This window comes from Actinomadura sp. B10D3 (assembly GCF_039871695.1).
GTDB lineage: Bacteria > Actinomycetota > Actinomycetes > Streptosporangiales > Streptosporangiaceae > Spirillospora > Spirillospora madurae.
In genome coordinates this window covers 401,984-517,326 of the sequence record NZ_JBDPLY010000001.1, presented here as the reverse complement: position 1 = coordinate 517,326, position 115,343 = coordinate 401,984, and the positions used below count along the sequence as shown (strand labels likewise).

Sequence of the window (115,343 nt, the reverse complement as noted above, 5' to 3'; positions counted from 1 at the left end):
TTGGGGACGACCATCCGCCACGCCTCGATGACCAGCTCCCGCATTTCGGGTTCGTCGAGCTGGGCCGTCCAGGCGTGCACCCAGTTGAAGCGCATGTCGGATTCCCTCGGCAGGTGGAATTTCGCCGGTTCCGATTCGACGAGCGCGGCCCGCTCCTCCTTGGGGAAGGCGAAGCCCATCACGGTCTCGTCCTGGGAGAAGGCGACGTAGACGATCGAGCCGACGCGGAACTTCACCTGGTCCCTGATCAGGTGCTCGGACGTGCGCGGCAGCGTCCTGGTGAGCGCCCGTACCTGGTCGACCGTGATCATGGTGTCCTCCCTTGGCCGTGGTCCTCTCAGCAAACCACCCCGAAGGCATGACCTTGTTAAATTGGCCGGGTGAACGAACTGGTGCGGTGGCAGACCGAGAACGGCACGATCGTCGTGGAAAGCGACGCGCGAGAGCCGGGGTTCCAGTCGGTGTCCCGCGCCGGGGAGCTGGTCCATGACGCGGCCGCCAAGTTCGAGGACGCGTTCCAGAACGTCCGGGACGCGGCGGAGGCGGCGCTCGCCTCGCTGCGCGGCGGGGATCTGGATCCGGACGCGGTCGAGCTGGAGTTCGGGGTGAAGCTGAACGCGGCGGCCGGGGCCGTCATCGCGAAGACGTCCGTCGAGGGGCACCTCAAGGTGAAGCTGACCTGGGGGCGGCCGATGGGCGGCGCGGAAGGGGCGTAGCCGCATCGTGGACGACTGGCAGTGGCGCGCCTGGGTCGGCCCCGCGTCCGGCGGCAAGCTCGGCGCGGCGTTCCTGGTCACCAGTAGGAGGCTGCTGACCTGCGCGCACACCGTCCAGGGGATGGACGAGGCGCGGGTGGGGTTCCCCGGGCTCCGCGAGGACCTTCCCGTCACGGTGGTCCGGTGCGGCGACTGGAGCCGGGAGGGGGACCCGGGCGATGTCGCCGTCCTCGAACTGCGCGAGCCCGTCCCGTACACGCCCGCGCGGCTGGCGGCGCCCGACGGGCTGCGCGAGCGCACGTCCGGCGGCCGGACGTTCGGCGCCTGCGGGTTCCCGTGGCGGCCCGACCAGAACGAGCGGCACGCGTCCGTCACCGCGCACCCGCACCGCGGGATGCGGCGCGAGTGGTGGGAGCTGAAGACCGGGCCGGGCGACTGGCTGGAGGAGGGCTACAGCGGGTCGGCCGTGTACGACCCCGCGACGGGCGAGGTCATCGGCATGGTCACGAACGCCGAGCTGCGGCACGGCGACCGGGCCGACCTCGGCTGGATGCTCCCCATCACCCACATCCGGACGTACTGGGAAGAGCTGGACGATCTGCTGCCGCTGCGGTGGCTCACCGCGGGCGCGCGGCGCGAGCTGCGGGAGCTCCTCGACGGCCTGCGCTTCACCGACCCGCTGGCCGCCGACCTCGAACGCGTCACCGGCCGCCCGCCGCTCGGCGGGTTCCGGTCGGCGTGGGGGTCGGTGCGGTACGTCGCCGAAGGCTGGGAGGAGGAGCGGCTCGTCCGGTACGTCGCCGCGCTCGGGCGGCATCTGCCCGAGGCCGGACGGCGGCGGCTCACCGCGTGGTCCGTCCGGTACCTGCCCGGCGCGGCGCCGGCGGCCCCGAGGTCCGGGCCCGCGTCGGTGATCGTCCGGCTGGAGCGGGTCACGTTCGACAACGCCTTCGACGTGACCGTGCACACCTGGATCGACGGGGCGGAAGGCCCGCGGCGCCCGACCGAGCGGGTGCCCGAGCGGCGGGTGCGGCCGGTGGTCGAGGCGGGCGTCGCGGCGCTGGCGCCCGCGCTGTTCGGACGCGCCTGGATGATCGAGTTCGCGGTGCCGGAGAGCTGGCTCGGCAAGCCGTTCGAGCAGTGGTACGTCGACCCGCGCAACAGGATCTCGATGCGCAAGTACCCGGTGGTGGTGCGGGACGTGGAACGGCTGCGGCCCGACTCGATCCGCCGCGACCAGGCCCACCACCGCTGGCGGCTCCTGAACGAGCGGGGACGCAGCGAGCCGCGTCCGATCGCGTGCGACGCACCGCGCAAGGGCAGCGAGTTCCAGGACTGGCTTGAGGCGAACATCGACTTCTGCGTGCTCGTCTACGGGTCGCGGCCGGTGAGGAGCTGGCTGACGGCCGCGCTCAACAACGGCATCCCCGTCATGCTCTGGACGCGCACGCCGTGCGACGCGCCGTCCCATGAGGACTGCCGGGGGCACCACGTCCTCGACACGCTGACCGACGCGGTCTGCGACAAGCATCCGGGCGACCTGCCGCAGGTGGCGCTCGCCCTGCGCAAGGCCGCCCTCCTCGCTCCCAAGGACGCGCCGCATCCCGGCCGCGACCTGACGCTGCTGTGGGACGACCCGTCCCGGCTGCCCGACCCCCCGCTCGCCATGGAGGTATAGGTGCCCGACTGGCTGCTCTACACCGGGAGCCGTATCAGGCATGACGGCATCGACCGGCTGCCTCCCCCGCCGCCATGGCGCGCGTTCGACGGTGAGCCCGTCCTGGAGATCCCTGACCGCCCTTCGGGGAACGAACATCAGGCGACGACCTACCGTCCCTCGGACGACGCCGTGCAGCAGGTCAACGCCGCGCTGTACCTGCGCCGTCCGCTGCTCGTGACCGGGCCGCCCGGTACCGGGAAGTCGACGCTGGCCTACGCGGTGGCACACGAACTCGGTCTCGGACCCGTCCTGCACTGGCCCGTCACCAGCCGGACCACCCTGCGGGACGGCCTCTACCAGTACGACCCGCTGACCCGCCTCTACGCGGCCGGACGGGACGACGCCCCCCGCGACGAGGACATCGGCCGCTACATCCGCCTCGGGCCGCTCGGCACGGCGCTGCTCCCCTACGCACGGCCGCGCGTCCTGCTGGTGGACGAGATCGACAAGAGCGACATCGACCTGCCCAACGACCTGCTCACCATCTTCGAGAAGGGCGAGTACGAGCTGCCGGAGCTGACCCGCCGCGCCGACCCGTCCGCCGAGGTCATGACCGCCGACGGTCCCGGCGACCGCGTCACCGTCACCGCCGGGACCGTGCGGTGCCGCGCGTTCCCGCTGGTCGTGATGACCAGCAACGGGGAACGCGAGTTCCCGCCCGCCTTCCTGCGGCGCTGCGTGACGGTCGAGCTGCGGCAGCCGTCCGGGGAGGCCGAGCTGTCGGCGATCGTCCGGGAGCACCTCGGCGACCTCGCCGACGAGAGCGACGACCTCGTCCGCCGCTTCTTCGAGCGCTCCACGGCCGGGACGCTCGCCACCGACCAGCTCCTCAACGCCGTCTACCTGTGCCGCCACGCCGACGCCGAGGACCGCCGCGCCCTGGCCGACCGCATCATGCCCTACCTGACCGGGCCCGTCGATGACGATTGACCGCCTCCGGGACGCCCTGTCGGCGATCGGGCCGCCGCCGGACGCCCGCGAGCTGAGCGAGATGCTGTGGCTCGCCTGCCACATCTCCCCTCCCGGCGAGGCGGCTCCCCCTGGGCCGCCGGTGCTGCCGCCCGTCCCAGAAGAGCGCGCGGACGAACCCGGGCTCGCGACGCCCTCGGCCCCGCCCGCACCGCCTCCGCCCGCCGAGCCGCCGACCGGGCTCCACCCCCGTCCCACCGCCGGGGCGGAACCGGCCGGCGAGGCGTCGGAGGTACTCGTCCCGACCGCGCCGATGCTCACCGACCCGCTCGGCGTGCAGCGGGCGCTGCGCCCGCTGAAGCGCCGGGTCCCGTCCAGGCACCGGCGCGAGCTGGACGAGGACGCGACGGCCGCGCGCATCGCCGACACCGGCCTGTGGACGCCCGTCCTCGTCCCGTCGCCCGAGCGCTGGCTCGGCCTCAGCCTGGTCGTGGACGCGGGCCCGACGATGCGGCTGTGGCGTCCCCTCGCCCGCGAGCTGGCCGAGACGCTCGTCCGGCAGGGCGCGTTCCAGGACGTCCACGTCGGCTACCTCGACGCGACCGGCCGCATCACCTCCTCGCCCGAGGCCCCGCCCCGGGACCCGCGCACGCTGCTGGACGCCTCCGGCCGCCAGGCCGTGCTCGTCCTCAGCGACTGCTCCGGCCCGCACTGGTGGGACGGGCGCGCCGTCCGGGCCGTCCGGCACTGGGCCCAGGCGGGGCCGACCGCCATCGTCCAGCCCCTCGCCGAGCGGCTCTGGCGGCGCACCGCCGCCCCCGCCGCGCCGGGCCTCGCCCACCTCCCGCGTCCCGGCGCGCCGAACACCGACCTGCGCTTCACCCCGTACGACGGCGCCGCCGGGGACGGGGTGCCGGTGCCCGTCCTGGAGATCGCGCCCCGCTGGTTCGGGACGTGGGCCCGGCTGGTCGCGGGCTCGGAACCGCAGCCGGCCGCCGTCGCCGCGCTGCCTGCCCGCCCGTCCAGGACGGCCGCTCCGGTGCGCCGCGAACGGGAGCTGCCGGTCGCCGAACGCGTCCGCCGCTTCCTGGCCACCGCGTCCCCGGACGCCGCCGAACTCGCCGCGCACGTCGCCGTCTCCGTCCCGTCCCTTCCGGTGATGCGGCTCATCCAGCACCGCATCCTCGGCGGCTCGGGACCGGGACAGCTCGCCGAGGTCCTGCTCAGCGGCCTGCTCCGCCCGGCGGGCGGCGTCCACTACGAATTCGTCCCCGGCGCCCGCGAGGCCCTGCTCGACACGCTCCCGCGCCCCGAGGCGCTGCACACCCGGCACGTCCTGGAGGCCGTCTCCGCCGAGATCGAACGCCGCGCCGGCACGGCCGCCGAGACGTTCCGCGCCCTGATCCCCGCCGACGGCGGCCCGGTCACCCTCGCAGCCGAAACCGACCACTTCGCCGTCCTCACCTCGGAGGCCCGCGGCCACCTCGTCCCTGGCCCGCCTGCGGCTCCCGACCTGCTGGAACTTTTCGGCAGGCCGGTCGACGAACTCCTCGGTGACGACTGGGACCGCCCCTCGCACCCCACGCCGATCGGAGTGGACAGTCTCGGCCCGGTCTCGGTGGACGTCCTCCGCAGCCATCCGGAACTACCGCACGGGCAGATCACCGGCCCACGCCCCGAACGCGACGACCTGATGCGGACGCTCGTCATGAGCCTCGCGCTGAGCCGTTCACCGAACGTCGTCAACTTCAACTTCTACAACTTCAGCGGGCCCATGCCGTTCGCCGGCCTCGGAAGCATTCCGCACACGACTCATGCCATGCAAGCCATGGAGGTGAGTCATACGGCGGTGACCGAGATGACCCAGGATCTGGAGGCCGAGCGACAGCGCCGGAAGGCCGTCCTCCGGACCGCCGGAGTCCGCACATGGGACAGATACCAGATCGCTGTCGCCAACGGACGCCCGCTGGATCCGCTGCCCGCCCTCATCGTGTTCATCTTCGGCGTCGAGGCATTGCTGGAGGCCGATCGCGATCTGGGCTTCCCGCTCAGGGATCTGTGCGAGAAAGCCCGGGCCCAGGGCATCATCTTCGTGTTCTGCGAACCGTCGGATTCGCCCCTGAATCTGTTCGTTGACACGATCGGCTGGATTCTCGGAACGCACGACGACGACGCGGCCTTCCTGCACGTCCTCGGCGAGCAGGCCCGCCCCGGGTTCCGCCCCGCCCGCATTTCCGTGGACGAGGTCTTCCCTCTCGGGGAACAGATGCGGAGGCACTTCTCCGAAAGGCACGAGACCACCCCGCCCAGCACCGTGCCCGAGCCTGACGTCACACCAACGGTCGTCCCGCGGCTCGACGTGCTCCGGCTGAACGGCGGCGGCTCCAGCGGGGTGTTCCGCGAGGCGTGGGCGCAGCCCGCCTCCACTCCGCGCAACCCGGCGATCGGCTTCGACCCCACGGGAAACGTCGTCAGCCTCTACCCGCTGGACGCCTCCGCCGGGCTCCCGCACGGCCTGATCGTCGGTAGTCCCGAAGCCAGGCAGCGCATCGTCCGCGCCATCACCCTCACCCTCGCCGCCGGGTACTCCCCCGAGAACCTGCACATCGCCTTCGCCGGCCTAGGCCGGCATCCTCTCGGCGACCCCCGCGACCTCCCGCACGTCCGCTACACGCAGGACGAGTTGCTCGGGCACCCTGGTGAGCTCCAGCGCTTCCTCGATTACCTGACGCACCAGCTCAACATCCGGTCCGCCAGGCCACCGCGGAATGTCCCTGGAGCCTCCGAACCCACCACCACAGCGTTTTTCGAAGAGCAGCCGCGCTTGCTGGTGGTGGCCGACATATCACTCACGTTCCCGCAGAGCAGGCGCGAGGTGGGCGAGACGCTCCTCGCAGTGGCCCAGCGAGGCAGAGCCCTTGGCGTGCAACTGCTGCTCACCTCGTCCACCGTCGAGAACACCATGATCTGGGACCGTTTCCTGCCTCTCCTTGGGTGGCGGATCGTGGCGAGCCCGTTGCCTCCGGCCGAACTCGGACGCGTCCTCGGGCGATCGAACCTCCCCTTCTCCGAAGACAGGTCCGCATACCTCCTCGCAGGCGGCGGTACCCCGCAGCCGTTCACCGTGGCGGAGGAGCCTCCCGCTCCCGTGGTCGACGGTTTCATCGCCCGCGTCTGGGATCACTGGCGCTCGATCTCCACGGAAGTCACCTCCCCCGAGGATCTGGTCTCCGTCCCCGGTGTGCGCCGGTGGCCGGAGGCCGTGGACCCGGCCGTGCTCGACCACCTGATCGCCGACCTGGACGAGATGATCGAAGACGAGTCGCAGACGCGCGAGGGCGACCCGGTCGACGGCGCACAGGTGCGGACCGCGCTGCGGCAGATCCTGCGCGCGGAAGCCGACGACCTGCGCCTCGGCGTCCCCGGCGGGCCGCACCACCTGCTCTTTCCCGCACCTCACACTCCCGAGATGAACGCGACGGCCCGGCAGTACGGGAACATACTCGCGGACCTCGGTGCGCTCCCCAGAAACAACATGGTCACGTTCGAGACCGGCGACGAACCAGGTTCCGAAAGCGATCCCGCCGACGCGGTGACAGGATTCTTCCTCGTCCGGGACCGGCCGGCCCAGGGTCCGGAGATGACCTACCTCGGGGCCGAGACCATCGAGCCCCTGATCTCATCGTGGGACGAGAACCCCGACGGCCCGCTGATGATCCTCTGTGGCGACCCGGACCGGTTGCGCGAACTGCTCCGGACGGTCCCCGGCTTCGCCGACCGATTCCGATGGGTCTCCGCCTTCGAAGCTCCCCCCGCACGCCCCCAAGCGCGAGCGTCCCTCCAGGTGAGGCTCGGCAGCGACCCTGAGACCGGCGAGCCGGTGCTCCAGGACTTCGGCATCGATCGGCATCTGCTGATCAGCGGCCCGTACGGTCCTGGAAGGACCATGGCGCACCGGATCGTGGACCAGCTGGTGGCGACCGGCGACGCACGCGACCAAGCCGTCTACGTCCTGGACGAGGGTGATGCCCGGACGGCGCCCAGAAGCAGCTGGGCGCAGGCCGGTGTGCGGTACACGACGTCGGCCGTCCAGTTCGCCCCGCTGCTGGACGAGGCCATCTGGCGAGCGAGGGCGCAGCTAATGGGTGGCACCGGTCCCTCGGTCTACGTCGTCGTGGCAGGCCGCCAGCGCCTGCTCCTGGACGACCCGCTCTCCGAGCTCCTCCCCCAGCTGAGAAGTAGCCGCGATCACGGTCTCCACCTCGTCCTCGTGCGACATCAAATGACACTCGGCGAACCGACCGATCCCGTTGTCATGGCCATGCGGGAGCTGGGCGCACCCGTGCTGCTGACCAGTTATGTCGGCGGGCACGAGGCGAAGCTATGGTGGGTGCCCCCCGAGCTGCACCGCCACTTGACTCATGGCCTGGCCCTCCTCGCTCACCCGGACCGGCGACGATTCGTCTCGTTGGACGAGCTCACCTGAGCGTATTGGATCGAGCTGTCCATAACGTGTTACGGTGCGGGTATGGCACGGCCCAGGAAGTTCGACGAGGGGCGGGCCGTCGAGGCGGCCATGCGGGCGTTCTGGACGGCCGGCTATGAGGCGACGTCCACGCAGGAGCTGTGCGCGGCCACCGGGCTCGGGCGCAGCAGCATCTACAACACGTTCGCCAGCAAGCACGAGCTGTTCGTCAAGGCGCTGTCGCACTACATGGACCAGCACACCACCCGGCTCGTCGACGTGCTGGAGGACGACACGAAACCGATCCGGGAACGGCTTCGCACGGTCCTGGAGTGGGCGGTCGCGCCGGACGAGGACGACCCGTCCGGATGCCTCGTGGTGAACGCGACCGTCGAGCTCGGCCCGCACGACCCCGACATCGCCGAGCGGCTCGAACATGACCGGCGCCGGAGGTTCGCCGCTCTCAAGGCCGCGATCGAGGGCGCCGTCCGGGCCGGCGAGATCGATCCCGCCAAGGACGCGGACGCGCTGGCGCACTTCATGATCTCGACCGTCAGCGGCATCCAGGTCGCCGCCCGAGGCGGCGCGGACCGGCACATCCTCACGGCGATCGCCGACACCGCCATGCACTCGGTCTAGACCCCGGCGACCCTCACGCCGCCGACTCTTTCCGCGCACATTTTGTACTGACCTATCCAATACTGAAGGGGACACCGATGCCACTGGCCGTCTACGTGCTGGGGCTGGCGATCTTCGCGCAGGGCACGTCGGAGCTGATGCTGGCCGGCCTGCTGCCCGGCATGGCGCACGACCTCGGGGTCTCCGTGCCCGCCGCCGGGCTGCTGATCTCGGCCTTCGCGATCGGCATGCTCGTCGGCGCGCCCATCCTCGCCGTGCTGACCCTGCGGTGGCCGCACCGGCGGGCGCTCCTGGCATTCCTCGCGGTGTTCGCACTGACGCACGTGGTCAGCGCGCTGACGCCCGGCTACTGGACGCTGTTCGCGATGCGGGTCGTGGGGGCATTCGTCTACGCCGGGTTCTGGGCGGTCGCGGCGGCCACGGCCGTCGACCTCGTCCCGGCGAGGGCGCGCGGCAGGGCGATGGGCGTCGTCGCCGGCGGGCTCACCGTCGCGGCGATCGTGGGGCTCCCGGCCGGGACGGTGGTCGGGCAGCATCTCGGGTGGCGGGCGGCGTTCTGGGCGGTGGCCGCGATGTCCGCGGCCGCGATGGCGGGGGTCGCCGCGACGATCACGGCGGGGCGCTCCGGGGGCGAACCGCCCCGGGTGCGGGACGAGGTGCGGGGCCTCGCCGTCCCCCGGCTGTGGCTCCTGTACGGGACGACCGCGGTGGCCACGAGCGGGCTCCTCGTCACCTTCGGCTACCTGGGGGCGCTGCTGACCGAGACGACCGGCATCGCGGAGCGGTGGGTCCCCGGAGTGCTCGCGCTCTACGGCGTCGGCGCCCTCATCGGGATCACGGCCGGCGGGCGGACGGCCGACGCGTGGGGCGTCCCGACCCTGTACACCGGGTTCGGGGGCCTCACGGTCGTGTCGGTGCTGCTCGCGCTGACGGCCGGGTCCCCCCTCCCGGTGGTGGTGCTCGTCTTCCTGCTCGGCCTCGCCGGGTTCGGGACGAACCCGACGCTCAACTCGCGGGCGTTCGGGATGGTGGACGGCGCGCCGACGCTGGTCGCGGCCGGGAACGTCGTCGCGTTCAACGTCGGTATCACCGCCGGGCCCTGGCTCGGCGGGCTCGCCATCGACGCCGGGGCGGGCTACAGGTCGACCGCCTGGATCGGTGCCGCGCTGGGCGCCGCGGCGGTCGGGGCGGTCTGGGTCCTCAACCGCACGGGCTCGCGTGGAAGCTCCACAGGGCCCGCCGGTTCGGACGCTCCGCGATCGTCCAGATCCGGTGCCGGCCACGGAAGCAGGACAGATCCTCCGGGCCATGGGAAATCGTCCGATACTTCACCCGGCCCCATCCGCTCCGGCCCGGCCGGGTCATGAGGAGCCGGCCGCGCGCGGTGCCCCGGCCCTGGGTGAACCACCAGTGGCCGCGCGTCCGGACCCCGCCCTGGATCCGGTCGCCCGGCAGGGGCGCCCCCCAGGTGGCGCGGGCGGTCCCGCTCCCCGCCAGCGCCGCCAGCGGCCAGGTCACGACGCGTCCCCGCGCCTGGCCCGGGCGGCAGTACTCGCCCGCGATGAGGACGTGCGGCGACCGGGTCCGGTCGACGCCCACCCACGACATGCGCAGCGGCCCCGAGCCCTTGCACGCGCGGGCGCGCCCCCGCACGAACCTCCGGTCGCCCGTCTGCGGCATCACGAAGCGGTATCCGTGGGCGTAGTACTTGCCGCGGTGGAGCCCGACCCGGCCCGCATGACCGGTGGAGCCCGCCTTGCTCCTGCCCAGGTCGTAGATCTGCCGCATGTCGAACTCGCGCAGCCCGCGCCAGGTGTCGGCCACGTAGAGCCTGTCGCCGTACCAGGCGATGCCGCCCGCGTGGACCCGGATGTCGCGGTAGGTGGCGTGCCGGCCCTTCATGACCGGCTCGACCAGCAGGACGTGCCGGTAGCGGCGCCGGGCCGGGTCGACGAACGTGATCCTGACCTTGCCGTTCTCGTGCCAGGACACGACGAGCGGCCGGTCACCGCCCGCCCACCGCTCGCCCGCGACGGCGTCCGACACGCTCGTCACGCCCTGCGGGACCCACGCGCGGGTGGCGGTGTCCGCGCGGTCGAAGCAGTACACCTGCGCACCGGACGGCACCGCGGCGGCCTTGCCGCAGCCCCGGCCCAGCCTGCTCGCCCCGGACGCGCCGAGAAGCGCGCCGACGCCGGTCCTGCGCAGCCGCCCGGCGAGCGCCCGCAGCGGCGTGCTCCGGTCGGCGCCGCGGCGCAGGTCGAAGTCGCGGGGCTTCAGCGGGGCCGCCCACACCGTCCCCTTCGCGACCACCGTCCTCTTCGCGGGCGCCGCGTGGGCGGCGGCGCCCGGGGCAGCGGCCACCAGCGCGGCGAGCGGGACCCCGGCCGCGAGAGCCGCCGCCCCCGGCCACCGAACAATGGTCACCATATGCTGCAAGATCATCACAGTCCGCACCTACCCAGGCCGGACGGTACGGACGACCGCGGCACGATCTCGGGTAAGGCAAACTTCCGTCATCTCCCGGACATGCAGGACGGGACGGCCCCGTGCGGTGGGGGCCGTCCCGTCCACGCGAGCAGGTCAGGTCAGCCCGCGTCAGTCAGGTCAGCCAAGGCGGCACGTCCCGGTGTCGGACTTCGACGGGTCGCTCTCCGAGGTGCCCGTCAGCCGGAGCGTCGCGCGACGGCCGGCGCCCGGCTTCGCCTTCGCCCACACCTCGACGCGCGTGCGGCCCTTGGCCTTGGCGGTGGCCAGCTCGTTCGGCAGCCACGTCGTCCAGCCCTCGCCGGACACGGCGGCCTTCAGCCGGAACACGTCGGAGCCGTGGTGGCCGCCGCCGCCGCGGCCCGTGTTGCTGAGCGTCACCGTGCACCTGGCCCAGCCGCCGCCGGTCGGCCGGGCGCGGCCCGAGCCGACCCGCACGCCGCGCCGCTGCGGCCCGGCGCCGTCCAGCGAGCGGACCGCGACCGTGTAGGACAGGACGCCCTTCCGGTCCCGCTCGAGGTCGAGGACGTAGAAGTGCAGCCGGTTCGCCTCGTCGACGTACTCGTACTCGCTGCCGGAGTTCGTCCCGGCGTGGTACAGCGCGTCCGACAGCTGCCGGTAGTCGCCGATCGTCATCTTGCGCGGCGTGCCGTCCGGCATGACGAAGTCGACCTTGTCGATGTCCTGCGGGTTGGCGTCCGCGACCCAGATGAACGGGGAGCGGTCCTGGTCCTTCGTCTTCGCCAGCAGGACGCCGGAGTCCGGGGTGAAGGAGTCGGTGCCCATCCGGTCGACGACCTCGAGGGTGTAGTTGTCGTAGCCGCCGCCGTCGCACAGCGGGTCCTCGCCGGTGTCGCACGCCGGACTCTTGTCGCCGCCCGCGCCGAGCTTCAGGTTGATGCCGGCGAGGCCGCCCTTGCCCGGCTCGGCGGCCCGCGCCGTCACCCGCGCCACGACCATGCCGGACGCGGCGAGCCCGTCCCGGTCGAGCTGGAGCACCTTCGCCGGGTCGACCATGCCCAGCTTCAGCTTGTTGCGGAGCATGTGCTGCGCGCCCATGGAGCCGCCGCCCGTCGCCGGGATCGTCCACCGGCTGTGCGGGCCGCCGGGACCGTTGAACGTGCCGCGGCTGAGCATGTCCCACGGGCCGCTGAAGGCGCGGCGCGGCGGCACCCCGTACGGGTTGTTGTAGTTGTCGCTGATGCCCAGGATGTGGCTGAACTCGTGGGCGTACACCGACATGCCGGAGCTCTCCGCCTGGGTGGACGAGACGCCGGGGATGGCGTTCGGCCAGATCGTCGAGCCCGCCTGCCAGGACGTCCAGGGGATGTAGCGGGTCTTCACCCAGTTCGGCAGGGCCGGGTCGCCCGGCCCCCACTCGGCCGGCACGTTCTCCGGCGTGCCGAACTTCATCTCGCCGAACTCCTGCCAGGTGGACGACTCGTCCTGCCCGGCGCTGAGGAAGAACACGAAGTCGAACCTGCCCGCCGCCTCCTCGCCGATGTCGGCGATCCACGCGTCCCGCGCGTCCTTGCGCAGGTCACGGTTGCACGTGTCGCCGGCCGGGCAGCCCGTCCCGCCCTGCATGCCGTCGACGCCGTACTCGTGGTCCTTCGCGGGCATCCGGTACGCGCCGAAACCGGTGAGGTTCACCCCGTACCGGCCGCCGGAGTCCTCCATCCAGTACTCGTGGAGCGTGTGGCCGCGGTTCAGTTCCTGCGGCTTGTTGAGGAAGTCCTCGTAGAACTCGGCGACCTCCTCGCGAGGGACGTCCCCCACGACCGTCGGGTTGCCGAAGATGGAGGAGTTCTTCGGCTGCGTCACCTCGAACGGCTGGTTCGGGTAGTCGGCCAGCACGACCGCGACGTTGAAGTTCCTCACCGACCCCTTGCGGGACGGGTCCGCCCACGACGTCCCCGGGACGGAGCGGTAGTCGTCCCAGGTCATCGTGTCGGGAAGCTCGTACTTCTGCGGGTCGATGGGACGCGGCGTGCCCGCCGCGAACGTGCGGGCGGCCGGCTCGTCCCGCTGCCACGGCTGCGTCTGCGGCCAGTGCCGCATCTGCCACGGGTTGGCGGTCGGCTCCGGGATCGGGGGTCTCGGCTGCGCGGCCGCCGGGACGGCCGCGGCTCCCACGACCAGCCCGACCGCCGCCGCAGGCACCAGCAGCATCTTCTTGGCGCGCATGTCTCCCCTGCCTCAGATGGGTTGCTGAGCGAAGGTAAGACGGTGCGCCGCGGCCGGCTACGGCCGACTTAGCCGATCTTGCGCGGAACGCCCTGGCAGTTCGCGCGATGCCCGCAGGTCACAGGGGCAGCTCGCGTCCGGCGACGACGATGCCGTCGGCGTCGCTGTAGAGCCAGTCGCCGGGCCGGAACTCCACGCCGCCGAACGCCACCGGGACGTCGACCTCGCCCGCGCCGTCCTTGGCGCTCTTGCGCGGGTTGGAGCCGAGCGCCTTGGCGCCGAGGTCCAGCCGGGCGAGCGCCGCCACGTCCCGCACCGCGCCGTTGATCACGACCCCGGCCCATCCGTTCGCCACCGCCGCCGCGGCGATCATGTCGCCCATCAGCGCGGACGCCAGCGACCCGGCGCCGTCCACGACCAGCACGCGGCCCTCGCCGGGCGCGTTGAGCAGCTTCTTCACCAGCCCGTTGTCGCGGTGGCACCGCACGGTCGAGACGGGTCCGGCGAACACCGTCCGCGCCCCGTACTGCCGGAACTGCGTCTCGCAGCTGCGCAGCTCGTCCCCGAAGTCGTCGATCAGGTCGGCGGTCGCGAAGTCCATGGCGGAAGCCTACGCAGCGGTAACCGGCCCGCGGCCGGCGGGTCCGTGCGACCGAGGGGTCAATGGGACCGAGAAGTCAATGGGACGGGGCGTCGGTGGGGCGCCCGATCAGCCGGGACAGGACGATCGCCGTCTTCGTCGCGGTGATGTTGTCCTCCCGGCGCAGCCGTTCGAGGGCCTGCTCCAGGTGCTGGATGTCGCGGGCCCGGACGTGCACGAGGGCGCTCGCGTCACCGCTGATCGTGTACGCCGCGACGACCTCCGGGTGGCCGCGGACGCTGGAGTAGATCTCCTCCGGGGACGTCGCGCCCGTGCAGAAGATCTCGATGAACGCCTCGGTCGTCCAGCCGAGCGCGGCCGGGTCGACGACGGCCGCGAAACCGTTGATCACCCCGTCCGCGCGGAGCCGGTCGACGCGCCGTTTCACCGCCGGGGCCGACAGCCCGACCCGGTCGCCGATCTGCGCGTAGGAGGCGCGTCCGTCCTCCAGGAGCTGCGCAACGATTCGACGGTCGAGCTCGTCAAGACGCAACAAACAACACCCCCGAAGTCGGTTTTCGTCATTGGTCGGCGGTCAACTCCGAACATACGCTGGGAAGCGGACCGGCGGCCACCCAGCCCCGTCCGGTCCTCCGCCCTCGGCACCGGACCGCCGTCCGGTGTCCCAGCCATGTCCCGGCCCGACCGGCCGGGCCGAGCCGCGAAGGAGCGTCGTGACGGCCACCGACCAGCTGCGAGCGATGTCCGAGGACCACAGCGCGCACAACTACCACCCCCTCCCGATCGTGGTCTCCGAGGCGGACGGCGTCTGGCTGACCGACGTCGAGGGCCACTGCTACCTCGACATGCTGGCCGCGTACTCGGCGGTCAACTTCGGGCACCGCAACCCGCGGCTGACCGAGGCCGCGCGGCGCCAGCTCGACCGCGTCACGCTGGTGAGCCGGGCGTTCGACCACGACCAGTTCGGCCCGTTCGTGTCCGAGCTGGCCGAGCTGTGCGGCAAGGACATGGTGCTGCCGATGAACAGCGGCGCCGAGGCGGTCGAGACCGCGCTGAAGACGGCCCGCAAGTGGGGCTACGAGGTCAAGGGCGTCCCGGCGGACCAGGCGAACATCATCACCTTCGAAGGCAACTTCCACGGCCGCACCACCACGATCATCAGCTTCTCCACCGACCCCGACGCCCGCGACTCCTACGGCCCCTACACGCCGGGCTTCCGGACCGTCCCGTACGGCGACGTGGACGCGCTGAAGGCCGCGATGGACGAGGCCACGGTCGGCGTGCTGATCGAGCCGATCCAGGGCGAGGCCGGCGTGAACGTCCCGCCGAGCGGGTTCCTGCGGGCGGTGCGTGAGCTGTGCACGGCCAACGGGACGCTGATGATCGCGGACGAGATCCAGTCGGGTCTCGGCCGCACCGGCACCACCTTCGCGGTCGAGCACGAGGGCGTCGTCCCGGACGTCTACATCCTCGGCAAGGCGCTCGGCGGCGGCATCATGCCGGTCTCCGCGGTGGTCGCCGACCGCGACGTCCTCGGCGTCTTCCAGCCGGGCCAGCACGGCTCGACGTTCGGCGGCAACCCGCTCGCCTGCGCGATCGGCCGCGAGGTCATCGCGATCCTGAAGACCGGCGAGTACCAGGAGCGGTCCCGGACGCTCGGCGCGCACCTGCACGAGCGGCTCGGCCGGCTGCCCGGCGACCTCGTCCGCGAGGTCCGCGGCCGCGGGCTGTGGGCGGGCGTCGAGCTGCACGGCAGGGCCCGCCCGGTCAGCGAGCGGCTCATGGACCTCGGCGTCCTCGCCAAGGAGACGCACGAGACCACGCTCCGCCTCGCCCCGCCGCTCGTCATCGAGCGCGCCGACCTCGACTGGGCCCTCGACCAGCTGGAGATCGCGCTCTGTGATCTTGGCAGTGCCCTCCTCCTTCGGGCCTAGCGGCCCTGCCGTGTTCATGGCAGTGCCCTCCTCCTTCGGGCCTGGCGGCCCTCCATCGTCGGGCACCGCGGGCGATCGCTGGCATCGCTCCGACTCGCCTTGCGGCTCGCTGCGCGATCAGGTTCTCGCAAGCTCGAACCTGCCTTCGGACGCGATCGCGGCGGCCCCGGTTGTCGCGTGGCCGGGGTGATGGTCGCGGCTGTCCTCCCGATCCGGAACGCCGCCGGTCAACGGCGCCCGGCGGCGTTCCCTCGTTCATCGCAAACCCGTATCTCGTCAAAGGGTTGACCGCCGCCCGCCCCGGCGCGCCGGCCCGGCCCGCGCCCAGGGGCAGGGTGGGCGGCATGCTGCGGAACTGGGGCGGGCGCCGGGTGGCCTTCGGATGCGGAGGGCTGCTGGTGGGCCTCCTGCTGGTGATGGGCGGCGGGCTCTACCTGCTGCAACGCGCCTACGACGGGGAGGTCGACCGGGTCTCCGGCGCGCTGCCCACCGGGGCGGGGCGCCCGTCCTCCACCGGGCGGGGCGAGAACTGGCTGCTGATCGGGTCCGACCGGCGCGCCGACATCCCCTCGATGGGCGCCCGCGCCGACACGATCATGCTGGTGCACCTGTCCGGGCGCGGCGACCGGGTGTCGGTCGTCGCGATCCCGCGGGACGGCTGGGTGCCCGTTCCCGGGCACGGCCGGACGAAGATCAACGCGGCGTTCGCCTACGGCGGCCCCGCGCTGCTGGTCCGGTCGGTCGAGCAGCTCACCCGCGTCCGCGTCGACCACTTCGCCGCGCTCGACTTCGGCGGGTTCGTCACGATGACCGACGCGCTCGGCGGCGTGGACGTCACCATCACCAAGAAGACCTTCGACCCGATGCACGACCGGACGTGGGAGGCCGGGCGCCAGCATCTGAACGGCGTCGAGGCGCTGGACTTCGTCCGGCAGCGGTGGAACCTGCCGGGCGGCGACCTGGACCGGATCAAGCGGCAGCAGGCGTTCCTGCACGCGCTCGCGGCCAAGGCGCTGGACACCCGCAACCCGATCAAGATCGACCGGTTCATCCGGGCGGTGACCCGCTCGGTGACCGTGGACGACTCGGTGTCGGCCGGCACGCTGCGCGGGCTCGCCCAGCGGCTGCTCAGGACGTCGCTGATGGAGTACGTGACCGCCCCCGTCGCCGGGACGGCCGAGCGGGACGGCCAGAGTGTCGTACTCCTGGACGAGGATCGTTCCCGCGAGCTGTTCACCGCCGTCCGGGAGGACCGGGTCGGCGACTACGTGGCCCGCAACGGGGCGGCCAACTCGGTGGACGCCGTGCGCTGACCCACCTACAACCTGCGGAAATATCGGAAATAACGGGCCATTTGGCGATGGCAGTCCGGATGGATTAGTCTGAGTGGACTAATATCTTTCCGACCATGAGGCCGGCGCCATGTCCCGACCCCTCACACCGCTCGCGCTGACGGTGCTGCGCATGCTGTGCGACAGCCCGATGCACCCGTACGAGATGCAGCAGCGCATCCGCGACCACGCCTACGACCAGGCCGTCAAGATCACGCACGGCTCGCTCTACCACTCGGTGGAGCGGCTCGCCGCGGCCGGCCTCATCGAGCCGCTGGAGACCAGCCGCGAAGGGCGCCGCCCCGAGCGCACCGTCTACGCGGTGACCACCGCCGGCCGCGACGCCGCCCAGTTCCGCCTCGCCGAACTGCTCTCCCGCCCGAGCGAGGAGTTCCCGCTGTTCGGCACCGGGCTGGCATTCATCAACCTGCTGCCGGAGGGGGAGGTCGCGCGCCTGCTGCGCTCCCGGACCGTCTCCCTCGAAGCGGCGCTGGCCGGGCACCAGGCCGCCCACGACTCGCTCCGCACGCAGGGCATCGAGCGCTACAAGCTGATCGACCAGGAATGGCTGATCGCGCGCCTGCGCAGCGAGCTCGACTACGTGCGCGGGCTCGTCGGCGACCTGGAGGCGGGCCGGCTCACCTGGAAGGACAGCGAGACGCGGGCGGTCTGCCACCCGCGGCCTCGGCCACGACCGCACCACACCGACGGCAAGGGGGCCTCATGAGCAAATGGCGCGGCGATCCCTGGGCGATCCTGCTGACGCTCTCCCTCGGATTCTTCATGACGCTGCTCGACCTCACGATCGTGAACATCGCGATCCCGAGCATGATCGACAAGCTGGACGCCTCGCTCGACCAGGTCCTGTGGGTCGTCAACGCCTACATCCTGGTGCTCGCCGTCCTGCTCATCACCGCCGGCCGCCTCGGCGACCTGTGGGGCAAGAAGAACCTGTTCATCGCCGGCGTCGCCCTGTTCACGCTGTCCAGCCTGGCGTGCGGCATCGCGCAGAGCCCGGCGCAGCTGATCGGGGCCCGCGCCGTGCAGGGCCTCGGCGCGGCGCTCCTGATGCCGCAGACCATGTCGATCATCATCAGCGTGTTCCCGCCGCAGCGGCGCGGCGCCGCCCTCGGCGTCTGGGGCGCGGTCGCCGGGGTCTCCACCATCGCCGGCCCCACCGTCGGCGGCCTGCTCGTCACCACCCTCGACTGGCGGTGGATCTTCTTCGTGAACCTGCCGATCGGCATCCTGGTGCTGGCCATGGCGGTGCCGATCCTGCCGGGCCACACCCGCACCGTCCGGCACCGGTTCGACCTCTCCGGCGTCCTGCTGGCGTCCGCGGCGCTGTTCTGCCTCACCTTCGCGCTCACCGAGGGCCAGAAGTACGAGTGGAACGAGGGCATCTGGGGGCTCGTCGCCGCCGGGCTCGCCCTCTTCGTGATCTTCGTCGTGCAGCAGCGGGGACGCCAGGACGGCGAGCCGCTCGTCCCGTTCTCGCTGTTCCGGGACCGCAACTTCACCGTCCTGAACCTCGTCGGCGCCGCCGTCTCGGTCGGCATGATCGGGATGTTCCTGCCCATGACCATCTACCTGCAGTCCGTGCTCGGCTTCAGCGCGCTGGAGGCGGGCCTGGTGATGGCGCCGTCCTCGGTCGTGTCGATGTTCCTCGCGCCGATCGCCGGACGGATGTCGGACCGCATCGGCGGCAAGTTCATCCTGATGACCGGCCTCACCCTCTACGCCCTCGGCATGGTGTGGGTCGTCCTCGTCGCCGAGGTCGGGACGCACTGGACGGCCTTCATCGCCCCGCTCGTCGTGGCCGGTCTCGGCATCGGCGGCGTGTTCGCGCCGATGGCCACCGAGGCGACCCGGAACGTCCCGCCCCGGCTCGCGGGCGCCGCGTCCGGCGTCAACAACACGATCCGGCAGGTCGGGTCCGTGCTCGGCAGCGCGGCGGTCGGCGCCGTGATGCAGAACCGGCTGGCGTCCGCGCTCCAGGACGAGGCGACCGCCCGCTCCGCGGCGCTCCCCGCCGACCTCCGCGGCGGCTTCGTGCGGGGGTTCGCGGACGCCGCCAAGGGCGGCCTGGAGGTCGGCGCCGGGCAGAGCGGCGCCCGGCAGCAGCTCCCGCCCGGTGTCCCGCCCGGCGTGGCGCACCGCGTCCACGAACTGGCCGGGCAGGTGTTCTCGCACGGCTTCGTGCACGCGATGAAGCCGACGATGTGGCTGCCGATCGGCGTGATCCTGCTGGGCGCCGCGGCCTGCCTGACGCTCAAGGGCCACCGGGCCGGGACGCCGGCCGCGAAGGACCCCGAACCGGCTCCGCTCGCGTCCTGACGCCACTAGCCGCGCGTGCGGCCCGCCTTGCCGAGCAGCCAGTCGCCCGGCGGGCGGGCCGGCGGCGTCAGCATGACCCCGAGGACGGCGGCGACCATGCCGCCGATGATGAACACGTAGCCGGCCAGGGTCGCGGGGACGACGAGGTCGCCCTCGGGCCGGCGCATCGACAGGACGAACACCACGATGCCCCACACGACCGCGGGGACCGTCCCGCCGAGCCGCCCGCCCATCCCCCGGCCGGACAGCCACGCCATCGCGAACACCAGTCCCACAAGGACGATCGCCGCGAGCGGGACGCGCCCGACCGTCCAGTCCTGGGCGAAGGAGCCGACCACGCCGAAGACGCCGCCGAGGATGCCGAGGGCCGCGTAGGCGGCACCGGACAGGAACGCGTCGCCGGGGCGCTCTTCGCCCGCCCGTTGCAGGCCGGGCCCGCCGGCGTCCGCCGGAGCCGGATCGCCGTGCTTGGCGAGGCTCACGTGCGCGTCGTCGTCCTTGTCCACGGACGCCAGGGTACCGGCCCGGCCTCCCCGGCGATGCCGGGAAACCGGACGGTCAGTCCCGGAGACCGGCGAACAGGTCCGTCTCCCGGCGGCCGGGGCCGAGCGGGCCGAGCTCGCCGGCCTGCAGGACGAAGTACTCGGTGCCGAACGCCTGCTGCCCCAGGTTGTTCGAGAGCGCGAAGAACGGCCCGACCCGCTCGGGCGCGACGACGATCTGGGTGCGGTGGGCGCGCAGCGCCGCGAGCTTGGCGGGCAGGTGCGCGCGGGCGTCCACCACCGTGGTGACCTGGCCGTCCGGGACGCCGGAGCCCAGCTCGTCCAGCCCGGCGACGCGGGCGAACGGCAGCTTGGCCTCGCGCATCACCGCGATCGCGCGGGCGAGGACGGTCCGCGGGGTGGCGTAGGCGTAGAACTTGGCGGCCCGCCACGGCTCGGCGCCGTCCTCGTGGGCCGGGTCGGCGGCCAGCTCGAACGCCCGCCACGCCACCCGGTGCGCCTGGATGTGGTCGGGGTGCCCGTAGTTGCCGCGCTCGTCATAGGTGACGATGGCCTGCGGGCGCAGCTCCCGGATCACCGGAACGAGGCCGAGCGCGGCCGTCGTGACGTCGGCCTGCCAGAAGCAGCGCGGGTCGTCGTTGGTCGGCGCGCCCATCATGCCGGAGTCGCGCCAGCGGCCCGCCCCGCCGAGGAAGCGGTGGTCGCGGACGCCGAGCGCCTCGCACGCCGCCGCCAGCTCGCCGATGCGGTACTCGCCCAGGCTGTCCTCCTTGTCGGAGGCCAGATGGCGCAACTCCTCGGGGATGACCTCGCCCTCCTCGCCCAGCGTGCAGGTGACGAGGCAGACATGGGCGCCCTCGGCGGCGTATTTGGCCATGGTCGCCCCGGTCCCGATGGACTCGTCGTCCGGATGGGCGTGGACGAACAGGATCCGCGGCTCCTTCATAGTCAACGAGCCTACTCAGGGCACGGCATCGCGGCGATGACCGCCCTCCCCCGCGTATCGCGGACGCGTCACCGGCCCGGCTCAGTCGCCTCCACCGGGGCCGCCGCCACCGCCGCCACCGCCGGTGCCGCCGCCGTCGCCGTCGCCCCCGCCGCCGTTGCCACCGCCGCCACCGCCGGTCGGCGGCGTCGTGGTCGGCTCCTCCGTGGTCGGGGGCGTGGTCGGCGGCTCCTCCGTGGTCGGCGGCTCCTGCGTGGGGGCCGAGGTCTGCGGGGGCGGCGTGTTCCGCCGGGTCCGGGTCCTGGTCGGCGTGGGCTCCTCGGGCTCCTCCTCCGTCGGCGGCTCCGAGACCGTCGGGGAGTCGCTCACCGTCGGCGTGGCGGGCGTTTTGGAGTCGTCGCCGCCGCGGGTCGCCGCGAACACGCCGACGACGAGCGCCAGCACGGCGATCGCGGCCACCGCCGCGACGATCGGCCACCGCGACTTGCGCTCGGGCTCCCAGTCGTCGTACCGGCGGTGCGTTCCGCGGCCCGGCGGGACCGGGGGCCGCGCGGGCGGCAGGTTCCCGGTGTACTCGGCGGGCGACACCCGGCGCGTCCCGCCGCCCGGGTGCGTGGCGGCGCCCGCGAGACCGGCGCCCGCGAGGCCGCCCGCTGCGAGCGTCGAGCCCTCCGCGAGCATCGTGGTGGCCTGCGCCGGGTCGTCCATCCGGGTCTGCCCGCCGCCGCCCGGCCCGCTGCCGATCAGCGCCATCATGATCTGCTGCGCGGTGGGCCGCCGCTCGGGCTCCTTGACCAGGCACGCCGCGATCAGCCGGTGCAGGTCCGCGGGGACGCCCTCCAGGGACGGCGGCTCGTGCATCACCCGGTTGATGACCGCGACGACGGTGTCGTCGCCGAACGGGGGGTGCCCGGTCGCCGCGAACACCATCGTGGTGGCCCACGCCCACACGTCCACGGCCTCGGTGAGCGTCGCGCCCGCCACCTGCTCGGGCGCCATGTAGGACGGCGTCCCGATCGCCTTCGTCGCGTTCGTCTGCCCGGTGTCCAGGGCGCGGGCGATGCCGAAGTCGATGACCCGCGGGCCGTCCGGCGCCATGATCACGTTGTGCGGCTTGAAGTCGCGGTGCACGATGCCGGCCTGGTGGATCGCGACCAGCGCGGTCGCGGTGCCGATCGCGAGCCGGTCCAGCGGCGCGCCGCTGATCGGACCGGTCTCGGTGACCTGCTTGTACAGCGACGGGCCCGGCACGTACTCGCTGGCGATGTAGGGCTGGTCGCCGGCGACGTCGGCCTCCAGCACCTGCGCGGTGCAGAACCGCGCGACCTGCTTGGCCGCCTGCGCCTCGCGGACGAACCGGTTGCGCGCCATCGTGTCCCCGGCCAGGTCGGCGCGCAGGAGCTTGATCGCGGCGCGGTTCCCGGAGGCGTCCACGCCGGCGTAGACCACGCCCTGGCCGCCCTCGCCGAGACGGTCGACGATCTCGTACGAGCCAAGCCGCCGGGGATCTCCCGGCTGCAGCTCCGGCATTGACCACTCCTCAGCCGCGACGACAAAAGTGTTTGGGGAAGCTTTGAGCTTACGCGAGCGCGGACCCGGGCACGGGTCGTTCCCCCGTCCACCACGCGACGACCCGTGATCATAGGGGCAGGAGACCGCCGTGCGCCGTACTTCCGCACCGTCCTGGCAGACTCGGATGCCATGAGCATCAGCTATCCGCGGCAGAGCGCCCGCACGCGCAGGTTCAGCCTCGGCGTCCCGCGCGCCTTCCAGATCGCGCCGGACGAGTCGCGCGTCGCGTTCCTGCGCACCAGGGCGGGCGACGACCCGGTCACCTGCCTGTGGACGCTGGACACCGCGACCGGCGAGGAGCGGTGCGTCGCCGACCCGGCCGCGCTGGACGTCCCCGGCGAGGAGAACCTGCCCGCCGAGGAGCGGGCCCGGCGGGAGCGCGCCCGCGAGCAGGCGGGCGGGATCGTCGGGTACGCCACCGACCAGGCCATGCGGCAGGCCGTCTTCACGCTGGGCGGGCGGCTGTACGTCGCCGACATGGACACCGGCCTCGTCCGGGAGCTGCCGGCCCGGCCGCCGGTGTTCGACCCGCGCCCCGACCCGGCGGGCCGGCGCGTGGCGTACGTGTCGGGCCGGACGCTCCGGCTCATCGAGATGGACGGCACCGGCGACCGGGCGCTCGTCCAGCCCGAGTCCGACCAGGTCTCCTACGGCCTCGCCGAGTTCGTCGCGGCCGAGGAGATGGACCGGATGCGGGGCCACTGGTGGTCGCCCGACGGCGGGACGCTGCTGGTCGCGCGGGTCGACGAGACGCCGGTGCAGCGGTGGCACATCGCCGACCCCGCGAACCCCGACCGGCCGCCGTCCGAGATCGCCTACCCGGCGGCGGGCACGCCGAACGCGCTGGTGTCGCTGGTGCTGCTCAAGGTCGACGGGGGGCGCGTCGCCGTCGCGTGGGACCGCGGCGAGTTCCCCTACGTCGTCACCGCGTCCTGGGACCGGCACGGCCTGCTGATCGTCGTCCAGCCGCGCGACCAGCGCTCCCAGCGGGTGCTGAAGGTCGACCCGTCCAACGGCGCGACCGTCCTCCTGCACAACGAGCACGACCCGGTGTGGACCGACATCGTCCCCGGCCTGCCCGCCCGGACGCAGTCCGGCGACCTCGTCTGGGTCACCGAGGACCCCGAGACGGACACGCGGCGGATCACCGTCGCCGGGCACCCGGTCACGCCCGGCGGCCTCCAGGTCCGCGCCGTGCTGGGGGTGGAGGGCGAGTCGATCCTGTTCACCGCCTCGGAGGAGTCCACCGAGATCCACCTCTACTCCCTCGACTACCACTTCGACGCGCCCCACGTGACCCGGCTCACCGAGGGGCGGGGCGTGTTCGGGGGCACCCGCTCCGGCGGCGTCACGGTGGTGTCGGGCGCGCGGCTGGACCGGCCCGGCTCGGAGGTCGAGGTGCGCACGCCGTCCGGCACGCACCCCGTCGCCTCGCTCGCCGAGACCCCCGTGATCACCCCGCGGGTGGAGCTGCTGCGCTCCGGCGACCGCGAGATCCGCACCGCGGTGCTGCTGCCGTCCGGGTGGGAGCCGGGCCGGGGCCGCCTGCCCGTCCTCGTGGACCCCTACGGCGGGCCGCACGCGCAGCGCGTCCTCGCCGTCCAGCGCATGTACTGCGAGGCGCAGTGGCTCGCCGACCAGGGCTTCGCCGTCGTGATCGCCGACGGCCGCGGCACGCCGGGCCGCGGCCCCGCCTGGGACCGCGCCGTCCGCGGCGACTTCGTCGGGCCGGTCATCGAGGACCAGATCACCGCGCTGATCGAGGCGGCGCGCACGCACCCCGCCGCGTTCGACCTCGACCGCGTCGCGATCCGGGGCTGGTCGTTCGGCGGCTGGCTCGCGGGCCTGGCCGTCCTGCACCGCCCGGACGTCTTCCACGCGGGCATCGCGGGCGCCCCGGTCACCGACTGGCGGCTGTACGACACCCACTACACCGAGCGGTACCTGGGCCACCCCGACGAGGAGCCGGACAACTACACCGCCAACTCCCTCATCGAGCGGGCCGCCGACCTCAAGCGTCCGCTGATGCTGATCCACGGTCTCGCCGACGACAACGTCGTGGCGGCGCACACGCTGCGCCTGTCCTCGGCCCTCCTCGCGGCGGGACGCCCGCACACCGTCCTGCCGCTGTCGGGCGTCACCCACATGACCCCGCAGGAGGTCGTCGCCGAGAACCTCCTGTACGCACAGGTCCAGTTCCTCGAATCGAATCTCACTTAGTGCAACTGAGTGATGACGATTAGTACCTGCTCTCCGCCCTGGCGGAGATGGTCCGTCGACCTGGAGTCGCAGCGGGTTGTCTGCGACGTGCTCCCCGCGCATGCGGGGTTGCCGGATCAGTGGCCGGCGGGTTCCCGGGTCTCGCCGCCGTGCCAGGAGCTCCATAGGGCGGCGTAGGAGCCCTCGGCGGCGATGAGTTCGGCGTGGGTGCCGAGCTCGGTGATGCGCCCGTCCTCCACCACCGCCACGCGGTCGGCGTCGTGCGCGGTGTGGAGGCGGTGCGCGATCGCCACGACGGTGCGGCCGTCCAGGACGGCGGCGAGCGAGCGCTCCAGCCGGCGCGCGGCGCGCGGGTCGAGGAGCGACGTCGCCTCGTCCAGGACCAGCGTGTGCGGGTCGGCGAGGACCAGCCGGGCCAGCGCGAGCTGCTGCGCCTGCGCGGGCGTCAGCGTCTCGCCGCCCGAGCCGACCACGGTGTCGAGGCCGGGGCCGTCCCAGTCGACCGCCCGCAGGACCCGGCCGATCTCCTCGTCGGACGCGCCCTCGCGGGCCATCACGAGGTTCTCGCGCAGCGTGCCGCGGAACACGTGGTGCTCCTGGGTGACGAGGGCGACGTGGCCGCGCAGGTCGGTCAGCGGCAGCTCCACCAGCGGGACGCCGCCGCTCCCCGCACCGGCGTCGCCGTCGAGGGTGATCGCCCCCGAGCGCGGGGCGTCCACCCCGGCGAGCAGGCGGCCGAGCGTCGACTTGCCCGCGCCGCTCGGTCCGACCATCGCGAGCCGCTCCCCGGGCCGCAGGGCGAGGTCCACGCCGTGCAGGACGTCCTGCCCCGGCCGGTAGGCGTAGCGGACGTCCCGCGCCGTGAGCCGTTCCCCGTCCGGGACGCGGCCACCGGGCACGCGGTCCGGCGGGACGTTCTCGACGCCCAGCAGGCGCGCGAGGGACGCACCGCCGAGCTGCAGCTCGTCCAGCCACGACAGCACCGTGTCGACCGGCTGGATCAGCTGCTGCGCGTACAGGGTCGCGGCGGTCACCTGCGCCAGCGTCGCCATGTCGTGGATGTAGAGGAAGCCGCCGACCAGCAGCGTCGACACGACGGGCAGCACGAAGCCCATCTCGGCCGCGGGGAACAGCACCATGCGCAACCGCAGGGTGTAGCGCTCGGCCCGGTAGGACCGCGCGATGTCGGCGTCGCCCCGCTCGTGCCTGCGGGCGGCGAGGCCGAGCGCCGCGACCGTCCGGGCGCCCTGCACGGTCTCGGTCAGCCCGTCCGCGATCTCCGACCAGGCCGCGTTCTCCCGCAGGTAGCCCCCGTGGGCGCGCGGCAGGTACCAGCGCATGACCGCCCACAGCATCGGGGTGGCGACCAGCGCGGGCAGCGCGACGAGCGGCCCGTTCAGCAGCAGCGCCCCGACCGTGAACGCGCCGACGACGATGCCCACGAGGACCTCCGGCATCGCGTACCGGGCGGACGTGCTCAGCGTGTCCACGTCGCGGGACGCGCGGGTGACGAGGTCGCCGGTGCCCGCGCGCTCCACGGTGGACAGCGGCAGCGCGAGGACGCGGTCGACGAACTCCTCCCGCAGCTCGGCCAGCACGCGCTCGCCCAGCGTCGCGGACGCGAGGTAGGCGTACCGGACCAGCACGCCCTGCACGACCACGAACGCGGCGATGGCGAGGCCGGTCGCGGTGATGTCGGCCCGGCCGTCCCTGACGTCCTCGACGAGCGCGCCGAGCAGCCGGGGGGTGACCAGCCCGGTCACGGCGGCGAGCGCGTGCAGGACGAGCACCCCGGCCAGGGCGCGGGGATGGCGCAGCACGAGCCGCCGCGCGTACGCCCGCACCTGCGCGGTCGTCGCGACCGGCAGCGTCTCGGCACTCACGTTCCCGCCCTTTCCGCGGTCTCTTCTCTGGGAGTCGCCTCTCCCCTGGTGACGGTCGCCTCGTAACGCGGTTCGCTCTGGAGGAGGTCGCGGTGGGTTCCCTCCGCGACGACCAGGCCGTCCTGGACGAAGGCGACGTGGTCGGCGCGGTCCAGCATCAGCGGGCTGGTCGTGCAGACCACCGTGGTACGACCCGCGCGCGCTTGGCCGAGCCTGTCGGCGATGCGCGCTTCGGTGTGCGCGTCCACCGCGCTGGTGGGCTCCACAAGGACGAGGACGTCGGGGTCGGCGGCGAGCGCCCGCGCGAGGCGAAGGCGCTGCTGCTGGCCACCCGAGAACTCGCGCCCGGCCTCGACGACATGGGCGTCCAGGCCGACCGCGTCGACGATGTCCTCGGCGCAGGCGTCCCGGACCGCCGCCCGCAGCGCCGCCTCGTCGCCGCCGGGCGCCAGCGTCTCGGCGAGGGGCCCGGAGAACAGGCGGTCCTCGTTGACCGCGACCAGGATCCGCGTCCGGACGTCCGCGACGTCGTGCAGCGAGACGCCGCCGAAGTCGACGTCGCCGTCCCGGTACCGGCCCAGCCGGTCGGCGATCGCCTGCGCGTCGCGCGGGTCGGCCGCCGCGACCGCGGTGACCCGGCCCGGCCGCACGACCAGCCCGGACGCGATGTCGACCAGCTCGGCGTCCGCCGCCGGGCGGGCCGTCCCGGTGTCGGGCAGCTCGGGGTCGAGCCGCAGCAGCGCGGTCACCCGGCCCGCCGCGACCAGCCCCTTGGTGATCTTTCCGGCCGCCTCGCCGAGGGTCTTCAGCGGCACGATCAGGAACACCGCGTAGCCGTAGAACGCGACCAGCTCGCCCACGCCGATCGTCCCGCGCACGGCGAACCGGGCGCCGGCCCAGGTCACCAGCGCGATCAGCAGGCCGGGCAGCAGCACCTCGGCGCCGTTCATCCGGGTCTCGGCACGCGCGACCGCCACCCCGGCGGCGCGCACCCGCTGCGACTCCGCGCGGTACCGGCCGGAGAACAGCGCCTCGCCGCCGATGCCGCGCAGCACCCGCAGGCCCGCGACGAGGTCGGTGGCGTGCGTGCTCAGCTCGCCGACCAGCTCCCGGTGCGCCAGCTCCCGCTCGCGGTAGGGGCGCAGCAGCGGCGCCGCGACCGCCAGGATCAGCGGGACGCCGACCAGCACGATCAGCCCGAGCGGCGGCGACGTCGTCAGCAGGATGCCGGTCACGGCGGCGATCGCGACCACGGCCCCCGACCCGCGGGCGATGATGTCCAGGGCCTCACCGATGTGCGCCACGTCCGACAGGCCGATGCTGACCACCTCGCCCGCGCTCAGCCGCCTCGGCAGCGTCCCGCCGAGGCGGGTGGACTGCCGGGTGACGAGCTGGACCGTCCGGTAGGCGGCGGCGAGCCAGTTGTACACGGCGAACCGGTGGCGGGCGGCGCCCGTCACCGCCTGCACCACGCCGAGCCCGGCGAGGACGGCGCCCCACGTCACCAGGGCGCGCTCGTCCCGCGCCGCGACGCCGTCGCCGATGGCGCGGCCGACGGCGGCGGGTATCAGGGCCTGGCTGAGCATCCACACCACGCCGAGGGCCGCGCCGGCGGTGACGCTGCGCCACTGGGCGCGCAGCAGCCACAGCAGGTAGCGGGCCGGGGTGCTGTGGTCGGGGCTGCCAGGATCTTTCTCCGGCAACGGCTTCACGCGTCGAAGGTTATGCAGCGGATCGCCGGAATCTCGACTGGTTTTTCAGCAGGGCAGATCCCATTACGGTCAGCCCGAAATCTCGCCCACGGACGCGCTCAGGGGGTGCGGCACGCCGCGCGGACACGCTAGGGTCAACTCCGTAACGGAGCGAGCCCCACTCCGCTCCATGAGCCGGGACCCTGGCGGCTAGGCCGATGCCGCTGCCCCGGCGCGGCCGGTACCGCCTCCCTGCCGCCGCAGGAATAAAGCGGTTCGCCACGGCCGTTGCCAGTGCCGTCGCCAGCCCGACTCTTCGGAAGCCCTGTGAGCACCATCAGCCATCGGACCCACCCCTTCACGCCGGGGGCCGAGGACAGGCTCGACCTGCTCCTCATCGACGACGACCCCTCCGACGTCCTCATGGTCGAGAAGATGCTCGCCGAGAGCGGCATGGACGCGGGCATCACCGTCGCGCAGGACCTCGCCACCGCCGCGCGGGCGCTGACCCGCCGCACGCAGTGCATCATCGTCGACCTGTCCACTCCCGGCATCGACCGGCTGGAGGCGCTCCGGCAGGTGCTCGACCTCTCCGGGACGGCCGCCGTCGTCGTCCTGACCGGCCTGAACGACGCCCACCTCGGCGTGCAGGCGGTCGCCGCGGGCGCCGAGGACTACCTGGTCAAGCAGGAGGTGGACGCGCCGCTGCTGGCCCGCGCCATCCGCTACGCCATAGAGCGCAAGCGCTCGGAGGAGACCGAGCGGCGCCTCGTCGAGGCCCGCATCCTCGGCCGGGAGAACGCGCGGCTGGAGCGCGGGCTGCTGCCCGTCCCCCTCATCGACGACCCGTCGCTGCGGCACCACACCCGCTACCGGCCAGGCCGGCGGCGCGCGCTGCTCGGCGGCGACTTCTACGACACCGTGCAGACCGACGGCGGCGCGGTCCACCTGATGATCGGCGACGTCGCCGGGCACGGCCCCGACGAGGCGGCCCTCGGCGTCCAGTTGCGGATGGCCTGGCGGACGCTCGTCCTCGCCGGCCACACCGGCGAGCAGCTCCTCGGCACCCTCGACACCGTCCTCGGCCACGAGCGGCGCAGCGAGGAGATCTTCACCACCCTCTGCATGATCACGATCGCGCCGTCCCGGCGGACCGCGCGGATGCACCTGGCCGGCCACCCCGCCCCGCTGCTGTTCCGCGGGGCGCCCGGCGCCGGCGGCGAGGTCACCGCGCTGCCCGACTACGCGCACGGCCCGGCGCTCGGCCTCGTGCCCGGCGCCGAATGGCCGACCACCGAGATCGATCTCGGCGAGTCCTGGGCCCTGATGCTCTACACCGACGGCCTGATCGAGGGCCGGGTCGGCTCCGGCTCCGAGCGGCTCGGCACCGAGGGCCTGACCGAGCTCGCCCGGGCGGCGCGCGGCAAGGGCGCCACGGGACGCCGCCTCATCGACGAGCTGGTGGGCGAGGTGGAGCGGCTCAACGGCGACGCCCTGACCGACGACCTCGCCGTCCTGCTGCTGGCGCGGCGCGCGGAGGGCGCGGAGGCCGGGGAGCTCTGACCCGGCGGCCCGGCTCCGGTGGCCCCGGCACGGCCCGCCGATCACACTCCTCCGACCTCCGTCAATGTCTTCTGGATCACCGTCCGGGAGGGTTCCCGCACCCCCTGTGAAGTCCCTCACCTGGGCAGACGTCACGGAACGGCCACAAGTCCCGGCCTGCGTGTGTGCATAGCCTGCGGCTATCGCAACGAGTGCCTGACCGACTTGGCAAGAATCGCCGAACCGGACATAGCGTGCAGGCCGTGGCTATAGCGATACCTGCGATCTACCGATCGACCGTCGGCAAGAAGGCCGTCATGGCGGTGACCGGCGGCGTGCTCGTGCTGTACCTGGTCCTGCACATGATCGGGAACCTGAAGATCTTCCTCGGGGCGGAGGACTTCAACCACTACGCGCACTGGCTCCGCACGATGGGCGAGCCCGCGGTGCCGCACCGGACGGTGCTGACACTCATCGAGGTGGCGCTCGGGGTGTCGGTCGTCCTGCACATGTGGTCGGCGGTGTCGCTCGCGCGCCGCGCCTCCGCGGCCCGTCCCGTGAAGTACCAGTCGCGGAAGAAGTCGCACGCGCAGGGCTACGCCACCCGGACGATGCGGTACGGCGGCGTCATCATCGCCGTGTACGTCGTCTGGCACCTCCTGGACCTCACCTTCTTCGTCGTGAACCCCGCGGGCAGGAGCGCCACCCCGTACGAGCGGATGGTCGCCGACTTCGACCCGTCCCGCTGGTACATCACCGTCTGGTACGTCGTCGCCGTCCTGCTCGTCGGACTGCACCTCCACCACGGCGTCTGGAGCGCGTTCCAGACGCTCGGGCTGCGGACCCCGCGCAGCGAGCGCGCCCTGCGGAGCCTCGCCGCGACGGTCGCGGCCCTGGTGACGCTCGGCTTCGTCTCGGTCCCCCTTTCCATCACCTTCGGATGGGTGAGCTGAACATGAGTGACGGCTTCTACACGACCGGCGAGCCGATCGCCGACACCAAGGCCCCGGCGGGCGCCATCGAGGACCGCTGGACGACCCGCAAGTTCGAGGCCAAGCAGGTCAACCCGGCCAACAAGCGCAAGAAGAAGATCATCATCATCGGCACGGGCCTGGCGGGCGGCTCGGCCGGCGCCACCCTCGGCGAGGCCGGCTACCACGTCCAGCAGTTCTGCTTCCAGGACTCCCCGCGCCGCGCCCACTCGATCGCCGCGCAGGGCGGCATCAACGCCGCCAAGAACTACCGCAACGACGGCGACAGCGTGTACCGGCTGTTCTACGAGACGGTCAAGGGCGGCGACTTCCGCTCGCGCGAGTCCAACGTCTACCGGCTCGCCGACATCTCCCGGAACATCATCGACCAGTGCGTCGCGCAGGGCGTCCCGTTCGCCCGCGAGTACGGCGGCCTGCTCGACAACCGGTCCTTCGGCGGGACGCAGGTCTCCCGCACCTTCTACGCCCGCGGGCAGACGGGCCAGCAGCTGCTCCTCGGCGCCTACCAGGCGCTGATGCGCCAGGTCGACGCCGGCAACGTCGAGCTGTACCCGCGGCACGAGATGCTCGACCTGATCATGGAGAACGGGCGGGCGCGCGGCGTCGTCGTCCGGAACCTGATCAACGGAGAGATCAAGCACTACACCGCCGACGCGGTCGTGCTGGCGTCCGGCGGCTACGGCAACGTGTACTTCCTGTCCACCAACGCGATGGGCTCGAACGTCACCGCGTCCTGGCGCGCCCACCGGCACGGCGCCCTGTTCGCCAACCCCTGCTACACGCAGATCCACCCGACGTGCATCCCGGTCAGCGGCGACCACCAGTCGAAGCTCACGCTGATGTCGGAGTCGCTGCGCAACGACGGCCGGGTCTGGGTGCCGAAGGAGGCCGGGGACTCCCGCCGTCCCGGCGACATCCCCGAGGACGAGCGCGACTACTACCTGGAGCGCATCTACCCCTCCTTCGGGAACCTGGTGCCGCGCGACATCGCGTCCCGCGCGGCGAAGAACGTCTGCGACGAGGGACGCGGCGTCGGCCCGGGCGGGCTCGGCGTCTACCTCGACTTCGCCGACGCGATCGAGCGGCTCGGCCGCGACAAGGTCGAGGCCAAGTACGGCAACCTCTTCGAGATGTACGAGCGCATCACCGGCGAGAACCCGTACGACACGCCGATGCGGATCTACCCCGCCGTCCACTACACGATGGGCGGCCTGTGGGTGGACTACGACCTGGAGTCCACCATCCCGGGGCTGTTCGTCATCGGCGAGGCCAACTTCTCCGACCACGGCGCGAACCGGCTCGGCGCGTCCGCGCTGATGCAGGGACTGGCGGACGGCTACTTCGTCCTGCCGAACACGATCGGCGACTACATCGCCCGCAATCCGTTCGACCCGGTCTCGGAGTCGGCGATCGGCGAGGCCGAGGAGCGGGTGCGGTCCCGGATCGAGCGGCTGCTGTCGGTCGACGGGGACCGTTCCGTCGACTCCTTCCACCGCGAGCTCGGCCACATCATGTGGGAGTACTGCGGCATGGAGCGCACCGAGGAGGGGCTGCGCAAGGCGCTCACCCTCATCCCCGCGTTGCGCGACGAGTTCTGGACGCGCGTCAAGGTCACCGGCAAGGGCGAGGAGCTGAACCAGCAGCTGGAGAAGGCCGGCCGCGTCGCCGACTTCTTCGAGCTGGCCGAGCTGATGGTCATCGACGCGTTGCACCGCACCGAGTCCTGCGGCGGCCACTTCCGGGCCGAGAGCCAGGACGAGGACGGCGAGGCCAAGCGCGACGACGACAACTTCGGCTACGCCGCCGCCTGGGAATGGGCCGGGGAGGGCGCGCAGCCCGTCCTCCACAAGGAGGCCCTCACCTTCGAGTACGTCAAGCCCACGCAGCGCTCGTACAAGTAACAGAGGTCGTACAGGTAATCATGAAGCTCACACTGCGCGTCTGGCGCCAGAGCGGCCCCCAGGACAAGGGGCGGATGGTCGAGTACAAGCTCGACGACGTCTCCCCCGACGCCTCGTTCCTGGAGATGCTGGACGTCCTCAACGAGAAGCTCATCGCGTCCGGGGAGGAGCCGGTCGCGTTCGACCACGACTGCCGCGAGGGCATCTGCGGCATGTGCTCGCTGGTCATCAACGGCACCCCGCACGGCCCGGAGCGGGCCACCACCACGTGCCAGCTCCACATGCGCAAGTTCAGGGACGGCGAGGTCATCGACGTCGAGCCGTGGCGGGCGAAGGCGTTCCCCGTGGTCAAGGACCTGGTGGTCGACCGGTCGGCGTTCGACCGGATGATCCAGGCGGGCGGCTACATCACCGCCCCGACCGGCACCGCGCCCGAGGCGCACTCGACGCCCGTGCCGAAGCCGGACGCCGACCGCGCGTTCGAGGCCGCCGAGTGCATCGGCTGCGGCGCGTGCGTCGCGGCCTGCCCGAACGGCTCCGCCGCGCTGTTCCTCGGTGCGAAGGTCACCCACCTCGGGCTGATGCCGCAGGGCCAGCCGGAGCGCTGGGACCGGGTCGTGTCCATGCTGGAGACCCACGACGAGGAGGGCTTCGGGGGCTGCACCAACACCGGCGAGTGCACCGCCGCCTGCCCGAAGGGCATCCCGCTGGACGTCATCGGCCGCCTGAACCACGACTACCTGAAGGCGACCGCGGGCGGCAAGAAGCGCTGACCCCCTGTTCCAGGCCCCGCTCGGAATACCGGGCGGGGCCTTCTACTGTTGGCGGCATGACCATCACTTTGGTGCCGTACCACCAGGACGAACGACTCCCCGACTCCTCCTTCCCGGTGCCCGGCCCGGACGTCATCCCGGTCACGCGGGAACTGCCGGAGGGCGACGTGTGGCAGCGGGTCGGCGCGCTGTTCGAGCTGGTCAGGGCCGAGGTCGCCGACCAGGTCGGCGGGGGCTCGCGGCCGCTCGTGGTGTCGGGCGACTGCCTCACCGCCGAGGCCGTCCTCGCGGGCGTGCAGAAGGCGGGGGTGGACGCCTCCATCGTCTGGTTCGACGCGCACGGTGACGTCCACACGGTGCGGAGCTCGACGTCCGGTTACATCGGCGGGATGCCGCTGCGGCAGATCCTCGGGGCCGATTCCGGCCTCCTGGCCGACCGGCTGGGGCTGCGCCCGCTGCCGGAGGAGCGCGCCGTCCTGGTGGACGCCCGCGACCTCGACCCGGCGGAGGCGGACTTCCTGGCGTCGTCGAAGGTGCGGCGCTGCGGTGTGGAGGACGTCGTCCTGCCGGAGGGGCCCATCGTCCTGCACGTCGACGTGGACGTGATCGACGCCGGTGACCTGCCCGGACTCAAGTTCCCGGTCGGCGGCGGGCCCTCCCGCGACACGGTCGTCGAGTCCGTCCGCCGGATCATGGCCACCGGCCGCGTCGCCGCGCTGAGCGTCGCCTGCCCGTGGCACCTCCCGGAAGGCGAGGACGCCGAAGTCCGGGCACGTCTCCTGCGGGATCTGCTGGCCGCCTGATCGGCTTCTCGCACCTGCGCACAACGCCTTCGGCGAGGTGCGATCTTGCACTAGCATCCCGCCATGCACGTGCATAAGGGAGTGCATCTGCATCAGCAGATGCAAGGGCGGCCGTTGTCGTCGCAGGCGGTCCACCGGTCGATCCTCTGCGTCGACATCGAGGCCTTCGGCGGCCGGACGAACTGGGACCAGCTCGTCGCCCGCGACGGGCTCTACCAGGCCTTACGGGAGGCCCTGGTCGAGTCCGGCATCCCGTCGGAGTCCTGCTACTGCGAGGACCGCGGCGACGGCGCCATGATCCTCGTCGGGCCCGACGTGCCGAAGGAGCGACTGGCCGGCGCGTTCCCAATGGCGCTCGCGGGCGTGCTCGGCCGGCACAACGGCGGCGCGCCCCCGGGCGCCCGGATCAGGGTCCGCGCCGCCGTCCACGCCGGGGAGGTCGTCTACGACGGGCACGGCGTCACCGGGAAGTCGATCACCACGACGTTCCGGCTGCTGGATGCCGCCCCGCTCAAGGAGGCGCTGCGCGACTGCCCCGGCGTTCTCGCGCTGATCGCCTCCGACTGGTTCTACCAGGAGGTCGTCCGGCAGAGCCCGGCGTGCGCCGCAGCCTCCTTCCGCGAGGTGGACGTCTCGGTCAAGGAGACCCGGACGCGCGGCTGGATCCGGCTGCCGGGCACGCGCGCCGACGCCGGCCGCGTCCCGCGGCTCCTCGCCCTCCACCCGGGCGGCGAGATCTCCGTCCCGGCCGCGGCCGCCCTGCTCGCCGTCTCCGACGAGGAGGCCGCCGCGGTGCTCGGCGGGCTCGGCCTGGAGGAGTGCGCCGAAGGCCGCTACCGCGTCGGGCCCCTCGGCGGCGGGCCGGACGGCGAGGAGCGCACCGCCGCCCTGCGCCGCGTCCTCGCCTGGTACCTCGGCACCGCCGACAACGCGCGCCGCCTGCTCTGCCCGGAGCGCATCACCCCGGCGCTGACGCTGCCGGACGAGCCGTGCCGCCCGCTCTCCTTCGGCACCGCCGGGGAGGCCCGCAGCTGGTGCGAGACCGAGCGGCTCAACCTGATCGCCGCCGCCCGGGTCGCCGCGGACGAGGGCCACCACGACATCGCCTGGCGGCTCCCGCTCGCCCTCTGGACGTTCTTCTTCTTCCGCAGCCCGTGGACGGACTGGATCAAGGCGCTGCGCACCGGCCTCACCTCCGCCCGCGTCCTCGGCGACGACCGCGGCATCGGCTACGCGCTCGCCGGCCTCGGCTACGCCAGCCAGAGCCAGTGGCGGTTCGAGGAGTCCGCCCGCTTCTTCACCGCCGCGTGCGAGGTGTTCGCGCGGCTCGGCGACCCCCGGGGCGAGGCGTGGGCCCTGCACGGCCTCGGCCACACCTGCCGCCGCCTCCAGCGGCACCACGAGGCGGTCGTCCACCTCCGCCGGTCGCTGCGGCTCGCCTCGGCGGCCGGCGACCGGCGCAACGCCGGCCTCGCCCTCATCGCCCTCGGCTACGCGCACGCCGGGCTCAGCGACTTCGACGCCGCCCTCATCTGCTTCCAGGAGGCCCACCCCATCGCCGTGAAGACCGACCGCCGCTCCGAAGGCTGGTCGCTGCACGGCCTCGGCTACGCCCACCACGGCCTGCGCGACTTCGACCAGGCGGTGACCTACTACCGGGATGCGCTGGAGGTGTTCCGCGAGATCGGCGACCGCCCCGGCGAAGGGGAGGCTCTCTACAACCTCGGCCAGGCCGACCTGCACCTGGGCCGCGAGGACGCCGCCCGCGACTGCTGGATGCGCGCCCTCGCCATCTTCGAGGACCTCCAGACCCCGCAGACCTCCGGCGTCCTCGCCCGCCTCCGCTCCCTGGATCCGCGATCATAGGCCCATGCCCCTCCAGGACCACATGCGCCGGGCCGCCGAGCAGGCGGTGGACGACTACGTGGCCTTCCAGGAGAGCTGAGGGGAGGAGCCCGCGGGCTCAGCCGACCAGGGTCTCGACGCCCGCGGGGAGGCTGCCGGCCAGACCGGCCTCCACCAGGAACGTCTCCAGGGTGCCTTGGAACGCGCGGGCGGCGTGGGTGAGCTCCACGTCCTTGCGGTGGGCCAGGGCGATGGTGCGGATCAGGCCGGGGGCGTGGCGGCCGCGGCGGGCCTCCTCGTCGGCCAGGACGAGCGGTGTGCCGCGCAGGCCGGGACGTCCGGCGAGGACCATGCTCGGCACGACCGCGATACCGAGGCCGACCTCGACGAAGCGCAGGACGGCGTCCATCTCGCCCCCCTCCACGGCGAACCTGGGCTCGAACCCGGCCGCCCTGCACGCGCTGATGGTCGCCTCGCGCAGGTCGTAGCCGGGACGGAACATCACCAGGGGGCGGTTCTGCAGGTCCTCGATGCGCAGGTAGGAACGGCGCGGCAGCGGCGCCGCCTTGAGGGAGCGCTCCGGCGCCCTCTGGTCGGGCCCGGCCGGAGAGGCCACCACCAGGTTCTCGCGCAGTATCGGGGTGGTGTCCAGCGGCGGGTCACCGTGCAGGGGGAGGATGACCAGCGCCATGTCGAGGGAGCCGCGCGTCAGCTCCCGGACCAGGTCGCGGGACCCTCCTTCCTCGACGATGAGCTGGATCCCCGGGTACGCGTCATGGAAGCGGCGCAGGACGTCCGCCAGCAGGCCCGCACACAGGGACGGTGTGGCACCGAGCCGTACACGGCCGCGCTTCAGACCGGCCAGCTCTTGCACTTCCAAGCGCGCGGTGTCGACATCGGCCAGGATGCGCTTCGCCAGTGGCAGCAAGGCCTCCCCGGCGGGGGTCAGCGTGATGTTTCCCCGCGCGCGGCTGAACAGCGACACGTTCAGCTCGTTCTCCAGCGCGCGGATCTGCTTGGAGAGGGAAGGCTGCGCAACCCGCAGGAGCTCGGCCGCCTGCGTGAAGTGGCGTACCTCCGCGACCGCGACGAAGTAGGCGAGCTGCTGCAACTGCATCCTGCACAGAGTACGGGTCGCCGCCGCGCGCGCCCCGCACCGGGTCAGCGCGCGTGCCGGCGCAGCGCCTGGAGGTCGTGGACGATGAGGCGCCGCCGCCCCGTCTCGATCCAGCCATGCCGGCGCAGCGTGCGCAGCGCCTTGCTGACCGCCTCGCGGGACGCGCCGACCCAGCCCGCCAGCTCCTCCTGCGACAGGTTGAGCGTGATCCGGACGCTCTCCCCCCCGGCGTTCGCGCCCGTCCGGCGCTCGTAGGGGACGCCGAACCGCTCGGCCAGCTCGACGAGGCGCTGCGCCACGCGCCCGGTCGCGTCGAACATGCCGAACTCGACGCGCTTGCGGTCCGCGTCGCGCCAGCGCTGGCAGAGCATCCGCATGATGATGATGGAGACGCGGCCGTGGGCCTGCAGGAACGCCATGAACTCGTCCGCCGTGACGGCGATCGCCCGCACCGGTTCGAGCGCGGTGACCGTCGCCGACCGGGGCATCCCGTCGATCGCGGCGACCTCGCCCAGCAGCGCGCCCGCGCCGCGCACCGCCAGCAGCGCCTCGCCGCCCTGCTCGCGGTAGGAGAACGCCTTGACCCGCCCCCTCAGCAGGACGGCCACCCAGCCGGGCTCCTCCCCCTCGGCGAAGAGCACGTCCCCCCGGTCGAAGTCGCGGACGCGGCCACGTGACTCCAGATCCGCCCGTTCCGCCGGGGTGAGATCGGCAAGGAACGAACCCGGTTCGAGGGGGCTCATGCCCCCACGTTAAAGGGAACCGTCCGCTCCCGCTCCCCGGGAATCAATCACGGTTGTGTGTACTAATCCCTACTCCATCGGGCGCGCGTGGGCGAGTCTGGGACACGGCGTGTGCGACCGGGGGTCGTCCAGGCGCCTCGGCGTTCACGGGGAACGGCGGAACGGCGGGCGGCGGTCCGGGGGCGCGCCGCCCGCCGTGCCTCGGGTGCGTCGCTCGCCAGCGCGCCGCCCCGCGGCGGCCAGCGGCGGAGAAACGCGAACGCCCCCCGTCGCGCGGGGCGGCGGGGGACGTTCGCGAAGAACTCGGGCGGACTCAGGCGGACGGGGTGTCCTGCCCCTTCTTGACGATGCCGAGCTTGCTGCCGAGCCACACCACCGGGTCGTACTTGCGGCCCACGACCCGCTCCTTCATCGGGATCAGGGCGTTGTCGGTGATCTTGATGTGCTCGGGGCACACCTCGGTGCAGCACTTGGTGATGTTGCAGAAGCCGAGCCCGTGGTCGTCCTGCGCGATGTTGCGCCGGTCGGCCTCGTCGGCCGGGTGCATCTCCAGCTCGCCGATCCGCATCAGGAAGCGCGGGCCCGCGAAGTTCTCCTTGTTCTCCTCATGGTCGCGGATGACGTGGCAGACGTTCTGGCACAGGAAGCACTCGATGCACTTGCGGAACTCCTGCGACCGCTCCACGTCCACCTGCTGCATGCGCAGCTCGCCGGGCTTGGCGTCGCCCGGGTCGAACGAGGGGATCTCCCGCGCCTTCTGGTAGTTGAACGACACGTCCGTGACCAGGTCGCGGATGACCGGGAACGTCCGGATCGGCGTGACGGTGACCGTCTCGTCCGGGTCGAAGGTCGACATCCGGGTCATGCACAGCAGCCGCGGCATGCCGTTGATCTCCGCGGAGCACGAGCCGCACTTGCCCGCCTTGCAGTTCCACCGGACGGCGAGGTCGGGCGCCTGCGTGGCCTGCAGCCGGTGGATGATGTCGAGGACGACCTCGCCCTCGTTCACCTCCACCGTGTAGTCGGTGAGCTCGCCGTCGCCGTCGTCGCCGCGCCAGACCCTGAACTTGGCCTCGTAGCTCATCGGTCCTCCTCCGTCTCGACCTCGTCGGCCAGTCCGGCCGGAAGCTCCTCGGCGGTCAGGTACTTCTTCAGCTCGTCGTTGTCGAACAGCCGGAGCAGGTCGTCCCGCATCGGCGTGAGCGGCTGGCGCTTCAGCTCGATGTGCGGGGACGACGGGTCGCCGGCCAGCGAGCAGACCAGGTTGGTCTTCCGCCACTCCGCCGACATCTGCGGGTAGTCGTCGCGGGTGTGGCCGCCGCGGCTTTCCTGCCGCTCCAGCGCCGCCTTCGCGACCGCCTCCGACACGAGCAGCATGTTGCGCAGGTCCAGGGCGAGGTGCCAGCCCGGGTGGTAGCCGCGCCCGTCGTTCACGGCGACCGGGGAGACGCTCACGTTCGCGACCCGCTCGCGGAGCTTGCCGAGCGCCTCCAGCGCCTGCTTCAGCTCCTCTTCCTTGCGGATGATGCCGACCAGCTCGTTCATCGTCTGCTGCAGCTCGGCGTGCACGGCGTAGGGGTTCTCGCCGCCCTCCCGCTCGAACGGCGCGAGCGCCTCGGCCGTCGCCGCCTCGACCTCGGGGTCGGGGACGGCGGGGCGCGCCGCCAGCCCGTCCACGTACTCCGACGCGCCGAGCCCGGCCCGCCGGCCGAACACCAGCAGGTCCGACAGCGAGTTGCCGCCGAGCCGGTTCGAGCCGTGCATGCCGCCGGAGACCTCGCCCGCCGCGAACAGGCCGGGGACCAGCGCGGCACCGGTGTCGGGGTCGACCTCCACGCCGCCCATCACGTAGTGGCAGGTCGGGCCGACCTCCATCGCCTCCTTGGTGATGTCGACGTCCGCCAGCTCCTTGAACTGGTGGTACATCGACGGCAGCCGCTTGACGATCTCGGCGGCGCCGCCGGGCATCCGGTCGACGACGGTGAGGAACACACCGCCGTGGGGCGATCCCCGTCCCGCCTTGACCTCGGCGTTGATCGCCCGCGCCACCTCGTCACGCGGCAGCAGCTCGGGCGGGCGCTTGTTGTTCTCCGGGTCGTCGTACCAGCGGTCGCCCTCCTCCTCGGTGGTCGCGTACTGCTCCTTGAACACCTCGGGGATGTAGTCGAACATGAACCGCTTGCCCTCGGAGTTCCGCAGGACGCCGCGGTCGCCGCGCACCGACTCGGTGACGAGGATGCCCTTGACGGACGGCGGCCAGACCATGCCCGTCGGGTGGAACTGGACGAACTCCATGTTCAGCAGCGTCCCGCCGGCGAGCAGCGCCAGCGCGTGGCCGTCCCCGGTGTACTCCCAGGAGTTGGACGTGACCTTGAACGCCTTGCCGATGCCGCCGGTCGCCAGCACCACCGCGGGCGCCTCGAACACGACGAACTTCCCGGTCTCGCGGACGTAGCCGAACGCGCCGCAGATCTTGCCGTCGGCGTCCTTCAGCAGCCGGGTCACCGTCGTCTCGGCCCACACCTTGAGGTTGGCCTCGTAGTCGCCGTGCTCGGCGTGGTCCTCCTGCTGGAGGGCGACGATCTTCTGCTGGGCGGTGCGGATCAGCTCCAGGCCCGTCCGGTCGCCGACGTGCGCCAGCCGCGGGTACTCGTGCCCGCCGAAGTTGCGCTGGCTGATCTTGCCGTCCTTGGTGCGGTCGAACAGCGCGCCCCACAGCTCCAGCTCCCAGATGCGGTCCGGGGCCTCCTTGGCGTGCAGCTCCGCCATCCGCCAGCTGTTCATGAACTTGCCGCCGCGCATGGTGTCGCGGAAGTGGACCATCCAGTCGTCGTTGGCGTTGACGTTGCCCATCGCGGCGGCGGCGCCGCCCTCGGCCATCACCGTGTGGGCCTTGCCGAACAGCGACTTGGAGATGATCGCGGTCTTCTTGCCCTGGAGGCGCGCCTCGATCGCCGCGCGCAGCCCGGCGCCGCCCGCGCCGATCACCACGACGTCGTACGAGTGCCTCTCGATCTCAGTCATGATTCCTTGGCCTCAGTTGAAGATGCGCAGGTCGGAGATGGTCTCGCTGGCGACCAGCGCGACGTACAGGTCGGCCACCACCAGCGAGCCCAGGGTGATCAGGGCGTACATGCCGTGGCGCTCGTTGATCTTCGACACCCAGCCCCACATCCGGTACCGGAACGGGTGCTTGGAGAAGTTCTTCAGGCGCCCGCCGACGATGTGCCTGCACGAGTGGCACGACAGGGTGTACAGCCAGAGCAGGACCACGTTCGCGACCAGGATCAGCGTGCCGAGCCCGATGCCGAAACCGCCGTCCTTGCCGTGGAAGGCGAGGATCGCGTCATAGGTGTTGATGAGCGAGATGGCGACGGCGGCCAGCCAGAAGTAGCGGTGCAGGTTCTGCCCGATCAGGGGGAAGCGCCGCTCGCCGGTGTACTTGGCGTGCGGCTCGCGGACGGCGCACGCGGACGGCGACGCCCAGAACGACCGGTAGTAGGCCTTGCGGTAGTAGTAGCAGGTCAAGCGGAACAGCAGCAGGAACGGGAGCGAGACCGCCGCGAAGGGGATCCAGCCGCGGGTGCCCGCCGGCAGGAACGTCCCGAACTCCGCCGCGTCGCCCGTATGGCCGTTCACCGTCACGCCGTTGCAGATCTCGTTCAGGCACGGCGAGTAGAACGGCGTCAGGTAGTGGAACTCGGGCACGTAGAAGGCCGAGCCCCAGAAGGCCCGGACGGTCGCGTACACCACCCATGCCGTGAAGATCACGAAGGTCGTGACCGGATACAGGCGCCAGTTGTCCTTGCGGAGCGTGCGTTCCTTGATCTGGGCGCGCGTTTTGGCCGGCGCCTCCACAGTGCTCATCGATCGCTCTCCTGAGCTCGGGTCGTCGTGTCCCCGTACCACGGTCTGCGCGCACCCATGCGGCCGTCCGCGCCCCGGGCCGTTGGTCGTGCGCCCCGGCCGGGGCCTCCTCACGCGGGCGGCCTGCGGGCCGCGCCGCATGCGGGCGGTGACGCCACGTATGCGCTTCCAGCGAAGCGACCCTACGCCACCCGCCGGGAGCTGTGACATACATAACAGGCAGACCTGCATGTGAGTCTGACCACAGACTTTAGCCGTCCCGGAGCCCTCCGGCACCGCCTGCCATTCATAACCAGTTGTTATGGTCCAGAAGAATCGAGACGAGTGCGCTACGGCATGACCGTCTGGTCGTGCGGGGCCTCCTTGAGGACCGTCCGGGCGAAGTGCGCCTCGGCCTCACCGGTCCGTCCGTTGCCGTACACGCGCAGCACCTCCGCGAGGTCGGGGAAGCGGTCGGCGATCAGTGCGGCGGCGGCCTCGATCTCGGCGGCGGACGCCACCTCGCGCAGCAGCGCCTGGACGAGCCGGGCCGATTCGGCCGCGCGGCGTCCACCCGGCCGGTGACCGTCCCGCCCGGAGGTCTCGTCGGACGGCGCGGCGCCCGATGAGGGACGGCCGGACGGCACGCGTTCGGGCGTGGTCATGCGCATCCCCGACGTGGTGGCCGCCGACTCCGCCTTGATCTCCTCCAGGCGCGCCTTGACCTCGACGGGCGCCAGCGTGTCGAACGCGGGATCGGCGACGAGCTCCTCGGCCGCCATCAGCCGGTGCAGGACGGCCGGGTTGCTGATCTTGGCGCGCTGCCCGGACATGAGCTGGGAGAGCATCGGCGCGGACAGCCCCAGCACGCCGGCCAGCCCCGACTGGGACATGCCGAGACGGGCGAGAAGCGGCCGGACGCGGTCGCCGAGCGGTTCGCCGTACCACTCGGTCTGGAGCGCGCGGTTCCGGGCGACGGCGTCCTCGGTGATGCTCACCTCATCGACTCCCTTGACGATTCGCACATGCAAACGCTACATTCACACACGCACATGCTACCGGGCTCTTCCGGTCATGGTGTCACGACAACACACATTTGCATATGCGACAGACCCGAAAGGACCCGACCATGCCCCTCTCCCATCGCCTGGCCGCCCTCACCGCCGCGGGGGTGCTGGCGGCAGCCGGACTGACCGGCTGCTCCGCGACCGGTGAGGCGTCCGGATCCGGAACGCCCTCCCGCGCGGGCGCCGAGGGCGCGGTCGGGAAGGCCGCCTTCGACAACGCCGACAAGCCGGTGGTGAAAGGCACCTTCGACAGCCCCGCGGCACAGGGGGCCAAGGTCGACATCGCCATCATGGGTCTCCGGGTCAAGGGGAAGCTCGCCACGCTCAACGTCCAGTTCACCCCGCACGTGCCGGGCGCCGAGCCGGGCCGCACCAACGCCTACGGGCTCAACGGCGACCACGGCCTCGGCACCTCGCTGATCGACCCGGTGAACCTCAAGCGCTACGTCGTGGTGAAGGACTCGTCCGGCAAGGAGCTGGAGACCGACGACATCTTCACCCACATGACGAACGACCAGGCCACCCCCTTCTACTTCACCTTCGCGGCACCGCCGGAGAACGTGAAGACCCTCGACGTGCAGATCGGATCGTGGCCCACCTTCCGCGACATCCCGGTCCAGCGGTGAGCCGGATGCGCCGTCCGATCGTCATCGCGGGCGTCCTGGCGCTCGTCCTGGCCGTCCCCGCCGTGGCGGGCGCCGACCCGAGCGTGCCCGACGCGAACCTGTCCGAGAGCGTCCGTTCCATCGGCGCCGACGGCGCGGTGTACGGCATCGACCTGTCGGAGGCGGTCCTCCCGCTGGAGGAAGAGGAGGCCGACGGCAGGCAGGTCACCGTGCGAATCTCCGCGGACGTCCTCTTCGACTTCAACAAGGCGACCCTCACCGAGGCCGCCCGGCGCCGCATCGCCTCCCTGGCCCCCCGGCTGCGCGCCGCCACGGGCACCGTCCGGGTGTCCGGGCATTCCGACTCCATCGGCGACCCCGGCTACAACCTCCGCCTCTCCGAGCAGCGCGCCGAGGCGGTCAAGGCCGAGTTGCAGAAGGCCTTGGCGGGGGCCGACCTCCAGATCGAGGCCACGGGCCACGGCGAGACCAAGCCCGTCACCCCCAACGAGAAGGGCGGCAAGGACGACCCCGCGGGACGCGCCAAGAACCGGCGCGTCGAAATCACCTACGAGAAAGGCTGACCATGCAGCGAGCATCACGAGTACTCGCCGTCTTCCTGGCGGCCGGGCTGTCCCTGGCCGCGTGCGGCGGCGACGAGCGGCCGAGGAAGACCGCGGGCGGCCAGGGCAGGACGAGCGGGGGCCCCGCCCCGCCAACCGCGCCCCCCACCCCCACCGGGCCGGAGCCGACGAGCTGCCCGGACGGCGGGCAGCTGATCAAGGCGGTCGAGATCCCGGCCGTGCACAGCGACCCGGTGCGCATCCCGGAGGCGACGATCAGCGGCCAGAAGATCCCGGCCGCGACGATCCCGGGCGTGGACATCCCCGCCCAGCACATCCCGGCGCAGTGCGTCGAGCACAAGCCCGCCCCGGGCGGCTGCCTCGGCGCGATCACCATCCCGGGCGTCACGATCCCGCCCGTCACCCTTCCCGGCGTGACGATCCCCGGCGTCAAGGCCCCGGGCATCGACGTCTCGCCGGTGACGCGCTCGGAGGTCTCGCGCCTGGCCGTGACGCGCCTGTCCGTCACCCGCCTGGAGGTGTGCCAGAGCAAGCCGTCCGAGGAAGGGCAGTACGTCAGCTCCGTGTACCGGGCCGCGCTCTACCGCAGCGCCCTCTACCGCAGCGCCCTCTACCGCACCGCGGTCTACCGGCCGCGCGCCTGCAACGACGCGGGCGAATGCATCCCCTCGGTCAGCGTGCCCGGCGTGTCGGTGCCCGGCGTGAGCGTCCCCGGGGTCAGCGTCCCCGGCGCGACCCTCAAGGCGTACACGGCCGGCCCGGGGCAGGTCATCAAGGGCGAGGACAGCATCGCCTACGACATCAAGGCCGACGTCCTCTTCGACTTCGGCAAGGCCGACATCAAGCCCGCCGCGGCGGCCGAGCTGACCAAGATCGCCGAGTCGATCGGCAAGGAGGTCCCCGGCGACGCCCCCATCCAGGTGGACGGCCACACCGACGCCAAGGGCGACACGGCGTCCAACCAGACCTTGTCCGAACGTCGCGCGCAGGCCATCGTCGACTGGCTGGCCACCAAGGGCGGCATCGACCGGTCCCGCCTGAAGGCCACCGGCTACGGCGAGAGCAAGCCGGCCCACCCCAACACCAAGCCGGGCGGCTCCGACGATCCCGCCGGACGCGCCAAGAACCGCCGCGTGGTCATCTCCGCCACCCGCTGACCCTCCGCACCCCGCCGAAGCACCCAGACCGACTTCGAAAGGTGCCCGATGCGTACAGGAAGGATCGCCGGCGTCTTACTCCTGCTCCCGCCGCTCCTGGCGGGATGCTCCGGCGACACCGAGGAGAACCGGGCGGGACGAGGTACGGCTTCGGGCAAGCCGAAGCCGTACACCGGCCCCATGGTCAAGGACGCGTGGTCGTCGCTGAACGGCGGCCACTCGCGGATCGAGATGAAGCAGGTCGAACGCCGCGGTGACCGGTCCGTGCTGCGCTTCTACCTGACCAACCCGGACAAGAAGCCACAGCACTACTCGTTCGGAACCACGATCGCCGGCTCGGCGTTCGGCAACCTGCATTTCAAGCTGGTCGACCCAGTCGGCCACAAGGCGTACACGCCCCTGTACGACGACGCCGACAAGACCGTCGGCAGCAACCTGTTCATCACCTCCGCCCACCCGGGCGCGCATTACGAGACCATCCTGGAGTTCCCGGCCCTGCCCCGGTCGCTGGACCGCATCACGGTCGTCACGCCGACCACGGCGGGCGAGTTCACCGGCGTGCCCGTCGTCGACGGCCGGGGCCCGATCAAGCCGACCGCGCCGACGCCGGACCTCACCGACAAGCCGGCGCCGGGCAGCCGGGTGGCCTGGCCGGTGCGCGGCCTCGACGCCCCCGCGAAAGGCGGCACCTTCGACCTCTACGGCCTCACCGAGGGCGACGTGAAGTCGACCTCCAGCAGCGGCTCGGAGGAGAAGGTCGGCCTGCGCACGGACGTGCTGTTCGAGTTCGACAAGGCCACGCTCACCGGCCGGGCGAAGAGCGTCCTCGACCAGGTCGCCGCCGAGACGAGGGCGAAGGCCGACCCGGCCAGGCCCCCGATCCTGATCACCGGGCACACCGACGGCAAGGGCGCCCACGACTACAACATGTCGCTCTCCCAGAGGCGCGCCGACACCGTGCTCAGGGAGCTCCAGGCCAGGCTGGGCACCGCCTACCGGTACCGGGCCGAGGGGAAGGGCGAGACCGAGCCCGTCGCCAAGGAGAACGGCCCCGACGACGAGCAGGCCCGGCAGCGGAACCGCCGCGTCGAGATCTCGTACCAGATCAAGCAGCAGACGACCGAGACGAGCACCACCACCTCCCGCGCGGAGCAGGAACGGCGCGGCGGCACCGCCGGCCCGCCGGCCTCCTTCCGCCCCGACGGCCGCACGGTGGCCGCCCGCTCCGCGACCTTCGGCTCGGGCAAGGGAGACAGGCGCCGCATCGACGTGAAGCCGTTCTACCGCGACGGCGCCTACCTCGTCGTCGTGTTCGACATCGTGAACCTCGGCCCCGAGCGCGGCCCCGCCCCCACCGAGAACTACTCGGCATCGGGCGGCGGCACCTTCGGCGACTTCACCGTCACGGACCCCGCCACCCGGACCGTCTACCGCGGCGTCCGCATGGGCGGCGAGGGCGGCGCCTTCGTCGATCCCGGCTGGTCGGCCTTCAGGACCGAGCCCGGCACCGGCAACCGCGGCTTCTTCTACGTCCCGGCTCCCCCGCCCACCGTGAAGAGCGTCACCTTCAACGCGGGGCCGTTCGGCCAGATCCCCAACGTCCCCATCCAATGATCGGGACACCGGGCGCCGGGGGTCAGACCGGTGGCGGGCCCAGGTGGTCGAAGATCTGCAGGGGTTCCCCGTCCAAGGTCCGGACGGGGAACCGCAGGTCGAGACGGCACTCGGCGAGGGCGCGGCGGGCCTCGTCCGCACTGGCCGGGCGCTGCGCCGGGTCGGCTGCGCACAGGCGCATCACCACCGTCCACAGCACGGGCGGCACGCCGGGAGGCGGCGGTCCGACCCGCTGCCGCGGCTCGGGGTCACCGGCGCCGGTCAGCATGCGCCAGGCGACCATGCCCGCGGCGTACAGGTCCTGGCGCGGGCCCGGCCGGTTCCAGTCGAGCACCTCGGGGGCCAGGTAGCCGGGCGTCCCCACGGTGAACCCGGTCGTGGTGAAGCGCAGCCCGTCCTCGCCGAGCGCGATGCCGAAATCGGCCAGGCGCACGTGCGGCGCCCCGACGGGACTCGGCTCCAGCAGGAGGTTGGCGGGCTTCACGTCCCGATGGATCACCCCGGCCCCGTGGATGTGGCTCAACGCGGCCAGCAACTGGTCCAGAACCTCGGCCGCATACGCGGGCGGCAGCCTGCCGTAATCGCCGAGGAGCGTCTCCAGCGACCCGCCGCGCACGAGGTCCATGGCGAGAAGGACGTCCTCGTAGGCCATGCAGGACGCGTACGGGGTCAGCACATGCGGATGGGCCAGCCGGAGCGCCCGTTCCCGGACGACCCGCAGCATCGACGTCGGCCCCGGCTGCCGCACCAGCTTGGCCGCGCAGTACCGCCGCTCCATACGGTCGAAGGCCCGCCACACACGACTCGTGCCCCCCGAACCGATCCGGTCGAGCATGGTGAACCGATCGCCGATCACCCACCCCGCGTTCACGGCATCGATCGTACGGAAAACCATCCCGCGGAGAGACCGCCATTTGCGCCATCGTGTCAACAGAACAGGCGGCTTAGGCATCCAACAAGAGGAGGCGTTCCTTCCTTCGTGATCGGCGCCCTCCACCACCACGCAGACCACGCGCCCTCGACAGGGCCCGCCCGAGACGGGACCGATGAGCGACAACGCCCCTCGCCGCGACGACCTCGCGGGGGAGAACGCCGCCCACTCCACCCCCGCACCGCAGGACGGCGGCACCACAGACACGTCCGAAGAGGGCACGAGGCCCGAGGAGACCGGCGGCGCCCCCGCGCACCAGGCCGAACCGTCCGGACCCACCGCCGAGAGCGAGGACGGGCAGGAAGACCCGGACGGGCACGCGGTCGAGGACGACGGCGAGGCCGCCGACGGTGTAGCCGGGCAGGAAGGCCGGGCCTCCGAGGGGCTCACCGAAGACGGCGACGGCGCGGAGGCCGGCGGTGGCGGTCGGAAGCGGCGGCGCGTGTGGCGGTGGGTGGCCGCCGGTGCGGCCGCTGTGCTGCTGGTCGGGGGCGGCGGGGCGGCCTGGCTCTACCACGACCTGGTCGGCGGCATCGACAAGGAGAGCGTCGATGACAGGCTCGGCGCGAACCGTCCGGCGAAGCTGAACAAGTCGCTCAACATCCTGCTGATCGGGTCCGACACGCGGGAGGGCGAGAACTCCGAGTACGCGGTGCCCGGGATGGCCGGGGCGCGGTCGGACACCACGATCCTGCTGCACCTGTCGCCGAACCGGGACCAGGCGGTCGGGATCAGCTTCCCGCGCGACTCGATGGTGAAGATCCCGTCCTGCAGGAAGGAGAAGGGCGGCACCGTCCCCGCGCAGTTCGGGATGCTCAACTCGGCGTTCGCGTTCGCGGGACCGACCTGCACCTGGAAGATGCTGGAATCGCTCACCGGCATCCACATCGACCATTTCGTGCAGGTGGACTTCGCGGGCTTCAAGCGGATGGTGGACGCCCTGGGAGGTGTCGAGATCTGCGTCGACAAGCCCGTCAACGACCCGCGGGCCGAGCTCCATCTGCCGGCGGGCAAGCAGACCGTGAAGGGTGACGAGGCGCTCGGCTACGTCCGGGCCCGCTACTCGCTCGGCGACGGCTCGGACCTGGAGCGGATCGAGCGGCAGCAGAAGTTCATGGCGGCGGTCGTCGACAAGGCCACCAGCGGTTCCGTCCTCACCGACCCGGCGAAGACGTACAAGTTCCTCAAGGCCGCGACGAAGTCGATGACGACCGACGACGACCTGGACCTCGCGGCGATGCGCAAGCTGGCGGACGGGCTCAAGGGGATGAGCGCCGGGCAGGTGCGCTTCGTGACCGTCCCGGTGGAGGGGTACGCCCCCGACCCCAACCGCGTCCAGTGGAACGAGGCACTCGCGAAACCGCTGTTCGAGGCGATCCGGCACGACGACGAACTGCCCGCCGCGCCGGCGAAGCCCGGCCCGGCGAAGCCGGCGCCGCCCGCGCCCGGCAAGGTGAACGTCACCGTCGTCGACGCGGGCGCACGGGACGAACGGGTCGAGCGCGTCGCGAAGCAGCTCCGGCAGCGCGGCTACAAGGTGGCGAAGAAGGTGGAGAAGGCCGCCGACGCGCCGGCGAGCCGCCTCGTCTACGCGCCGTCCGCCGAGGCGCAGGCGTCGGCGCTCGCGCGGGACGTCCCGAACGCGATGCTCAGCGCCGACCCCGCCGGTCCGCGGGACGGTGTCCGGCTCGTCATCGGCAAGAACGGCGTCCGGCTCGCCCCGCCCGCCATCAACAGGATCGGCGGAGGCGTCAAGGCCGGCCGCAAGCTCTGCGGCTGAGACGCTCGGCCCACGGCTTGACCCTCACGCCGCGTGAGGCTCGAAGGTGGGTGCATGAGCGACCACTACAGCGCGTTCGAGATCAGCCCCGTGCCTGCTCCCGGCCCGGACGCGGTTCCGCCGGAGCCGTTCCGCGGCATCTATGGAATGCCCGCGTTCGTGACGGTTCCCACGAGCGATCTGGCGGCCTCGGCGGACTTCTGGATCCGCGGGCTCGGGTTCTTCGACCTGTTCAGCATCCCCGGCAGGCTCGTGCACCTGCGCCGGTGGGCGTTCCAGGACGTGCTCCTCGTCACGGCGGAGAGCGTTCCGGAGCGACCGCCGGCGATGAGCGTCGGCTTCGCGTGCGTGCTCGGCCAGATCGATGACCTTGCCGAGGCGTGCCGCGCGATGCGCCCGGACTCGGTCGATGGTCCGCGGGACACGCCCTGGAACACCCGGGACCTGGAGGTGATCACCCCGGAGAACGCGCGGGTCGTCCTCACCGCGGCCAAGCCCTTCGATCCGGACAGCCAGGAGGCGCGGGACCTTGCAGCGATCGGGATCACCCCACCGGGCGCGGGCGACGACAATGAGGAGCATGCCTGATGCCACTGACCCCGACGGCCTGACCGTAGGTCAGGTCTCGACGCGTCTGGGCGTGACGGTCCGCGCACTGCATCACTGGGACGAGATCGGCCTGGCGTGCCCGTCGCTGCGCACGGCCGCCGGCTACCGGCTCTACACCGCCGGTGATCTGGAACGCCTCCACCGCATCGTCGTCTACAAGGAGCTCGGTCTCGGCCTGGGCAGGATCCGGGACCTCCTGGACGGCTCTACCGCGGACGTGCCCGGCGCGTTGCGGGCGCAGCGCGCCCAGGTCGCCGAGCGGATCGACCGTCTCCGGCGGCTCGGCGCCGGGCTGGACCGGATGATCGACGCCCACGAGCGCGGCCTGCTGCTGACCGCCGGGCAGCAGGCCGCGATCTTCGGCCCCCGGTGGAACCCGGACTGGCCCGCCGAGGCCCGCCGGCGCTACGGGCACACGCCGCAATGGCTCCAGTACGCCGAACGTTCGGCGTCCCGCGGTCCGGCGGAATGGCAGGCCGTCGCCGACGCCGTCGCCGACCTCGAACGCGCCCTCGCGGACGCGATGGACGCCGGCGTCACACCCGGCAGCCCAGAAGCGGACCGACTCGTCGAGCGGCACCGCGAGGTCTTCGCCTCGTATTTTCCGCTCACCAGGCAGATGCAGGTCTGCCTGGGCCGCAGGTTCGAGGCCGATCCGGAGTTCGCGGCCCACTACGACGGCATCCGCGCCGGCCTGGCCACGTGGTTCCGTCAGATCATCGACGCCGGCGCACGCGCCCACGGCATCGACCCCGACACGGCGACCTGGCAGTAGAACTCCGGCACGACCGCCGTGGGTCAGGTCACGGCCATGAACATCACGACGAGCGCGACCCCGGTCAGAAGGCAGCCGAGGGCGGCCAGGGTGACCGAGCCCGCCTGGCCGCGTCCGGAGGAGGTGTCCATCCGCGCCGACCGCGGGTCCCGCGGGTCGTAGAGCACGTCCACCTGGTGGCCCTTGAGTCTGAGGAGCTCGTAGGATCCGGCGTTCGTCTGCCCGACGGTCTCGATGTCCGCACCGTCCAAGGTGCGGAAACGCAGAATGGGGAAGTACTCGTAGGAATCGGTGCGCGACACCCGGTGTGTCCCTACGACGACGCCCGGAACCCGCTGTGCCGCGGCCAGGAATGAGCGGCCGGCGCGGTAGCGGTGAACGCCTCCGATGCCGAAACCCGCGCCGAAGACCAGCAGGAGGAGTCCGAAAGCGAAGTTCGACATCACCAGCACCCACTCAGCGGCACCGCCACACTCTAGGGCACCTGGGCGTCGTGAACGACCGCTCAGGCGTAGAGCACGATTCCGGCGAGGGCTCCGGCGAGCATGAACGGGCCGAACGGGATCGTCGACTTGAACCGCGCCCGGCGCGCGACCAGCAGACCGGCGGAGTACAGGCCGCCGAACAGGAACATCGCGAGCACGCCCAGCAGCCAGGCGTCCGCCCCGAGCCAGCCGAGGTAGAGGCCGAGCACGCCGGAGAGCTTGACGTCGCCGAGCCCCATCGCCGACGGGACGATGAACCACTGCACCAGGAACAGGGCCCACAGGACCGCGAGGCCGATGAGCGCCGACGTGAACCGGTGGCCGCCGTCGTCGGTGAACGGTGCCGCCGCCCCCAGGAGGGCGATGCCGAGCGGATAGGACGTGAGCGTCAGCGGGTCGGGCAGCCGGCGCAGATGGACGTCCACGACGGCGAGGGCGACGCCCACGACCATCAGGTAGGCGAACGCGGGGAGGTCGGGGCGCGGGCCGGTCAGCCAGGCGAGCAGCGCCACTCCGAGTGCCGCGCCCACCGCCGCCGGGACCGCGTGGCGCCGGATCGGGACGGTCCAGTCGGCGCGCCAGGACCATGCCGAGGGGGACGGCTCCTCGACCGCGGACCCGGTCACGCGGGGCCGCCCGCCGGCTCGTCCCGCCTCACCATCCTGGCCTCGCATCACAGGTCGGGGATATCCGGGGATGTTACCGAGCGGCCCGCCGCCGCGCCAAGGCGCCGGACGGGGCGAGGAGCGGGCTCCCCGGGGAGCGGTCATCCGAGGACGGTGAAGCTCGACACCACCTGCGGCAGCCCGGCCGCGTCGAACTTCGCCTGCGCGCCCCGCACCGTCAGGTCGAGCATCGTCCGGTTCCGGGTGAGCGCGTAGACGTCGACGCTGCGGATCTTGACGGTGAGCCCGCCCTGGAAGCGGGCGTCGTACTCGGTCTCGATCCGGCGCGCCTCCCGGGCGCCCGCCACCTTCGCCGCGGTCTCGCTGACCACGCGCCGCCCGTTCACCTGGTTGACGGCGCGGGCCTGCACCATCATGTCCCGCATCGAGCCGTCGTAGCCGTCGACGCGGGAGACGATGACCTGGCCGCCGCTGCCGTCGTTCGCCGCGTTCGGCGGATGCCCTTCGACGAGCGGCCAGTTGTTGTCGTCGGTGGAGGTGCGGAAGACCCAGCCGGACGGGTGCGCGAACGCGTACACGTCGCCCTTGTAGAGGGTGTACCCCTCGGGCGGTTTCGGCGGGGCCGCGGGACCGCCGCCCCCGCCCGCGTCTCCGCCGCCCCCGTCTCCACCGCTTCCGCCTCCGCCGCCTCCGCCGCTTCCGCCGCCGGAGCAGCCCGCGGCGAGCGACAACGCGCACAGCAGGACGGCGAGACGGGACATCAGGCTCCTCATGCTCATGCCTGCCACATCATCAGCGCGAAGAAGCCGAGGCCCGCCCCGATCGCCAGCATGACCAGGGTCATCACGACCACGTAGGTCATGCCGAACTTCAGGTGGGCGCGCTTGGGCTCGGCCGGATCGTAGAGGACCTCGACGGTCTCGCCGACCTTCCGGTCATGCTCCGACTTCTGTTCGAGGGTGTACTCCCGCCCGTCCGCGGCCCGGTAGCGGACCTGGAGCCGGGCGGTGGACACGCCGTCCCCGGAATGCTCCACGTTCCGGCCCGCGACCTGGCCGTAGGCGAGCTCGGCCCGGCCCAGGAACCCGAGCCTGCGGACCAGGAAGGCGGGCGCGGAGACCAGGAGCGCCGCGGCCGCCAGGGTGGTGAGGCTCGCGATGACGACCTGCATCGCGCTCACCGCCCCCGCGCGGCGCCGAGCCGCGGAGAGATCAGGACGCCGGCGACGCCCCCGCAGAGGGTCGCGCCCAGGTAAAGCGACCCGGCGGCGCGTTCACCGCCCGCCCAGGTGGGGACGGCGAGCAGCGCGACCACGCCCACCGGTCCGGCGAGGGCCAGCGCCGAGCGGACCCAGGCCGCGCCGCTCAGCCGGCGGACGGCCAGTCCCCCGGCGACCGCCGCGCCGAGCAGCAGGACGACGCCGCCGACCACGGTAGCCGTCCAGAAGAAGCCCGAGCCGAGGACGGCGTCCGCGGGCAGCACGCCGACCACCACGACGCCCAGCATGAGCAGGACGAGCGTGCCGGCCATCACCAGCGCGCCCTCGCCGACCGCGCGCAGCTCCGGTCTCACCCCGGCCCCCGGCTCAACGATGGCATTCGGTCCATGGCACCCATCCTTGTCCATCTCGCCAGATCTTCGCGCCGGTCAGCACGGAGTGGCCGTTCTCGCCTTCGAGACGCACCGCTCCCTCGCCCCTGCGCTTGCCGAGCCCTTCGATGCCGCCGCTGAGACCTCCGGCGGACTCGTCGTAGGTCAACTCTGTCACCGTGCCGCGCTGCCTGAAGAGCTCGTCGAGTCTTCGTCCCTGCGGTGTCAGCTGGTTGACGGCCGACCCCAGCCCGGTCTTCCAGGTGAGGGCGCCCTGCGCCATCAGGCGCGTCGCCTCGGCCCGGTTCAGCGGATCTCGTAGGTCGAGCGCGTAGTTCGTGGTCGTGCGCCCCCCGCTGAAGGCCGGCAGCGGCACCTGGCCCGTGATCGGGACGTTCTTGACGGGCGAGACGTTGCCCCGCAGCCGCGCCGTCCAGGAGAACGTCGCGGAGCGGGTGAACTCCACCGGGTTCCCGTGCTTGTCGAGCGTGTACTGCAGATCGTTCTGGCCGATGAACTCGACGGTCATCCCCGCCTTGAGCCCTCTCTTCACGGCGGTGGAGACGTAGGTACGCAGCTTGGGCGGCACCTTGAACTCCGGCCCGAACTTCTTCTGCCCCTGCTTCTCCAGATAGGTGACCACAGCGTTCGCGCCCCGCTGCGTGACCTGCTTGGGGAGCTTGCTGAGGTCCACCAGGACCGTCGGGTCGGTGAGCGCCTTGTCGCGGAGGTTGAGGATCCAGTTGCCGTCCTTGTCGCGGGCGACTCCCCCCATCGACCAGAACCGGGTCGGCGCGTTCGCGTCGACGACCTCGCCCGGGAGCGGGATGCTCGGCGTCGCCCCGCCGGCGGGCCCGACCTCCACCGACGTCTTGTCCGGCGTCTTCAGGGAGGTGTCGCCGAGCCATTCCCGCAGTTTGTCGCCGACGAACGGCACTTTGAGCAGCGGGGCGATGGCCGGGTTGTACTCCACCGACTTCTTGGCGAGCGCGGTGGCGTACTTGCGCGGAAAGTCCTTGGCCTCTTTCTCGTTGTCGAACGAGAAGGTCTGCGTCCCGGTGCCGTTGCCGCCGAGCCACGCGCCTTTCAGGAACGGCAGGTTGGGGGCGGCGGCGCCGAGTTCCCCGAAGCCGCCGACATCGACGACCCAGCGGGCCTTGCCGTCGTTTCCGATGACCTTGGTGATCGTGTAGAAGACCCGGACGCTGCCGCGGACGTTGACGTACCGGACGGGCACGATCACCGTCAGGTCGCGGTACCCGATGTCGCGGTCCCCGGAGCAGATCGGCTCGGGTTTCGTGACCGGCCGGACGGGCTGCGTCGGCGACGGCGAGGGGGTCGGGCTCCCGGACGGCGACGGGCTCCCGGACGGCGACGGGCTCCCGGACGGCGACGGCGAGGGCCCGGTCGGCGTACCCGTGGGGCTGTCGGTCGGTTCACCCGTCGGCTCGTCGGTCGGTTCACCCGTCGGGCCGCCCGAAGGATCACCGGTCGGGCCGTCCGAGGGATCACCCGTCGGGGCGTCCGAAGGATCACCGGTCGGGCCGTCCGAGGGGGCGCCCGTGGGATCTCCGGTCGGCCCGCCCGTGTACGTGGGGCCCGGGCTGTCGGCCACCGGCGGGGGCTCCTCGTCCCCGCAGCCGAGCCCGCCCACCCGCAGCACCTTGCAGATGGCGTCCTCGGTGCCGGTCGTGACCGCGGCGGCGACCCCGGAAACGGCGATGACGGCGAGAATGGCGCCGATGAGCAGAATCGCGGCGAGATAGCTGACCGGCCCCTCTCCGCGATCACGAAAAGTCCCGGTGCCGTTCATCTTCCCGCCACCCGTCGGCACGCAAGCGAAGGTACGGGAGGCGTTCACGGGGCGAACGGGCCCACGGGCCCATCATGGGCCCAATATCAGACAGGTGCCATTGAAACCGGCTACAGAACCGAGATATGGACGTGGTCGAAATGGTTCTGCGTGATGCTGCCGCGGTCCTCCATCGGCCGCCAGCCCTCCGCATGCCGCTGCGGGTTGTAGATGTGCTGGCGGTAGATGACGTAGTAAATGCCGAGTTCTCGGGCATTGGCGTAGGCCCAGTTGGCGATGGCGAAACCGAGCTCCGCCTCCGACTGGGACGGGCCGTTCGGGCCGCTGATCATGAAGTCGCAGGCGCGGCCGAGGGGGTGCTCCCCGCCGCCCGTGATGCCGCCGTTGGCGCGGTAGCACCCGATGCCCTTGGGCACCGTGAACTTCTGCTTGATCAGGTCGCGGACGCAGCGCATCCGGGGGGTGATGTTCTCGGGGCCCATCGGGCCGCCCTCGGGGCACGTGCTCGCGTCGGGGAGCATCGCGCTGAAGCCCTCGCCGCCCGGGATGACGGGACGGCCCTTGTACTCCTCGTCCTCCTTGGCGACCAGCCGGATCTTGAACAGCCGCAGGAGGACCCGGCGGGGCGCGCGGTAACCGCCGGACGTCCAGATCTTGATGTCGTCGCAGTACAGCTCGTGGAACAGGATCATGCCGTCCCCGTCGCCGTCGTCACCGGGCGTCGGGAAGGTGACGCCCCGGCAGGGCGGCAGTTGCAACTGGGCGATCGCGGAGGCCGTGCCGTAGCTCTTGGCGATGCCTTCCTTGCCCTCGGAGTCGGTGCACAGGTTCCGGCGCTCGGCGAGGTCCTTGCGGTCCTTGGCGGTGAGCTCGTCCTCGTCCTTGAGCCGGCAGTCGGCGCTGCGCACCGACACCTTCATCGTGTAGCCCCTGGCACCGGACGGCCTGACCTTCTCCGTCACGACGGTGTCGTTGCGGCGCGCGTAGTCCTCCGCCGACCGGTGGTACGGGAGCTTGTCCTGGTCGACCTTGATGTTGGGCGCGATCGCCCAGAGGCCGACGTCGTTCGGCAGCATGCCGAGCATGGCGACCCGGATGACCTCGTCCCGCAGCGGCTTGACGGCGCCGATGGCCGCCGCGTCGGCACCGCTCTGCGCCCGGGTCCGCATGTCGTTGGCGTGCGCCAGCGGGACGAGCATGACGGTGAGCGCGACCGTGCACACGCAGGCCATCAGCATGACGATCTGCGTGGATCCTTCGTCGCCGCGGCCCCGCCGCCAGCGCGCGAGCTTCACCAGGTCACCACCGGATGCGCGGGAGCTTGCATGATCGCTCCAACACTAGGAGAGGGGGCCGCGGGGTCACAGGGTCCCAGGGCCCAATCCTGGGCGAAGCGGCCGCGGGTCAGCGGTCGCCGAACCAGCCGTCCTTCTCCTCGACGGCGAACGAGCCGAGGATCGTGGCGAGCCGCTCCTTGCCGGCGGTGCCCTCGGGCGACCGGGCGATGACGTCCAGCAGCCGCCGCTTCTCCGTCAGGACGAACGTCTCGGTGAGCCGCATCCGCACCTTCGCGCCCGTCACCGTCTTGATCTCGGTCGAGTAGTGGAAGCGGTGCGCGGCCTCGGCCCCGGACACCATGACCGGCTCCTCTTTCTCGATCTCGTAGCCGGAGCGCGGTGCGGCCCCGCGGAACTGGACGAGCTTGTCCAGCAGGGAGTTGCGCCAGTCGCCCCAGTCGATGACCTGCACCTCGGCGGAGCGGGTGCCGTCGTCGCGGGACGGGCCGTTGAACTGGACGGACGGGCGGCTGCCGGCCTTGCCCTCCCGCACGCCCCAGTCCGACGGGTAGTCGAGCTGGAAGCGGTCGCCGTGGTAGCGGCTCAGCCCGGCGGGGGGCTTGTCCCCCGTCACCGCGCCGCAGGCGGCGAGAGCGGCGAGCAGGGGCGCGATGAGCAGGTGACGCTTGAGCACGAGAGCAATGTAGGCGCCGCTTCCGGTCGCCGTTGTGAGCCCGGGGACCCATTCTGGGCCCAATTGGCCCGATCCGGTCACCGATGCGGTAAACCTTTGCGGGCTGTCAGGCGTCCATGTCAGCCGTCCGCGTCACCCGGCATGGGGCGGACGGCGCCGGACGCCCGTATCCGTCCCGGCGCGAGCCGGCGGGCGAGGGGCAGGCTCAGGGCGATCAGTCCGCCGAGCGCGCAGCCCGCCGCGATCCACCCGAGCCGCACCGGCGCCGGGTGCGCGTCGCCGGCGACCCGCGTCCCGACCGCGACCACGACCGCGGCCACCGCCACGGGCGCGCCGGCCGCCAGCGCCACGGGAAGCGGTCCCGCGCGTCCCGCCGTCCGGGTTCCGAGGAGCACGGCCAGGAAGACGACCGGAAGCACGAGCCACACCGCCCGCGGAGCGGTGAGGGACACCGCCTGCTCCCCCACCGCGGTGAGCAGGACCGTCAGCCCGGCCGCGAGAAAGTCCCGGCCGAAGGCGGGAAGGACGCCGGCCGCGCTGCCGATGACGACCGCCGCCATCGCGCCCCCGTACATGGCGGGCTCGGTCTCGGCGAGGATGAACGGCATCGCCTTTACCGAGAACAGCGCGACCAGCACGGCGGTCACCGGCACGGCGACGAGCGTGCGCGAGGACGGCCTGCCGATCCGCCGGTCGGTCCTGTCGATGGCGATCCAGGAGGACAGGACGGCGGACGCCGCGCACGCCCGGACCACCGCCACCGCGGCCGACGACACGTCCAGGCCGGACACCCGGATCACGGAGAACTGGAGCAGCAGAGTGGCAGTGCCGACGATGATGCCGATCAGTCCCGCCATCGCGCTCACCCCGCGTGCGCAGCCGCCCAACTGGTTCCGTAGCGGGACGATACCGGCCGAAGATCGGGCAGGGATGGGCCTGGAAGCCCATCCCTGCCCGCTCGCGGGACCCAAGTTGACTGGGCCCGGACAACCGCGTCCGGCCGCGCCGTCAGGCCCCTCCGGCCGCCGACCGGACGCACTCAGGACGCCGCCATCCGCAGGACTCCCCAGAGGGAGGAATAGGTGTCCGTCCACACGGGGCCGGTGGGGGCGACGTCGTGCCAGCGGCCGGGGCGTGCGCGGAGCGGGTGCAGATCGGCGGCGCCGCGCGCGACGACCACCCACTGCGATTTCAGGCCGGCGTCCGTTCCGTCCCCGCCGATCCGCGAGATCGCGGTGAGCCCTTCGGCCCCGGCGGTCGCGCCGAGCATCGGCGCGAGGTCGAGGTGGCGGTTGCTCACATGGAACGCGAGGACGCCGCCGGGCCGGAGCTTGCGGAGGTAGAGGCGGAGGGCCTCGCGGGTGAGCAGGTGGGCGGGCACCGCGTCGGAGCTGAAGGCGTCCAGCACGATCAGGTCGTAGGAGCCGTCCGGGGACGCGGCCAGCCGCAACCGCCCGTCGCCGGCGAACGTCCGGACGTCGCACGGGCAGTCCCGCAGGTACGTGAAGCGTTCCCGGGCGACGCGGATCACAGCGGGGTCGATCTCGTAGAAGTCGAACCGCTGGCCCGCCCGGCCGTACGCCGCGACGGTCCCGGCGCCGAGGCCGACGGCGGCCACCCGGCCGATGCCGCCGTACGCGGCGAAGACGTCGCCGAGGGGGCCGCTGCGCGCGTAGTACGCCGTCGGGGTCCGGTGCTCGGCCGGGTCGCGGAGCTGCGTGCCGTGCACCGTGGTGCCGTGCACGAAGTCGCGGCGCGCCTCCCTGTCGATGATCTTGTAGGCGCCGAAGAAGGTGCGCTCCCGGTGCGGCGAGTCGCGGTACTGGACGCCGATGAGCAGCAGGACCGCCGCCGCCACGAGGAGCGCGAACGGGCCGCGCGTCCGGGTCAGCAGCACGCACGACGCCACGGCGAGGAGCGCGCCGAGCAGGATGCCCCACACACTGCCTGCCAGCGTCCACAGCAGGAGCGTGAGCGTGGGGCCGGTGAGGAGCGCGGCCTTGCCCGTGCGTCCGAGCTTCGGGGACGTGCGCGGCCCCACCCACAGCAGCAGCCCGAGGGACGCCACCACCAGCGGGAGCTCGGCGACCCAGTCGAACAGCACCGGCGCGAGGAGGCCGTTGAACAGCCCGCCCAGCGTCCCGCCGAGCGAGACCAGCAGGAAGAACTCGGTCAGCCGCGCGGGGCCCGGGCGGTCCCGGGCCAGCAGGCCGTGGCAGGCGAGGCCGCCCGCGCCGAGGACGAACAGGTCCAGGACCAGCCCGTAGGCGGGCAGGGCGTCGCTGAACTGGACGAACAGCACCGGCAGGATCGCGGCGCACGCCGCCGCCGCCGTCACCGCCGGGGGCAGCCACCGCCGGGTCGGGACGGCGAAGGCGACGATGAACGTGAGCAGGTACAGCGCGAGCGGCACCACCCACATCAGCGGCACCGGGGCGATGTCGGTCGACATGTGCGTGGTGACGCCGAGCATCAGCGACGAGGGCAGGAACGCCAGCCCCAGCCAGACGCCGCGGCGCCGCCAGGTGATGGTCTCGCCCGGTTCCGCCGCCTCGCGGGTCTCCTCCGCGGGACGCCGGACGCGCACCACGACCGCGCACGCCGCCATCAGCACGGCGAACAGCACGTACCCGGCCGACCACCAGCGGGTCTGCGCCGCGAGGCCGGCCGCGGGCTCGATCACGAACGGGTAGGCCAGCAGCGCGGCGAGGCTCCCGGCGTTGCCCGCCGCGTAGAGGAAGTACGGATCGTCCGAGCGCGGCAGCCGCGACCACGAGTACCAGCGCTGGACGAGCGGGCCGGTCGTCGCGAGCACGGCGAACGGCGCCCCCACGAGCACGGCCAGGACCAGCAGGAGCCACAGCGCGGCCGGCGCCCCCTCCGGCGCGACGGTCCACTCCGGCAGCGCGAGGGGCAGCACGGCGAGCGGCAGCGCCACCAGCCCCAGGTGGACGAGCGGCTGGCGCCGGCGCCCGAGCCGCCGCTGGGACCAGTGCGCGTACGCGTACCCGGCGAGCAGCGCGCCCTGGAAGAACAGGACCGCGGTGTTCCACACCATCGGCGAGCCGCCGTAGGCGGGCAGGAGCAGCTTGGCGACCATCGGCTCCACGGAGAACAGCAGCCCGGACGCGACCAGGGACGTCGCCGTGTACAGCACGACGGCCGGCACCGCCCCCGCCGGGGCCGCGCCGGCGCCCGCCTCGCCCCCGGCGGCGACGGCGGTGTCCGCGTCCGCGTCCAGGGACATCGCGTCAGACCGTGTAGGGCACGGGCAGGTCCTTGACGAGCGTCACGACCTTCTCCCGGGTCTTCCCGTCCCTGGCGACGGTGAGCTCGCGGCGCTCCAGCGCCCGGTCCCGGACGACGTACGCGGTGACCGCGAACCCCTTCCCCCTGGCGACCGCCGCCGGCGCCGCGATGTCGGGGCGGTACCGGGCGATGACGCGGTCGCGGCGCCGCGCGGCCTCCCCGGTGATGTTCGGGCGGAACCTGATCTCGTCGACCGAGCCGACGATGTAGGTGAGCTTGCCGGGCGGGCGGGTGGTCTCCAGGTAGAGGCGGGCGAGCGCCGTCGCGGCGGCCGGGTCCGCGACGGCGGTGCCGTCCGCCTCCGTCATCGCGGTGAACGCCTTCGGGTCGCCGGTCAGCAGCAGCGCCCGCGCGCCGCCGCTCGCGACGTGCAGCCGCACCGGGTGCGCGCCCTGCCGGTAGTCGACCTGGTACACCCGCCAGCTCCGCAGGAACGGCGCGGGCAGCGGGGTCAGCCGGGAGCCGCCGCGGGTGACGATCGACGCCTCCTCCTTGCGGCCCTGCTGGGCGAGCGCGGCGGCGATCGCCCGGCGGACCTGCTCGTCCGGCCGCCGGTTCGGCGCGGACGACGAACCGCCGGAGGCGTCGCCCGCGCACCCGGCCGCGCCGAGCAGGGCCACGACGACCACCCACGCGATCACCGCTCGCCGCGTCCAGCGGTCAGCAGAAGACCCAGAGGAAGCAGCTCTTGTTCGCGTCATCCCACGCGTCTCCGTAGTTCTCGGGGTAGGTGTTCCCGTCCACTGAGGAGACCACCTCACCATTCTCGAAGGCTTCCTTCACGCGCCGCCGGCCCGCGTCCTCGCCGACCTGGCGCTCCCCTTCGGGGGTCAGCGGCGGCCTCTGCGCCTGGGCCCGCGCCCTGTTCTCCGCGGCGATGGCGTCCCGGTAGGCCGCCTCGTACTCGGCCTGCAGCAGCGTATCCGGCGGGGCGTTGTTCTTCCCCCGCACCCGCTGCAGCTCCTGGTTGTTCTTGATCTCGTCGAGGACGCCCTGGGTCTCCTCGTCGATGGCCCGGTCGACGTACTCCTCCCGGCCCATCTTCTTGGGGTCGGGCACGTTGCGGTTCTTGGCGTGGTTGACCTCGTGGATGAAGGTGTTCGCGCGCTCTTCGGGCGTCTGCGAGGTGTCGATGTAGAACACCTTGTCATCGTCGCTCCAGTAGGAGCCGCCGCCCTTGCGGTAGACGACGCGGACCCCGTTGTCCTTCACCCACCGGAGCGCGTCACGGCCCATCTGGGTCTCGTTGAGGACCGCCTCGGTCTCGGTCTGCGCCCTCGGCTTCGGCGGTGGCGGCGGCTGCTCGACCGACGGTCCCGGGCTGGGGCTCGGTTCCCGGGGCGGCCCCTGCGTCTCGGTGCCGCCGGTGGGCGGCGCGGACGTCAGGCCCGGCCCCGACGGCCCGGCCTCGGTGCGGGGCTGCTCGGCGCAGCCGGCGTCCCCGGACACCTCGCAGACCGCCGACTCCAGGCCGCCCGCGACCTTCCCGCCGAGGGGCGAGGTGGCCACCACCGCGACGACGGCGGCGAGGACGAGGATCACCGCGATATGGCTGACGGCCCCCTCACCGCGATCTCGACCTGGACGCACGATGCCTCTCCTAGGGCCGGTACAGCGGGGATGCCGGTAAAAGCGGGGATGAAGGCATCGAACCCCGCCCGGACCGCCCGGCGCATGGGCCCCGAGGCCCCATCCGGACCCCAACGCCCGACCCTTCCGGCGGGTGCGGCGCGCTGGGCCCCCGGCCCCAAATCCGGACCCAAAGTGCAGGTGGCGGTGCTTCATCCCATTCAGCCCAGGGCCCGGCGAGCCTAGAGTGAGCCGGTGACCGAGCCTCTCGCTCCGCCCGAACCGCCTGCTCCGGCCGTCCCCGCCGAGCCGCGGGCCCGGCGGTCGTGGCTCTGGCTGCTGCCCGCCGGGTGGCTGGCCCAGGTCGTCGTCCGGCTGATGCTGACGCGGGGCCTCGACGCCCCGCCCGTGTATCCGGACGAGACCGGCTACCTCGTCGCGGCGCGCTGGTTCACCGGCGGCCCCGGCACCGACCTCTCCGGCGCCACCTTCTACCAGGGCGGCTACGCCCTGCTCCTGACGCCCGCGTACCTGGTCGGCGACGACCCGGCCGTGGTGTACAGGATCGCCCTCGCCATCAACGCGCTGATCGGCGCCACCGCCTTCCCGCTCGGCTTCGCGGCGCTGCGGCGGCTCGGGCTGACCCGCCGGAGCGCCCTTCCCCTCGCCTGGACGGCCGCGTTCCTCCCGGCCACCACGTTCTGGTCCGGCGTGGCGATGTCGGACGCGCTCCTGCCCGTCCTCGTCCTGGCCTGGCTGCTCTGCCTGGACCGGTTCGTGCGGTCGCGCGGGGCGGGCGCGGCGGTCGGGGCGAGCCTGCTCGCCTGCTACGCGCTCTCCGTCCACAGCCGGGGCATGGTCGTCATGGCCGTGCACGCTCTCGTGCTGGTGGGGTGCCTCGTGCGCGGCGGGAACCGGCGCCCCGCGCTCATCGGCACGGCCGTCGCTGTGCTGGGCGGCGTAGCCGTCACGCTCTTCAACTCCGTCGTGCGCGACCGGCTCTACCCGGACGGCACGTTCGAGGGCTCGGACCTGCTGTGGACGCGGCTGACCACGCTCGACGGGCAGGGCTGGGCGCTCGCGGGCGCCGTCGGGCAGCTGTGGGCGATGCTCGCGGCGACCTGGATGCTCGGCGGCGTCGCGCTCGTCCTCATGGTGCACGCGGTGGGACGGCGCACCGCCCCGCCCGCCGACCGCGTCATGGCGGGGGCCGTCCTCGCCACCACCGCCGGGATCGCCTACGCGACCGCCGCCGGCCTGCCCGACGAGGTGCGGTACGGGAACCACGCCTACGGCCGCTACCTGTCGTGCCTCGCGTTCGTCTACGTGCTGGTCGGCCTGGCTGCGCTCGTCCGCATGACGCGGGTGGCGAAACCCGTCGTGCTCGGCGCACTCGTGTTCGCGGGCTGCGGCGCGGTGGTCGCGCTGCGCATCTCCGGCATGAAGCCGTCCACCCACATCTACCTGCAGTTCGACTTCCCGGAGGTCGGCCTGCTCGGCGGATTCTGGACGGGGCTGAAACCGCTCTGGACGACGCTCACCGCCTGCGGCCTGCTCCTGCTGTTCTGGGGAGTCCGGCGCTTCGGGCCCGTCGCCCTCGTGGCGGTCATGATCGCCGTCAACCTCAGCGCGGCGCTGCTGATGCCCGCCGTGCTCCTCCAGCCGCGCGCCGAGCCCGTTCCCCCGGTCGGTGAGGCGCAGCGGGGCGGAGTCGCCGTCGCGGCGTCCCTGAACGAGCAGCACATCCGCTCGCTGCTCATCTACTCACGGCTGGCGTTCCGGGTCTCCTGGACGGAACTGGAGAAGTTCGATCCGGCCGGCGGCCCGCCCGAGGGCGCCTGCACCGTCGTCGTCGGGCAGCCCGAGGGAACCGCCGCCGTGGCCACCTGGCCCGCTCACCCGCCGGGCTGGCGCGCCCGGGAGGCCGAGCGCCGCGGGCTGAGGTGGGTCGTCTGGTCCGCGCCGTCCTGCCGCTGACGGAACCTCGCGATCACCTTCGGCAGGACGAGGTAGGCGGCCACCGCGTAGGCGATGCCGAGCAGGACGTCCAGGACGTAGTGCTCGCCGAAGTACACCACGCCGATCCAGATCGACACCGGGTACGCGACCAGCGGCCAGACCCAGCGCCAGCCGAACGCCTTCGCCGCGAACAGCACGAACAGCAGTGGGTACGCCGAATGCAGGGACGGCACCGCGGCCACCGCGTTCGGCGACAGCTGCCGGTAGAACGTGTCGTAGGAGCCGCCGCCCATCGCGCTCCACACGCTGCCCGTCACCCGCTGGATGGGTTCGATGTGGCCCTCCTGCGCCGCCATCCACGGCGGAGCGGCGGGATAGGCCAGGTAGGTGACGAACGCCGCCAGCGACAGGCCGACGAGGCAGAGCACGAACGTCCAGTACATCGACGGCCGCTTCTTCCACAGCACCGTGGCCAGCACCAGCGGTGCCACGAAATGGAAGGTGTAGAGCACGTAGAAGTAGAAGTCGTACCACTGGTCGCCGCCGCGCCAGAGCCGCTCCTGCAGCCACTCGGTCGGCAGCCCGCCCCCGGCGAGCCACCGGTCGAACTCGATCATCGCCGTGTAGTGGACGTGATCGTTCAGGTCGTCGGCGATGCCCGCGAAGGCCTGGTACAGCATCAGCAGGGCCAGAAAGGGCCCGAGGCGCTTCAGGAACACCCGGGACTGCCCGAAGATGGCGAACAGCGCCAGCAGGATCAGGAAGACCGCGTCGGGCGTCCAGAAGACGACCTTCCGCGTGATGACGTACAGGAGGAGCAGCACACCGGACACCCGCGCCGCGAGAATCCAGAAATCCCTGCGGCCGAACTGTCCGAGTACTCCCCGGGTACGGCCTTCGTTGTCCGGGATTTGCTCCAGGCGCCGCGGTGCGTCCTCTACCAGTTCAACCCCAGGGCCCCCGCCGGCCGAATCGACGCTCATTCTCGGACGCTATCCCGCGGTCCATCCGCTTCCCAGGGCCCCCGGACCCAATCGGGCCCGGGGGCTCAGATCGGCGAACCGCTCAGCTGACCGTCAGATTCTGCACCGGCTGGAATCCCGGAATCTGCACGTTCGCGGTCTTGACCTCCGGGGGAAGCTTGAACATCGCCCACAGGGTGTATTCCTCACCCTTCTCGACCGTGTAGTCGTCCGAGGGCGTGACGTTGAGGTTGGGGCCCAGCGTCTCCCTGTTGACGGAGTCCCGGACGGGACGGTAGCGAAGCGAGCCGGAAACGATGGCGGCCAGGCTGGTGCTGGCTTCCGCGTAGATGCCGCTGTAATCGTGGGAGGAGCTCCAGGCGTCGAGCGGCTTGTCGTCATCGTTGCGGAGCGTCCAGACCAGGGACACGAAGCCGTTGCGGTCGCGCCTGAGCTCGTTGATCCGCACCTCGGCCTTCGCGGGCCATTTGCCCTCGACCACCTTCGGGGGGCTGCCGCTGGGCGCGGTCCCGAGAACGGGCAGCTTCCCGTCCGCGGACGGGGTGGGCGGCGCCGCCGGCGCCGCGGGCGGCGGGGACGGGGGCTTCGGCTTGGGGAACAGGACGGTCACGCGCCGGTTGACCCTGCGCCCCTCCTCGTTCTCGTTCGAGGCGATCGGATCCTTCGATCCGTGCCCGCGCACCTGGTAGTTGATCCCCTGCCGGGTGACGAGCCGCTCCAGAGCGGCCTTCACCGTCTGCGCGCGGCGCTCCGAGAGCGGGTCGTTGATGGCGTCGTTGCCGCTGTTGTCGGTGTGGCCGTCGATCTTCACCGTGGTGCCCGCGGACTGGTCGATCTTGGCCGCGACGTCCTTGAGCGCGGCCTGCGCCTTGGGAGTGAGGTCGGCCTTGTTGAGGGCGAAGAGCACGTCCGTCGAGAGGCGGACCCGCAGGTCGTTCCCGTCGTCGTCCTGGGACTTGGTCTCGTCGTCGACCTGGACCGTGAGCGGGAAGACCTGGGGCTCGCCGCCCTTCACCGTGTTCGGGTCGGCCTTCGCCCCGCCATCGTCCACCACGACCTGCTCGGCCGGGCGGCTGCCCAGCTGGACGTCGAGGAACGGCGGAGCGGACGGGAACATCACGTCCATGTGCGTCACGTCGCCGGGCGGGGCAGGGAAGACCGCCACCAGGTCCGTGCTGCCCTTGGGCGGCACGGACGGCCACCCGCGGGTGCAGAGGCACGCACCGTTGAGATAGCCCATGGGGAAGTGGCGCTTGGAGTTCTTTCCGTCCAGCAGGGAGACGCCGGCGATCGAGTTCGTATTGAGCTTCGGCGTGTTCCAGGGGACCTTCAAGGCACCCCCGAAGGAGTACTTCTGATCCCTGTCGTTCCGGACCCGCCACCGCGCGACGACCGCTTTCGGCGAGACCCGGTCGAGGGCCATCAGGTCCACCTTGATATCCGACCCCACGGCGAGGGGACGGGTCTGGATGGGAGCGTTCGGCGACCCCCGACCGGCCGCGGGAGGCTTTGTCCTCTTGGGTTCATCCTCCTTGTCTCCACCACCACAGGATGCCAAGAGGAGCGTGATGAGCGCGGTCACCGACCCCGCCTTCACCAAGGCACGCATACCGAAACCCTTCCCGCGTCGCAAACGTGCGAACACGCCAATGTGGAGAACCGGGAATCCCGGTCCTCCACATTGGCGAAGACTCGTTTGACCACTTTTTCCGTTGCGGCCCCGAAAGGTGCGATCAGCTGGCGCTCGCGCCCGAGCCCGGCTCGGTCTCCGAGACCTTGTCGATCGCGCCCTCGATACCGTTCTGGATCTTCTCGCCGATGCCGGAGACGGCGATCGCCGCCAGGATGCCGGCGATGAGAATGATGACCGCGATGTAGGAAACCGCGCCCTCTCCCCGGTCCGACTTCGCCAGTGCCGCACGCGTCCGCATTCCAATGAACATCTCGGCTCGCTCCCCTTTTTCGCTTCGCCTTGTGACATTCAAGGTACGGATCGGGGAATGCGGAACACAGGGTCCGAAGGCCCAAGCTGGACCCATTCGTGGGGCCCATCAGCGGTCCCCCACCGCGGTGCCCAGCCAGCGGGCGATGGCGGCGGCGCGGTTCTCCACCGCGAGCTTGGCGAAGATGCGGTTGACGTGGTTCTTCACGGTCTTCTCCGTGAGGAACAGCTCGCTCGCGATCTCCCGGTTGGCGCGGCCCTGCGCGATCAGGTCCATGACCTCGGCCTCCCGCGCCGACAGCCCGTACCGGGCGCGGTCGGCGTTGCGCGGGCGGTCCTGGGCCGGCTCCTTGACCGCGTTCATCAGCGCCGTGATCGCCACCGGGGACAGCGGGTTGCCGGTGCCCGAGGCGGCCTGCCGGACGGCCGCCGCCAGGTCGTCGACGTCGAACGTGCCGTGCACCAGGTACCCGCTCGCGCCGCCGCGGACGGCGGCGCGGATGACGTCGGGTTCATCGGTGTAGGTCAGCATCAGCACGCGCGTGATGCCGCTCAGCGTCTGGAGGGCCGACACGCCGTCCAGGAGGGGCATCCGGACGTCCAGCAGCACGAGGTCCGGGCGATGCCGCTCGGCGAGCTCGATGGCGCGGCGGCCGTCGCCCGCCTCGGCGACGACCGTGGCGACGCCCGTCGCCTCCAGCAGGGACACGAGGCCGGACCGGACGACGGGATTGTCGTCGGCGACCACCACTCTGATCTCGCTCATGCCATCTCCAGATAGGGGGCGGGCGCCGCGGCGCCATCGGGGAACGGCACGGTGACGGTGACGGTGGTGCCCGCGCCCGGCTCCGAGGTCACCGCAAGCTCGGCTCCGGCGTGCACGGCGCGCTCCTGCATGCCGACCACGCCGTAGTGGCCGGCACGGGCCAGCTCGTCGACGTCCGCGGGCATCGCGAACCCCTTGCCGTGGTCGGCGATCGTGAGGACGACCCGGTCACCGCAGCCGCGGAGCCGCACCTCGATCGAGGGTGCGTCCGCGTGCCGTTTCACGTTCTCCAAGGCCTCGCGGAGGATCGCCGCGACCTCGTGCCGGGTGCGGATCGGCAGCTCGACGCCGGAGTCGGCGGACACCTCGGCCTTGACCCCGGTCGCCTCCGCCCACGCGTCGACGATGTCCTCGACGACCTCGCCGAGCGCCCGCTGCGCGGTGTCGGTGCGCAGCTCGGCGATCAGCTCCCTGGCCTCGCGGGAGGCGATCTCGGCCGCCGCGACGATGCGCTGGGCCTCCTCGCGGGCGCGGTCCGGGGAGCGACTCACCCAGGCGGGCAGCACCGCCGCCGCCATGGAGATGCCGCGCAGCGTCTTGACGAGCGAGTCGTGCATCTCGCGCGCCAGGCGGTTGCGCTCCTCCGCGGCCGCCGCCGCCACCTCGGCGCGGTGCCGGGCCTCGTCGGACCGCGCGAACTCGTCGAACAGCCGGCGTATCGCCGTACCGACGAAGCCCCCGATGAAGTAGCACAGCGGCATGCCGAGCACGGTCTGGAAGCTCACCACCCACGCCGAGTCCGCCGCCGCCGCGTAGTAGAGCAGCACCTGCAGGGGGCAGATGAGCAGCGTCCCGGACCACTGGAAGAGCAGGCCGGCCAGCGTCGAGGTGATGGCGGTGACCAGGAAGAACGGGCCGAGCACCCCGCCCACTTCCAGCGCCGCGTACGCGACGAGCGCGTCGAGGGCGAGCAGCACGGGGTACGCGATGAGCCGCGGGACGATCTCCTGCCAGCCGAACAGGGCGAGCGCGGACAGCGCCCCCACGCACGACAGCACGAAGATGGTCTCTAAGGTGGCCCGGTCGCCGGGGACCAGCAGCAGCGCCAGGCCGGACGCGAGCACCCGCACCTGCATGAGCAGGCGGAAGGTCGCGCCGATCCGGGCGAGCGGCGGGTCACTGGCCAAGGAGACCGCCACCCCCCGAGTTCAGGCCGAAGTACAGCGCGCCCATGATCAGCACGAGCATGCCCGGGACCATCATGAACGTGGTCACCATGGTGATCTTCGGTTCGGCGCGCTGCGCCCTGCGGCGGGCGAGCTGCGACGCCTCGCGCCGCATGTCCACGCTGATGTCGGCGAGCGCGCCCGCCAGCGGGGCGCCGAGCTCCTCGGCCTGCAGGATCGCGGTGACGAAGCTGGAGAGCTGCTCGCTGTTGTTGCGGCTGCGCAGGTCCTCGAACGCCTGCCGGAACGGCGTCCCGACCTCCATCTGGCGGAGCGTCGTCAGCATCTCGTCCGACAGGGCGCCCGGCATGCTCTCGGCGACCCGGCTGACGGCCTGCCGGAAGCTGAGGCCGGCGGTGACCGTGACCGCCAGGACGTCCAGGAAGTCGGGCAGGCCCTTCTGCAGCTCCTGCTGGCGCTCTTGGGACAGGTTCCACAGGACGACGTCCGTCTGGAACCAGCCGAACAGCAGCAGCGCCCCGCCGATGAACAGGTGGTCGGACAGCAGCATGATGACGCCGATCGAGCCCAGCACGAGGAGGGTGCCGGCCTTGTTCTTGGCGTACTGCTCCACGGTGAGCCCGTAAGGGCGGCCGGCGCGCTCGATCCGGCGGTTCAGCCGGCCGCGCGCCGCGGGGCTCATCGACCGCAGCAGCAGCGGCGCGAACAGGCCGCCGAACGGCTCGGTGATGCTGCCGAGCGGGCCGAACCCCTTCTTCTTGGGCTTCTTGACGACCGCGGCGAGCTCCTCGTTCACCTGCTGGCCGGAGACCCGGAGGTACAGGCCCCACACGAACAGGGCCACGCAGAGCGCGGCGCCGGCGGAGAGCGCGAGCGGCATCATCAGACGTCGATCCTCGTCATGCGGCGGATGATGTACAGGGCCCCGGTGAACAGGGACATCGCGATCAGCAGGATCATCTGGCCCAGCAGCGAGCCGGTCATCTTGTCGACCACATCGGGGGCGAGGAACGCGATGCCGAACAGCGTCGCCATGCCCATGCCGAAGATCGCCCACCCGGCGGCCACGGACTCCCCGACGATCGTCTTGACCTCGCGCCGGGTCTCCTTGCGCTGCTCCAGGGTGCTGGAGATGTTGCGCAGCGACGTGATGAGCGAGCCGCCCGAGCGGGACGCCACGACCAGCGTGCTCACCAGCACCGCCAGCTCGCGGGACTGCAAACGGTCGCGCAGCTCGTTCATCGCCGCGTCGAACGACTGGCCGAGGCGCAGCGCCTCGGCGGTGCGGGACAGCTCCGTGCGGGCCGGGTCGTCGAGCTCCTCGGCGGCCATCTCGATGGCCGTCCTGATGGACAGGCCCGCCGCGGCCGCGTTGGACAGCACACGGGCGAGCTCGGGGAGCTGGCCGATGAACTCCTCCACCCGGCGCGTCTCCTGCTGGCGCAGGAAGCCGAAGAACGCCAGGCCGACGCCGAGCGCGGTGACGATGCCGAGGAACAGCGACAGCACCTGGCCGAGCAGGACGACGATGAGCAGGCCGGCGCCCGTCGCCCCCATGACGAAGACCGACAGCCGGATCCGCAGGCCCGAGGCGGCCAGCCTGCGGTAGACCTGCCGGCCGAGCGCGGTCCGGCGCAGCCGGGCGTCCCAGCGGTCGAGCCGGGTCGCCATCGACCGCTCGGTGAAGCCGCGGGCGCCGCGGGCGACCAGCTCGCGCTGCTGGTCGAGGCCGCTGCCGAACTGCCAGACGCCGAGCACCCCGATGACGAGGACGACGGTCATCGACAGCAGGATCAGCTCATAGCTCATGGGGTCTCCCCGGGGGTGTGGCCGGGTCCCCGCCCGTTGCCGGGCGGGTTCTGCGGGGTCGGCCACGGAGGCATGGCCGTCGCGGGGCCCTGGTTCGCCGGACCTTGGTTCGCCGGGCCCTGCGGCGCCGGGCCCCGGTTCGCCGGGCCCTGGCCGGCGGGGCGCCGGTCCGCCGCGGCGTGGCCGCCGCCGAAGGCCGCCGGGATCGCCTCCCCGGCGAACACCAGCTTGGTGACGAGCTCCTGCGGGAGCGCCCGGTGGACGTAGCGCCCGCGGACGACCCGGTCGAGGCCCACCGGCTCCATCTCGAACTTCACGATCGGGGTGAGCTCGATGTCCTCGCGCCGCCCCGACGACACGACCGCGACCTCGCCGATCCGCCGCGAGCCGTCCACCGCCCGGTCCAGGAAGATCACCGCGTCGACCGCGTTGTTGATCTGGTCGCGGATGGCGTTGTAGGGGATCTTGACCTCGCTCATCGAGGCGAGCGTCTCGATGCGGTAGATGCTGTCCTCGGCCGAGTTGGCGTGCACTGTCACCATGGACCCGTCGTGGCCGGTGTTCATCGCCTGCAGCATGTCGAGCGTCTCGGCGCCGCGGACCTCACCGACGATCACCCGGTCGGGACGCATCCGCAGCGCGTTGCGGACCAGGTCCCGGATGGTGATGGCGCCCTCGCCCTCGATGTTGGCCGGGCGCGACTCCAGCCGGATGACGTGGTCCTGCTGGAGCTGGAGCTCGGCGGAGTCCTCGATCGTCACGATGCGCTCGCTGGACGGCACGAACCCCGACAGCGCGTTCAGGAACGTCGTCTTGCCGGTGCCCGTCCCGCCCGCGATCACGATGTTGAGCCGGGCCCGGACGAACGCGCCGAGCAGCACCGCGGTGTGCTCGTCGAGCGCGCCCATGCTCACCAGCTCGTCCATCCGGAACGCGCGCGGGAAGCGGCGGATCGTCAGCACCGGACCGACCAGCGACAGCGGCGGGACGATCACGTTCACGCGCTCGCCGGACGGGAGCCGGGCGTCCACCATCGGGCTCGACTCGTCCACGCGCCGGTTCACCTGGGCGACGATGCGGTCGATGGTCTGGTACAGCTGGGCGTCGCTGGCGAACCCCACGTCGATGCGGGTCAGCTTGCCGAGCCGCTCGATGTAGACGCTGTCCGGGCCGTTGACCATGATCTCGGTGACGGACGGGTCGGCGAGCAGCGGCTCCAGCACCCCGAGGCCGAGCGCCTCGTCCACGATCCGGCGGACCAGCTGCGCCCGCTCCCGGGTCGACAGGACCGGCCCCTCGCGGGTCAGGATGTGCCCGACGACCTTCTCCAGGCGGGCGCGGCGCTGCGCCATGTCCAGGGTGGCGAGGTCGTCGAGGTTGACCTCCTCCAGCAGCCGCTGGCGCCAGTGACCGACGTCCGGTCCCGTCGCCTGCTGCTCAGGACCGGCGTCCCTGCGGTTCTTCAGACCCATGTCTCACCCCACAGGCATTTCGACGCGCCGCCGGACCGTGATGTTCAGATGAAGTCCGTTCGCGATCAGGGGCACCTTGGCGCGCACCGTGCAGCGGACCGTGTCGCCCGACAGCGCCTCGACCGTGATCTCCTTGTCGGTGATCACCTTGGGCAGGGCGGCGTTGGCGGCGCGGGTCCCCGGGCCGTTCTTCGTCGCCGGCTCGTTCAGCGCGACACCCTGCATCGACGCGACCCGCGCGCCCGTCCGGGTGGCGTTCTCGACCTGCTCGACCGTCGCGAACGCGGTGTAGGCCTCGTACGCGCAGAAGAGGGCGGCCAGGACGAACCCGATCCAGGCCATGAACTCGACCGCCGCCGACCCGTCGTCGTCCAGCCGGGCCACCCTCGGCTCGCGCATCCGGGTCACCCCTTCCCCTCGTAGACGATCTTGGACCGGTGGCTGACGGTCATCGGGAGGGTGAAGCCCTTGAGCACCAGCGGCGGCTTGATCGACACCCGGACGTAGCCGCAGTCGGGGTCGCGCGGGCCGGCGCCGTCGCACTGCGCGCCCGTCGGGTACTTCACCTGGAAGCTGTCGTCGTCGGCGAACCGCCCGGACACCCGCTTCAGCGCCGCCGCCTCGACCTCCTTCTGGCCGCCGCCGACCGCCGCGACCCGCGCGCCCTCGTTCGCCGAGTGGGTCGTGTACGTCATCGACCAGCCGATCAGGAACGCCTCCCAGACCGCGACGAGGACCAGCAGGATGAGCGGCAGCATGCCGGTGAACTCGACGACCTGGCCGCGATCCCGCTCGGCGTCCGGGACCGCGGGACGCAGCCGGAGTCTTCGGATCGCGGGCCGGTTCATGGCGTCCCCGTCATGGTGCGCGCGCCGCCGCCCCCGTCGGCCGGCTCCAGCCCGAGGACGCCGAGCTCGCCGGCGAGCTGGAGCACCGCGCGGCGGAAGCCGTCGTCCTCGACCCGGCCCAGCGACCCGTTGTTGATGGCCTTCTCCAGCGCCCGGAACGCCGGCGGGATGGTGGTCTTGGCCAGGGCCAGCCCGAGGATGCGGGCGGCGAAGTCGGGCTGGATCTCGTTCTTGCGGCTCTGCCGGGTCAGCACCGCGATGATGTCCTCGCTCTTGCGCGCGTCCAGCCGCGTCCACAGCCCGACCATGCGCTTGGCGGCGCGCAGGCACGGCAGGTCGGGCATCACGGTGAGCGCGACCCGGTCGGCCAGCTCGACCGCGGTGACGGACGCCTCCGTCATGAACGTCCCGCAGTCGACGATGACGATGTCGTAGCGGGAGCGGAGCGCCGCGAGGATCTGCCGGGTGGCGAGCGCGGTCACGTCCTCTCCGCGCTCGGCCTCGTGCGGCGCGAGGAGGACGTGGGGGCCCTCGCCGTGCGCGAACAGGGCGTCCGCGAGCATCGGGCCGGTGATCTCGCCGGCCACCTCGATCAGGTCGGCGATGCTGCGCCGGTGCACCATGTCGAGATAGCTCGGGATGTCGCCCGCCTGCAGGTCGAGGTCGACCAGGCAGACCGAGCGGTCCGGCCGCTGCGACGACGCGGCCAGGGCGAGCTGGACGGCCAGCGTGGTCACGCCGGTGCCGCCCTTGGCCCCGGCGAGCGCGATGATGCGGCCGCGCCGCCCGCCGACGGCCTCCACGTGCCCGCCGCCGATCCACCGGCTCATGCCCCGCGACCACTCGGCGGCGGTGGACAGCCTCGACTGGAGTTCCTCAAGGCTCGGCTGCCGGGACAGCACTCCCCGCGCGCCCGCCTCCAGCGCCCGGGTCAGCGCGCTCTCGTCGACGGTGGTGCACAGCAGCACCGCCGCGCAGTTCGGGCGGCGCATCGCGATCTCGCGGACGAGGTCGTGCGCGGGCACCGGCCCGATGTTCTCGTCGATGAGGACGACGTCGACGTCCTGGTCGGTGGCGACCATCCCGAGGACCTCGTTGGACGTCCGGCCGAACGAGACCAGCTCGAACCCGGTCAGCTCGACCATGACGGCGCGGAACGTCGCCACGAGTTCCTGGTCGTCCCCGCCGAGGAGGATCCTGATGTCGTTCATCGGCCGGCCGCGGGGGTGTTGCAGAGCCGGTTCGCGGGCGGCTTGACGTCCTCGGGACCGCCGACGAGCGCCAGCCGGAGCTTGCGGGAGAACGACTCGGCGTACGTCAGCCGGAGGGTCTCCTCCGCGCTCAGCGCGAACGTGACCGGGAGGGCTCCGCTGGTGACGCCACCGCCGCCGGCCTGCGACTGGTTGCCGCGGGTGTCGGTCACCTGGCGCTCCGGCCCGACGTTGATGACCTGGACGCGGTCGAGGATGCGGACGGCGCAGGGGCCCTGCCGGGAGCCGCTGATGGACTCGAAGGTGCTGTAGACGTCGACGATGGAGCCGTTGACGACCTTCCCGGCGACGCCGGTCTCCGAGTCGATCATGACGGCGATCTCGCGCTGCCCCGGGCGCAGCGCCGGACGGTCCTGCAGCATGCCCTGCTGGAGGTAGGCGCCGCGCGGGATACGGCCCGCCGCCACCTTGTTCTGCAGGTCGGCGAGCTGGGTGATGAAGGCGCCGGACGCCCACTTCTTCGGGATCTTCGCCTCGCGCACCGAGGCGGCGGGGATCGGCTGGAACGCCTCCACGTCCGACTGGACCTGCAGGACCGTGGTCATCTCGCCGACCGCCGCGTCGGCGTCGGCCTGAACGCTCTGGACGTAGCCGATGACCATGATGAACACGAACACGGCCCCGATGGCCGCCGTGATCATCAACAGGACACCGCGTCGCTGCCGGGGGTTCATCTCGCTCCTTCTACATGGTCATCCGGTCACGGGTGCCGGGCCGGACGGAACTCGACCGTCCGGGGCCAGCGCTCCTCCTCTTCGGGCTCACCGGAGACCAGGGGGGCTGGGCTGGCGGGTTCGGGGTCGGCGGGGAGAGGCTTGCGCAGATCGGGCTGGGTGTTACGCGGCCCGGGGGCGTCCGCCTCTCCGAACGCCTGGGGTGCCGTGCCCGGCGGGGACGGCGGGTGGGGGTCCGCCGGCCGCGGCACCGCCGGCTGGGCGGGGTGCACGGGCCGGACGGAGGGCGCGGGGGACGCGGGGGGTGCTGCGGGGGACGCTGCGGGGGGTGAGTTCGGCGCGGGAGACGCGGGCTGTGCGGGCGCGGGCTGTGCGGGCGCGGGCGGGGCGCCCGGCGGCGCCTGCGGTCCGGGCCGTGCTTCCGGTCGGGGCTGTGGTCCGGGCTGCGCTCCAGGCTGGTGCGGCGCGTCCGCGCGGGGCTGCGTCTCGCCGCAGAAGGGGCATGCGGGCAGGGCAGTCGGCTCGCCGCACCAGGGGCAGCGCACGCAGCGGACCGCCTGCAGCACCTGGTGCAGGTCGTGCGGGTGCCCGCTGAACGCGACGAACTCCGTGTACTTCCTGCTGCCCCAGAACTCGGCGCTGAGCGGGGGCGCGGCGACGTTCGTCACGCGCACCGCCTGCAGCGCGGGACGCAGGCGCTGCTCCAGCCAGTCGAGGTCGCCCTGCTCGTTCGCGGCGAGCATGAGCACGGGGTCGAGCGGCCTGCGGGTGATGTCCTGGACGGGCTTGGCCCCGGTGATGCGGTGCACCGTGGTCTCGGCGGACGACGTCACCATGAAGCCGCTGCCCGGCAGGTAGGAGAGCATGTGCTGGCCCAGCTTGGCCTGCCCGCGTTCGAGCTTGGCGACGCTGGCGAGCCACGCTCCGGCGACGAGCCGGTCGGCCAGGTGCGGCGCGATGCTCGCCAGCACCCCGGCCGGGACGTGCGGCGCCGTGTAGGCGAGCTGGTCGGCCACGAGGGACAGCGCGAGCGGCGGGAGGTCGAGCGGCATGCGGGCGATCCGGTCGGTGGCGAGCAGCATCCGCGCCTGCCTGACCAGCTTGACGGCCGCCTCCGACCGCCACGCGGGGTGGACGACGAGCACGGCTCCGGCCCGCGCGAGGGCGTGGCTCGTCCCGTCGAGGAAGGTGAGAAGGGCAGCCGGATCCGCCGCGTCCGGTACCCGCTGCGCCACGGAACCGGGCGTGATGCCTGTGCTGGGAACGTCTCCGACCACCACAACGACGGTCATGCGCGCCCCCGGGCCGTCCATGGCCTCACGTACGTTCCCTTCCCCGTTCGCTCCAGTCCCCCGACGAAGCGCCCGAAAAGCTACAAAGGCCCCTTCAGACTTGAAAGACGATAACCGGCGCCCAGACCCGAGATCAAGATCTTTATTTGCACCACAATCCCGGGTTTCGGACCTGCCCAAATGGCGGGGGGCGGCGTCGGCGTAGCCAGGGAAGGTGGCCCATCTAAGTGATCAACGGGCGAGCCAGCAGTCATCGACGATTCCGTGGAAAGAATACCGTACACACGTGATTTCCGACACGCGGTGGCGTTCCGTGCTAACGGCTCTTCCCGACGAGGATCGTCCAGGTGGATGGTGTTTACCTGATCTTTGCCTGCTGTTGTGTTCGGAAGTCCGGGCCTCCTCCCCCGTGTAAGCCCGTGGTGTTCGAGCCGGCCTCGGCCCGGGCCGGGACCGCTGCCGTGTGCGGCCGATCCAAACACAGCGCCCGGCCGGGCGGCATGAAGCCAGGGACCTAAAGCTGGGCCCAAAGAGGAGTGGGCCGGACGCCTCTCGCGCCGCCGGACCGGTCCGGTCCGGCGTCACGCCTCGCCGGCGGGGGCGTCCCCGTCCGCCGGCAGCAGGAACTCCAGCCGGTGGACGAAGAACGGCTCGTACTCGAAGATCCGGGCCGTTTCGTGCAGCTCATCGAAGAACGCCCGGTCGATCGGCATGAAGTGGTGGATCGCGCAGATCAGGAAGAAGCGGAACGCGAGCTCCGGCAGCCCGTACTCGACGAGGTCCAGCATCGCCCGCCGCAGGTACTCCTCGTCGTGCGGGTCCAGATGGAAGTTCTTGGTGATCGAGAACCGCCGCACCGCACGGGTGACGCGCTCGGCGACGTCCGCCCGCCGGTCGATCTCCCCCTTCGGCAGCACGTCCAGCCCCGCGGCCTCGACCGGCGGCCGCATGATGCCGGCGACCGCGCGCATCCAGCCCCGCCCGTCGAGGCCGTCGACCCTCGGGTGGTGCCAGCCGTCGCAGGAAGACCGCCACAGCGCGCCGAGCTGCTCGGCAGTCAGGGGGGACGCGTCGAGCAGCTCGGCGTCGAAGAGGTACTCCTGGCTCGCTCCGGCGTTCTGCTCCCGCGCGAGCTCCCGGACTATGTCCAGCCCGGTCTCGTAGTGGCTGAACCAGGAGGAGATGAAGTGGGCACTCGCCAGCTCGGTGATCCCGAAGTTGTCACACCTGTAGCCGTACATCGCACCCCCTCTCCGTCTCGCCGGCCCAGCGTATCGGCGTGTCAGGGCAGCGGGTAGGCGGTGTAGACGTAGTAGCCCGGCTTGTGCTTCGGCGACTGCGCCCGCTTGAGGACAATGGTGAACCGGTTGCTGGCATCGTCCAGGTTCTGCTGCCCCTTCTTCGCGACCTTGCCCAGCGGCCCGTTCCCGTACGTGAAGGGCCCGAGTTCCAGCGTGTCCTTCGCACCCGGCTTCTGCTTGCCGAGGTCCTGGAACCATTTCTGGATCCGCTGCTGGGTCGGGGCGTCGAGGTTGGCGAGGGCGTCGTCGACCGCCCGCTGCGCGGTCGCCTTGTCCGTCCAGCGTCCCGCCACGCCCTTGGTGTTTCTCGGATCGGCGGCCCTCGCCCGCAGCTGGTCGTCGGTGAGGTCGACGTGATCCTTAATCGTGTGGCCGAGCTGGTGGGGGCCACGCGGCGTACCAGGCGGAGGCTCCTCGTGCTTGTCGAGGTCTCCGCAGTTGTGGACGAGGAGTTCCTGCGAGCCCGCGTTGACGTAGTAGGTGTGCAGGTCGTCGACCGTCAGGTTGTAGACGGTCTCGGTGCGCTTGTAGCGGCGCCCGTCCACCACCATGGCGTGCCCGCCCGCGGACGTGGTGAGGGTGTCGCCGAACACCAGCTCGCCGGCGTGGATCCAGTCGTCGACGCCGTCGACCCAGAACGGGTGCCCGACGGTGGCGGTGATGGTGGTGGTGGGTCCGCCGAGGGTGGCGTCGGGGTCGATGGTGAGGTCGACCAGGTGTTTGGTGCCGGTGCCGGTGATGCGTGCGGTGACGGTGCGGGGCCCCGAGCGCGCGGTGGCGGGGTCGGTGGCCCAGACGGTGTCACCGACCCGGACCTGCTCGATCGGTTTTCGGGTGCCGTCGGCCATCAGGACCGGGGTTCCGGCGGTGAAGCTGTTGGGGTCCTTCTTCTTCTTGCACGCCTCGACGGCCTTGTCCAGGCGGTCCTTGGCGTCCTTGCGGGCCTTGCGGAACTTGTCCAGCCGGCGTTTGAGGTCCAGGAACCGGTCGATCAGCTTGGCGATCTTGGGGATGGACTTGATGACCTTGCCGATCTTGCCCCAGGGGACCAGCCCCACGATCGCCCACAGGCAGTCCAGGAAGTTGGGGTTCTTGACGCAGTTGATGATGTCGCCGGCGATGAAGTCCAGCCCGAGCTTGGCGATCTCCTTGAGCAGATCGAAGTTGTTCCACTCGTCCTCCACGCCCTTGGCGTCGGAGTTGGCCTTGTTCAGCGCGGCCAGCGCCTCCCGGTACTCGCGCTCCTCGGGAGTCTCCGACCCGGCCGGGACCGCGCCCGGGCTGGTCGCCCCCGGCGACGGCGAGGAGGACCCGCCGGCCTGGGGGTCACCGCCGGGCTTGCCGCAGTCCTTGTCCTGGCTGACCCGGCACACCCCCGACCGGATCCCCGCGGCGACCTTGTCGCCCACCGTGACCACCGACACCACCGCGGTGACCGAGGCGACCAGCAGGATCACCGTCAGATACGACAGCGACCCCTCGCCCCGGTCCCCCAACCGCCGCAGCATCCGCTCCCCCTGGCACGCCGACACACACTGACAGCGAGCTAACCAACCCGTCAGCACACGCACACAGGCCCACGGACCCAACAAAGGACCCAAAAACGCGCCGGAGGGGGGACCCGGGGACGAGCGCCGCATAGAGTCCCCGGCATGAGGCTTCTCGCGGTGACCGTAGGCGCGGTCCTCGTCGTCGGCGGGCTCGCCGGCTGCTCGGGCGGCTCGGACAAGGGAGAACGTCCCAAGGGCGGGCCCGCCGCCGAGCGGCAGGCCCCGCCGACCCCCGCGGCCTCGCTGGCCGCGGTGACGCTCCCGGGGCAGCCGGGGCCGCTGGTCGACCTGGTCGCCCGGCAGTCCCGGTCGGCGGGCACCGTGCACGCCGAGATCTACACCACCGGCGGCGAGGGCGCCCAGAAGGTGGACGAGAAGACGACCGCGCAGATGCGCACGGGGGTCCGCTCGCCGTCCGCCCAGCTGACGATCGTGGACGCGAACCCGTCCGAGCCCAGCACCACGGAGGCGATCGTCACGGGCGGGACGGTCTACACGCGCGTCGACGGGCAGGAGCAGGCGCCCGGCAAGCCGTGGGTCCGCCTGTCCCGCCAGGACGCGTCCAACCCGGAGCTCAAGCCGTTCGCCAAGCTGCTCACCGGCATGCTGGACTCCGTCGACCAGGCGCTGGCGCAGTTGTCGACCGACACCGGGCTGGCCCTGGTGCGGAACGGCTCGTTCAAGGGGGAGGCCCGCACCGAGAAACTGGACGGGGTTCCGGTCCACTTCTACTCGGGCACCACGCCGGCGTCCTCGATGAAGAAGACCGATCCCGCCTTCGCCGCTCTGAGCCAGATCGGCGTAGGGGACATCCCTTGGAGGCTGTGGGTCGACGACAAGGGCCTGCCCCGCAAGTTCCAGGTCGACGTCGCCACGCAGGGGACGAAGACCGTGCACGCCGTCACGTACAAGCAGTGGGGCGAGCCTCTCACCATCGAGGCGCCGCCCGCCGCCAAGGTGCACATCCTCGGCGGCTAGTGCCGGCCGCCCCCCGCGCGGAGCGTCGCTCCTCGTCAGAGCGGCCCCTGTTCAGGCCAATGTGAACGAGGCCGCGAGCTTCTCCGCCTGGGGCGGCATCGTGCCCTTCTTCGCCTCGATGTCGACGAAGCAGAAGCGATCGGTGGAGACGGGCACCCGGACGGTGATCCCCTCCACCTCGACGTCGCGCTTCTGGGAGCTGTAGGTCGCCTTGAAACCCGGCTTTCCGCCGACCTTGACATCGGTGAGCTTGGAGTTCGGCTCCAACGCCACCTGCTTGCGCTTCAGCTGCGCGAGCGAGGCCCCCGTGAGGCCGCCTCGGTCGCATCCGGCCTGCGCGTGCGGCGCGTAGCCGGACTTCACCGACCCGTCGATCGCGAAGACCACGCCCTGCTTCTTCTGCTCGCCGAGCAGCTTCTCGATGAGCGGCCCCATCTCCCCGGTCAGGCTGAACGACGTCCGCACGACCTCGGAGCCGTCGGTGAGCGGGTCCACCTGTTTCCACCCCGAGGGCAGTGTCACGTTCACCTCCTTGCCGGCAAGCTTCTCCCCGCCGCCCGCGAACTCACCGGTCGCGGGGCTCGCGGCGCTCGTCCGGGGGGCGGGGGACGACGTGCCGGCCTGCTTCTTCTCGCCGCCCGAGTCCCCGCAACCGGCCGCGACCAGCGCGAGTCCGCCGGCCAGAGCACAGAACCCGAAAGTCCGGAAGTTCATGTCAATCCCCCATCGGTCATGCGTCCGGCCGAATCGAGCACGCACGCTAGCAAAGCGAAAGCCCCGCTCCGCCGGAAACACATCACCACCTGCCGTTACAGAACGCTTTTGGGTCCTTTGTTGGGTCCGTGGGCCTGTGCGCGTGTGCTGACGGGTTGGTTAGCTCGCTGTCAGTGTGTGTCGGCGTGCCAGGGGGAGCGGATGCTGCGGCGGTTGGGGGACCGGGGCGAGGGGTCGCTGTCGTATCTGACGGTGATCCTGCTGGTCGCCTCGGTCACCGCGGTGGTGTCGGTGGTCACGGTGGGCGACAAGGTCGCCGCGGGGCTCCGGTCGGGGGTGTGCCGGGTCAGCCAGGGCGAGGACTGCGGCGGGCCCGGGGACGACCCGCAGGCCAGTGGTTCTTCGTCGCCGTCGCCGGGGGCTTCGGGCTCGACGACGGCCCCCGCCGGGGGCGAGACGCCCGAGGAGCGCGAATACCGCGAGGCGCTGGCCGAACTGAACGAGGCGAACTCCGACGCCCAGAGCGTCGAGGACGAGTGGAACAACTTCGATCTGCTCGAGGAGATCGCCGAGCTCGGACTGGACTTCATCGCCGGCGACATCATCGACTGCATCGAGGACCCCAGCCTCATGGACTGCCTGTGGGCGATCGTGTCGGTGGTGCCCTGGACCAAGATCACCAAGGTACTGAGGTCCATTCCCAAGATCGCCAGGCTGATCGACCGGTACCTGGACCTCAAACGCCGCCTGGAGAGGGCCCGCCAGGCCCGCAGGGACGCCCGGGACCGGTTGGACGACGCCCTGGAAGCCTGCAACAGGAAGAAGAACTCCAACAGCTTCACCGCCGGCACCCCGGTGCTGATGGCCGACGGCACCCGAAAACCGATCGAGCAGGTCCGGGTCGGTGACACCGTCTGGGCCACCGACCCCGCCACCGCGCGCTCGGGGCCCCGCACCGTCACCGCACGCATCACCGGCACCGGCACCAAACACCTGGTCGACCTCACCATCGACCCCGACGCCACCCTCGGCGGACCCACCGCCACCATCACCGCCACCGTGAACCACCCCTTCTGGGTGCCGGGCACGGGTGACTGGATCGACGGGGGCGAGCTGTTCTTCGGCGATGAACTGGCGACCGTCGGCGGGCGGGACGCCATGGTGGTGGACCGGCACCGCTACAAGCGCACCGAAACCGTCTACAACCTGACCGTCGAGGGTCTGCACACCTATTACGTGGGTTCTGGCGGGACCGGCATTCTCGTCCACAACGACCCGACGCCGGATCCCGATGCGTGCGACCTCACGCCGCCCAAGCCGGACTACGAGACGCCCGCCAACGGCACGCCGGAGTACGAGCGGCGCGTCAACGAACTGGCGCAGGACCCCTCGCATCAAGGCACGGTCGGCGCCAAGGCGATCCGTGAGGCCGAGGTCGGGCTGGAACTGGAGCGCCGGGGCGTGCTGCCGGGGCCGATCCAGCGGGCCCCGAAGATCAACGGGAAGGACACCGGCGAGTTCGTGGACGCGAACGGCCAGCACTGGGACGTCAAGGCGTGGGCCGACACCTTCCCGGCCGGTCCCAACAAGGGGCAGCCGATGCCGCCCGGAACGAGGGGACGCTACGACCGGGCCACGGTCGAGAACCAGATCAGGCACGAACTGTCCCAGTCACCGTCCGAGAACGTGATCGTGGACCCGCAGAACATGTCGCCAGAGGCGCTGGCCGACGTGAGGCAACTGGTCGCCTCCCATCCGGAGTGGAACGGCAAGGTAGTGTTCCTTTGATGGCCGAGCACGTGAGGACGCGCGCCGGAGTCCGGGCCTGGCCGGCCGCGCCGGAGGCCCGCGCGGCACTGGCGGAATACCTGGACGCGCTGGGGCCCGACCCGCTTCGGGTGCCGACCGCGCTCGCCGGGGATTTCCTCGACTTCACCGGAGCGGACCTGTCCGGCCTCGAACTGAACTCCGCGGGCCTCTTCGGCGCGATTCTCGAAGGCGTGCGCCTCGCGGGCGCGAACCTGAACCGCGCGACGCTCAACGGCGCGCGGCTGGACGGGGCCGATCTCACCTCGGCGGTCCTCTTCCGCGCGGCCGCCCCCGAGTGCGAGGCCAGGGGCGCCGTGTTCCGGCGGGCCGATCTCGTGCACGCCGATCTCGGCCGCGCCGACCTGCGCGAGGCCGACCTGCGCGAGGCCGACCTGACCGCCGCCTACCTCGCCGGCGCCGACCTGCGGGGCGCCGACCTGCGCGGCTGCTCCTTCGGTCCGGTGGAGCGGCCCACCGCGCTGCGGCACTCGCGGCTCGCCGGCTGCCGGATGGCCGGCGCGTCCGGTCACCTGGCGGGTCCGGTCGACGTGGGGGCCGACGAGCCGCACGTCCTGGACGGCCCCGACCTGCTGGACTGGTTCCGGTCTCTGGACGCGCCGGACGTCCGCGTGGCGTCCGCCGGGTGACAACCGCCTGTCCCGGCCGTCCGTGACGCCGAGCGCGCGGCGTCCGTTCCGGCGTGGGAACGGGGCCAGGCTCTAGAGTCTTCCTGTAGGCGCCCCTAACTGGAGACGACGGCGATGACGCACCCTTCAGATCCCGGTCACCCCTCGCGCCCGCCGGCGCCCGGAGGGCCGGGCGGCCCCTACGGCCCCCCGCCCGGAGCGCAGCCGCCCGGCCCCGGTCCCGGCCCCGGCCCCGGTCCCGGTCCCGGCCCGGGTCCCGGTCCCGGTCCCGGTCCGGGGCAAGGCACCGGCCCCATCCCGCGGCCGGCCGGCCCGGCGGATCCCGGAGGGCCCGCGGCAGGGCCCCAGTACCAGCAGCAGGGGTGGGCCCCTCCTCCAGGCGCTCCGGAGCGCAAAGGCGTGATGGGAGCGCTCTTCGACCTGAGCTTCGACCACATGGTCACCGTCAGGGTGGTCAAGATCATCTACCTGCTCTCGCTGGTCCCGTACACCATGCTGGCGCTGCTGCTGGCCGGGTACGGGCTGGACTGGCTGCACCGGGGCTCGACGTGGGGTTACCTGCTGATCCTCACGGCCCCGTTCCTGTGGTTCCTCCTGCTGCTGGTGACCCGCATCGTCCTGGAGTTCGTCATCAACCAGTTCAAGATCAGCGAGTACCTGCGCGCCATCAAGGACAAGCGCTAGACGGGACGGCCAGTGGACCAGTACGGACCAGGCTCCGGCGGCACCCCGCCGCGGGACACGCGCCGCGACGCCGGGACCACGCGGCGGGACGCGGCGGTCCCCGGCCCGCGGGGGCCGGCGGAGACGCGGCGCGAGGGGGCGGCGGCCGGCGACCCGCTGATGCGGCTCCCGGCCGTGCTCGGCGAGCGGTACGCGGTGGTCGCGGAGCTGCCGGTGCAGGGCGCCGAGTCGGACCTGCTGCTGGTGCGGGACGCGGAGGGCGCCGACTTCGTCGCGAAGATCTTCCGCCGCGGGTACCGGGCCGACCGGGAGGTGTGGGCGAAGCTGCCCGCGCTGGACTCGCCGCACGTGCTCCGCATCCTGGAGACGGGCCACGCGGACGGGCGCGACTACGAGGTCGCCGCCTACGCGCCCGACGGCAACCTGCGGACGCTCATGCAGGAGGGCCCTCTTCCCGAGGGCACGGCCGGCGAGATCGCGGCGCAGCTCGCGGCCGGGCTGACGGCGCTGCACCGGGCGGGCATCGTCCACCGGGACCTCAAGCCCGAGAACGTGCTCGTCCTGTCGGCCGATCCGGTGCGGCTGGCGATCGCCGACTTCGGGCTGAGCAAGGTCCTCGACCAGAGCGTGGTGTTCGCGTCGTCGTCGCGGACGCTGGCCTACGCGGCCCCGGAGTCGCTGTCGGGCCAGGTGTCCCCGGCCCGCGACTGGTGGTCGCTCGGGATGATCGTCCGGGAGCTGGCGACCGGCCGGGCGCCGTTCCAGGGGTTGAGCGAGACCGTCGTGGTCGATCACCTGGCGACGCGTCCCGTCAGCGCGGACGATGTCGCCGACCCGAGGCTGCGGCTGCTGTGCCAGGGGCTCCTGACCCGTGACCCGCGCAGGCGGTGGACGGGCCGGGAGGTCCAGGAGTGGCTGGACGGCGGGTCGCCCCAGGTCGCCGAGGAGAGCGTCCAGGCCGACACCGGCAGCGGCCTGCCGTTCAGAGGACGGCGCTACTCCGACCGGGGCGAGCTGGCCCGCGCGCTGATCGACGACTGGGACCACGCCGCGCAGTACTTCTTCGGGCGCGGCGAGTCGGGCGAGGCGTGGCGGAGCCTGCGGGAGTGGCTCGCCGAGGTGCCGGACGACAGCCGCATCGGGCTCGTCGACGGCTACCTCATGACGACGCTGCCGCCCGACGTGAAGCTCCTGCACCTGGTGCGGTGGCTCGACCCCGCGCTGCCCCCGCACTTCCTCGGGCGGCGGATCACCGCCGCCGACCTGCCCGGCCTCGCGGCCCTCGCCGCGGACCCGCGCCATTCCGACCACCGCACCGCCTGCCTCATCGGGCGGGCGCTGTGGGAGCACCATCTGCTGCAGGTGCTGGCCGGATGCGCGGGCGGCGAGGACCTGCCCCGCGCCGACGACCAGTGGCGCGCCCACGTGCCGGCGTGGAACGACCTGGCCCGCTGGCTGCGCGAGCAGGAGGCGACACCGCCGGGCCTCGCGCGGCGGCTGCCGGACGCCGAGGCGGAGGAGCCGCCGGTCGTCCTGCTCACTCTGCTCGCCCTGGCGGCGCGCCCGGCGGAGGCCCACCGGCTGATCGCCGAGGGCGCGGAGCGGGCGCGGGCGTCGGTCTCCGGGCACGTCCCGTGGTTCGCCTGGATGGCGGACGGGGCCGGCGACGACCCGCTGCGGCTGCTCGCGGTGACGCGCGCCGCGCCCGAGGCCGTCATGGAGAGCGAGTCCCAGGCCCGGGAACGGCTCGCCGCCGAGCAGCGGGAGGAGGCGCTGCGCGGCCAGTGGGCCGAGCGGGAACGGCGGCGGCTCGCCGGGCGCAACGCGGCCATGGCCAAGGCCGTCCTGCTGACCCTGCCGTTCCTGCTGCTCTGGCTCGTGGGGAGCTGGGTCGTCGGCTCCCTGTTCGGTGGTGGAGGCGACGACGGGACGGCCTCGGTCGGCCTCCACACCTCGTCCTCCGGCCTCTCCTTCGGCGCCCTCGCCGTCCTCTCCGTGCTCGCCTGGGGCGTGCAGTGCGGCAGCGAGGTACTGGTCGCGCGCACGCAGGGCGCGGACTACCTTCCCGACGGGCCGTGGGCGATGCTCTCCGGCGTCCTCGGCGCGGGCGGGCGCGGGCTGTCCAAGGCGTCCCAGACGATGTCGGGCGCGGCGCAGCGCACCGGGCGGCGCGGCTGCGGATTCCTGCTCATCGCCGGGGTCCTTCCGCTGCTGCTCCTCCTTCTCCTCATCGCGGCGGTGACGTCCATCGCGAGCCCGCTGTGGGTGCTCGCCCTCGTCATCGCCTCCGCCGCACACGCCGTCGCGGCGGGAGTGCGGCTCCACCAGTGGCGGCGGGCACGGACGATCGGAGGCGCCCCTTGAGCAGCGGGATCGACGCGGACATCGCCCTGGACGCGGCGGTCGTGCTCAGCCTCGGCATGAACCGCGTCCTCGGGGGCGGCGCCGGGCTGGCCGGGCGCGGCGCGGAGGCGCTGGCCGCGCTCGCCGCCGGGCGGGCCGAGGCGCGCGCGGCCGCCCTCGCCGAGGTGGAGACGCACGAGCGGGCGCTGCGGGAGGCCGTGGAGCGCAACGCGCGCATCGCCGCGCTGGCCGAGACCCGCGCGAAGATCGGCGCGGACGCCGCGGTGCCGGAGCCGCTCGACCTGGCCGGCCGGTCCCCCGAGGAGCTGACGGCCTGGTGCGCCGCCACCGACCCCGTCCTGGACGAGGTCGAGCGAAGCCTGTCCGAGCATCTCGCCGCGCAGGTCAGCACGCAGATCTTCGAGGTCCCCGCGGAGGGGCTCCAGTCCGGTGCCGGACGGGACGCGCCGCCGCCGCCGCGGGAGGACGTCCAGGAGCACCTCGAACGGATCATGGCGCGGCTGCTGCCCGACGCCGGGGAGGCCGAACGGCGGGCCGTGGCCGAGGCGGCGCGGCTGCTGGCCGGGATCGGGACGCCGGAGGAGGCGGAGGGCGTCCTGCAGGAGGTGCGGCTGCGGATCCAGGCCGCGAACGACCGGGTCCGGGAGCGGCGGGAGGAGGAACGGCGCCGGGCGGCCGAGCGGGACGCCGCGGAGCAGGCCGAGGCCGAGCGCCGGTACGTGCTCGGATCGATCACCGCCGCGTTCGAGGACCTGGGGTACGAGGTCCAGGCCGGGTTCGAGACGCTGACGGCCGAGGACGGCACCGTGACGCTGACGAAGGGCGCCTGGCCGGACCACAGCGTGCGGATGCGCGTCGACGACGCGCACGTCCGGGCGTCGATGGTGCGCGAGCGCCCCGCCGAGAGCGAGGACGACCGGCGGCTGGACGTCGAGCGGGAGCGGGAGTGGTGCGAGGCGTTCGAGGCCGCGCGGGCGCGCCTGGCGGACGCGGGGATCCGCTCCGACGTCGGCTGGCGGCTGGAGCCGGGCGTCCGTGAGCTGCCGGTTTCGGAGGGGGCGCGGCAGACTAGGGGCCGTACCGGCCAACGCGAACGCTCCCGCGAGCGTCACAAGTGAATTGCAGGGGCGCCGGCAGGTGGGAGTTGGAGCGGGCATGAGCATTGATTCGCCGACCCTCGGGGGGCGGTTGCAGGGTTGGCCGCCGTTCATCCGTGAGCTGGACGCGACCCTGTCGGTGCACTCGCAGTACGTCCTGTCCGGGAACCTGTACGACAGCTTCCTGGCCCCGCCGACGGAGGGCGGCGGCCCGGCACGGCTGCTGCCGCTGCGTGGGCTGCTGTGGGAGACGCTGCGGTCCAGCGGCGCGTCCTGCATGGTCGTGTACGACCCGGTCGACGGCGTGCAGGTCTACCCCGAGGGGTCGGACGAGGCGGCGCAGGCGGCCGAGACGCTGCTCGGCAAGATCAAGCCCGACGAGAAGCCGTCGCTGGAAGGGCTGACCCGGCACCTGGCCGCGGTCGCCCGGCCGAAGGAGAACGTGCGCGCCGCGTTCGTCATCGACTCGGCGTCCCGGATCGCCCGCACCCCGACCGACCTGGAGCCGGCCGAGCGCGACTTCTTCCGGTTCGCCGCGAAGCTGTCGCGCACCGCCCGTCCCGTCCGGGTCCCGGGGGCCCGGCCGAAGCCGCTCTACAACCCGATCATCTGGCTGGTGGAGCGGCCGGGCGACCTGCCGCCGTGGCTGACCGCCGACAACGACACGATCCGCGAGATCACGATCCCGCGGCCGCACCTCGGCGACCGGCAGGAGACGGCGCGGCTGCTGGCCCGCGCGTTCGGGATCAGCGACGTCGGGTCCGACGAGGTCGCGGCGGCGGCGTGCGACGCGTTCGCCGAGCAGGCCGACGGGCTCACCCTGCAGTCGATGATCGAGGTGACCCGGCTGGCGAAGGAGCGCAACGTCGACCTCGCCGACCTGCCCGACGCGGTCCGCACCTACAAGCTCGGGGTCCTCGACAACCCGTGGAGCCGCGGCCATCTGCGGCGCCGGGTGCTGGAGGGGGAGAAGCGCGTCCCCGAGCGGGTGATCGGGCAGCCGCAGGCGGTCACCAAGACCCTCGACATCCTCAAGCGGGCGGTGCTCGGGCTGTCGGGGGCGCAGGCGACCCGGTCCGGCAGCCGCCCGCGCGGCGTGCTGTTCTTCGCCGGCCCGACCGGGACCGGCAAGACGGAGCTGGCCAAGGCGATCACCGAGTTGGTGTTCGGCGACGAGTCGGCCTACCTGCGCTTCGACATGAGCGAGTTCTCCGGCGAGGGCTCCGGCGACCGGCTGATCGGGGCGCCGCCCGGCTACGTGGGCCACGAGGCGGGCGGCGAGCTGACCAACGCCGTCCGCGAGGACCCGTTCCGGGTGATCCTCTTCGACGAGATCGAGAAGGCGCACCCGCGGATCCTGGACAAGTTCCTGCAGATCCTGGAGGACGGCCGGCTCACCGACGGGCGCGGCAACACCGTGCACTTCTCCGAGTCGATCCTGATCTTCACCTCGAACCTCGGGATGTTCGTGCCGGGCCGGGACATCACCACCCGCGACGGAGCCGGGTACGCCCCGCCGGACCGTGTGCAGAACATCACACCCGGGATGGCCTACGACGAGGTCGAGCAGCGGATCAAGGGCGCCGTCGCCGACCACTTCACCGAGGTGCTGAACCGGCCGGAGCTGCTCAACCGGTTCGGCGACAACATCGTGGTGTTCGACTTCATCTCCGGCGAGGCCGCGCACAAGATCTTCGACCTCCAGTTCGCGAACATCTGCCGGAGGGTCACCGAGGAGCACCGGCTCCTCCTCACGGTGAAGGGGGACGCCCTGCAGACGCTCCGCGCGTGGTGCACCGAGGAACTGGACAAGGGCGGGCGCGGGATCGGCATGGCGCTGGAATCGCACTTCGTCAACCCGCTGGCGCGCGCGCTGTTCGACCGGGAGCTCGTCCCGGACGACAAGGTCACGGTGACCGGGATCCGGCGCGAGGGCAGCATCGTCCATCTGGACCTCCAGTGAGCCCGGAGCACGCGGGAGAAGCGGGCGGCGCGGCAGGCGCGGAGGCCGGGGCGGGCGCCGGCGAGACGCTGCTGCTCGCCAAGGCGCACTATCCCGTGACCACACTCGGCCCCGGCACCCGGGCGGGCATCTGGACGCAGGGCTGCACGCTGCACTGCCACGGGTGTCTGTCGCGGGACACCTGGGAGTCCGACCCGGGCAAGGCGGTCCCGGTCGCGGCGGTCCTAGGATGGCTCGCGTCCCTTCCGGAACCGGTCGACGGGGTGACCGTCTCGGGCGGTGAGCCGTTCCAGCAGCCGGCCGCGCTGGCCTCCCTGCTGCGCGGCATCCGCGCGTGGCGGGACGCCCGGGGCCGTGAGACGATTGCGTTGGACATATTGGTCTACAGCGGATATGTCTACTCTCGGCTCTCGCGCACCACCGAGATGCGCGAGATCCTGGACCTGTGCGACGCCGTGATCACCGGGCCGTACGTCGACCGGCTCAACCCGGGGGGGCGACACTCCGAGGACGGCTCTCTACTCTGGAGAGGGTCGGCCAACCAGCGCGTCGTGCCGCTGTCCCCGCTGGGACGCGAACGGTACGAAGCGGTGGCCGGCGTCGGGAACACTAGAGAAGGAAGAGGGCCCCGAGTACAGGTGTCCGTGGACGAAGGGCCGGAGGGAAGGCGGGTGTACTACATCGGGATCCCGCGAAGAGGTGACATGGAGCACCTCACGTCGAGGCTCGACCGCGCCGGGGTGCGCTCGGGGGATGTGTCATGGCGACCTTGAACTGTCCCGTCTGTGACGAACCGTTCCAGCCGGGCGATCTGCTCTGCATGAGCTGCGGGGCGAACCTCGCGCGCGCCGGTGGCGGCGCGCCCCAGCCGGGTCCGGGCGGGTACGACCAGCAACGGGTCCCCCCGCCGCCGGGTCCGCAGCAGGGTCAGCCCTACGGCGCCCCTCAGCACGGGCAGCCGCAGCACGGCCAGCCCCAGTACGGGCAGCCGCAGCAGCCCGACCCGTACCAGCAGCAGCCTCAGCAGCCCGGGCCGTCCGCGCAGCAGCCGGACCCGTGGGGCCCGCCGCAGCAACAGCAGCAGCAGCCGGACGCATGGGGGCCGCCCGTGCCCCAGCAGCAGCCTCCTGCCGACCAGCAGGGGCAGGGCCAGTACGGGCAACCCCAGTACGGCGGGCAGCCCCAGTACGGCGGCCAGCCGGAGCAGGGGCAGTACGGACAGGGCCAGCCCGGTCCGGGCCAGCACGGAGGGCCGCCGCAGCCGCAGCAGCCGCAGGACCCGTGGGGCATGCCGCAGCAGCAACAGCAGCAGCCGGCCCAGGATCAGTGGGGCGCTCCGCAGCAGCAGCCTCCGGCGCCCGACCCCTACCAGCAGCAGCCGCAACAGGACCAGTTCGGCCAGCCGCCCCAGCAAGATCAGTTCGGGCAGCCGCCGCAGCAGGACCAGTACGGCCAGCCGCAGCAGGACCAGTTCGGGCAGCCGCCCCAGCCGCAGTACGGTCAGCCTCAGGAGCAGTACGGCGTCCCGCAGCCCAACCCGAACGACCAGTTCGGTGCTCCGCAACAGCAGCAGCCGCAGTACGGCCAGCCGCCCCAGCCGCAGATGGGGGGCCAGCCGCCGCTTCCGCCGCACGGCCGCGAGGCGACGCTGCTGCCGCACGAGCAGAACCAGCAGCGCCCGCCCGCGCCCGACAGCACGGCGTTCATGTGCCCGTACTGCGAGGCGGTGCTGAGCAACCCCGGCGCCGCGCAGTGCGACTCGTGCCTTCGCCCGCTGCCGCAGAAGGGCACGCCGGTCCTGCGCGTCCAGTTCCCCACGGGCGAGCTCAAGGTCTCCGTCGGCCAGCACCTGGTGCTCGGCCGGGACGCGGGCCAGTCGCCGGTGGCGGCCACGTTCACGCAGTACGACAACGTGTCGCGGCGCCACTCGACGGTGTGGCTCGACCCGTCCGGGACGGCCTGGGTCCGGGACGAGGGCTCCACCAACGGGACGTTCGTCAACGGCGAGCGCCTCCCCCGCGGCGTGGAGGCCCCGCTCCGCGACGGCGACCAGCTCCGCCTGGCCGCCGACGTCACCGGGACCGTCCAGCTCAACTGACGGGCCACGAACGGCGGCGGCCCCGGGGATGATCCGATCCCCGGGGCCGCCGCCGTTCCGCGCTCCCTGGGAACGCGAACGGGGGCCGTCCGGTACCAGACGGCCCCCGCCCCTTCGGCGTTCGGTCGGCCGGAAAGCTCGGTCCGCCGCGGTCAGCCGGAACGTCGGTCCGCCGTAACGCCTGGTCTCTCTCTGCGGGTCAGCCGGCCCGCTTGGTGCGGGCGCGGGTGCGCTCGCGCTCCTTGGCGTCCAGCACGACCTTGCGCAGCCGGACCGCCGACGGAGTGACCTCCACGCACTCGTCCTCGCGGCAGAACTCCAGCGCCTCCTCCAGCGACAGGTTCCGCGGCGGGGTCAGGCGCTCCAGCTCGTCACCGGTGGACGACCGCATGTTCGTGAGCTTCTTCTCCTTGGTGATGTTGACGTCCATGTCGTCGGAGCGGGAATTCTCCCCGACGATCATGCCCTCGTACACCTCGGTGGTCGGCCCCACGAAGAACGCGCCGCGCTCCTGGAGGTTCGTGATCGCGTACGCGGTCGCGGCTCCGGCCCGGTCGGCGACCAGCGACCCGGACGGGCGGGTGCGCAGCTCGCCGAACCACGGCTCGTAGTCCTCGAACACGTGGTGCGCCATGCCGGTGCCGCGCGTCTCGGTCATGAACTCGGTGCGGAACCCGATCAGGCCGCGGGCCGGGACGAGGAACTCCATCCGGACCCAGCCGGTGCCGTGGTTCGTCATGTGCTCCATGCGGCCCTTGCGGACCGCCATCAGCTGCGTGACGGCGCCGAGGTGCTCCTCGGGGATGTCGATGGTGAGCCGCTCGACCGGCTCGTGCTTCTTCCCGTCGATGGTCTTCGCCACGACCTGCGGCTTGCCGACGGTCAGCTCGTAGCCCTCGCGGCGCATGTTCTCGACGAGGATCGCGAGGGCGAGCTCCCCGCGGCCCTGCACCTCCCACGCGTCCGGACGCTCGGTCGGCAGCACCCGGATCGACACGTTGCCGACGAGCTCGCGGTCCAGCCGGTCCTTGACCATCCGGGCGGTGACCTTGGTGCCCTTCTCGCGCCCGGCCATCGGCCCGGTGTTGGTGCCGATCGTCATGGAGATCGCCGGCTCGTCCACCGTGATCAGCGGCAGCGGGCGCGGGTCGTCCGGGTCGGCGATGGTGTCACCGATCATGATCTCCGGGATGCCGGCGATCGCGATGATGTCGCCCGGACCGGCCGCCTCGGCCGGCTTGCGGGCGAGCGCGTCGGTCATCAGCAGCTCGGTGATCTTCACCCGCTCGATGCTGCCGTCGTGCCGGCACCACGCGACCTGCTGGCCCTTCTTGATCGTGCCGGCGTGCACCCGGCACAGCGCGATCCGGCCGAGGTAGCTGGAGGCGTCCAGGTTGGTCACGTGCGCCTGCAGCGGCGCGTCCGGGTCGTAGGCCGGCGCCGGGATCGTCTCGGTGATGACCTTGAACAGCGGCTCCAGGTCGGCCGAGTCGGGCATGGCGCCGTCGGCGGGCTGCTCCAGCGACGCCCGCCCGGCGCGCCCCGACGCGTACACGATCGGGAAGTCGATCTGGTCCTCGTCGGCGTCGAGGTCCATGAACAGCTCGTACGTCTCGTCCACGACCTCGGCGATGCGGGCGTCGGGCCGGTCGGTCTTGTTCACGACCAGGATCACCGGCAGCCGCGCGGCGAGCGCCTTGCGCAGCACGAACCGGGTCTGCGGGAGCGGGCCCTCGCTGGCGTCCACCAGCAGGACGACGCCGTCCACCATCGACAGCCCGCGCTCGACCTCGCCGCCGAAGTCGGCGTGGCCGGGGGTGTCGATGATGTTGATCGTCAGCCCGTTGTGCTTCACCGCCGTGTTCTTCGCGAGGATGGTGATCCCCTTCTCGCGCTCCAGGTCGTTGGAGTCCATGACACGGTCGTCGACGTCCTGGTTCTCGCGGAAGGCCCCGGACTGCCAGAGCATGGCGTCGACCAGCGTCGTCTTGCCATGGTCGACGTGGGCGACGATCGCGACGTTCCGGAGGTCGTCGCGCGTGGAGATGGGCATGCGGGTTCGCCTTGCGTGAGATTTCGGGAGTGGCCGCCGACACGCGGCGAACCCATTCTACTTGGCCCTGCGTACCACCCACCACGAGCCGTTCACACCACCCGCACCACGAGCCCCGATTGGCCAACTTTGCTCATCCTTTGTAATCTGCCCGAGATCCGGTCGTCGGGAGTCCCACCCCTCGGGACTGCGGCCGGGACGCCGAATCTCCCGTCACGGGAGAACCGGGGACCCAGGTCCCTGGGGTGAATCGACGCACGCGTCGTAGGGCGACTCCTGGCCCGAACCCGTCAGCTAACCCGGTAGGCGTACGTGGAGAGGAGAACACCGGCTTGGCACCGGATCCCCGAAGGCGGCGGCGCATCACGCCCGCCGCCACCGCCGCCACCCTGCTCCTGATCGGTCTCGGCGCCACCGCGCCCGTCACCGCCCACGCCGCGCAGCCCCTCCGGCTCGCCGCCGCGCCGAGCGCACCGAGCCCGACGCCGACGACGGAGAAGGGCCTGCGCAAGAGCCTCGACGCGCTGAACGAAGAGGCCGAGATCCTCACCGAGAAGTACAACAAGACCCGCGTCGACTTCGGCAAGGCCCGCAAGGCCGAGCAGGCCGCCGCCCGGGAGGCGCAGCGGCTGCGCGCCCTCGCCGAGCCCGCCCGGCAGCAGCTCGGGCGGCTGGCCGCCGCGAACTACATGGCCGGCGGCCCCGACGTCATCTTCGGCGCCGGCGGCTCCGCGGAAGGCCTCTCCGACCGCGCCTACCTCGCGCAGAACCAGGCCGCCGCCGTCCTCGCCCTGAAGAAGCAGATCGACCAGGCCGAGGCGGCCCAGCGCACCGCCGAGGCCAGGACCGCGCAGGTCAAGAAGGCCTGGGAGGACGCCAAGAAGGCCCGCGCGGCGGCCAAGACCAAGGTCGCCGAGGTGATGAAGCGCCTCGACAAGCTGACCACCACCCACGTCCGCGACCCCCGCAGCGGCCTCACCGCCACCGTGAAGGGCTCCGGACTCCCCGCCAAGATGGCCCGCAAGGCCCTCACCAAGCTCGGCAGCCCGTACGTGTGGGCCGCCGCCGGCCCCAACAGCTTCGACTGCTCCGGCCTCGTCGTCTGGGCCTACACCCAGGTCGGCAAGCCCGGGCTCCCCCACTACACCGGCGACCTGTTCGCCCTCGGCACCAAGGTCTCGCGCGGCTCCCTGCGCTCCGGCGACCTCGTGTACTTCGGCAGCAACCTCCACCACATGGGCATCTACCTCGGCGGCGGCAAGTACCTGCACGCCCCGCAGACCGGCGATGTGGTGAAGATCTCCAACATGTCGGACCGCTCCGACTACGCGGGCGCCAACCGCATCTCCTGACCTACAGGAACCTCAAGACCTACAGGGACCTCCTGCGGCGCGGTAGGAGGTCCCTGTATTTATCTGCCTTTCCCTCTGACTGTCAGGGTCTTAGGCCTTGGGTGGCCAGGACCTCTATTACCGGGCGGTCGCCTGGGAGCCAGGGGACGTCGTAGAGCTCCGGCGGGGTCAGCCAGCGGAGGGCCAGGTGCTCCAGGGGGCGGGGTTCGCCCTCGATGATCCTGGCGGTCCAGACGCGCAGGACGCTGCGTTCGCTCAGGCGCCAGTCGCCGCCGATGCGGCGGCCCAAGCCCACCTTGACGGCGAGCTCCTCATGGCATTCGCGGACCAGGGCGTCCTCATCGGACTCGCCCGGGTCGACCTTCCCTCCCGGCAACTCCCAGCCGCCCGCCATGTGCGGGGGCTCGGCCCGCTGCGCGCTCAGCAGGCGCCCGTCCGAAATGATCGCGGCGCCGACGACCACGAGGTCGATCGCGACCAGCTCCTCTCGCTAGCTCTCGCTGACGGCGGCCCCGCCGACCAGCCGTGTGGACTCCCGGACGATCTCCTCCAGGTGGTCGCCGTGCGCCCCGCGCCAGTACACCTGCCCGCAGTCCGCGCAGCGGCCGTAGACGTCGTAGCTGCGGCGCGTCCCGTCCTCCAGGAGGCGCTCGACCTCCTGCTTGTCGACCGGGACGAGGACGCCGTTGCAGGCGGTGCAGCGGGACCAGGGGGACAGGACGGGGGCGAAGCGGTCGAGGAGGTCGCGGAGCTGGTCGTCGGGGCGGGAGCCGCGGACGTAGGCGCCGAACCACAGGGCGCGGCGGCGGAGCAGGCCGCGGTCCTGCGTGAGCAGGACGCGGCGCTCCTCGTTGGCCTGGACGACCAGCGCCGGGTCGTCCATGTCGTTGTGGTAGTCGGTGTCGAGGCCGAGCAGGCGCATGCGGCGGGCGAGGGTGCCCAGATGGACGTCCAGGAGGAAGCGGGGCGCGGTCTGGCCCGGTTCCAGCGGGACGGGCTGGGGCCGGGGCACCGCGGCGACGGTCACCTCGGCGCCGGCGGGGGGCCGCGCGGCGGGGTCGGCGGGCTCGCCGTCGACCGTCATCGGGCCGGCCTCGGGCAGCGGGACGCCGAGCGACTCGACGACGTGGCCCAGCGTCGACGTCCCGTCATGGGCGACCCGGCGCACGGCCTCCCGCCGGGCGGCGGGCAGGAACATCAGCAGCTCGTCGGCGAGGCGAATCGTGATTTCGGGGTCCACGCCGCTCAGCATGCCACGTGCCGTTGGTATTTCCCGCCGCATTATCCGCGAGGCGTTCCTCGTGTCAGGCGCTCGGCCGAGTCCGCGAGGGAGGTCAGGAGGGACGGGACGTCCTGGTCGACCAGCGCTCCCCCGCGCTTGACGACGCGGCCGCCGACGAGGACGGTGTCGACGCTGCGGGTGTCCGCCGAGAGGACGACGGCGGCGACGGGGTCGTGGGCCGCCGCCATGCCGGGCGTGTCGGTGCGGAGGATGAGGACGTCGGCCTGCTTGCCCGGTGTCAGTGATCCTGTGACGTCGGCCAGCCCTGCGACGTCGGCTCCCTCGATGGTCGCCGTCCGCAGGGCGTCGGCGGTGGTGAAGCCCAGGCCGGCGCCGTCCGGGCGTCCGCGCTCCAGGACGTAGGCGGTCCGCATCAGGCTGAACATGTCGCCGGGGCCCGAGGTGACCGTGTCCGCGCTGAGGCCCGTCGGGACGCCGGCGGTCCGGGCTCGTCCCGTGGGGGCATGGCCGATGTCCAGGGCGGCCTCGATCGCGGGAGAGACGGACACCGTCCCGTTGTATCCGGCGATGCGTTTGAAGTCGTCATCCGTGTAGAAGTTGGCGTGGACGTAGGTCGTGGGGTGGTCGATCAGTCCGTTGTCTTCGAGGAACGCCAGGCCGCGGGCGGCGGTCCGGGTGCTGTGGCCGCCCATGTGCACGGTGATCGGCAGGCCGAGGTCGCGGGCCGTCCGCCATTCGACGAGCGCGCGCTCCTCGCCCGCGATCTCCGGGCCCAGCGCGGCCAGCGCCATCGTGATCGGGCCGCCGGAGTACTCCTGGTGGACACGGCGGGTCTCGGCGTCGAGGTCGCCGTCGCCGCCGTAGCAGTACCCGAACACCGCCCTGATGCCGGACGCGCGCAGTGCCGCGATGCTCGCGTCCGTGTGGGCGGGGCCGAGCTGGATGTGCGACCAGTCGACCAGCGTCGTGATGCCGGAGTCCAGGCATTCGAGCGCGCCGGCGAGCGTCCCGGCGAAGACGTCGTCCGGGCGGTAGCGGGGCGCCAGCTCGCCGAGGATGCGGTCCAGGTAGGCGGGGAGCGAGCTGTCGGGGAGGATCGCGCGGAGCGCCGCCTGCCAGGTGTGGCGGTGCGTGTCGACGAAGCCCGGCATGACGATGCGGCCGGTGGCGTCGATCACCTCGGCGCCGGCGGGGGCGGCCAGTCCGGGGCCGACCGCGGCGATGCGGCCGTCCTCGACGAGCACGTCGGCGGTGCCGAGGACCGTGGGGGCGGGTGCGGTGTCGATGACGAGGCCGTTCGCGATCAGGAGTGGCGTCATGATTGAAAGCTTATTGCTTAGCTTTTTCGAAAGCAATTAGCCTGTCTGTAGTCTTGGTGTGTGTTCGTATCCGAGGGTGCGCGCCGGGATGACATCGACGCCGTGGCCGAGACGTGGCGGCGGGACGGGTTGTCCGAGCCGCTCATCGCGATGCTGGAGCTCGGCAAGCGCGCGGGCCGCATCGCCACGCTGCTGCAGCAGGCGCTGCGCGAACCGCTGGCGGAGCTCGGGCTCACCTACGCCGAGTTCGAGGTGCTGACCGTGCTGCGGCGGGAGGGCGAACCGTACCGGCTGCGGCCGAGCGAGCTCACCCGGTCGGCGTTCCTCACCTCGGGCGGGACGAGCAACGTCCTGCAGCGGCTCCAGAAGGCCGGTCTCGTGGAGCGCGAGGCCAACGCCGGCGACGCCCGCAGCCGCTTCGTCCAGCTGACGGACGAGGGGCTGCGCGTCACCGAGCAGGCCCTCGCGGCGTCCGGCGCGGCGCACGAGGAGGCCATGGCCGGGGTGCCGCCGCAGGACGTCCGGGACGCCGCCGACGCGCTGCGCGAGATCCTGCTGGTCGTCGGCAAGCGCCGGTTCCGGTGAGCCCGGTCAGCCGCCGGGCTGCCGCACGGCCAGCTCGGAGACCTTCTTCTTGAAGTCGGGCCGCGCCAGCGGGCGGGTCACCCCGACCCAGTCCGACCGCTTGTAGGACTTCACGCCGATCGCCGGCACGCACGTCGAGCAGCTCGCCACGATCATCTTGCCGTTCCCGATGACCATGCCGACGTGGCCGGGGTTGTTCGCCGACGTGCCCGGACCTGAGTTGAAGAACACCAGGTCGCCGGGCTGCTCCTTGCCCTTGCCGACCTTCACGCCGAACGGCCACTGCTGGAACGTCGTGCGCGGGATGCTCAGCCCGACCTGCCGGTACGCGGCCTGGATGAGGCTGGAGCAGTCCCACGCGTCCGGCCCGTTCGCGCCGAACACGTACGGCTTCCCCCGCTGCGCCATCGCGAACTTGATGATCTGCTGGACGATCCCGCCGACGTTCGCCGGAAGGTCGTTGTCCTCGCAGTTGATGCCGTTCGCCTGGACGACCTTGAAGTCGCCGCCGACGTACCGCTTCGCCCAGTCGAGGACGAGGTCCACGTAGTCCCACGAGTGGTTGTACTGGAAGATCGCGGTCTTCATGCGCTGCGGGGCGCCGTTGTGCTTGAGGTAGGCGGCGGCGGACGGGATCGCGTCCGCGGGGTCGTAGCGGTCCTTCTTGCCGTCCTTGTCGCCGTCGACCCCGAACTCCTTGAACGTCCCGGCGAGGAACTGCATGGGGCCGCCCGCGCCCGCGTAGTTCTCCCCGCTGCTGACGCCCGGGAGCCTCGACCTGCCGTGGTCGGTCTCGACCTTGCCGATGCCTGCCAGCACGTTCCACGGGATGCCGTACTTCTTTCCGGCGCCGTGGTAGAGGGAGAGGTAGTTCGAGGGGACGGCCTTCGCGTCGTTCGCCGCCGCGGGCTGCGCGCCCGCGTTCGCGGTATCCACGCAGTTGCCGTCGAGCCCACCTCCGAAGAGGAACTGGCTTCCGGAGAACAGGATCGGGACGGACACCAGCGCGACGAACATCGCCACGGCGACACCGAGGCCGCCGACGAGCAGCATCCGGCGGGGGTTCATCCGGTGTCACCCGCCTGGCCGGCGTCGGCGGGCGCGAAGGCGTACACCTTGAGGGAGCCGCCGTCGCGCGCCACCGTCACCGCGTACTGCTCCTTGTCGGTGGACGTCTTGCCGCTCTTGGTGACCTGCTGCGTGCCCGTCACGAGGAAGATGAGCGAGTTGTCCTCGATGTTGCGGACCTGGTCGAGCGACGCCGACCCCCGCGCGACGAGCTGCTCGCGGCGGCGCTCCTCCAGGATCCCGGGCGTGGCCGCGCCCTGCGCGAGCCGCTCCTCCAGGTCTTCGGTGGCCAGGCCGGACAGGCGGCTCAGGAAGGTCTCGGGGGTCTCGTCGTAGCGGTACGTCCCGTAGGCGGCGACGAACCGCTGCGCCATCTCGGCGGCCGTGGCGAACTCCTGCCGGGAGAACGGCAGCAGCCGGTAGATGTCGAAGTCGGCGGGGTTGACGGCGTTCTGGATGCCGGGCGGGGGCGAGGCCGGGCCCGTCGGGCCGGCCGTCGCGGACGGGCGGGCCCGCGGCTCGTCGTCGGGCTCGGGCGCCGCGACCGTCAGGTAGACGCCCACGGCGGCGAGCACGACGACGAGTCCCGCGAAGAGGAGCTTGCGCCGGCGGTCGGTCAGGTTCATCACTCGTCCCGTTCGGGCTCACCGGACGGACGCTCGACCGGGCGCAGCCAGAACGGGATCGGCGGGCCCTCCTGCGAGCCGCTGCGGCCCCACAGCGGCGGGGGCGTGCGCCGGGCGGCCGGCTCGGGGCGCGACGGCGCGCCTCCGGAATTCCCGGAGCCTCCGAACAGGCCGCGCTGCCGGGGGACGTTCGCCGCGGACCCGCCACCGCCGGAGCCGCCGCCATTACCGCCACCGCCGCCACCGGAACCGCCAGAGCCGCCGTTGGCGCCGCCGCCCGCGGAGCCGCGGCCGCCGGAGGAGCCGGAGGAGCGCCCGCCGCCGGTGAACCAGCCGCCGCCACCGCCTCCGCCGCCGGAGCCGCCGTTTCCGCCGCCTCCGCCACCGCCGCCTCCGCCGGTGACACCGCCGCCGTTTCCGCCGCGTCCGGCCCAAGAGGTCGGGCGGACGGTTCCCTTGCCGGAGCCGGTGCCGCCTCCGCCGGGCTCACCGCCCGCGTCGCCGCCCTTCGCGACCGTGACGCCGCCGGGGCGGGTGGCCGCCGCCGTGCCGTCGGACCGGCGGTCGCCGGAGACGCCCGCCCGGGACGGCAGGTTGAGGGGCGGGGCACCCCGCCGGGACCGTCTCTGCTGCGCCGCCGCGGCGCCGCCCCGGGGCCGTGCGGCCAGCACCGGCGCGTCCTCCGGCGACTGGTCCTCGCCCGCCCCGTTGGCGAGCCGGTCGGCCGCGGCCGCGGTGCCCACGCCGCCCTGCGTCCCGGCGGCGATGGGGACCGCGTCCTTCTCGGCCCTGCGGAGCATCTGGTACGCGTTCGCGCCCGGGATCGCGGCGATCGTGTTCTTGCGCGCCTGCGCGACCGACTTGTTGAGCTCCGCCTCGCTCTTGTCCCGCGACCCGACCGCCGAGTAGCCGACGGCGGAGAACAGGTGCTGGAACGGCTTGCGGTACACGAACGCCGCGAAGGTCACCAGCGCGATGAGCAGGATCTGCAGGCCCCACGGCAGCGTCTCGCCGAGGATCAGGCTGTACGCCCACAGCAGCAGCGAGAGCACGCCGATCAGCGCGGCCTGTTTCAGCAGCATGGACAGCAGGAGTTCGAGCCATCGGACGGCGATGACCCGCCCGATGCCGGGATGTATCCCGATCCCGAGGAAGATCGGACCCGCGACGAGCAGCAGCAGGAACGCGATCTTCACGACGATCAGCGCGGTCGCGATGACCATGATCAACAATCCCGCGACCAGTGCCGCGAAGAGCGCGCCGAACGCCACCGCCAGCCTGTTCTGCCAGTTCTTGCCCTGGAACAGCGAATACGTCTCGGGATGGTTGTCCTTGATGTTCTTGGTGACGTCCTTGTAGGCGTCGGCCTTCTTCCCCAGGTCGACCTCGTTCTGGCCGTACGTCTCCGGAAGGTCGACCGCCTGCGACCACAGCAGCTTGTCGGCGTTCTCCTTGACGACCTTCGCGTTGGGGTCGGTGGTGCCGAACTCGCCCTGCAGCCACGGCTTGCAGACCAGCGCCACCCACAGCGCGTTCGCGTTGGAGGTCGTCGAGTCGAGCTTCTGCGACACCGCAGGATCGGGTCTGCCGTTCGGGACGGGAATACACGTCCCGCCCTTGGTGTCGCTATGGGGCAGTGCCGCGTTGAAGGCGGCGCTCGTCGCCTCGGACACCTTCGTCCCGAGGGTGGTGAAGTCCGCGGGCCGTGCGATCAGCCAGACCAGCCCGACCATCGCGGCGACCATCCAGACCACGCCCTCGGTGACCTTGCTGGCCCGCTTGCGGACGAGACCCCACCAGGCGAGCCACATCGCGCCGAGGATGACCACCCACGACCAGTAGCGCGCGTTGAACGTCTTGCCCATGTTGGTGATGACACCGTCGACGGTGTCCTTCAGCCAGCCCAGCAGGGACTCCGACGCGGCGGCCTGGTAGACGCTGATCGTGGTCCGGTCGATCGCCCGGACGACGGTGAACGTGGTGTTGGCGAGCGCGTTGCCCATCAGCGACATGGCGTCCGAGCAGCCCATGTCGACCGCGTACCAGCTCTGGCCCGCCATGCCGTACCGGTCGTAGTAGGTCAGCTGCTCCGCCTTGGACTTCTGCAGCTTCTCGTCCGGGTAGTCGGGCGGCTTGATCATGCCGTCCGTCCCGGAGCCGTACTGCTCGGGCGGCGGGTTGTCCGCCGGACGGCACGCGTCGTTCGGCGTCGGGAGGCCCGGATGCGGGATCGACGCGGACGCGGGCGACAGCGGCCCCGTCATGAACAGCGCCATGAAGACCAGCAGCAGCACCGAGCGGCGGGTCCTCGGCCGGCGGCGGACGCGGCGGTTCGCGCGGTCCCGCCGGCCGGCGGCACAGACGGCGGGGTCGAGCCCTTCGCCGGGCGAGCGCTGCAGGCCCGCCATCCGGTCGCGGGTACCCCTCATCGGCCGACCTCCTCGACCTCGGCCCCCGCTGCGGTCAGTTCGGACGTGCCCGGACGGCACCGGGTCGGGTTGGTGTCCAGCCAACGCTGCAGTTCCTCGGAGATCAGGTCGACGCCGATGCGCCCGGCACGGCCGTCGAGGTCACGGAAGATGCATTCGCCGTTGCCGAGGTTGCGCAGCACGGCCCTGTGCTCGTCGGACGCCTCCACCCCGAGGAGCGACATGACGTTGCCGACCTCGACCCGCTCGGTGGAGCGGAACGAGAACACCGACGACAGGCAGTTCGTCACCTGTTCGTTCAGCAGGTCGCCCGCGTTCTGGGAGACCAGGATCAGCGCGGTGTTGCGGGAGCGGCCCATGCGGGACACCTCCGGCACCAGCTTCGCACCCTCGGGCGTCGCGGTGATCGCCCACGCCTCGTCCAGGAAGATGGCCTTCGGGAGCCGCCGGTCGAGGCCGTGCATGAGGCGCCGCGCGAACTGCGACACCAGGTACATCAGCGCCACCGACAGGCGCTGCTCGTAGGAGTAGTCCTCCCGCGAGATGGTGACGTCCGGCAGGGTGAGCCCGCCGAGCGTGAAGACCGTCGTCCAGCCGGCGGTGTCGATGCGCTCGCCGCCGGACGGGTCGAAGCACAGCCGCGCGAGCCGCATCTCCGACATGGAGCGCAGCACCGCGCCGAGGTTCTTGGACGCGGGGTCGTCCGCCGCCTCCAGATGGTCGACGACGCGCCCGAGCGACGGCCGCTCCCCGTTGGCGACCGCACCGACCGCCTGGATCATCGCGGACTCGCGCTCCTCCGACATCCGCGGCAGCAGCAGCCGCAGCGTCTCGGTCGCCATCGTCTTCATCGTGGCGAGGTCGTCGCCGAACGAGAACGGGTCGAGCAGGCCGGGCGCCGCCGACCCGAGCGGCAGGATCCGCGCCTTGCGGCCCCGCGCCTTCAGCAGCTCCACCAGGGACTCGGCGTCGCCCTTGGGGTCGATCGCCGCGACGGTGACCCCGCGCAGCGCCATCTGGTAGATCAGCAGCAGCGCGAGCGTGGTCTTGCCGCCGCCGGGCTCACCGGTGATCGCCACGGCGGTCGGGCGGTTCCGGGCCGCCGCGACCAGCGGGTCGAAGTGCACGATGGACCGGGCCCGGCCGAGCGTCTCGCCGATGTACGGGCCGATCCACCCCGCGGCCTCCTCGTCCGGACGGTCCCCGAGGTCGACGGTCGCGATCGGCATGCCACCCGCGATCGTCCGGAGCGGCTGGCGCTGCGCGTACGCGTTCAGCCGGATCTGGTCGCCGGGCAGCGACTCCAGGAACAGCGAGAACTGGTCGCCGGTCGAGTTGACGACGTCGATGCCGATGTCGCGGTAGTGCTCGACGACCGCGTCCACCCGCTGCGCGAGCAGGTCCTCCGTCGGAGCGGACACGATCAGCCGGTGCCACCCGTACACGAACGGCAGCCGCTCCTTGGTGATGCCGTGCTCCAGCATCCGGGCCGCGTCGATCTGCTCCGCCAGCGCGATCGGCGCCTCCGCGCCGGCCTCCCGGATGTGCTGGTCCATGTCGCGGGCGTGCGCCAGCTTGCGCGAGACGTCCTTGGACGCCTTCGCCGGCGGGATCAGCTTCATCCGCGCGCTGATCTCCACGGGGAACGGGAGCGCGTCCGAGTAGTGGAGCCAGGGCTCCCCGTCCGGGAACGGCATCATGTCGGGGAACCGGGCGAACGACAGGTAGGCGACATAGGACGTGGCCGTGGCGCCGCCCCCCGCACCCGTGAAGTTCGGCTGCTCGACCCGCAGGTACGAGCGCCCGTTGTGGATGGCGCCCTCCACCAGCGACTCGATCTCGCCCTTGCCCCACGTCCTGCGCGGGACCGCGGACGGCGGCGGATCGGCGAGTGACCCCGTCACCGCGTGCTGGAACAGCCACGCCACCTCGGTGGACGTGGCGTGCCGCGCGTACAGCGCGGACCCGCCGAGCGCGCGCCCGATCCGCTCGGCCTGGTCCGTCCAGCGCCCGATCTCCTTCTTGTCGATCGCGTCGTCGTGCACGCCGAGGACGTTCTCGCTCTTCTTGTAGAACCCCATCAGCTGCGACAGGACACCGCCCGACAGGTGGGCGCCCATGCCGCGCTGGCCGAGCCTCACCCCGAGGTAGACCTCCTTGGTCCAGAAGTCCTTGGCCCACACGTGCGCGTAGGTCTCCTCCAGGTACTCCCGCCACCCGGGGCCGCCGTCGGACGTCCGGTCCAGGGCCAGCGCCCACTCGGCCGCCGGGTACGTCCGGTGCGCGATCCGCAGGTGCACCTCGGCGTCCTGCATCCGGATGCCGGCGAGCGCGATGGTGATGTTGGTGGCGAGCGCCTCGCGCTCCTCGCCCGTCGTGAACTCGTACGACACGGTGGGCAGCCGGAAGTACGCCCAGGCGGCGTTGTCGGTGAGCAGCACGCGGTCGTCGAAGTACCGCACGGCCAACCGGCTCGACTTGCTCATGCCGCCCTCCTTCCGGCCCCTGATTCTCCCGGCGCGCGGAGGGCCGCGCAGGGTTGTCCGGGAGAGTGTTGGCCATCCGGACGGTCATGAACGTCAGGCGTGTCCGCCAGGAATGCCCGGCTCGCCGCGCTCTCCGCTAGGTGCCCGCGAGGGGCGCTCATCGGGTGGCCTCCTGCTCCTGCTGAAGCTCCTGGTAACGCTCGGGCATGACGGTGAAGCCGCCGGCCACGACGCCGGCGAGGGCAAGATAGGCACGCCGCGTCGGCGTGCGCAACGACTTCAGCTCGTTGCGCGGCGCGCGGTCCATGCTCAGGTGATCATCCCACGGGATGCGCACCAGCGCCCGGCAACGCCCCCGCGCCACGGCCTCGGCCTGCTCGACGTCGTCCATGCTGCGGCGGCTCACCCCGTTGATGACGGTCACGGCGCGCGAGCGCAGCTCCTCGTACCCGTGGCCGTCCAGCCACTCGAACGTCATCGCGACCGCGCGCGGCGCGTCGGCGCTGGCCGGCGCGACCAGCACGATCTGGTCCGCGTACGGCAGGACGCGCGCGACCACGGCCGCCGCCGCGTCCAGCATCGTCACCGAGTAGAACCGGTCGAGCGTGCGGATCGCCAGCGCGTAGTCGCGGTCGTCCAGCGCCTGCAGCGGGTTCTTCCCCGCCGCGATCACATCGAGCCCCGACTTGGCCTGCGAGGTGTACCGCCGCATCGCCGTGAGGCTGCTGACCTGGTCGGCGCGCGTGATGAGCCCCGTCAGCGTCTCGTTGGTGTCGCTGCGCGTCCGCCGCGCCAGCGCCCCGGGCCCCGGGTTCACGTCGATCGCCACGACGGGCTCGCCGTTGTGCTGGGCGAACGTGTGCCCGAGCATCAGCGCCGTGACGGTCTGCCCCGCGCCCCCGGTGCACCCGAGCACCACGACGTGCCGCGTCCCGTGGAACGGCTGCTGGATCCGCTGCTGGTACTCGGCGTCGATCTCGCCGTGCCCGCCGCCGACCGCGTGGATGAGCCGCCGCAGCCCGCCGCTGGTGACCTCGTGCTCGGGCCCCGGCGGCGTGATGGCGGGCCCGGACGGCGGCGGCGCCGGAGGCGGCGGCAACGGCCGCGGCCGGACGGGCGAAGCGGGCTGGGACCGCACCTCGCGCGGTGGCGCCGCCTCCTCCGCCGGCGGCGGCGGAGGTTGTCGGACCGGCGTCCCCTGCGCGGCCGGAGCCCCCGCCTCGGGAACCGGCGGCCACATGAGGTTGTCGGTGACCGCCGGCCGCAACGGCTTGGAAAGCCCCTTCGACCAGGGCCGTGGAGGCTCCCGCAGAACCCCCTGCTGCTCCTGAGCACGAGCGACCTGCTCCTCGGGCGCGGCGCCCTCCTGCGCATGGACGGTCTGCTCTTCAGGACGCTCGGGCCGCGCGGGAGGAACGGACGGGCGAGTCTCCTCGGCGTCCGGACGTGCAGGCTGCTCCTGCGGCTGCCTGGGCGGCCACACCGTCCCAGCACCCGGCACAGGCGGCTGACCCTGCGGCTGCACAGGCTGACCCTGCGGCTGCACAGGCTGCTCCTGCGCACGCACACGCTGCTCTTCGGGCTGCGTGGGAGGCGCAGGCGCGTGGGGCTGCTCGGCGCCTGGGCGGGCGGGCTGCGGCTCGCCTTGGCTCGCGTGGACAGGATGCTCCTGTGGAGGCACGGGGTCGCTTGCGGGGTGCGGTGCCTGCTCCGCCGGCTCCTGCTGGGGGTGGGCGCCGAAGGCGCCGGGGACCATGGGGATGTCGGGGCGGGTCGCCGGCGGGCGCGGGGTGGACGGGGTGTCGCCGTGGGGGGCCCTGTGGCCCGCGACCTTCTTGTCTCCCGGCTCGCCGTTGAACGCCTCCCCGGCAGGGGCCGCGTCCGGGGCGGGCTGCGGGGCGGGGATGTCGGGGCGGGTGTCGGGGGGTGCCTCCGCCCGCCAGACCTCGGCGGGCGCTCCCGGGCGGCGGACGCCGGAGGCGAAGGCGCGCTTGCCGGAGCCGGGGGCCGCCGGCGGGGGCGCCTCCAGCCGCGGTGTCGCCGGCGGGTGCTCGATCTCGGCGGCGACGGGGAGGACGTCGTCCTCGTGGGAGATCTCGCGGGTGGTGCGGCGCCAGGCCTTGGGGGGGACGGCCGGTTCGCGCTGCGCGGCGTACTCGACCAGGGACGGGGGCGCGGCGGCGGCCGCGGGGCGCGGCACCGCGGGCGGGGCGATGGGGACGGGCTCGGGGTCCCGGGCGCGCCGGCGCCGGGACTTGATCGCGGCACGTTCCATCGCGGCGGCCGGGGCGGGGGCCTCGGCACGGCGCCACACGCGGGCCACGATGACGACCTCGCGTGGTTCGCGGATCGGGGTGAGGCGGCACCACGTGCGGGGTTCGGAGAGGTAGCGGCTCTGGGAGAGCAGCAGTTCGGTGAGCCGCTTGCCCTCGATGACGGGGCGCGTCGCCATCCACGTCAGCACGCCCGGCGGGACGATGTACAGGACGTGCCAGGGTGACTCGAAGGGGATCCCGACCACTCTGAGCAGCACGATCCAGGGCACGAACACGCCGAGGAACACGCCGATCTGGACCAGCGGCAGCGGCATGGGCAGCCGCAGGTCGTACAGCTTGTAGAGCCGCTTCTCGATGCGCCAGATGTTCGTGTACGTGGGTAGATCCACGCCCCTACTCCCCTAACTGCGCGAGCGCCGTGCCGCCTGCCGACCTCCGGGCGAGATCAGGAGACGTCCACGCCGAGGGCCTTGGCTATCGCCTTGGCCGTGGTCTCGATGATGTTCGGCACGTAGAAGACCACCCCGATTCCTATCGCCAGCACGATGAATTGGACGAAACGCGTTATTTCTCGGGTGAACAGGAAGAAGATCGCCACAATGGAGACGATCACGAGGAACAGCGGGCCGAATATCTGGCGCAGCCAGTCGGCGAGCTGGTCGGTTTTCAGTTCGTCGTCGGGCGCCGCCAGAAGTTCGTGCGGAATCGACGCCATGATGTGGTGCAGCATCGACTGACTACCTTCCTAGGTCGGCGGACTCGCTGGGGGTGTTGGTGTTCAAATCGCGGCCTCTCATGACGCGTCTGGTTCCGTGGTGCCGCGAATGTCCTGGACGAGCCAGGTGGTGCCCTTCTTGACCATGGCGACCTGGTAGGACTGCTCCAGTTCGCCGCCGCCTCCTCCGGCCGGCTGCCACACCACGGTCGCGGTGACGGTCCGCTCGCCGCCCGGTCCCTTGGGCGCGACGACCTCCTTGACCTGCACGAAGGTGACGGAGTTGGCGAGGCCCGCGATCGTCGTCCCGTTGGAGAAGCGGGACAGGGCCTCCTGGTTCCCCCGGGCGTACTCCTGGAAGAAGGTGCCGAGGAAGGGCTGGAGCTCGGTTTCGAGGGCGGTGTCGCGGTCCTGGACCCCGTCCTGGGGAAGCTGCGCCTTGCTGGGCGGGGGAAGCAGGGCGGGGCGTGCGGACACGACCAGTGAGCCGCTCTTGTCGGCGTACACGGGAACGGCGAGGCGGAGCCATCTGTCGGCCGTCCGGGCGAGCAGCGTCACGGTCGCGTTGTTGGCGTCGCGGGCGTCCACTCCGGCGACCTGGACGGACTGAACCTGCATCTTCCCGACGCCGTTCCAGCCGAATTGGGCGTCGGCGCCGTCGGGCAGGAAGGTCCGCATTTGCGCCTCGCGGGCGGGGGCGCTCTTCTGGTCGAAGTTGAGATAGACGTTCGCGAACTGCAGCGCGAACGCGCCCGCGGCGCTGGACGGGAATCCCGCGTTCTTCGGGGGCTTGGACGCGGCGGGCGCTCCGCCGGAGGCCTCGCCGGCGGTGAAGCGCTCGAACGGGGCGCGGACGCCGTTGACGAGGATGACGAGGATGAGCGCCCAGAGCACGGCGCGCCCGACCCAGACCCACCAGCGCCCGCCGGAGCCGCCCCAGCGGCCGCCTCGCGTGCCGCCGCCCCTGCCGCCGGACCGTCCCCGCTCCGGCAGGTCCCACGGGTCGGCGGACGACGCGAGCGCCCGGCCGGGCGCCGCCGTCTCGTCGACTACGGCGGTGTCACGGCCGCGTCCCACGGCCGACCTGCGAGCCATCCTGCCTCCGCTCGCGCCTCGCCCCCGGTCGGCGCGGTCATGTGTACCTGGTCATCGTCCGGTGGTCCTTTCTGAACCCACCTCGGGCCCAGGGTAACCACGGGCGTCAATTGTTCCAGCGCATCCCAGCCAAGCACAGCCCCGGCACGCGGTTGTGGATAATGCAATCCACCTCAGCAGGAACGGGGAAGATTGCCAAACGGTGACGATCCCCTATCCAAGGCTCCGAACAGGGCGCAGGTCGACGTACCGGACAAGCGCGGCGACTCGGAAGTTGCTTGGTTACCGACTGGCGACGGCGACCGCAATCTGTTCCCGAAATACTCCGGCAAAGTGGCGTAATCGCGACATACCACAACAAAACGCCCAGCTCAGCGGCCACGCGCGTCTCGCGGGCCTCCGCTGTCGCCGAAATCACACCGGTCACGCCCGAGGCGGGCGGTCCGCGTCAGACGTTGAAGCGGAACTCCACGACGTCGCCGTCCTGCATGACGTAGTCCTTGCCCTCCATGCGGACCTTGCCGGCGGTGCGGGCGGCGGCCATGGACCCGGCGGCCGTCAGGTCGTCGAACGAGACGATCTCGGCCTTGATGAAGCCGCGCTGGAAGTCGGTGTGGATGACGCCCGCGGCCTCCGGCGCGGTGGCGCCCTTGCGGATCGTCCAGGCCCGCGCCTCCTTCGGCCCGGCCGTCAGGTAGGTCTGCAGGCCGAGGGTGCCGAAGCCGATCCGGACGAGCTGCGACAGGCCCGGCTCGTCCTGCCCCATGCCCTGGAGCAGTTCGAGGGCCTCGTCGTCGGGCAGCTCGATCAGCTCCGCCTCGATCTTGGCGTCCAGGAAGATCGCCTCGGCGGGCGCGACCAGGTCGCGCAGGCGCGCGCGCAGAGCCTCGTCGGTCAGCTCGCTCTCGTCGAGGTTGAAGACGTAGAGGAACGGCTTGGCGGTGAGCAGGTGCAGCTCGTGCAGGAGCGCCAGGTCGATCCCGGCCTTCTCCGCGCCCGCGAACAGGGTGACGCCGTCGTCCAGGAGCTTCTGCGCGGCGTTGACGGCGTCGACGACGGCGAGCTTCTCCTTGTCCTTCTTGGTGCGCGCCTCCTTGTCGAGGCGCGGCAGCGCCCTCTCGATCGTCTGGAGGTCGGCGAGGATCAGCTCGGTGTTGATCGTCTCGATGTCGCGGGACGGGGCCACGTCGCCGTCGACGTGCGTGACGTCCGCGTCCTCGAACGCCCGGATGACCTGGCAGATCGCGTTGGTCTCCCGGATGTTGGCGAGGAACTTGTTGCCGAGCCCCTGCCCCTCGGACGCTCCCTTGACGATCCCGGCGATGTCGACGAACTCCATCGTCGCCGGGATGATCTTCTGGGAGCCGAAGACGTCCGCCAGCACGGCCAGCCGCGGGTCGGGCACGCCGACCACGCCGACGTTGGGCTCGATGGTCGCGAACGGGTAGTTGGCGGCCAGCGCGTCGTTCTTGGTCAGCGCGTTGAACAGCGTGGACTTGCCGACGTTGGGCAGCCCGACGATTCCGATGGAGAGGCTCACGGCCGTCAAGTTTATGGGCGCCGGCGCACCCCTCGGGCTGCCCGGAACCTCCGGTGGGCCTCCCGTTGGTGAACAGTGGGCCAAATGCCCGGGACGCGGGGCGGCCCGGCGCGTCGCGGTCGCCGATCGGCGCCGCGCTGTCACGATGAACGGATGGACCTCGCGCTGTTCGCCGGACTCCTCGTCGGCGCCGTCTTCGGCGCCGTCGCCGGATACGCGCTCGCGACGAGCCGGCAGGGCGCGCTGATCGCGCGGGCGCGGGCGGCCGAGGAGAAGCTCGCCTACGCCGAGGAGCGGATGGCCGAGCACTTCGAGAACCTGTCCGCGAAGGCGCTCGACGCCAGCAACCAGCGGTTCCTGGAGCTGGCGGACGCGCGGCTCAAGGCGGCCGGGGCCGAGGCGGCCGGCGAGCTCCAGCGGCGGCAGCAGGCGGTCGAACATCTCGTCGCGCCGCTCAAGGAGACGCTCGCCAAGGTCGAGGAGCAGCTCCGCGAGGTGGAGACGGGCCGCCGCGAGTCGCACGCGATGCTCGCAAAGCAGGTCGACTTCGTCCGGCAGAGCTCCGACCAGCTGCGCCGCGAGACGCAGTCGCTCGTCCGCGCGCTGCAACGCCCCGAGGCGAGGGGACGCTGGGGCGAGCTGCAGCTGCGCCGCGTCGTGGAGCTGGCCGGGATGGCGCACCACTGCGACTTCGACGAGCAGGCCACGTCCGCCACGGTCGACGGGACGGTCCGTCCCGACATGGTGGTGCGGCTGGTGGGCGGCAAGAGCATCGTGGTCGACTCGAAGGTCTCGCTGGCCGCGTACCTCCAGGCCGCGGAGAGCGGCGACCCGGTGCGCCTGGACGCGCACGCGCGGCATCTGCGCGACCACGTCGACCGCCTGGCGGCCAAGTCGTACTGGCAGGCGTTCAGCCCGGCGCCCGAGTTCGTCGTCCTGTTCATCCCCGGCGAGGCGTTCCTCGCGCCGGCGCTCGACCGCGACCCCGGGCTGCTGGAGTACGCGATGCGCCGCCGCGTGCACATCGCCACGCCGACCACGCTCATCACGATGCTGCGGACGGCGTCCTACGCGTGGCAGCAGGCCGCCCTGTCGCGCAACGCCCGGGCCGTCTTCGACCTGGGCAAGGAGCTGTACGAGCGGCTGGGCACGATGGGGCAGCACGTCGACGAGCTGGGTCGCGCGCTGACCGGTGCCATCAAGTCCTACAACCGGACGGTCGGTTCCCTGGAGACGCGCGTGCTCGTCAGCGCGCGCAAGCTGAACGAGCTGGGCGTCGTCGACGACGGGCTGGACGGCCCGGACCCCGTCGAAGAGAGCCCCCGCGCGCTCTCCGCGGCCGAGCTGACCGCGTACGGCGAACCCTTCGGCAGCGGCGGCCGTCTCCCTGAGGAGGAAGGGTCCCAGCCAGACCCGGCCGCGGAACCGGTAGGTTTCGGCGGGCGGGCCATCCCTGAGCCAGACGATCGGCGAAAGAGGTGGCGATGACTTCATCGACGGTACGCGACGCGCCCGGGGGCGCCTCGCCGGCCCCAGGGGGTCCAGTGAGTCGGCAGCGCGGTGTCTCGTCCCGGTCGCGGTCGGCCGGCCCGATCACGCTGACGGGACGCGGCGGGATCGTGGTCATGTTCGGCGCCGGCGTGGTCTGCGGGCTGCTGTCGAGGTGGCTCGGCGTCGGGCTGCTCGCCGGCGCCGGGTTCGCGATCGGCTGCGCGCTCGCCGCGTTCGCCACCCGCCCCGCCGACCTCCTCACACTCGTCGTCAGCCCGCCGCTGGTGTTCTTCGCCGCCACCGTCACGGTGGTGTTCACCACCACGCTCGGCAACGGCTCGCTGCTGCGCGGCATGACGGTCGGCCTGCTCACCGCGCTGGCGGCGACCGCGCCGTGGCTGTTCTTCGGGACGGTCCTGGTGGTGGTGATCTGCCTGGCCCGCGGCCTCATGACGAACGTCAGGGAGCTGCAGGACAAGCTGATCGGGGTCCGCCTCTTCGAGAAGGAGGAGAACGAGAACCCCGTCCGCTGGGACGAGTCCCCCACCACGACACAGGAGCGCCGCCGCACGCACCACGGCGACGTGGACTGAGCGTGCGGCGGCTCCCCGGCGATCGGACGGACGATCAGACGGGCGTGATGCGCAGGTCCTTGCGGAGCTCCTTCGGAAGGGAGAAGCGCATGCTCTCCGGCACGGACTCGACCTCCTCCGCCTCACCGAAGCCGCGGTCGGCCAGCCAGGCCAGCACCTCCTGGACCAGCTCGTCCGGGACGGACGCGCCGCTCGTGACGCCGACGGTCGTGACGCCCTCCAGCCAGGCGGGGTCGATGTGCTCGGCGTAGTCGACGAGGTGGGCGTCGTCGGCCCCGTGCTCCTTGGCGACCTCGACCAGCCGGACCGAGTTCGAGGAGTTCGTCGACCCGACCACGATGACGAGCTGCGCCTGCGCCGCCATCTCCTTCACGGCGACCTGCCGGTTCTGGGTGGCGTAGCAGATGTCGTCGGACGGCGGGTCCATCAGCTTGGGGAACCGCTCGCGGAGCTTCTCGACCGTGGCGATGGTCTCGTCGACCGACAGCGTGGTCTGCGACAGCCACGCCACCTTCTCCGGATCGCGGACCTTCACGTTGGCGACGTCGTCCGGGCCGTCGACGAGGTGAATGTGGTCGGGGGCCTCGCCGGTGGTGCCGATGACCTCCTCGTGACCCTCGTGGCCGATCAGCAGGATGTCGTAGTCCTGCGCGGCGAAACGGACGGCCTCCTTGTGGACCTTGGTCACCAGCGGGCAGGTGGCGTCGATGGTGCGCAGGTCGAGCCCCCGGGCCTCCTCGTGGACGACGGGCGCGACGCCGTGCGCGGAGAACACGACGATGGAGCCCGCGGGGACCTCCTCGGTCTCGTCGACGAAGATCGCACCCCGCTCCTCCAGCGTCTTGACGACGTGCACGTTGTGGACGATCTGCTTGCGGACGTAGATCGGCGCCCCGTACTTCTCCAGGGCGATCTCGACCGTCTCCACGGCCCGGTCGACGCCCGCGCAGTAACCACGCGGTTTGGCGAGCAGGACACGGCGCTGGCTGTTGGCGGTCATGGCTCTATCGTACGAGTGGCCACGCTGTGACCCACTCCACGGCCCTTTTGGACAGAAATCCACTAACCCGGGGTGACCGTCCTCGCACCCATGGGGCAGAGTGAGTTTCGACGAGACGAGGCAGGAAGAGGAAAGTCCGATGACGAAATCGCCGCGCCGCCTCAGGGAGCAGGTCCGCGACACGGTGGGCGAGCAGGTCCGGGACCTCCCGCTGCACGCCGTCCGGCTGGCCATGTTCGGCGTCGGCCGGGCACTGCTGCTCAGTGACCGGGTGACCCGGGACTACAAGGAGATCACCGAGGGCGGCGGCGTCAAGCCGGTGATCGGGCGGCTGCGCGAGGACGTGCAGACCACCGCCGAGAAGGTCGTCGGAAAGGTCGTCGAGCGCGTCCGCGGCGAGGAGCCCGAGCCCGGCGCGAAGGCGGAGCCCGCCCGCGGGAGCGGGCCGGCCGCGGCCCGGCCGGCCGCCGAGGAGATCTCGGTCGGCAAGCCCGGCGCGTCCACCGCGCACACGCCGAAGCACGCTCGTCCCGGCCCGTCGAAGCCGCCGAAGCCGGCGAAGCCCGGCGCCCTCGGCAGGCACCACGCCCGGACGGCGGAGGAGTCCGGCCCCGTCGCGCGGCCCGCGCCGAAGCCGGTGCCGTCCGAGCCGAAGCCGGAGCCCGCGCCGCAGGCCGAGCCCGCACCGAGCCCGAAGCCCGCCGACCCGAAGCCCGCGGAGTCAAAGCCCGCCGAGTCAAAGCCCGCGGAGTCAAAGCCCGCCGAGCCGAAGGCCGAGGAGACCAAGGCCGAGGAGACCAAGGCGGAGGAGAGCAAGGCGGACAAGGCGGCGTTCGAGCCGAGGCCGGAGACCAGGCCCGCCGCGCCCGCCGAGGCCGAGCACCTCGCCGCCGACCTGCCGGTCCCCGACTACGACAGCGCCTCGCTGCCGCAGCTGCGCGCCCGGCTCCGCGGCCTCACCGTCGACCAGGTGAAGCTCCTGCGCGAGTACGAGAGCAAGCACGCGGGACGTGAGGACGTCATCCGCATGTACGAGCGCCGCATAGCCAAGCTCAACGGGAACACCTGAGCCACCGAGAAAAGCCCCGGCGACCGCCGCCGGGGCTTTTCCATGCCCGCGTCCGCGCCGCCCGGGCGACCGCCCCGGCGGCCGGTCAGGGCGCGCCGAGGAGCTTGTCGAGGGCGGGCAGCGCGGCGGCGACCGCGGCGCGCTCCTCCTTGGTCAGGTCCGCGAACCGCTCGGCGAGGAAACCGATGCGCTGCTCCCGCCCGGCGGCGAGCCGGTCGCGTCCCGCCTCGGTGAGCCCGGCGGTGACGACGCGGGCGTCGGCGGAGTCCCGGCCGCGCGTGACGAGCCCGTCGCGTTCGAGCCGGTTGATCTGGGCCGTCATGGTCGGCAGCCGGACGCCGTGCTCGTCGGCCAGCTCGGTCATCCGGCGCGGGCCGTGCTCCAGCGAGCTCAGCACCGACAGCTGCTGGCTGGTGATCGGCTGGTCGGCGCTGACCCGCCGGAGCATCAGCACGACATGGCGCAGGCGCCGGTTGAGCTGCTCGGCGAGCTCGCGTTCGGAGGCGGTCACGGTCTCTCCTCGTGTCGGTCGGCCGATCCGGATTCCGGCCTACTCATGATCGCGCGGCGCTCGTCCACGCGCACAGGTCCGCACCGTAGGCTGCCCGCATGGCGATGGAGACCACGGCCGAGTCCCCGGTTCCGGTGCGCACCGTCCTGCAGGCGGTGAGCGGGTGGATCGGGAAGCTCGGCCGCATCTGGGTCGAGGGCCAGATCACCGACCTCAACGCCCGGGGCGGGACGGTCTACCTGACGCTCCGCGACCCGGTCGCGAACATGTCGGTGCGGGTGGTCGGCCCGCGCGCG

99 protein-coding genes and 1 riboswitch (2 of these 100 running past the window's edge) are annotated in these 115,343 nt (G+C 72.2%); of the genes, 40 read left to right on the top strand and 59 right to left on the bottom strand.

Annotation, left to right across the window (positions count from 1 at the left end; translation table 11 throughout):
* On the bottom strand, positions 1-311 hold the 5' portion of the coding sequence (locus ABGB11_RS02175) for an MmcQ/YjbR family DNA-binding protein (RefSeq protein ID WP_347628182.1). It extends 31 nt beyond the left edge of the window; the window shows 311 of its 342 coding nt (coding positions 1-311); its start codon is at positions 309-311; its stop codon lies beyond the left edge, outside the window.
* A gap of 69 nt (positions 312-380) precedes the next feature.
* On the opposite strand from ABGB11_RS02175, the gene ABGB11_RS02170 reads away from it, so the two are divergent.
* From ABGB11_RS02170 to ABGB11_RS02145, 6 genes are all read left to right on the top strand, one after another.
* On the top strand, positions 381-716 hold the full coding sequence (locus ABGB11_RS02170; RefSeq protein ID WP_347628180.1) for a CU044_2847 family protein: 336 nt from the start codon (positions 381-383) through the stop codon (positions 714-716).
* A gap of 7 nt (positions 717-723) precedes the next feature.
* Positions 724-2,394, top strand: a complete 1,671-nt coding sequence (locus ABGB11_RS02165; RefSeq protein ID WP_347628178.1) for a trypsin-like peptidase domain-containing protein — start codon at positions 724-726, stop codon at positions 2,392-2,394.
* Entirely contained in the window at positions 2,395-3,366 is a 972-nt protein-coding gene (locus ABGB11_RS02160) for a MoxR family ATPase (RefSeq protein ID WP_347628176.1), read from the top strand.
* Positions 3,356-7,831 carry an SAV_2336 N-terminal domain-related protein gene (locus ABGB11_RS02155; RefSeq protein ID WP_347628174.1) on the top strand — a complete coding sequence of 1,492 codons (4,476 nt, stop codon included), beginning with the start codon at positions 3,356-3,358 and terminating at the stop codon, positions 7,829-7,831. Before ABGB11_RS02160 ends, ABGB11_RS02155 begins: the two co-directional genes overlap by 11 nt.
* 42 nt (positions 7,832-7,873) lie before the next feature.
* On the top strand, positions 7,874-8,449 hold the full coding sequence (locus ABGB11_RS02150; RefSeq protein WP_347628172.1) for a TetR/AcrR family transcriptional regulator: 576 nt from the start codon (positions 7,874-7,876) through the stop codon (positions 8,447-8,449).
* Between the two features lie 77 nt (positions 8,450-8,526).
* Entirely contained in the window at positions 8,527-9,816 is a 1,290-nt protein-coding gene (locus ABGB11_RS02145; RefSeq protein ID WP_347628170.1) for a Cmx/CmrA family chloramphenicol efflux MFS transporter, read from the top strand.
* A 1,240-nt stretch (positions 9,817-11,056) separates the two neighbouring features.
* On the opposite strand, the gene ABGB11_RS02140 is transcribed toward ABGB11_RS02145, so the two are convergent.
* From ABGB11_RS02140 to ABGB11_RS02130, 3 genes are all read right to left on the bottom strand, one after another.
* A complete protein-coding gene (locus ABGB11_RS02140) occupies positions 11,057-13,123 on the bottom strand; it encodes a M6 family metalloprotease domain-containing protein (RefSeq protein ID WP_347628168.1) in 2,067 nt (688 codons plus the stop codon).
* Positions 13,124-13,241: 118 nt separating this feature from the next.
* Positions 13,242-13,724 (bottom strand): ribonuclease E activity regulator RraA, encoded by a 483-nt coding sequence (rraA, locus tag ABGB11_RS02135; RefSeq protein ID WP_347628166.1) that lies wholly within the window; start codon positions 13,722-13,724, stop codon positions 13,242-13,244.
* A 76-nt stretch (positions 13,725-13,800) separates the two neighbouring features.
* The gene (locus tag ABGB11_RS02130; protein WP_347628164.1) at positions 13,801-14,256 is read right to left on the bottom strand and encodes an Lrp/AsnC family transcriptional regulator; all 456 of its coding nucleotides are present in this window, start codon (positions 14,254-14,256) and stop codon (positions 13,801-13,803) included.
* A 208-nt stretch (positions 14,257-14,464) separates the two neighbouring features.
* On the opposite strand from ABGB11_RS02130, the gene rocD reads away from it, so the two are divergent.
* The 4 genes from rocD (at position 14,465) to ABGB11_RS02110 (ending at position 19,326) form a co-directional block, all read left to right on the top strand.
* The gene (rocD, locus tag ABGB11_RS02125) at positions 14,465-15,658 is read left to right on the top strand and encodes an ornithine--oxo-acid transaminase (RefSeq protein WP_347628547.1); all 1,194 of its coding nucleotides are present in this window, start codon (positions 14,465-14,467) and stop codon (positions 15,656-15,658) included.
* A 344-nt stretch (positions 15,659-16,002) separates the two neighbouring features.
* The gene (locus ABGB11_RS02120) at positions 16,003-16,971 is read left to right on the top strand and encodes an LCP family protein (RefSeq protein WP_347628162.1); all 969 of its coding nucleotides are present in this window, start codon (positions 16,003-16,005) and stop codon (positions 16,969-16,971) included.
* Between the two features lie 109 nt (positions 16,972-17,080).
* Positions 17,081-17,716 carry a PadR family transcriptional regulator gene (locus ABGB11_RS02115; protein ID WP_347628160.1) on the top strand — a complete coding sequence of 212 codons (636 nt, stop codon included), beginning with the start codon at positions 17,081-17,083 and terminating at the stop codon, positions 17,714-17,716.
* A complete protein-coding gene (locus ABGB11_RS02110) occupies positions 17,713-19,326 on the top strand; it encodes a DHA2 family efflux MFS transporter permease subunit (protein ID WP_347628158.1) in 1,614 nt (537 codons plus the stop codon). Before ABGB11_RS02115 ends, ABGB11_RS02110 begins: the two co-directional genes overlap by 4 nt.
* Before the next feature lie 5 nt (positions 19,327-19,331).
* On the opposite strand, the gene ABGB11_RS02105 is transcribed toward ABGB11_RS02110, so the two are convergent.
* The 3 genes from ABGB11_RS02105 to ABGB11_RS02095 form a co-directional block, all read right to left on the bottom strand.
* Entirely contained in the window at positions 19,332-19,832 is a 501-nt protein-coding gene (locus ABGB11_RS02105; RefSeq protein ID WP_347628156.1) for a DUF6113 family protein, read from the bottom strand.
* Positions 19,833-19,884: 52 nt separating this feature from the next.
* Complete coding sequence (mshB, locus tag ABGB11_RS02100; RefSeq protein ID WP_347628154.1) at positions 19,885-20,775, bottom strand: N-acetyl-1-D-myo-inositol-2-amino-2-deoxy-alpha-D-glucopyranoside deacetylase; 891 nt, start codon at positions 20,773-20,775, stop codon at positions 19,885-19,887.
* An 81-nt stretch (positions 20,776-20,856) separates the two neighbouring features.
* A complete protein-coding gene (locus ABGB11_RS02095; protein ID WP_347628152.1) occupies positions 20,857-22,305 on the bottom strand; it encodes a serine/threonine-protein kinase in 1,449 nt (482 codons plus the stop codon).
* A gap of 171 nt (positions 22,306-22,476) precedes the next feature.
* On the opposite strand from ABGB11_RS02095, the gene ABGB11_RS02090 reads away from it, so the two are divergent.
* Complete coding sequence (locus ABGB11_RS02090; RefSeq protein ID WP_347628150.1) at positions 22,477-24,567, top strand: prolyl oligopeptidase family serine peptidase; 2,091 nt, start codon at positions 22,477-22,479, stop codon at positions 24,565-24,567.
* A gap of 116 nt (positions 24,568-24,683) precedes the next feature.
* On the opposite strand, the gene ABGB11_RS02085 is transcribed toward ABGB11_RS02090, so the two are convergent.
* Together ABGB11_RS02085 and ABGB11_RS02080 are read right to left on the bottom strand one after the other, a co-directional pair.
* The gene (locus ABGB11_RS02085; RefSeq protein WP_347628148.1) at positions 24,684-26,450 is read right to left on the bottom strand and encodes an ABC transporter ATP-binding protein; all 1,767 of its coding nucleotides are present in this window, start codon (positions 26,448-26,450) and stop codon (positions 24,684-24,686) included.
* On the bottom strand, positions 26,447-28,162 hold the full coding sequence (locus ABGB11_RS02080; RefSeq protein WP_347628146.1) for an ABC transporter ATP-binding protein: 1,716 nt from the start codon (positions 28,160-28,162) through the stop codon (positions 26,447-26,449). Before ABGB11_RS02080 ends, ABGB11_RS02085 begins: the two co-directional genes overlap by 4 nt.
* Before the next feature lie 306 nt (positions 28,163-28,468).
* Between ABGB11_RS02080 and ABGB11_RS02075 the strand changes: the two genes are divergently transcribed.
* From ABGB11_RS02075 to ABGB11_RS02050, 6 genes are all read left to right on the top strand, one after another.
* Positions 28,469-29,704: a SpoIIE family protein phosphatase gene (locus ABGB11_RS02075; RefSeq protein WP_347628144.1), complete on the top strand. Its 1,236-nt coding sequence runs from the start codon at positions 28,469-28,471 to the stop codon at positions 29,702-29,704.
* A gap of 242 nt (positions 29,705-29,946) precedes the next feature.
* Positions 29,947-30,636 carry a succinate dehydrogenase cytochrome b subunit gene (locus tag ABGB11_RS02070; RefSeq protein ID WP_347628142.1) on the top strand — a complete coding sequence of 230 codons (690 nt, stop codon included), beginning with the start codon at positions 29,947-29,949 and terminating at the stop codon, positions 30,634-30,636.
* Positions 30,637-30,638: 2 nt separating this feature from the next.
* Positions 30,639-32,576: a fumarate reductase/succinate dehydrogenase flavoprotein subunit gene (locus tag ABGB11_RS02065; RefSeq protein WP_347628545.1), complete on the top strand. Its 1,938-nt coding sequence runs from the start codon at positions 30,639-30,641 to the stop codon at positions 32,574-32,576.
* Positions 32,577-32,596: 20 nt separating this feature from the next.
* Positions 32,597-33,349: a succinate dehydrogenase/fumarate reductase iron-sulfur subunit gene (locus ABGB11_RS02060; protein WP_347628140.1), complete on the top strand. Its 753-nt coding sequence runs from the start codon at positions 32,597-32,599 to the stop codon at positions 33,347-33,349.
* Positions 33,350-33,405: 56 nt separating this feature from the next.
* A complete protein-coding gene (locus tag ABGB11_RS02055) occupies positions 33,406-34,152 on the top strand; it encodes an arginase family protein (protein ID WP_347628138.1) in 747 nt (248 codons plus the stop codon).
* A 63-nt stretch (positions 34,153-34,215) separates the two neighbouring features.
* Positions 34,216-36,018 carry a tetratricopeptide repeat protein gene (locus ABGB11_RS02050; RefSeq protein WP_347628136.1) on the top strand — a complete coding sequence of 601 codons (1,803 nt, stop codon included), beginning with the start codon at positions 34,216-34,218 and terminating at the stop codon, positions 36,016-36,018.
* Positions 36,019-36,115: 97 nt separating this feature from the next.
* On the opposite strand, the gene ABGB11_RS02045 is transcribed toward ABGB11_RS02050, so the two are convergent.
* The 6 genes from ABGB11_RS02045 to ABGB11_RS02020 form a co-directional block, all read right to left on the bottom strand.
* Positions 36,116-37,114 carry a LysR substrate-binding domain-containing protein gene (locus ABGB11_RS02045; protein WP_347628134.1) on the bottom strand — a complete coding sequence of 333 codons (999 nt, stop codon included), beginning with the start codon at positions 37,112-37,114 and terminating at the stop codon, positions 36,116-36,118.
* Between the two features lie 44 nt (positions 37,115-37,158).
* Entirely contained in the window at positions 37,159-37,857 is a 699-nt protein-coding gene (locus ABGB11_RS02040) for a Crp/Fnr family transcriptional regulator (RefSeq protein WP_021594287.1), read from the bottom strand.
* 313 nt (positions 37,858-38,170) lie between these two features.
* Positions 38,171-38,941 (bottom strand): succinate dehydrogenase/fumarate reductase iron-sulfur subunit, encoded by a 771-nt coding sequence (locus tag ABGB11_RS02035; protein ID WP_347628132.1) that lies wholly within the window; start codon positions 38,939-38,941, stop codon positions 38,171-38,173.
* On the bottom strand, positions 38,938-40,881 hold the full coding sequence (locus tag ABGB11_RS02030; protein ID WP_347628130.1) for a fumarate reductase/succinate dehydrogenase flavoprotein subunit: 1,944 nt from the start codon (positions 40,879-40,881) through the stop codon (positions 38,938-38,940). Before ABGB11_RS02030 ends, ABGB11_RS02035 begins: the two co-directional genes overlap by 4 nt.
* A 12-nt stretch (positions 40,882-40,893) precedes the next feature.
* The gene (locus tag ABGB11_RS02025; RefSeq protein ID WP_347628128.1) at positions 40,894-41,724 is read right to left on the bottom strand and encodes a hypothetical protein; all 831 of its coding nucleotides are present in this window, start codon (positions 41,722-41,724) and stop codon (positions 40,894-40,896) included.
* A 329-nt stretch (positions 41,725-42,053) separates the two neighbouring features.
* Positions 42,054-42,728, bottom strand: a complete 675-nt coding sequence (locus ABGB11_RS02020; RefSeq protein WP_347628127.1) for a helix-turn-helix domain-containing protein — start codon at positions 42,726-42,728, stop codon at positions 42,054-42,056.
* 104 nt (positions 42,729-42,832) lie between these two features.
* Between ABGB11_RS02020 and ABGB11_RS02015 the strand changes: the two genes are divergently transcribed.
* The 4 genes from ABGB11_RS02015 to ABGB11_RS02000 are packed head-to-tail and all read left to right on the top strand — an operon-like array spanning position 42,833 to position 46,730.
* Positions 42,833-43,396, top strand: a complete 564-nt coding sequence (locus tag ABGB11_RS02015; protein WP_347628125.1) for a hypothetical protein — start codon at positions 42,833-42,835, stop codon at positions 43,394-43,396.
* A 5-nt stretch (positions 43,397-43,401) separates the two neighbouring features.
* Positions 43,402-43,959: an OmpA family protein gene (locus ABGB11_RS02010; protein WP_347628123.1), complete on the top strand. Its 558-nt coding sequence runs from the start codon at positions 43,402-43,404 to the stop codon at positions 43,957-43,959.
* Positions 43,960-43,961: 2 nt separating this feature from the next.
* Positions 43,962-45,116: an OmpA family protein gene (locus ABGB11_RS02005; protein WP_347628121.1), complete on the top strand. Its 1,155-nt coding sequence runs from the start codon at positions 43,962-43,964 to the stop codon at positions 45,114-45,116.
* 48 nt (positions 45,117-45,164) lie between these two features.
* Entirely contained in the window at positions 45,165-46,730 is a 1,566-nt protein-coding gene (locus ABGB11_RS02000; RefSeq protein ID WP_347628119.1) for an OmpA family protein, read from the top strand.
* A gap of 22 nt (positions 46,731-46,752) precedes the next feature.
* Here ABGB11_RS02000 and ABGB11_RS01995 read toward each other — a convergent pair whose 3' ends face one another.
* On the bottom strand, positions 46,753-47,601 hold the full coding sequence (locus ABGB11_RS01995; protein WP_347628117.1) for a serine/threonine-protein kinase: 849 nt from the start codon (positions 47,599-47,601) through the stop codon (positions 46,753-46,755).
* Between the two features lie 175 nt (positions 47,602-47,776).
* Here ABGB11_RS01995 and ABGB11_RS01990 point away from each other — a divergent pair, with 175 nt between their 5' ends.
* Genes ABGB11_RS01990 through ABGB11_RS01980 form a run of 3 tightly spaced genes read left to right on the top strand, consistent with a single transcriptional unit; the run spans position 47,777 to position 50,825 of the window.
* A complete protein-coding gene (locus ABGB11_RS01990) occupies positions 47,777-49,441 on the top strand; it encodes an LCP family protein (RefSeq protein WP_347628115.1) in 1,665 nt (554 codons plus the stop codon).
* Positions 49,442-49,495: 54 nt separating this feature from the next.
* Positions 49,496-50,029 (top strand): VOC family protein, encoded by a 534-nt coding sequence (locus ABGB11_RS01985; RefSeq protein ID WP_347628113.1) that lies wholly within the window; start codon positions 49,496-49,498, stop codon positions 50,027-50,029.
* Complete coding sequence (locus tag ABGB11_RS01980; RefSeq protein WP_347628111.1) at positions 50,022-50,825, top strand: MerR family transcriptional regulator; 804 nt, start codon at positions 50,022-50,024, stop codon at positions 50,823-50,825. Before ABGB11_RS01985 ends, ABGB11_RS01980 begins: the two co-directional genes overlap by 8 nt.
* 23 nt (positions 50,826-50,848) lie before the next feature.
* Here ABGB11_RS01980 and ABGB11_RS01975 read toward each other — a convergent pair whose 3' ends face one another.
* From ABGB11_RS01975 to ABGB11_RS01920, 12 genes are all read right to left on the bottom strand, one after another.
* The gene (locus tag ABGB11_RS01975; protein WP_347628110.1) at positions 50,849-51,268 is read right to left on the bottom strand and encodes a DUF3592 domain-containing protein; all 420 of its coding nucleotides are present in this window, start codon (positions 51,266-51,268) and stop codon (positions 50,849-50,851) included.
* Between the two features lie 62 nt (positions 51,269-51,330).
* The gene (locus tag ABGB11_RS01970) at positions 51,331-51,936 is read right to left on the bottom strand and encodes an A24 family peptidase (protein ID WP_347628108.1); all 606 of its coding nucleotides are present in this window, start codon (positions 51,934-51,936) and stop codon (positions 51,331-51,333) included.
* 140 nt (positions 51,937-52,076) lie between these two features.
* Positions 52,077-52,715: a hypothetical protein gene (locus ABGB11_RS01965; RefSeq protein ID WP_347628106.1), complete on the bottom strand. Its 639-nt coding sequence runs from the start codon at positions 52,713-52,715 to the stop codon at positions 52,077-52,079.
* The gene (locus ABGB11_RS01960) at positions 52,712-53,107 is read right to left on the bottom strand and encodes a DUF3592 domain-containing protein (RefSeq protein WP_347628104.1); all 396 of its coding nucleotides are present in this window, start codon (positions 53,105-53,107) and stop codon (positions 52,712-52,714) included. Before ABGB11_RS01960 ends, ABGB11_RS01965 begins: the two co-directional genes overlap by 4 nt.
* A 5-nt stretch (positions 53,108-53,112) precedes the next feature.
* Positions 53,113-53,508, bottom strand: a complete 396-nt coding sequence (locus ABGB11_RS01955; RefSeq protein ID WP_347628103.1) for a hypothetical protein — start codon at positions 53,506-53,508, stop codon at positions 53,113-53,115.
* A gap of 13 nt (positions 53,509-53,521) precedes the next feature.
* Positions 53,522-55,360, bottom strand: a complete 1,839-nt coding sequence (locus tag ABGB11_RS01950; RefSeq protein ID WP_347628101.1) for a PT domain-containing protein — start codon at positions 55,358-55,360, stop codon at positions 53,522-53,524.
* A gap of 89 nt (positions 55,361-55,449) precedes the next feature.
* A complete protein-coding gene (locus ABGB11_RS01945; protein ID WP_347628099.1) occupies positions 55,450-56,634 on the bottom strand; it encodes a Tad domain-containing protein in 1,185 nt (394 codons plus the stop codon).
* Between the two features lie 109 nt (positions 56,635-56,743).
* Positions 56,744-57,310 carry a hypothetical protein gene (locus tag ABGB11_RS01940; RefSeq protein WP_347628097.1) on the bottom strand — a complete coding sequence of 189 codons (567 nt, stop codon included), beginning with the start codon at positions 57,308-57,310 and terminating at the stop codon, positions 56,744-56,746.
* 119 nt (positions 57,311-57,429) lie between these two features.
* A complete protein-coding gene (locus ABGB11_RS01935; protein ID WP_347628095.1) occupies positions 57,430-58,167 on the bottom strand; it encodes a hypothetical protein in 738 nt (245 codons plus the stop codon).
* Positions 58,168-58,349: 182 nt separating this feature from the next.
* A complete protein-coding gene (locus tag ABGB11_RS01930) occupies positions 58,350-60,557 on the bottom strand; it encodes a fused MFS/spermidine synthase (RefSeq protein ID WP_347628093.1) in 2,208 nt (735 codons plus the stop codon).
* Positions 60,558-60,561: 4 nt separating this feature from the next.
* Positions 60,562-61,260, bottom strand: coding sequence for a hypothetical protein (locus ABGB11_RS01925; RefSeq protein ID WP_347628091.1), 699 nt, complete (start codon positions 61,258-61,260; stop codon positions 60,562-60,564).
* Between the two features lie 19 nt (positions 61,261-61,279).
* Positions 61,280-62,209 (bottom strand): hypothetical protein, encoded by a 930-nt coding sequence (locus tag ABGB11_RS01920; RefSeq protein ID WP_347628089.1) that lies wholly within the window; start codon positions 62,207-62,209, stop codon positions 61,280-61,282.
* A 234-nt stretch (positions 62,210-62,443) separates the two neighbouring features.
* Here ABGB11_RS01920 and ABGB11_RS01915 point away from each other — a divergent pair, with 234 nt between their 5' ends.
* Positions 62,444-64,165, top strand: coding sequence for a hypothetical protein (locus ABGB11_RS01915; protein WP_347628087.1), 1,722 nt, complete (start codon positions 62,444-62,446; stop codon positions 64,163-64,165).
* Here the strand turns inward: ABGB11_RS01915 and ABGB11_RS01910 are convergent.
* The 15 genes from ABGB11_RS01910 to ABGB11_RS01840 form a co-directional block, all read right to left on the bottom strand.
* Positions 64,084-64,971 carry a phosphatase PAP2 family protein gene (locus ABGB11_RS01910; RefSeq protein WP_347628085.1) on the bottom strand — a complete coding sequence of 296 codons (888 nt, stop codon included), beginning with the start codon at positions 64,969-64,971 and terminating at the stop codon, positions 64,084-64,086. The genes ABGB11_RS01915 and ABGB11_RS01910 overlap by 82 nt on opposite strands.
* Before the next feature lie 241 nt (positions 64,972-65,212).
* Positions 65,213-66,553 (bottom strand): OmpA family protein, encoded by a 1,341-nt coding sequence (locus ABGB11_RS01905; RefSeq protein WP_347628083.1) that lies wholly within the window; start codon positions 66,551-66,553, stop codon positions 65,213-65,215.
* Positions 66,554-66,863: 310 nt separating this feature from the next.
* Positions 66,864-67,061 (bottom strand): hypothetical protein, encoded by a 198-nt coding sequence (locus ABGB11_RS01900; RefSeq protein ID WP_347628081.1) that lies wholly within the window; start codon positions 67,059-67,061, stop codon positions 66,864-66,866.
* A gap of 120 nt (positions 67,062-67,181) precedes the next feature.
* On the bottom strand, positions 67,182-67,838 hold the full coding sequence (locus tag ABGB11_RS01895) for a response regulator transcription factor (protein ID WP_347628079.1): 657 nt from the start codon (positions 67,836-67,838) through the stop codon (positions 67,182-67,184).
* Positions 67,835-69,037, bottom strand: a complete 1,203-nt coding sequence (locus ABGB11_RS01890) for a histidine kinase (protein WP_347628077.1) — start codon at positions 69,035-69,037, stop codon at positions 67,835-67,837. Before ABGB11_RS01890 ends, ABGB11_RS01895 begins: the two co-directional genes overlap by 4 nt.
* On the bottom strand, positions 69,015-69,908 hold the full coding sequence (locus ABGB11_RS01885) for a type II secretion system F family protein (RefSeq protein ID WP_347628075.1): 894 nt from the start codon (positions 69,906-69,908) through the stop codon (positions 69,015-69,017). The genes ABGB11_RS01890 and ABGB11_RS01885 overlap by 23 nt, the downstream gene beginning before the upstream one ends.
* The gene (locus ABGB11_RS01880) at positions 69,908-70,834 is read right to left on the bottom strand and encodes a type II secretion system F family protein (protein WP_347628073.1); all 927 of its coding nucleotides are present in this window, start codon (positions 70,832-70,834) and stop codon (positions 69,908-69,910) included. Before ABGB11_RS01880 ends, ABGB11_RS01885 begins: the two co-directional genes overlap by 1 nt.
* Positions 70,831-72,306, bottom strand: a complete 1,476-nt coding sequence (locus ABGB11_RS01875; protein WP_347628071.1) for a CpaF family protein — start codon at positions 72,304-72,306, stop codon at positions 70,831-70,833. The genes ABGB11_RS01880 and ABGB11_RS01875 overlap by 4 nt, the downstream gene beginning before the upstream one ends.
* 3 nt (positions 72,307-72,309) lie before the next feature.
* Positions 72,310-72,705, bottom strand: coding sequence for a hypothetical protein (locus ABGB11_RS01870; RefSeq protein ID WP_347628069.1), 396 nt, complete (start codon positions 72,703-72,705; stop codon positions 72,310-72,312).
* A gap of 5 nt (positions 72,706-72,710) precedes the next feature.
* On the bottom strand, positions 72,711-73,154 hold the full coding sequence (locus ABGB11_RS01865; protein WP_347628067.1) for a TadE family protein: 444 nt from the start codon (positions 73,152-73,154) through the stop codon (positions 72,711-72,713).
* A complete protein-coding gene (locus ABGB11_RS01860) occupies positions 73,151-74,365 on the bottom strand; it encodes an AAA family ATPase (RefSeq protein ID WP_347628065.1) in 1,215 nt (404 codons plus the stop codon). Before ABGB11_RS01860 ends, ABGB11_RS01865 begins: the two co-directional genes overlap by 4 nt.
* Complete coding sequence (cpaB, locus tag ABGB11_RS01855; protein ID WP_347628063.1) at positions 74,362-75,099, bottom strand: Flp pilus assembly protein CpaB; 738 nt, start codon at positions 75,097-75,099, stop codon at positions 74,362-74,364. Before cpaB ends, ABGB11_RS01860 begins: the two co-directional genes overlap by 4 nt.
* A gap of 26 nt (positions 75,100-75,125) precedes the next feature.
* Positions 75,126-76,391 (bottom strand): hypothetical protein, encoded by a 1,266-nt coding sequence (locus tag ABGB11_RS01850; protein ID WP_347628061.1) that lies wholly within the window; start codon positions 76,389-76,391, stop codon positions 75,126-75,128.
* 581 nt (positions 76,392-76,972) lie between these two features.
* Positions 76,973-77,632 carry a hypothetical protein gene (locus tag ABGB11_RS01845; RefSeq protein ID WP_347628059.1) on the bottom strand — a complete coding sequence of 220 codons (660 nt, stop codon included), beginning with the start codon at positions 77,630-77,632 and terminating at the stop codon, positions 76,973-76,975.
* Positions 77,633-77,673: 41 nt separating this feature from the next.
* Positions 77,674-79,200 carry a polymorphic toxin-type HINT domain-containing protein gene (locus tag ABGB11_RS01840; RefSeq protein ID WP_347628057.1) on the bottom strand — a complete coding sequence of 509 codons (1,527 nt, stop codon included), beginning with the start codon at positions 79,198-79,200 and terminating at the stop codon, positions 77,674-77,676.
* 144 nt (positions 79,201-79,344) lie between these two features.
* Here ABGB11_RS01840 and ABGB11_RS01835 point away from each other — a divergent pair, with 144 nt between their 5' ends.
* Positions 79,345-80,220: an LppX_LprAFG lipoprotein gene (locus tag ABGB11_RS01835; RefSeq protein WP_347628055.1), complete on the top strand. Its 876-nt coding sequence runs from the start codon at positions 79,345-79,347 to the stop codon at positions 80,218-80,220.
* A 51-nt stretch (positions 80,221-80,271) separates the two neighbouring features.
* On the opposite strand, the gene ABGB11_RS01830 is transcribed toward ABGB11_RS01835, so the two are convergent.
* The gene (locus tag ABGB11_RS01830; RefSeq protein WP_347628053.1) at positions 80,272-80,934 is read right to left on the bottom strand and encodes a hypothetical protein; all 663 of its coding nucleotides are present in this window, start codon (positions 80,932-80,934) and stop codon (positions 80,272-80,274) included.
* A gap of 201 nt (positions 80,935-81,135) precedes the next feature.
* Between ABGB11_RS01830 and ABGB11_RS01825 the strand changes: the two genes are divergently transcribed.
* The 7 genes from ABGB11_RS01825 (at position 81,136) to ABGB11_RS01795 (ending at position 90,271) form a co-directional block, all read left to right on the top strand.
* Complete coding sequence (locus tag ABGB11_RS01825) at positions 81,136-82,722, top strand: polymorphic toxin-type HINT domain-containing protein (protein ID WP_347628051.1); 1,587 nt, start codon at positions 81,136-81,138, stop codon at positions 82,720-82,722.
* On the top strand, positions 82,722-83,390 hold the full coding sequence (locus ABGB11_RS01820; RefSeq protein ID WP_347628049.1) for a pentapeptide repeat-containing protein: 669 nt from the start codon (positions 82,722-82,724) through the stop codon (positions 83,388-83,390). The genes ABGB11_RS01825 and ABGB11_RS01820 overlap by 1 nt, the downstream gene beginning before the upstream one ends.
* A 402-nt stretch (positions 83,391-83,792) precedes the next feature.
* A complete protein-coding gene (locus ABGB11_RS01815) occupies positions 83,793-84,074 on the top strand; it encodes a DUF4282 domain-containing protein (protein ID WP_347628047.1) in 282 nt (93 codons plus the stop codon).
* A 12-nt stretch (positions 84,075-84,086) separates the two neighbouring features.
* Entirely contained in the window at positions 84,087-86,438 is a 2,352-nt protein-coding gene (locus ABGB11_RS01810; protein ID WP_347628045.1) for a serine/threonine-protein kinase, read from the top strand.
* Positions 86,435-87,556, top strand: coding sequence for a response regulator receiver protein (locus ABGB11_RS01805; RefSeq protein ID WP_347628043.1), 1,122 nt, complete (start codon positions 86,435-86,437; stop codon positions 87,554-87,556). Before ABGB11_RS01810 ends, ABGB11_RS01805 begins: the two co-directional genes overlap by 4 nt.
* Positions 87,557-87,593: 37 nt before the next feature.
* Positions 87,594-89,498: an AAA family ATPase gene (locus ABGB11_RS01800; RefSeq protein ID WP_347628041.1), complete on the top strand. Its 1,905-nt coding sequence runs from the start codon at positions 87,594-87,596 to the stop codon at positions 89,496-89,498.
* Positions 89,495-90,271, top strand: coding sequence for a 4Fe-4S single cluster domain-containing protein (locus ABGB11_RS01795; RefSeq protein WP_347628039.1), 777 nt, complete (start codon positions 89,495-89,497; stop codon positions 90,269-90,271). Before ABGB11_RS01800 ends, ABGB11_RS01795 begins: the two co-directional genes overlap by 4 nt.
* Here the strand turns inward: ABGB11_RS01795 and ABGB11_RS01790 are convergent.
* A complete protein-coding gene (locus tag ABGB11_RS01790) occupies positions 90,175-91,131 on the bottom strand; it encodes a hypothetical protein (RefSeq protein ID WP_347628037.1) in 957 nt (318 codons plus the stop codon). The genes ABGB11_RS01795 and ABGB11_RS01790 overlap by 97 nt on opposite strands.
* On the opposite strand from ABGB11_RS01790, the gene ABGB11_RS01785 reads away from it, so the two are divergent.
* Positions 91,102-91,596, top strand: a complete 495-nt coding sequence (locus ABGB11_RS01785) for an FHA domain-containing protein (protein ID WP_161791066.1) — start codon at positions 91,102-91,104, stop codon at positions 91,594-91,596. The genes ABGB11_RS01790 and ABGB11_RS01785 overlap by 30 nt on opposite strands.
* A gap of 199 nt (positions 91,597-91,795) precedes the next feature.
* On the opposite strand, the gene typA is transcribed toward ABGB11_RS01785, so the two are convergent.
* Positions 91,796-93,649, bottom strand: coding sequence for a translational GTPase TypA (gene typA / locus ABGB11_RS01780; protein WP_347628034.1), 1,854 nt, complete (start codon positions 93,647-93,649; stop codon positions 91,796-91,798).
* 189 nt (positions 93,650-93,838) lie between these two features.
* Positions 93,839-93,974: riboswitch (cyclic di-AMP (ydaO/yuaA leader) on the top strand.
* Positions 93,975-93,981: 7 nt separating this feature from the next.
* Here typA and ABGB11_RS01775 point away from each other — a divergent pair.
* The gene (locus tag ABGB11_RS01775) at positions 93,982-95,001 is read left to right on the top strand and encodes a C40 family peptidase (RefSeq protein WP_347628032.1); all 1,020 of its coding nucleotides are present in this window, start codon (positions 93,982-93,984) and stop codon (positions 94,999-95,001) included.
* 82 nt (positions 95,002-95,083) lie between these two features.
* Here the strand turns inward: ABGB11_RS01775 and ABGB11_RS01770 are convergent, their stop codons facing one another.
* From ABGB11_RS01770 to ABGB11_RS01760, 3 genes are read right to left on the bottom strand one after another with little or no spacing between them, the layout of a single operon-like run.
* A complete protein-coding gene (locus tag ABGB11_RS01770) occupies positions 95,084-95,473 on the bottom strand; it encodes a (deoxy)nucleoside triphosphate pyrophosphohydrolase (protein ID WP_347628543.1) in 390 nt (129 codons plus the stop codon).
* An 18-nt stretch (positions 95,474-95,491) separates the two neighbouring features.
* Complete coding sequence (locus ABGB11_RS01765) at positions 95,492-96,241, bottom strand: Mut7-C RNAse domain-containing protein (RefSeq protein WP_347628030.1); 750 nt, start codon at positions 96,239-96,241, stop codon at positions 95,492-95,494.
* 41 nt (positions 96,242-96,282) lie between these two features.
* Positions 96,283-97,563 (bottom strand): amidohydrolase family protein, encoded by a 1,281-nt coding sequence (locus ABGB11_RS01760; protein ID WP_347628028.1) that lies wholly within the window; start codon positions 97,561-97,563, stop codon positions 96,283-96,285.
* Between the two features lie 60 nt (positions 97,564-97,623).
* Here ABGB11_RS01760 and ABGB11_RS01755 point away from each other — a divergent pair, with 60 nt between their 5' ends.
* Positions 97,624-98,148: a MarR family transcriptional regulator gene (locus tag ABGB11_RS01755; protein WP_347628026.1), complete on the top strand. Its 525-nt coding sequence runs from the start codon at positions 97,624-97,626 to the stop codon at positions 98,146-98,148.
* Positions 98,149-98,154: 6 nt separating this feature from the next.
* On the opposite strand, the gene ABGB11_RS01750 is transcribed toward ABGB11_RS01755, so the two are convergent.
* The 8 genes from ABGB11_RS01750 to ychF form a co-directional block, all read right to left on the bottom strand.
* Positions 98,155-99,216 carry an NlpC/P60 family protein gene (locus tag ABGB11_RS01750; protein WP_347628024.1) on the bottom strand — a complete coding sequence of 354 codons (1,062 nt, stop codon included), beginning with the start codon at positions 99,214-99,216 and terminating at the stop codon, positions 98,155-98,157.
* Positions 99,213-99,842 (bottom strand): hypothetical protein, encoded by a 630-nt coding sequence (locus ABGB11_RS01745; protein WP_347628022.1) that lies wholly within the window; start codon positions 99,840-99,842, stop codon positions 99,213-99,215. Before ABGB11_RS01745 ends, ABGB11_RS01750 begins: the two co-directional genes overlap by 4 nt.
* Positions 99,842-102,271 carry a type IV secretion system protein gene (locus ABGB11_RS01740; protein ID WP_347628020.1) on the bottom strand — a complete coding sequence of 810 codons (2,430 nt, stop codon included), beginning with the start codon at positions 102,269-102,271 and terminating at the stop codon, positions 99,842-99,844. Before ABGB11_RS01740 ends, ABGB11_RS01745 begins: the two co-directional genes overlap by 1 nt.
* Complete coding sequence (locus ABGB11_RS01735; RefSeq protein WP_347628018.1) at positions 102,268-104,757, bottom strand: ATP-binding protein; 2,490 nt, start codon at positions 104,755-104,757, stop codon at positions 102,268-102,270. Before ABGB11_RS01735 ends, ABGB11_RS01740 begins: the two co-directional genes overlap by 4 nt.
* Before the next feature lie 157 nt (positions 104,758-104,914).
* Complete coding sequence (locus ABGB11_RS01730; protein ID WP_347628017.1) at positions 104,915-107,422, bottom strand: TcpE family conjugal transfer membrane protein; 2,508 nt, start codon at positions 107,420-107,422, stop codon at positions 104,915-104,917.
* A 56-nt stretch (positions 107,423-107,478) separates the two neighbouring features.
* Complete coding sequence (locus ABGB11_RS01725) at positions 107,479-107,748, bottom strand: hypothetical protein (protein WP_081842922.1); 270 nt, start codon at positions 107,746-107,748, stop codon at positions 107,479-107,481.
* Positions 107,749-107,826: 78 nt separating this feature from the next.
* Positions 107,827-108,843 (bottom strand): conjugal transfer protein, encoded by a 1,017-nt coding sequence (locus ABGB11_RS01720; protein WP_347628015.1) that lies wholly within the window; start codon positions 108,841-108,843, stop codon positions 107,827-107,829.
* A 448-nt stretch (positions 108,844-109,291) separates the two neighbouring features.
* Entirely contained in the window at positions 109,292-110,383 is a 1,092-nt protein-coding gene (gene ychF / locus ABGB11_RS01715) for a redox-regulated ATPase YchF (protein ID WP_347628013.1), read from the bottom strand.
* 153 nt (positions 110,384-110,536) lie between these two features.
* Between ychF and ABGB11_RS01710 the strand changes: the two genes are divergently transcribed.
* Positions 110,537-111,871 (top strand): DNA recombination protein RmuC, encoded by a 1,335-nt coding sequence (locus tag ABGB11_RS01710; protein WP_347628011.1) that lies wholly within the window; start codon positions 110,537-110,539, stop codon positions 111,869-111,871.
* Positions 111,872-111,927: 56 nt separating this feature from the next.
* On the top strand, positions 111,928-112,467 hold the full coding sequence (locus tag ABGB11_RS01705) for a DUF6542 domain-containing protein (RefSeq protein ID WP_347628009.1): 540 nt from the start codon (positions 111,928-111,930) through the stop codon (positions 112,465-112,467).
* Between the two features lie 34 nt (positions 112,468-112,501).
* Here the strand turns inward: ABGB11_RS01705 and ABGB11_RS01700 are convergent, their stop codons facing one another.
* The gene (locus tag ABGB11_RS01700; protein ID WP_347628007.1) at positions 112,502-113,467 is read right to left on the bottom strand and encodes a 4-hydroxy-3-methylbut-2-enyl diphosphate reductase; all 966 of its coding nucleotides are present in this window, start codon (positions 113,465-113,467) and stop codon (positions 112,502-112,504) included.
* Between the two features lie 139 nt (positions 113,468-113,606).
* On the opposite strand from ABGB11_RS01700, the gene ABGB11_RS01695 reads away from it, so the two are divergent.
* On the top strand, positions 113,607-114,536 hold the full coding sequence (locus ABGB11_RS01695) for a hypothetical protein (RefSeq protein ID WP_347628005.1): 930 nt from the start codon (positions 113,607-113,609) through the stop codon (positions 114,534-114,536).
* An 85-nt stretch (positions 114,537-114,621) separates the two neighbouring features.
* Here ABGB11_RS01695 and ABGB11_RS01690 read toward each other — a convergent pair whose 3' ends face one another.
* A complete protein-coding gene (locus tag ABGB11_RS01690; protein WP_347628003.1) occupies positions 114,622-115,047 on the bottom strand; it encodes a MarR family transcriptional regulator in 426 nt (141 codons plus the stop codon).
* Between the two features lie 98 nt (positions 115,048-115,145).
* Between ABGB11_RS01690 and xseA the strand changes: the two genes are divergently transcribed.
* Positions 115,146-115,343: the beginning of an exodeoxyribonuclease VII large subunit gene (gene xseA, locus ABGB11_RS01685; RefSeq protein ID WP_347628001.1), read on the top strand. The gene runs 1,017 nt beyond the window's last position; the window shows 198 of its 1,215 coding nt (coding positions 1-198); it begins with the start codon at positions 115,146-115,148; the stop codon falls past the right edge of the window.

Excerpts from the sequence above, each read along its gene's own strand:
- ABGB11_RS02155 (WP_347628174.1), top strand. The coding sequence starts at position 3,356 with ATGACGATTGACCGCCTCCGGGACGCCCTGTCGGCGATCGGGCCGCCG.
- ABGB11_RS02150 (WP_347628172.1), top strand. The coding sequence starts at position 7,874 with ATGGCACGGCCCAGGAAGTTCGACGAGGGGCGGGCCGTCGAGGCGGCC.
- ABGB11_RS02145 (WP_347628170.1), top strand. The coding sequence starts at position 8,527 with ATGCCACTGGCCGTCTACGTGCTGGGGCTGGCGATCTTCGCGCAGGGC.
- ABGB11_RS02140 (WP_347628168.1), bottom strand. The coding sequence starts at position 13,123 with ATGCGCGCCAAGAAGATGCTGCTGGTGCCTGCGGCGGCGGTCGGGCTG.
- rraA (WP_347628166.1), bottom strand. The coding sequence starts at position 13,724 with ATGGACTTCGCGACCGCCGACCTGATCGACGACTTCGGGGACGAGCTG.
- rocD (WP_347628547.1), top strand. The coding sequence starts at position 14,465 with ATGTCCGAGGACCACAGCGCGCACAACTACCACCCCCTCCCGATCGTG.
- ABGB11_RS02120 (WP_347628162.1), top strand. The coding sequence starts at position 16,003 with ATGCTGCGGAACTGGGGCGGGCGCCGGGTGGCCTTCGGATGCGGAGGG.
- ABGB11_RS02115 (WP_347628160.1), top strand. The coding sequence starts at position 17,081 with ATGTCCCGACCCCTCACACCGCTCGCGCTGACGGTGCTGCGCATGCTG.
- ABGB11_RS02110 (WP_347628158.1), top strand. The coding sequence starts at position 17,713 with ATGAGCAAATGGCGCGGCGATCCCTGGGCGATCCTGCTGACGCTCTCC.
- mshB (WP_347628154.1), bottom strand. The coding sequence starts at position 20,775 with ATGAAGGAGCCGCGGATCCTGTTCGTCCACGCCCATCCGGACGACGAG.
- ABGB11_RS02095 (WP_347628152.1), bottom strand. The coding sequence starts at position 22,305 with ATGCCGGAGCTGCAGCCGGGAGATCCCCGGCGGCTTGGCTCGTACGAG.
- ABGB11_RS02090 (WP_347628150.1), top strand. The coding sequence starts at position 22,477 with ATGAGCATCAGCTATCCGCGGCAGAGCGCCCGCACGCGCAGGTTCAGC.
- ABGB11_RS02065 (WP_347628545.1), top strand. The coding sequence starts at position 30,639 with ATGAGTGACGGCTTCTACACGACCGGCGAGCCGATCGCCGACACCAAG.
- ABGB11_RS02060 (WP_347628140.1), top strand. The coding sequence starts at position 32,597 with ATGAAGCTCACACTGCGCGTCTGGCGCCAGAGCGGCCCCCAGGACAAG.
- ABGB11_RS02055 (WP_347628138.1), top strand. The coding sequence starts at position 33,406 with ATGACCATCACTTTGGTGCCGTACCACCAGGACGAACGACTCCCCGAC.
- ABGB11_RS02050 (WP_347628136.1), top strand. The coding sequence starts at position 34,216 with ATGCACGTGCATAAGGGAGTGCATCTGCATCAGCAGATGCAAGGGCGG.
- ABGB11_RS02045 (WP_347628134.1), bottom strand. The coding sequence starts at position 37,114 with ATGCAGTTGCAGCAGCTCGCCTACTTCGTCGCGGTCGCGGAGGTACGC.
- ABGB11_RS02040 (WP_021594287.1), bottom strand. The coding sequence starts at position 37,857 with ATGAGCCCCCTCGAACCGGGTTCGTTCCTTGCCGATCTCACCCCGGCG.
- ABGB11_RS02035 (WP_347628132.1), bottom strand. The coding sequence starts at position 38,941 with ATGAGCTACGAGGCCAAGTTCAGGGTCTGGCGCGGCGACGACGGCGAC.
- ABGB11_RS02030 (WP_347628130.1), bottom strand. The coding sequence starts at position 40,881 with ATGACTGAGATCGAGAGGCACTCGTACGACGTCGTGGTGATCGGCGCG.
- ABGB11_RS02025 (WP_347628128.1), bottom strand. The coding sequence starts at position 41,724 with ATGAGCACTGTGGAGGCGCCGGCCAAAACGCGCGCCCAGATCAAGGAA.
- ABGB11_RS02015 (WP_347628125.1), top strand. The coding sequence starts at position 42,833 with ATGCCCCTCTCCCATCGCCTGGCCGCCCTCACCGCCGCGGGGGTGCTG.
- ABGB11_RS02010 (WP_347628123.1), top strand. The coding sequence starts at position 43,402 with ATGCGCCGTCCGATCGTCATCGCGGGCGTCCTGGCGCTCGTCCTGGCC.
- ABGB11_RS02005 (WP_347628121.1), top strand. The coding sequence starts at position 43,962 with ATGCAGCGAGCATCACGAGTACTCGCCGTCTTCCTGGCGGCCGGGCTG.
- ABGB11_RS02000 (WP_347628119.1), top strand. The coding sequence starts at position 45,165 with ATGCGTACAGGAAGGATCGCCGGCGTCTTACTCCTGCTCCCGCCGCTC.
- ABGB11_RS01990 (WP_347628115.1), top strand. The coding sequence starts at position 47,777 with ATGAGCGACAACGCCCCTCGCCGCGACGACCTCGCGGGGGAGAACGCC.
- ABGB11_RS01985 (WP_347628113.1), top strand. The coding sequence starts at position 49,496 with ATGAGCGACCACTACAGCGCGTTCGAGATCAGCCCCGTGCCTGCTCCC.
- ABGB11_RS01980 (WP_347628111.1), top strand. The coding sequence starts at position 50,022 with ATGCCTGATGCCACTGACCCCGACGGCCTGACCGTAGGTCAGGTCTCG.
- ABGB11_RS01975 (WP_347628110.1), bottom strand. The coding sequence starts at position 51,268 with ATGTCGAACTTCGCTTTCGGACTCCTCCTGCTGGTCTTCGGCGCGGGT.
- ABGB11_RS01965 (WP_347628106.1), bottom strand. The coding sequence starts at position 52,715 with ATGAGCATGAGGAGCCTGATGTCCCGTCTCGCCGTCCTGCTGTGCGCG.
- ABGB11_RS01960 (WP_347628104.1), bottom strand. The coding sequence starts at position 53,107 with ATGCAGGTCGTCATCGCGAGCCTCACCACCCTGGCGGCCGCGGCGCTC.
- ABGB11_RS01935 (WP_347628095.1), bottom strand. The coding sequence starts at position 58,167 with ATGGCGGGACTGATCGGCATCATCGTCGGCACTGCCACTCTGCTGCTC.
- ABGB11_RS01930 (WP_347628093.1), bottom strand. The coding sequence starts at position 60,557 with ATGTCCCTGGACGCGGACGCGGACACCGCCGTCGCCGCCGGGGGCGAG.
- ABGB11_RS01905 (WP_347628083.1), bottom strand. The coding sequence starts at position 66,553 with ATGGCCCTCGACCGGGTCTCGCCGAAAGCGGTCGTCGCGCGGTGGCGG.
- ABGB11_RS01900 (WP_347628081.1), bottom strand. The coding sequence starts at position 67,061 with ATGCGGACGCGTGCGGCACTGGCGAAGTCGGACCGGGGAGAGGGCGCG.
- ABGB11_RS01895 (WP_347628079.1), bottom strand. The coding sequence starts at position 67,838 with ATGAGCGAGATCAGAGTGGTGGTCGCCGACGACAATCCCGTCGTCCGG.
- ABGB11_RS01885 (WP_347628075.1), bottom strand. The coding sequence starts at position 69,908 with ATGATGCCGCTCGCGCTCTCCGCCGGCGCCGCGCTCTGCGTGGCCCTG.
- ABGB11_RS01880 (WP_347628073.1), bottom strand. The coding sequence starts at position 70,834 with ATGAGCTATGAGCTGATCCTGCTGTCGATGACCGTCGTCCTCGTCATC.
- ABGB11_RS01875 (WP_347628071.1), bottom strand. The coding sequence starts at position 72,306 with ATGGGTCTGAAGAACCGCAGGGACGCCGGTCCTGAGCAGCAGGCGACG.
- ABGB11_RS01870 (WP_347628069.1), bottom strand. The coding sequence starts at position 72,705 with ATGCGCGAGCCGAGGGTGGCCCGGCTGGACGACGACGGGTCGGCGGCG.
- ABGB11_RS01865 (WP_347628067.1), bottom strand. The coding sequence starts at position 73,154 with ATGAACCGGCCCGCGATCCGAAGACTCCGGCTGCGTCCCGCGGTCCCG.
- ABGB11_RS01860 (WP_347628065.1), bottom strand. The coding sequence starts at position 74,365 with ATGAACGACATCAGGATCCTCCTCGGCGGGGACGACCAGGAACTCGTG.
- cpaB (WP_347628063.1), bottom strand. The coding sequence starts at position 75,099 with ATGAACCCCCGGCAGCGACGCGGTGTCCTGTTGATGATCACGGCGGCC.
- ABGB11_RS01850 (WP_347628061.1), bottom strand. The coding sequence starts at position 76,391 with ATGACCGTCGTTGTGGTGGTCGGAGACGTTCCCAGCACAGGCATCACG.
- ABGB11_RS01845 (WP_347628059.1), bottom strand. The coding sequence starts at position 77,632 with ATGTACGGCTACAGGTGTGACAACTTCGGGATCACCGAGCTGGCGAGT.
- ABGB11_RS01840 (WP_347628057.1), bottom strand. The coding sequence starts at position 79,200 with ATGCTGCGGCGGTTGGGGGACCGGGGCGAGGGGTCGCTGTCGTATCTG.
- ABGB11_RS01835 (WP_347628055.1), top strand. The coding sequence starts at position 79,345 with ATGAGGCTTCTCGCGGTGACCGTAGGCGCGGTCCTCGTCGTCGGCGGG.
- ABGB11_RS01830 (WP_347628053.1), bottom strand. The coding sequence starts at position 80,934 with ATGAACTTCCGGACTTTCGGGTTCTGTGCTCTGGCCGGCGGACTCGCG.
- ABGB11_RS01825 (WP_347628051.1), top strand. The coding sequence starts at position 81,136 with ATGCTGCGGCGGTTGGGGGACCGGGGCGAGGGGTCGCTGTCGTATCTG.
- ABGB11_RS01820 (WP_347628049.1), top strand. The coding sequence starts at position 82,722 with ATGGCCGAGCACGTGAGGACGCGCGCCGGAGTCCGGGCCTGGCCGGCC.
- ABGB11_RS01815 (WP_347628047.1), top strand. The coding sequence starts at position 83,793 with ATGGGAGCGCTCTTCGACCTGAGCTTCGACCACATGGTCACCGTCAGG.
- ABGB11_RS01800 (WP_347628041.1), top strand. The coding sequence starts at position 87,594 with ATGAGCATTGATTCGCCGACCCTCGGGGGGCGGTTGCAGGGTTGGCCG.
- ABGB11_RS01785 (WP_161791066.1), top strand. The coding sequence starts at position 91,102 with ATGGGGGGCCAGCCGCCGCTTCCGCCGCACGGCCGCGAGGCGACGCTG.
- typA (WP_347628034.1), bottom strand. The coding sequence starts at position 93,649 with ATGCCCATCTCCACGCGCGACGACCTCCGGAACGTCGCGATCGTCGCC.
- ABGB11_RS01760 (WP_347628028.1), bottom strand. The coding sequence starts at position 97,563 with ATGACGCCACTCCTGATCGCGAACGGCCTCGTCATCGACACCGCACCC.
- ABGB11_RS01750 (WP_347628024.1), bottom strand. The coding sequence starts at position 99,216 with ATGAACCCCCGCCGGATGCTGCTCGTCGGCGGCCTCGGTGTCGCCGTG.
- ABGB11_RS01745 (WP_347628022.1), bottom strand. The coding sequence starts at position 99,842 with ATGAACCTGACCGACCGCCGGCGCAAGCTCCTCTTCGCGGGACTCGTC.
- ABGB11_RS01740 (WP_347628020.1), bottom strand. The coding sequence starts at position 102,271 with ATGAGGGGTACCCGCGACCGGATGGCGGGCCTGCAGCGCTCGCCCGGC.
- ABGB11_RS01735 (WP_347628018.1), bottom strand. The coding sequence starts at position 104,757 with ATGAGCAAGTCGAGCCGGTTGGCCGTGCGGTACTTCGACGACCGCGTG.
- ABGB11_RS01725 (WP_081842922.1), bottom strand. The coding sequence starts at position 107,748 with ATGGCGTCGATTCCGCACGAACTTCTGGCGGCGCCCGACGACGAACTG.
- ABGB11_RS01720 (WP_347628015.1), bottom strand. The coding sequence starts at position 108,843 with ATGGCTCGCAGGTCGGCCGTGGGACGCGGCCGTGACACCGCCGTAGTC.
- ABGB11_RS01710 (WP_347628011.1), top strand. The coding sequence starts at position 110,537 with ATGGACCTCGCGCTGTTCGCCGGACTCCTCGTCGGCGCCGTCTTCGGC.
- ABGB11_RS01700 (WP_347628007.1), bottom strand. The coding sequence starts at position 113,467 with ATGACCGCCAACAGCCAGCGCCGTGTCCTGCTCGCCAAACCGCGTGGT.
- ABGB11_RS01695 (WP_347628005.1), top strand. The coding sequence starts at position 113,607 with ATGACGAAATCGCCGCGCCGCCTCAGGGAGCAGGTCCGCGACACGGTG.